General features: G+C 43.1%; 51 protein-coding genes and 2 pseudogenes (1 of these 53 only partly in view). 11 read left to right on the top strand and 42 right to left on the bottom strand.

The genetic code is table 11. The annotated features are described in order from the left end of the window. Nucleotides 1–107: 107 nt before the first annotated feature. From L3V32_RS19385 to L3V32_RS19305, 17 genes and pseudogenes are all read right to left on the bottom strand, one after another. Nucleotides 108–641: a hypothetical protein gene (locus tag L3V32_RS19385; protein ID WP_237284950.1), complete on the bottom strand. Its 534-nt coding sequence runs from the start codon at nucleotides 639–641 to the stop codon at nucleotides 108–110. A gap of 100 nt (nucleotides 642–741) precedes the next feature. Continuing rightward, nucleotides 742–1,170: pseudogene (locus L3V32_RS19380) on the bottom strand (DUF4150 domain-containing protein); the annotation flags it as partial. 57 nt (nucleotides 1,171–1,227) lie between these two features. Then, entirely contained in the window at nucleotides 1,228–1,719 is a 492-nt protein-coding gene (locus L3V32_RS19375) for a hypothetical protein (protein WP_237284949.1), read from the bottom strand. Between the two features lie 2 nt (nucleotides 1,720–1,721). Continuing rightward, nucleotides 1,722–2,327 carry an imm11 family protein gene (locus L3V32_RS19370; protein WP_029826410.1) on the bottom strand — a complete coding sequence of 202 codons (606 nt, stop codon included), beginning with the start codon at nucleotides 2,325–2,327 and terminating at the stop codon, nucleotides 1,722–1,724. A gap of 950 nt (nucleotides 2,328–3,277) precedes the next feature. After that, nucleotides 3,278–4,681 (bottom strand): annotated as a pseudogene (locus L3V32_RS19365) (PAAR-like domain-containing protein); the annotation flags it as partial. A 50-nt stretch (nucleotides 4,682–4,731) separates the two neighbouring features. Beyond that, complete coding sequence (locus L3V32_RS19360; RefSeq protein ID WP_237284948.1) at nucleotides 4,732–5,223, bottom strand: hypothetical protein; 492 nt, start codon at nucleotides 5,221–5,223, stop codon at nucleotides 4,732–4,734. An 8-nt stretch (nucleotides 5,224–5,231) separates the two neighbouring features. After that, on the bottom strand, nucleotides 5,232–5,804 hold the full coding sequence (locus L3V32_RS19355; protein WP_237284947.1) for an imm11 family protein: 573 nt from the start codon (nucleotides 5,802–5,804) through the stop codon (nucleotides 5,232–5,234). A gap of 104 nt (nucleotides 5,805–5,908) precedes the next feature. After that, nucleotides 5,909–6,475, bottom strand: coding sequence for a hypothetical protein (locus tag L3V32_RS19350; RefSeq protein ID WP_085343939.1), 567 nt, complete (start codon nucleotides 6,473–6,475; stop codon nucleotides 5,909–5,911). 116 nt (nucleotides 6,476–6,591) lie between these two features. After that, entirely contained in the window at nucleotides 6,592–7,008 is a 417-nt protein-coding gene (locus L3V32_RS19345; RefSeq protein ID WP_085343940.1) for a hypothetical protein, read from the bottom strand. Nucleotides 7,009–7,059: 51 nt separating this feature from the next. After that, a complete protein-coding gene (locus tag L3V32_RS19340) occupies nucleotides 7,060–7,629 on the bottom strand; it encodes a hypothetical protein (RefSeq protein WP_085343941.1) in 570 nt (189 codons plus the stop codon). After that, a complete protein-coding gene (locus L3V32_RS19335; RefSeq protein WP_085343942.1) occupies nucleotides 7,626–8,432 on the bottom strand; it encodes an AHH domain-containing protein in 807 nt (268 codons plus the stop codon). The genes L3V32_RS19340 and L3V32_RS19335 overlap by 4 nt, the downstream gene beginning before the upstream one ends. A 14-nt stretch (nucleotides 8,433–8,446) precedes the next feature. Next, nucleotides 8,447–9,934, bottom strand: a complete 1,488-nt coding sequence (locus L3V32_RS19330) for a PAAR-like domain-containing protein (protein WP_237284946.1) — start codon at nucleotides 9,932–9,934, stop codon at nucleotides 8,447–8,449. A gap of 148 nt (nucleotides 9,935–10,082) precedes the next feature. Beyond that, nucleotides 10,083–10,874, bottom strand: a complete 792-nt coding sequence (gene icmH, locus L3V32_RS19325) for a type IVB secretion system protein IcmH/DotU (RefSeq protein WP_006741083.1) — start codon at nucleotides 10,872–10,874, stop codon at nucleotides 10,083–10,085. Beyond that, on the bottom strand, nucleotides 10,871–12,196 hold the full coding sequence (gene tssK, locus L3V32_RS19320; RefSeq protein ID WP_006741084.1) for a type VI secretion system baseplate subunit TssK: 1,326 nt from the start codon (nucleotides 12,194–12,196) through the stop codon (nucleotides 10,871–10,873). The genes icmH and tssK overlap by 4 nt, the downstream gene beginning before the upstream one ends. Before the next feature lie 11 nt (nucleotides 12,197–12,207). Next, on the bottom strand, nucleotides 12,208–12,708 hold the full coding sequence (gene tssJ / locus L3V32_RS19315) for a type VI secretion system lipoprotein TssJ (RefSeq protein WP_237284945.1): 501 nt from the start codon (nucleotides 12,706–12,708) through the stop codon (nucleotides 12,208–12,210). Next, entirely contained in the window at nucleotides 12,701–14,194 is a 1,494-nt protein-coding gene (locus tag L3V32_RS19310) for a type VI secretion system-associated FHA domain protein (RefSeq protein ID WP_237284944.1), read from the bottom strand. Before L3V32_RS19310 ends, tssJ begins: the two co-directional genes overlap by 8 nt. Before the next feature lie 9 nt (nucleotides 14,195–14,203). Next, nucleotides 14,204–14,803 carry a hypothetical protein gene (locus L3V32_RS19305; protein ID WP_005392629.1) on the bottom strand — a complete coding sequence of 200 codons (600 nt, stop codon included), beginning with the start codon at nucleotides 14,801–14,803 and terminating at the stop codon, nucleotides 14,204–14,206. A 538-nt stretch (nucleotides 14,804–15,341) separates the two neighbouring features. Here L3V32_RS19305 and L3V32_RS19300 point away from each other — a divergent pair. The 3 genes from L3V32_RS19300 to L3V32_RS19290 are packed head-to-tail and all read left to right on the top strand — an operon-like array spanning nucleotide 15,342 to nucleotide 20,556. Then, a complete protein-coding gene (locus L3V32_RS19300; protein ID WP_085343945.1) occupies nucleotides 15,342–16,655 on the top strand; it encodes a type VI secretion system ImpA family N-terminal domain-containing protein in 1,314 nt (437 codons plus the stop codon). A 27-nt stretch (nucleotides 16,656–16,682) separates the two neighbouring features. After that, nucleotides 16,683–20,075 (top strand): type VI secretion system membrane subunit TssM, encoded by a 3,393-nt coding sequence (gene tssM / locus L3V32_RS19295; protein ID WP_237284943.1) that lies wholly within the window; start codon nucleotides 16,683–16,685, stop codon nucleotides 20,073–20,075. 28 nt (nucleotides 20,076–20,103) lie between these two features. Continuing rightward, a complete protein-coding gene (locus L3V32_RS19290; RefSeq protein ID WP_005373369.1) occupies nucleotides 20,104–20,556 on the top strand; it encodes an Lrp/AsnC family transcriptional regulator in 453 nt (150 codons plus the stop codon). A gap of 54 nt (nucleotides 20,557–20,610) precedes the next feature. Here the strand turns inward: L3V32_RS19290 and tssG are convergent, their stop codons facing one another. The 13 genes from tssG to L3V32_RS19225 form a co-directional block, all read right to left on the bottom strand. Then, on the bottom strand, nucleotides 20,611–21,609 hold the full coding sequence (tssG, locus tag L3V32_RS19285) for a type VI secretion system baseplate subunit TssG (protein WP_006741089.1): 999 nt from the start codon (nucleotides 21,607–21,609) through the stop codon (nucleotides 20,611–20,613). After that, on the bottom strand, nucleotides 21,606–23,354 hold the full coding sequence (gene tssF, locus L3V32_RS19280; RefSeq protein WP_237284942.1) for a type VI secretion system baseplate subunit TssF: 1,749 nt from the start codon (nucleotides 23,352–23,354) through the stop codon (nucleotides 21,606–21,608). The genes tssG and tssF overlap by 4 nt, the downstream gene beginning before the upstream one ends. Before the next feature lie 10 nt (nucleotides 23,355–23,364). Further along, complete coding sequence (tssE, locus tag L3V32_RS19275; protein ID WP_005392634.1) at nucleotides 23,365–23,775, bottom strand: type VI secretion system baseplate subunit TssE; 411 nt, start codon at nucleotides 23,773–23,775, stop codon at nucleotides 23,365–23,367. A gap of 61 nt (nucleotides 23,776–23,836) precedes the next feature. After that, nucleotides 23,837–25,312, bottom strand: a complete 1,476-nt coding sequence (gene tssC / locus L3V32_RS19270; RefSeq protein WP_005392635.1) for a type VI secretion system contractile sheath large subunit — start codon at nucleotides 25,310–25,312, stop codon at nucleotides 23,837–23,839. Between the two features lie 8 nt (nucleotides 25,313–25,320). Beyond that, nucleotides 25,321–25,827 (bottom strand): type VI secretion system contractile sheath small subunit, encoded by a 507-nt coding sequence (gene tssB / locus L3V32_RS19265; protein ID WP_005392637.1) that lies wholly within the window; start codon nucleotides 25,825–25,827, stop codon nucleotides 25,321–25,323. A 26-nt stretch (nucleotides 25,828–25,853) separates the two neighbouring features. Continuing rightward, nucleotides 25,854–27,416: a type VI secretion system protein TssA gene (tssA, locus tag L3V32_RS19260; protein WP_237284941.1), complete on the bottom strand. Its 1,563-nt coding sequence runs from the start codon at nucleotides 27,414–27,416 to the stop codon at nucleotides 25,854–25,856. Continuing rightward, nucleotides 27,403–29,403 (bottom strand): protein kinase, encoded by a 2,001-nt coding sequence (locus L3V32_RS19255; RefSeq protein WP_237284940.1) that lies wholly within the window; start codon nucleotides 29,401–29,403, stop codon nucleotides 27,403–27,405. The genes tssA and L3V32_RS19255 overlap by 14 nt, the downstream gene beginning before the upstream one ends. Nucleotides 29,404–29,640: 237 nt before the next feature. Next, nucleotides 29,641–30,585 (bottom strand): hypothetical protein, encoded by a 945-nt coding sequence (locus L3V32_RS19250; protein WP_104973540.1) that lies wholly within the window; start codon nucleotides 30,583–30,585, stop codon nucleotides 29,641–29,643. Beyond that, nucleotides 30,578–31,570, bottom strand: coding sequence for a DUF2169 domain-containing protein (locus L3V32_RS19245; protein WP_237284939.1), 993 nt, complete (start codon nucleotides 31,568–31,570; stop codon nucleotides 30,578–30,580). Before L3V32_RS19245 ends, L3V32_RS19250 begins: the two co-directional genes overlap by 8 nt. Then, a complete protein-coding gene (locus L3V32_RS19240; protein ID WP_237284938.1) occupies nucleotides 31,551–32,870 on the bottom strand; it encodes a hypothetical protein in 1,320 nt (439 codons plus the stop codon). The genes L3V32_RS19245 and L3V32_RS19240 overlap by 20 nt, the downstream gene beginning before the upstream one ends. Before the next feature lie 111 nt (nucleotides 32,871–32,981). After that, the gene (locus L3V32_RS19235; RefSeq protein WP_005392644.1) at nucleotides 32,982–33,464 is read right to left on the bottom strand and encodes a hypothetical protein; all 483 of its coding nucleotides are present in this window, start codon (nucleotides 33,462–33,464) and stop codon (nucleotides 32,982–32,984) included. Between the two features lie 2 nt (nucleotides 33,465–33,466). Next, complete coding sequence (gene tssI / locus L3V32_RS19230) at nucleotides 33,467–35,545, bottom strand: type VI secretion system tip protein VgrG (RefSeq protein ID WP_225460982.1); 2,079 nt, start codon at nucleotides 35,543–35,545, stop codon at nucleotides 33,467–33,469. A 72-nt stretch (nucleotides 35,546–35,617) separates the two neighbouring features. Beyond that, the gene (locus tag L3V32_RS19225; RefSeq protein WP_005373415.1) at nucleotides 35,618–36,136 is read right to left on the bottom strand and encodes an Hcp family type VI secretion system effector; all 519 of its coding nucleotides are present in this window, start codon (nucleotides 36,134–36,136) and stop codon (nucleotides 35,618–35,620) included. Between the two features lie 456 nt (nucleotides 36,137–36,592). On the opposite strand from L3V32_RS19225, the gene tssH reads away from it, so the two are divergent. Together tssH and L3V32_RS19215 are read left to right on the top strand one after the other, a co-directional pair. Further along, nucleotides 36,593–39,271 carry a type VI secretion system ATPase TssH gene (gene tssH / locus L3V32_RS19220; protein WP_237284960.1) on the top strand — a complete coding sequence of 893 codons (2,679 nt, stop codon included), beginning with the start codon at nucleotides 36,593–36,595 and terminating at the stop codon, nucleotides 39,269–39,271. Beyond that, complete coding sequence (locus L3V32_RS19215; RefSeq protein ID WP_237284937.1) at nucleotides 39,258–40,889, top strand: sigma-54-dependent Fis family transcriptional regulator; 1,632 nt, start codon at nucleotides 39,258–39,260, stop codon at nucleotides 40,887–40,889. Before tssH ends, L3V32_RS19215 begins: the two co-directional genes overlap by 14 nt. Before the next feature lie 72 nt (nucleotides 40,890–40,961). Here the strand turns inward: L3V32_RS19215 and L3V32_RS19210 are convergent, their stop codons facing one another. From L3V32_RS19210 to L3V32_RS19195, 4 genes are all read right to left on the bottom strand, one after another. Continuing rightward, entirely contained in the window at nucleotides 40,962–45,653 is a 4,692-nt protein-coding gene (locus L3V32_RS19210; protein ID WP_237284936.1) for an OmpA family protein, read from the bottom strand. After that, a complete protein-coding gene (locus L3V32_RS19205; RefSeq protein ID WP_102387268.1) occupies nucleotides 45,646–46,881 on the bottom strand; it encodes a hypothetical protein in 1,236 nt (411 codons plus the stop codon). Before L3V32_RS19205 ends, L3V32_RS19210 begins: the two co-directional genes overlap by 8 nt. A gap of 1 nt (nucleotide 46,882) precedes the next feature. Beyond that, on the bottom strand, nucleotides 46,883–48,601 hold the full coding sequence (locus L3V32_RS19200) for a hypothetical protein (RefSeq protein ID WP_237284935.1): 1,719 nt from the start codon (nucleotides 48,599–48,601) through the stop codon (nucleotides 46,883–46,885). Nucleotides 48,602–49,368: 767 nt separating this feature from the next. Next, the gene (locus tag L3V32_RS19195) at nucleotides 49,369–59,202 is read right to left on the bottom strand and encodes a tandem large repeat (RefSeq protein ID WP_237284934.1); all 9,834 of its coding nucleotides are present in this window, start codon (nucleotides 59,200–59,202) and stop codon (nucleotides 49,369–49,371) included. A gap of 381 nt (nucleotides 59,203–59,583) precedes the next feature. Here L3V32_RS19195 and L3V32_RS19190 point away from each other — a divergent pair, with 381 nt between their 5' ends. Next, complete coding sequence (locus L3V32_RS19190; protein ID WP_006741106.1) at nucleotides 59,584–60,561, top strand: peptidoglycan DD-metalloendopeptidase family protein; 978 nt, start codon at nucleotides 59,584–59,586, stop codon at nucleotides 60,559–60,561. Between the two features lie 248 nt (nucleotides 60,562–60,809). Here the strand turns inward: L3V32_RS19190 and L3V32_RS19185 are convergent, their stop codons facing one another. Then, a complete protein-coding gene (locus L3V32_RS19185; protein ID WP_006741107.1) occupies nucleotides 60,810–61,739 on the bottom strand; it encodes a LysR family transcriptional regulator in 930 nt (309 codons plus the stop codon). 266 nt (nucleotides 61,740–62,005) lie between these two features. Here L3V32_RS19185 and L3V32_RS19180 point away from each other — a divergent pair, with 266 nt between their 5' ends. Next, the gene (locus L3V32_RS19180; RefSeq protein WP_237284933.1) at nucleotides 62,006–63,847 is read left to right on the top strand and encodes a 2-oxoacid:acceptor oxidoreductase subunit alpha; all 1,842 of its coding nucleotides are present in this window, start codon (nucleotides 62,006–62,008) and stop codon (nucleotides 63,845–63,847) included. Next, nucleotides 63,837–64,835, top strand: coding sequence for a 2-oxoacid:ferredoxin oxidoreductase subunit beta (locus L3V32_RS19175; protein WP_237284932.1), 999 nt, complete (start codon nucleotides 63,837–63,839; stop codon nucleotides 64,833–64,835). The genes L3V32_RS19180 and L3V32_RS19175 overlap by 11 nt, the downstream gene beginning before the upstream one ends. A 183-nt stretch (nucleotides 64,836–65,018) precedes the next feature. Here L3V32_RS19175 and L3V32_RS19170 read toward each other — a convergent pair whose 3' ends face one another. Both L3V32_RS19170 and ampC read right to left on the bottom strand, forming a co-directional pair. Further along, on the bottom strand, nucleotides 65,019–65,663 hold the full coding sequence (locus tag L3V32_RS19170) for a CatB-related O-acetyltransferase (protein ID WP_150916899.1): 645 nt from the start codon (nucleotides 65,661–65,663) through the stop codon (nucleotides 65,019–65,021). A gap of 94 nt (nucleotides 65,664–65,757) precedes the next feature. Continuing rightward, a complete protein-coding gene (gene ampC, locus L3V32_RS19165) occupies nucleotides 65,758–66,909 on the bottom strand; it encodes a class C beta-lactamase (RefSeq protein WP_237284931.1) in 1,152 nt (383 codons plus the stop codon). A 359-nt stretch (nucleotides 66,910–67,268) separates the two neighbouring features. On the opposite strand from ampC, the gene L3V32_RS19160 reads away from it, so the two are divergent. Continuing rightward, on the top strand, nucleotides 67,269–68,672 hold the full coding sequence (locus tag L3V32_RS19160; RefSeq protein ID WP_237284930.1) for a PLP-dependent aminotransferase family protein: 1,404 nt from the start codon (nucleotides 67,269–67,271) through the stop codon (nucleotides 68,670–68,672). Between the two features lie 580 nt (nucleotides 68,673–69,252). Here the strand turns inward: L3V32_RS19160 and L3V32_RS19155 are convergent. From L3V32_RS19155 to L3V32_RS19140, 4 genes are all read right to left on the bottom strand, one after another. Continuing rightward, on the bottom strand, nucleotides 69,253–77,967 hold the full coding sequence (locus tag L3V32_RS19155; protein WP_237284929.1) for an Ig-like domain-containing protein: 8,715 nt from the start codon (nucleotides 77,965–77,967) through the stop codon (nucleotides 69,253–69,255). A gap of 120 nt (nucleotides 77,968–78,087) precedes the next feature. Continuing rightward, nucleotides 78,088–78,702: a phage tail protein gene (locus L3V32_RS19150; protein WP_237284928.1), complete on the bottom strand. Its 615-nt coding sequence runs from the start codon at nucleotides 78,700–78,702 to the stop codon at nucleotides 78,088–78,090. Between the two features lie 56 nt (nucleotides 78,703–78,758). After that, nucleotides 78,759–79,706 carry a formyltransferase family protein gene (locus tag L3V32_RS19145; protein ID WP_237284927.1) on the bottom strand — a complete coding sequence of 316 codons (948 nt, stop codon included), beginning with the start codon at nucleotides 79,704–79,706 and terminating at the stop codon, nucleotides 78,759–78,761. Nucleotides 79,707–79,713: 7 nt separating this feature from the next. Then, entirely contained in the window at nucleotides 79,714–81,012 is a 1,299-nt protein-coding gene (locus L3V32_RS19140; protein ID WP_237284926.1) for a hypothetical protein, read from the bottom strand. An 869-nt stretch (nucleotides 81,013–81,881) separates the two neighbouring features. Here L3V32_RS19140 and L3V32_RS19135 point away from each other — a divergent pair. Further along, nucleotides 81,882–85,055 carry an AAA family ATPase gene (locus tag L3V32_RS19135; RefSeq protein ID WP_237284925.1) on the top strand — a complete coding sequence of 1,058 codons (3,174 nt, stop codon included), beginning with the start codon at nucleotides 81,882–81,884 and terminating at the stop codon, nucleotides 85,053–85,055. 134 nt (nucleotides 85,056–85,189) lie between these two features. Here the strand turns inward: L3V32_RS19135 and L3V32_RS19130 are convergent, their stop codons facing one another. Then, complete coding sequence (locus L3V32_RS19130) at nucleotides 85,190–85,663, bottom strand: DUF1842 domain-containing protein (protein WP_104972385.1); 474 nt, start codon at nucleotides 85,661–85,663, stop codon at nucleotides 85,190–85,192. 283 nt (nucleotides 85,664–85,946) lie between these two features. Here L3V32_RS19130 and L3V32_RS19125 point away from each other — a divergent pair, with 283 nt between their 5' ends. After that, on the top strand, nucleotides 85,947–86,323 hold the beginning of the coding sequence (locus L3V32_RS19125; protein ID WP_237284924.1) for an FAD-binding oxidoreductase. The gene runs 1,315 nt beyond the window's last position; only the first 377 of its 1,692 coding nucleotides appear in the window; it begins with the start codon at nucleotides 85,947–85,949; its stop codon lies beyond the right edge, outside the window.

Raw genomic sequence — 86,323 nt, 5'->3', positions numbered from 1 at the left:
AAAATTATTTGTACTATATAGAAACTCTCGGTCATCCACACTTTGGAATGCCGATGAACTTCTCATAAAGTCCTCAGAGATTACCGAAAACTCCATCTTATACCTCTTTATTGTTTGGTAATTATCTGGCTTTGCTCTCTTACACTCATCAGGCGGTATTTTCCAGGTATATAGCTAAATGCATCTACCGTTTCTTGTTCAGGAACTCGCTTTTTGAGCTTAAAGAGTGATCTAAAGCGCTTTGTGTAATGTGTATGCCGGACACCTTTTTTAATACAACGCACGCATCCTTTATCACCCTCTTCCATTAGTTTCCCTTTGCTTATTAACAAAAGGTCAAAACTTGCTATATCACCGAGGATTTCAATAGAAACATCATCTATTGTATCAATATAGCTTTTAGGTAACGTGTCACAATTGATTGATTTGAGCCTTAAAGCCAATTTTTTAGCAACAACTTTATGGTATCCGAATGCACCATTAAGTGATTGACCATCTTCTTTAACGGGCTCTTCAGTAACTGGATTTGTTGCTAAGCTTGCCAAATCGGCCTCAACTTCATCGCCAGTTCTATCCTCATAGAGTGCAATTAAGTCACTGTCAGTATGCCCAGATTTGTGTAGCGGTACACTATATGACAAGATATTTCATCTACAGTTGGTAAAATTACCAAGTTTTACTGATGATTCACATCATACCCTTTCCTCACTATTTGTTGCTGTCTAGCTTTGGATAGCCGATTGCGCCTTGAACGGGTTCACCGTCTGAGTAAGAGAGGTACAAATCAACCGTATACGTCCCTTCCTGGTCTTCCGTAACAGAAACCGATGGGTTTTGTGCGCCGCCAAGACACATGCTATTGGCTTTGTTCATTGTCATTTGATCGGACAGGCGACATACGCCCTTGCCTTCAAACTTGACTGTTGGTGAGGCTGAAATGAATTTCGCTCCGGCTTCTATGGTGCCGGATGCAACGCCTTTTTTATCGCCACCCGCATCACCAGTACTTTTTGAGAACGTACTGCCTTAAATTGCGACACTGTTGCCACCATCCATAGAGATAGTCGTAGTGTCACCAGCAAGATCCGCCGATTTAGCATTGTTGCCATAAGGGATAGGAACGATCGGCTTGCCTACCTTCGTTAAACAAACATCTGGGAGCGTTGCATTTACTGGATCTACAGATTAAATCTTGCACTGAATGAAAAAAGCGCGTTTCGGCGCTTTCTAAACATCCCTTACCCAAACGTCTTTGACGTCTTTCTTAAGAAGGTCTATCACACTCTGGTGAATGAAAACTAAGCCAAAGTCTTCTTCTAGCTTAAATATTAATCGCTCCTCTAAAGGAATATTTTCTATTTTAGAGAAATCAAACTCCGTTGACTCGATGTCTAACCAGTTCAACTTGCCGTATTGTTTTTCTTTATCCGTCAATTTATAAGTTTGATGGATGTAAGGCATACGATAATCTTCGTAAACTTTAATTTCATCATCAGATGGCTGGCTTGGAGAACAATCCACTCGAGCGTCTAACCACTCTACTCCGTGTACGACCAGTTTCTCTACTTCTGATGCAATATCACTGATGATAAATAGCTTTGGAGAAAAGGTCATTTCCAAAAGTAAATCGGGCTCTACTGGCACTATTGGTTTAGGGCTTTGCTGGAATGGAAAGTTAACTAGGTCTTGTTTAGTTAGTAAATGATATTGTTCTTTCATAATTAAAATACAGGTGCCTCTTCATCAAAATCAAATGGCTCTTGCACGAGACCTACTGCGCCATTTTTCTCTGCGATTTCCCAAACATTATCAACCAATTCAGTAGAAAAGAAAATCGTGTCATCTGAGCCTTGCACTCTAAATATATGCTTCTTATGTGATTCAATAGCATTGTACTTCGACTCAGATATATATAGCTCAGAGACTACTACTTTAGGAGGTAGTCCTATGTGGGATTTATCTTCCATAAACACAAAACTGTCTTCCTCGTTAATAACATCGATAGTATTATTAACCGACATGATAAAAAAGTCCGTTAGTTGCCTACAAGTGGAATGCAGTTCGGCAGGTAGGAATATCACACCATAAGGATCCCACGCCATAATAGCTTCCATTACCAGTCTAGAAACTAATCGATCACCTTTATCGATTATATCAGGGACATCTTCAAGATCATGGTCACCAGCAGTCCAGATTATTGCGTCTAAAGCTGAAACTGGTAAATATTTGTCAATGGAATATAAAAATTCTCTTCCATCAATTGGTTTTGCAAAAATATCATTACCTAATAAGTTTTCACTAAACGTAGCTAGTTTTTCACCACCCATATACTTACAATTCCTTAACGTTCTTTAACCTATTCCGACTTCTATCAAAGATCATATTTTTTACTACTTCTTTTGGTTCAACTTGTTTATAAAAATTTTCATACACCATATTGTGTTTGACTGAAGTACTGTACTCTTTATTATTTTTTTGATACGTGATGTTGGACTTAACCAAGCCTTCGCTTTCTCTTGTATGCGAATCCTTTTCTGCTATGTCCCGCCGTTTATTGAAAAACTTGAAGCCTCCGGGCGTAAAGTGAGCGTCTCTACTACTACATACACCACATCCTATGTTTCCTTTCTTAAACCTAACTCCATCACCTTTTAGCAGCAGTTTAAAGTTCGAAATATAACCAAGTATTTTTTTTCGATACGTCATCAATCTCATCGACATAGATTAAGTAATCAGTGTCGCAATTCAATTTGTTCAATGTCAATGCTAACTTTATCGCAACTACTTTATGGTAACCAATTGTAGAATCGATAGACTTTTCAAGCCCTTTGTCTTTTATCTTTGATGACTCTTTAAGCATCTTCGCTTTAGTGCCATAAAAAGAGTTCGAAATGCTTGAATCAGTATGGCCAGAAGAATGTTGAGGAGTCTCGTAATAACAACAAATTTCTTCATCTGATGATAGTAAAACTAGATTGGTTCCATGATTCATCGACCAACCTTTTCGTTGCATTTGTAATGTTCTAAAGGTTGCTAGATTATTAACAACCATATCACTGATTATATGGTGTGCATCGAGAGTGCCTGACTTAAGGTTCAGAGGGTGGGACATTCTAATATCGGCACTGGCTAACTTATAAGAGTCAGTTTGGCGAAATACATCACCTTCAAACTCTTTCACCGTATTGCTAGGGTTCGCTTCTTGTATTTTCACTATTTGTTCTTCCCTTTTGTTCTTAGAGCATCGGCGCACTCTCCCTCTTTTTTGCCAGCAACTCTTTTTACAAATCTTACACCTAACAGGCTTTTTATCTTTTTCTTCATTTGCCTTTGCAGAGTTCTTTCCTGACTGAGCAGACTCACCGGTATTATGTTTTACTCTTGCTGGGTAAGTTTTCTCGCCCTTACCTAAGATACGAGCAAAAAGATCATCAAACTCGCCCATCGCTTCTTTAAGCTTGTCCGGAACCATCTTATCGATGATTTTTACCTCATCCGCTAACTTCAAGAAATACGTACCGAGCTCATCTGCACCCATTCTGTTTGCGTATGAAGCCAGCTCAGTTGCCACTTCAATACAAGGTTTTAGAACATCGCTAACAATCTGGCTGGTTTGTTTCGCATAATCCATCCAATCTAACGTACGCAAGAACTTCTCTGGATCGCCTTTACCCATGCCTCTTAAAACAGCCAGTAAAGTATCTTTTGATGTTCCTTTTCCGCCTTTAAGGGCTACTTTACACGTACCTTTGACTGCACTACCAAATGTCGGGACACAACCGATAAGCGTTAATGAAAGAGCCAGCCAGTTTTCCGACTTTTCACGTTCTTCCTCATTCAACAACGTCATAATGTTCGCTGATAAATCGCGGACATCTGCTGCTTGATCGACAACAGGGATCATGGTCAGGGCCGTATTGGCAATGATCTGTTCTACGGAGGCATCATCGTTAAAGTCACCAAGAATGACGCCCCAAACCCAGCTTGCAGCACCAGACATTCGCGTCCAAGCATTTTCCCAGAAGCCAACCTCGCCTTTCTTTGTTTCTTCAATGATCAGTTGAGCGTTCGCACTTGGATTAAAGTTTGGATTAGTCTTAGTTGGGACATTCGGCATAAAGTCGCGGCTGTCCTCGCCGTACTCTATAGCAAACTCCCCCGGAGCAACGCCACCAACCGATGCTTTACCGTTGTTGTCTAGTGTTCCTTCAAACACCGCGCCAGATTGATCTGTGAGAGTGTATGTTGCGCCTTGAACGGGTTCACCGTCTGAGTAAGAAAGGTACAAGTCAACCGTATACGTCCCTTCCTGCTCTTCTGTAACAGAAACCGATGGGTTTTGTGCCCCACCCAAACACATGGTGTTGGCTTTGTTCATGGTCATTTGATCGGACAGGCGACATACGCCCTTACCTTCAAACTTAACCGTTGGTGAAGCTGAAATGAATTTTGCTTCGGCTTCTATCGTGCCTGAGGCAACGCCTTTTCTGTCACCGCCCGCATCGCCAGTACTTTTTGAGAACGTACTGCCCTTGATAGCGACACTGTTACCGCCATCCATAGAGACCGTCGTAGTCCCACCTGCAAGGTCTGCTGATTTAGCATTGTTGCCATAAGGGATAGGAACGATCGGCTTGCCTACCTTAGTTAAACAAACATCTGGGAGCGTTGCATTTACTTGATCTACAGATTAAATCTTGTGTTGAATGAAAAAGCGCCTTTCGGCGCTTTCTATACATCTCTTACCCAAACGTCTTTGACGTCTTTTTTAAGAAGGTCAATCACACTCTGGTGAATAAACACTAAGCCAAAATCTTCTTCTAGTTTAAATATTAATCGTTCTTCTAAGGGGATATTTTCTAATTTAGAGAAATCAAACTCTGTTGATTCGATGTCTAACCAGTTCAACTTGCCGTATTGTTTTTCTTTGTCCGTCAATTTATAAGTTTGATGGATATAAGGCATTCGATAATCTTCATAAACTTTAATTTGATCATCTGTTGGTTGGCTTGGAGAACAATCGACACGAGCGTCTAACCACTCTACTCCATGTACGACCAGTTTCTCTACTTTTGACGCAATATCACTGATGATAAATAGCTTCGGAGAAAAAGTCATTTCAAGCAGTAAATCAGGCTCAACTGGCACTATTGGCTTAGCGCTTTGTTGGAATGGGAAGTTACCTAGGTCTTGTTTAGTTAATAAATGATATTGTTCTTTCATTTTAAGCCTCAGTACTTTGGTACTTCCTTATCACAATCCAATTTAAAAGCTCTTAAATCACTAAATGATTCAGTGCAACTAACAAGATCAAAAATTTCCTCACAGAAAATTGTTGCGGTCTCTGCCCCTTTAACGCGGAACAAAACTCTATTTTGAAGAGGGATTTTTTTTAATTTCTCCTCAGATAAATAAAGTTCCATAACTAACATCTTATTTCTCTTGGGTGACTTTCTCATTCTAGATTTAGATTCATCAATAACATCTAAAACATTATTTAGTGCCAACAAATAACGATTTGATAACGAGCCATCTGGTAATCTAAGTTCTGCGGGGTAACATTCGATCCCATAAGGGTCAAAACTCATCACCAGTTCAGCGAACTCCTTACTAACACAGAGATCACCATTATCCGCAATATTACCTACACCTTTAATAAAACCATCCGTAGATTCCCAAACAATAGGCTCTAAAGAGCTTGTAGGCTCAAATTTCGCTTTACTATACAAGGGCTCTCTACTGTCAACACATGTATAAATCATTTGCGAAATTTGGTAATTTTCACTAATAATCGAGAATTTCATATTTTACGTCACTTACTTTCCAATACCATATGAATATAGATATCAGGATTGAAAAATCATTTCCTTTTCCTAAAAAACCTTAACCACCTCTTTTAATATTAAATTTATACAAACTCCGAATAATCATCAACAGAGAAAAATTCTATCCCCTGTACTTTCTGCTCAAGAAACTTTTTCACAATGGAGTTATGGTAAAATACTTTATCCTTCCAACCAGAATCCCAAAATATAAGTCTTTTTTCAACTTCTATGTTATCGATCAAATCATCATTTACAACCAACTTATTCATTCCAGAGATAAACTCTTCACCTTCAAATTCATCGTAAAAATCGAACTCACTTTTATCTCTGTCAATTACATTTATTTCATTGCAAAGCTGTAACATTTTATAAGCATAATTTCCATTATCGACAAGAGTTATGTCAACCCAGTTCACTCCAAATAAGTGATTGAAAGAAATACCCTCAAAAACGTCACTCCTTATTACTAGTGAAGGAATTAAAAACACATCGGTAATCTTATAATCTTCTTTAAGAGCAAACCTTTTTACAAGCGGAATTGGCTTATTAGGATATGTAAATACGCTAGATGGAACCGAATCAGAGAATTCATCCGGAAAATCATAAAGTGGTGTTTCAACAACTTCTCTAGCAAAGTAATAATCGCTCATTTACAATCTCTGACGTTCTTATTTTACTCCTGTTCTTTAATTCAACAGGCAACAACGGTGCTTCAATAATAATATTAAAGAAAAAGCGCCATGAGGCGCTTTTCAATGCTGGCAGTCTAATAACGGCCATATGGAGCTGTGGTATCATACCATACATCGACACATCCAGCTGACTTCAAGTCTTTAACGAAGTTCTCACTAATATATAATTCATTATTCTCGTTAAAAACAAAAGCATATTTTTCTTCTACTTCTAAATCTGTCAGGGTTGGAAATTGTAAAAGTTCAATTGTTTTATAATCATCAAACTGTCTATCATAATCGTCAGGATGACTACCAAAATCAAAATTACTATCCCAAGTATCTTTTCCTTCTAACCAAAATTTATTTAACTTTTCTAAAATTTCTTCCCAAATTACGAATCGGATATTATTGTCAAAAATAATAAACAAGTCAGGGTTAGAAAAAACCATACCTGGTCTTTTTTCTGGTAGAATATTGCTTAAATTTTCTTTAATAAACTTAATATACATATTACTTCAAGAATAGTAATTTACATAAAAATCATTCAAATTTAATTTCATCTATCTAAAGTCTGAATAGCCGTCTGCCGGTATAAATTCCACACCGACTAGCTTAGAATTTTTTATTTTTTCAACTAAACTTTTATGGAAAAAAACACACTTCAACCAACCAGGATCTATAACTACCTGCCTTCTATCTACTGGTATAGTCTGAATTAGTTTTTCATCTAATATAAGATTAAGAATACCACTAATCATCTCATCACCATTAGAATCCTTTCGGTACCTCTTGATCTTACTTTTAGATCTATCAATTAGCTTGATCTCATTGACAACTTGTAGCATAAGAAAATCATGTTCGCCTTTATCATGAAGTTTAATATCGATCCAATTAATCCCAAAAATGTTATTAAAATTTAATTTCGAAAATTCATTTTTCTTAATAGAGAAATTTGGCATCTCAAGTATATCTGGGATTTCATAATCATCTTGTGGAAAAAATTCGACTATCAAGGGAACAGGTGCTTTAGGGTAAGTAAAACTCGTTAAGGGTACTGAATCGATGTATTCATCTGGAAAACAGTAAATTGGGGAATTGACACACTCTCTTGCAAAAAAATATTCACTCATTTTCCAACCTCAAGTTTTCTAGGTTTCATAATCTTACCTTTTACATTCTTTATATTGTGTTTTTCTTCCGGTAGCTTGGAAGATCTACTTGGGCATGCGCTTCTTGATTTACTCTTGCTTTCTATATTATTCTCGCCTGCACAACCTATATCACTTGCCGGAGAGTAATCATGACCAAAAGTCGAAATTGTATATAAAAAGCTATCTAAACACACTAAAATGTCTTCAGAGACGTCGTCTAAATCAGACTGAAAGTGCCTTTTATTCCCTGATTTGCAATAATAGCCTCTTTTTGCACTTTCTTTTACACCTTTAATATCCCGATTAACCGACTTTATATACTTTATATCATCCAGCCGCAACTTAGACACTACAGGGTCAGGAACCTTTGTTACCGGAATTGATGTAAGTTCACCACTTTCAAGATCTGAACTTGTTTCCCAAAACTGTTCTTGCTCGGTCTTGAAGTCCAAACCTCCACCATGGCCAGACTTATGGACGTGTGTATTGACTTGACAAGCGATATCCGTTTTGGAAGGGAACATTACCCCATTTTTCCAGGTGTTTATATCATACTCATATGCTTCTCTGTATTTTTTCCACTCTGGAGTATCTAAGTTTTTAGTTGTTATGATGTGGTGAGCCTGAAGTCCGAACTGTCCGTCATCCCCCTTCAAACGTCCATCCGCCCATAAATGTTCATTGAAGCCCGACTTATAGTGCTTAGATTTAATTGCTTTTGCTAAAGCAGGCCCTGAACCTTTTATAAGACAATGTGTTTTTGCAGTTGAGTTTTTAGCCATGATGGTATTGACCTCTAATAAGCATCACATTTTTCTGGTTTCTTCTTACAAACGGGACAGACAAAATCTTTTTTATCTTTGTCCTCATTCGCCTTTGCGGAGTTCTTTCCTGACTGAGCAGACTCACCGGTATTATGTTTTACTCTTGCTGGGTAAGTTTTCTCGCCCTTACCTAAGATACGAGCAAAAAGATCATCAAACTCGCCCATCGCTTCTTTAAGCTTGTCCGGTACCATCTTATCGATGATTTTTACCTCATCCGCTAACTTCAAGAAATACGCACCAAGCTCATCTGCACCCATTCTGTTTGCGTATGAAGCCAACTCCGTTGCCACTTCAATACAAGGTTTTAAAACATCACTAACAATCTGGCTGGTTTGTTTCGCATAATCCATCCAATCTAACGTGCGCAAGAATTTTTCTGGATCACCCTTACCCATGCCTCTTAAAACAGCTAGCAAAGTATCCTTTGAAGTTCCTTTCCCGCCTTTAAGGGCTACTCTACACGTACCTTTGACTGCACTACCAAATGTCGGGACACAACCGATAAGCGTTAATGAAAGAGCCAGCCAGTTTTCCGACTTTTCACGTTCTTCCTCATTCAACAACGTCATAATGTTCGCTGATAAATCGCGGACATCTGCTGCTTGATCGACAACAGGAATCATCGTCAGCGCCGTATTGGCGATGATCTGCTCTACAGAAGCGTCATCGTTGAAATCACCAAGAATAACGCCCCAAACCCAGCTTGCAGCACCAGACATTCTCTTCCACGCATTCTCCCAGAAACCGACTTCTCCACGCTTAGCTTCTTCAATAATTAGCTGCGCGTTTGCACTTGGATCAAAGTTCGGGTTGGTCTTGGTTGGGACATTTGGCATAAAATCGCGGCTGTCCTCGCCGTACTCTATAGCAAACTCCCCCGGAGCAACGCCACCAACCGATGCTTTACCGTTGTTGTCTAGTGTTCCTTCAAACACCGCGCCAGATTGATCTGTGAGAGTGTAAGTCGCACCTTGAACGGGTTCACCGTCTGAGTATGAGAGGTATAAGTCAACCGTATACGTCCCTTCCTGATCTTCCGTAACAGAAACCGATGGGTTTTGTGCCCCACCCAAACACATGGTATTGGCTTTGTTCATGGTCATTTGATCGGACAGGCGACATACGCCCTTGCCCTCAAATTTAACCGTTGGTGAAGCTGAAATGAATTTTGCTTCGGCTTCTATCGTGCCTGAGGCAACGCCTTTTCTGTCACCGCCCGCATCGCCGGTACTTTTTGAGAACGTACTGCCCTTGATAGCGACACTGTTACCGCCATCCATAGAGACCGTCGTAGTCCCACCAGCAAGGTCTGCTGATTTAGCATTGTTGCCATAAGGGATAGGAACGACTGGCTTGCCGACCTTAGTTAAACAAACATCTGGGAGCGTTGCATTCGCTTCACCACCTGAGCCTTTATGAACTATCGAAAGTCCATTCGCACCAACTGTTACGCCCATAACCAATCCATTTGAATTTTATTGATTGAATGATAAAAGAGATCGCACATTGCAATCTCTCTAAATGACTAGTGAATTTCACTAAAAGACCAGTGATATTCACAGCAAACCTTAAAACTGGCAGAAGATCTCATTTTTAGATTTCTGGTTATCTATACACTTCAAGCAGTTGCTGGAATTTTAAGTCTATGACGATGTAGGTTGCCGCATACATAAGCGCAAACGTAATCGCACTAAGACTCAAGATCAGCTTGGGTGAAATTACCCTTTTTAACGGCTTCTTTAGGTATTTAGCTTTAAGGTTGATTAAAGAAACTTTTTCTTGTTCTGCTAGGCGGTCATCTCGCACTAATCGATAAATGGTGCTGCCAATTTCCGCTAACTTTTCGTTACCACGCTCTTCACGGCCGTACTTGCCTTGGAAACCAAGTTGAAGCAATAAATAGAGAAACTCTATAACGTGACGGTATTTGCGAGGGTCGGCTTTTAAGCGGTCGAGAATAACGAAAAACTTGTCACCACCAGATGTTTCGTTATGGAATTCAGACAGTAAGCTGTTCTGGCTCCAGTGACTATTTGCCCCCCATTCTTGCCGACAAACAGATTCATCAATCGCCGCACACAAGCAGTAACGAATAACAAGAACCGAAGCACGATCGAGCTCCATTTCATTAAGTTTTCGTTCACCTTTTCGAATCTCACGTGCCACTTGTTCACGAAATGGCATCGGGTCATCAAGCCAAGGGATCGAAGACATACAAGACAGACTGGCGATCAACCATGAGAACTGGTCCACCAGCGGGTTAATACCCATGTTGTCGATAGATAGATCTTGTACTGCGATGTTTCTCGATAAGTCAGGCGCTGGCATTACCTCCATTGGTTTGCCAGGCTCTGGTTGGAATAAGACTACGGTGACGTCTGTTTCTGCGTAACTCATAGACGAACGGCCCAAAGTTGCAATGATAAGTTAGCGAAATCGCCCGCAACGTGAATCGCAATCGCAGCAGTGTTCTTCAATGCCATCCACTCTTCGCCCGTTTTATCGAGCTCGAAATAGGTATAGCCAGCGTGATACGGCAGCGCGCGTGGCACAACTGGCATTGGTTTAATCTCAATCCCAGGAAGTTGAAGGTTAATCAAATCGCGAATGTTATCGATTGAGCCGATCTTCGTTTGGCTGACAAACTGGGTATGCAGGACATCCAAGGTTACGTCGGCTTTCACTGCGAGGATAAAGGTCGTCGTATCAATGATCTTATTGTCAGGGATCGCTGCCGTTCTGATGCCATAGTTCTGATCTTTTAAGGTCAGTGGAATTGCTCTTTGTTCAGACATCACGCTCAATGTCATTTTCGCACTGTCTAGAACGCGAGAAAGACAGCTAGTAAGATCACCATGATTGTATTTAGTAAACTCAATAGGTCGGCGTGTCGTCGAGCACAGCGTCGAAAGCTCGCCCTCTGCCTGAAGAAGAATTCGATACAAAGACTCAGGGTGTACAGCTTCTGTGTTTGCAAAATGCCAAAACAAGGGTTCGTATCTATTGAGCGCTTGCAAAAGCATAAAGTCAGAAACTGATGATACGCCTTGTTGATCCACTACCCCTAATCGCTGAACTATGGATTCTGCGCGGTGCTTGAGCATAGAAGCAAACTCCGTCGCGAACTTATTAAGTACCGTAGATGCGTGAATATCAATACAGGTAGGAATGAAACTATCATCTAAGATCACGCTGCCATCTGGCTTCACTTCCGAGATCTTGAGGATCGGAATAGACGTGTAAGCACTTTTATCTTCATGGTCGTACATTAAGCAAAAGTTAAGCTTACCGACAACGATATTTGCCATGTCTTCCGAATCATAACAAGCATCAACCGCTTCTTGAGATTCCATCGTATAACGTGCACCGTCTTTTTTAGTGCCAAATAACTCAGAACGTTCCGATGGTAACGGACAGCACAAATAAACCACTTTATCGGCAATCGAAGGATCCACATCTTTCACTTCTGGTAGTTCAGCGAGCAGTGGAAGCTCAAATGGCGTGCGGTCCTGTAGGATGCCTTCTGCACGCGTAATACCAATTTTACCGAGGGCTAGCAGTTGTGAATTTATTTCCAAACGCTTAATCCCCCAATGTAAAGGAGATGCGTTGTTGCTCAACATGCTCGACAGTTTACTTTGCGAACGATCGAGTTGTTGAAAATGCTGCGGCTTCATGAACATTCCATCTTGCCAAACAACTGGATTGTATAAAGACATGTTTCTATCCCTTAAAAGTAAACCTGTTCAATGCCGCGAGTATTATCAGTAATTAACTCACTGCCTTCTAACTTGAGCTTGATGTAGTACTCGCTCTTCTCTTCAATGACTTCAACTTTACGCCATGACGAACCATCAATATCACGAAAGGCCACAGAAAAACCGACGGCACGAGTGTCAGGGTCTAGCGTTAGCATTTCATGAACTTTTCCACCTGGCTGTATTTGATATTCATAACGTTTGATGTACTCATCACCCAACGACGCTTTATCGTTTTCAAACAGCGCAAAAAAATCTAAGCTTCGGAATAAAACTGGCGAATTTAATTCGTGAAGACGGAGAATGACCGGAGATGACTGCCCCCCATCTCTCACATTGAGTACAGGTGACGCCTCAATAACCAATTCAATGGACGAAGTTTCTGGTGTGATACCCGTGGACTCTTTAAATTGATCCCACATGGAACAACCGGACAACATGGCAAATCCGAGTAATACGGCGATACTACGCATGGTTTCCCTTAATCACTTTGTTATAGTTTTTCTTAATCAGCCCTTTTAAGGATGTTTCGTTGAGCAGGCGACGATTGTTAGAGTAGAAATCTAAATATTCGCCCCACAGTTTTGACTTCGTTGAGAACAAAGATTGACTCGCCACTTTGTTAGCAAATGCAACGGGATCGTTCGTCTCTGATTGTTCTAAAATGAGCTCATTAAGCGCTTTATTAAACGTGACTTGGTGGTCATTCAACTCATCAAGCATTTGTTCTACCAGTTCATTTGGAGCCAGTAGATGTTGGCTATTGAGAGTCAGCATCAGCTCCGCAATGTTAGATTTAGACTCACTCGTACTCTGCTCTTCTTTCAAGGACTCTACTTCGTGTAATTCTTTCTGCAGGTTATCGATACATAAGCGCAAACAAGTGCCCATTTGTTTGAACAACTGAGCTTCATTCGTCATTAGCTCAGGATTTCTTATACCCAAACCATCAAAAAACGCTTGTGCTATATCTTGAGAACAGGCGGTTGCTTCGATTCCCGCTTGCTCTTTAGTCGTACTGTTTATCGTAGGTTCTGCAGCAGGCATTTGCAGTTGCTGATTAGCTTGAGAAGAGGGAGTAAATGACTGTGTCATCTCTTCCCATTTTGAGCCTTTAGCGGTATGTTCGACGATCGTCTCGGTGGAGTTAGGTGCACGATGTTGTCTTTGAACTGCCCTATCTAGAATCGTCGTTTGGGGTTGAACCGTCTCTTCTGAGACAATATCTTCTCTATATGGCGTACCGTTTTCTACCCCTAACGAACCCTTTATTGATGCGTTACTCTTGGTCTCCGTAGCCATCCAATCTTCAGGGATGAGGCTTGGCTGATCGAACTCGGAGTATATGCTGAAACTGTCATCGACCACCTGACGTGTGCTTTCCACCGTTTTAGGCTGTTCAGGTTCTGGATGCTCATCGTCACGAATTAAATAATCATCATCTCGCTGCATTGAAAAGTTAAGGTGCGCAACAGGATCATGACAATCAATGTCATCCTGTTTAGTCTCCATAAACAAATCTTCTAAAGCGCCTACTTTTTCTTCTTCTTCGACAACTGCGTCTCCGAGGCTAACCAAAGGATCATTGGATACTCGCTCAGGGGCTATATCAGCGGCAATGTCTTGTGTCGAGGTAACATGCTCCAGAGAAACGCCAATTTCATATTGTCCTAAAGAAATAATATCGCCATCGACTATCGCAACAGGTTGATTTTTTAGTATTTTGTTTCCGTTAACCAAAGTGCCATTAGTGGATACGTCACTAATATAGTAGGTATCTCCATACACACTGATCAGGCAATGAGTGCCTGATATAAAACGGTTGTGATCGGTTAAAGACACACTACAACTTGGTGAACGCCCCATTGAACCACCACTCTCGGGCATTTCAATGTGCTTAGCACCCGTGTATTCCTCTGGGCATTTAGAAATAAATAGAACTAGCTGATTTGAGTGCATCTATATACCTCAAAATAGCATAGAAACAGACAGTTCAAGCCCACCTATCCCATCATTGATAACTGGGAGAATATAAGAGGCTTGAGGAATGATTTGTATATGAGCATCTGGGTTACTACCTAGCTTAATGACCGTACCAACGGCGATAACTGCACCCAGCTCGAACTGATCGATGTCCTCGACACTCTTATAGCGGTAACCTTCTGGGTCAACTTGCCAACGGTTTGAATATTGTGAGTAACCTGCAGATAAACCAGCACCTACGTACGGTGTGAAAACGCTCCAAGAAGCCAGCGCATATTGCGGTACAACACGAAGTTCATAGTTAGTTACTTCTTGATATAGACCGCTAGCTGGCGCTTCGATATCTTCTGCTAGGTAGTTAAGCCCTAACCACCAGCGCCAACGGTTATTATTTTCATCAATAGGGCGAGAATGAACCAAGCCAAACCTCAGAGTGTCTTGTTCACCACTGTTACCTTCTTCGTAATTAATGCTATCGATAGTCAACATACTGGCAGAGAGTCCATAACGCTCTCCCTTTGCGACTGCAAAAGAAGAAAATAGACACATGGCTGAAATCAGCCCGATTTGACTTGGTTTTAGCATTTCGTCCCTCTAGGAAAACCGATATTCTACTTAGAGGCGAAAGATATCAATTATATTCTCTTTTTCAATAAGCCTAAAAAAACACCTATAACTTAATACATTTCAACTACAGGGTTGGTTATTTTACCTACAAACAAAAACTAATGGACCGAACTGAGTTAAAGCAATGAGCCTGTAAACCTATTTAATTAAATAAAAATTAAGAAGGCTCTATCACCAATTTAAGAGGGCTATTTTAAAGAACACAGACGAACAAAAAACAGACAAAATTAACAATTTAATCACATTTATTAACTCAAAAGATCGACTTCGTCATATATAAGGCTCTCCTTAAAAACAAATCGAACTATTGACATTAATATTATGAACAAAGATCACACTAAGGATAATTTAATTTATTTTTTAAGTGTTTTTATTATCTAAACAACTTCTTTTATCTATAGAATCACTTCGGTAATGCACTGCTTACAATTTAATATAACAGCAGTGGAGTCCTATATACCTTAATACTTCTATATGATCAGTTGGAATTTGCCTTATGTTTTTTAGCGACTTCGCTCGAAGACCAATCGATGAAAATAACCCAAGCGGCTCTAACCCTAATGGCTCTGAAGACTTTGACGAAATAAAACGTCAAATAAATAATCTTAATAAAGTCACCGGAAGAGTCTCTTGGAAAACGGTTCAAACACTCTCAAAAAAAATCTTGAGCACTCACGCTAAAGACTTACGTTGTTGCTGCTACTTCACGGTCGCATCAACATATAACGATGGTCTAAGAGGCCTTGTTGAAGGGTTAAATTCATTGCTTGATGTGTGTGTGGTCTATTGGAACACCGCATACCCTGAACATTCAAAGTCAAAAGCACGAATGAGCGCAATTGAATGGATGGTGGAGCATACTGAAAAACGTATTAATAAGCACCGTGCGTTGCCGGAAGAACTTCCACTGATTGAAGCTGCGCACCAGTTGTGTTTAAGAATAGAGGAAGAGCTTCGCCTTCATTACGGTATTCAAGCGCCTTCATTTGGTCGCATTCGTCGTATCTTAAATCAATGGGCTGAACAGATAAAAGAACAACAACATGCCATAGAGTTACGTGAGAAAAAACAAGCAAATACTAACGCTTCAGCTTCCGCACAGGCAACACCTGAAATTAAAGTGAATGTATCTCCCTCTCCTGCCCCGGACTCGCCATCCCCCCTCAATAACAGTGAAAAAACGAACCCAACAAAGTCCGGCCGATTTATGATCTACTTCATCATTGGCTTGATTGTTACGGCGATATGTTCACATTTTGTGTACGAACAACAACGCTATCGAACGCTGGAGCAAAAAATTAGTCAAGCTTCACTTAATGAACTTGTAAAGTTGGTCGCCTCGTTAGATTACGAAAATAAAAAATATGCCCAGTCACTGAAAACACCAACTATTAATCGCGTAGATATTATGATGAATAACTGGTTTTTAGACTCGGCCAAAGTAAGTAACGTCAGCGAGCTCGATAGCTTGACCAATGAATTAATCGCAATCTATCCAGATTCATCTTCTGCCCAGCAGTTACGTCAAAACTTTTTGACACAGAGCGCCCATTTAGAAGACCAGTTTATGGATGTGTATAAGCGATTCTCAGACGCAAGAACGGTGTTTGCCAACGTAGCTAGACAGAATGTAGATAAGAACTCTAAAACGGCGTACGAATATAGTAACTCACTATTCCCGCTTCTAGGTCGTATTGAATACGCTGAAAAGTATTCACAGCAAAAGGAAATTGACCGCGCAACCCTTTTACTGAACATCTACCTATATAAATTGAGTCAGCTACAAGCTGAAAAAACTGACAATAAATAACAATACAATTAAAGAAGTTTTAGGCTTATGTTCAAACAAAAACTGTTTAGAAATCCAGTTGTGATTTCGACTATATTAACGCTTTTAGTGGCGATAACCATTACCGCTATTTATCTTCTTTTTCTAAAAGATGCAGATAAACTGTATCTTTGGCTGAGCCTTGGTGTTATCGCCATTTTCTACGTCACTTTTCAATTCACACTATGGTTGAAAAAAAAGAACAGCGCTAAAGCTCAAAATTTGGAAACTGAGGAAGAAGCTCTTTCTATGGTTATCCAACCTCTTCTTGCTAACTCAGGGAAGAAACCAATTTATCTGATGCTTGGTAATAAAGGGTCAGGGCGACGTCAATTTTTATTTAATTCTAGTGCAATTAAACCAATGGATCGCACGAGAACCGCTAAGAATGATTTTTTTGAATGGTACGAATCTGACAGCGCTGTATACATCAAACCTGACCAACGCTTAGTGTTTCAAGAAATATCAAGCAGTGATGCTTCTTTATGGAATACATTCATCGAAGAAGTGATTCGCCACCGACCTAGAAAACCATTTTCTGGCTGTTTATTCTTCATCGACTTCGAGTTCATGATAGTCTCTGAGCCAGAACAAAAAGAGTACACTATTTCGTCGTTATTGGAGCGCTTGAGCACTATCAACTCTAAAACGTCGTCAGCATTACCCATTTATCTAATTATGTCGAAGCTAGACAAGTTAGATGGATTTAAAGAATACATGCACTTTAGCTCTCTTAAGACACGTGTAGAGTTCCTTTCTATCCCGCTGAAAGAGGCCAAAGGTGTTTTTTCAGAATACTATCGTGATAGCTACCGAAATCTAGTTAAAGTGCTTGAAAGTAACGCGCTAGATGCATCAGCTAACTCAACAGATATCGACGAGAAACAGGCAATTCTCGCTTTCCCTAAGCAGTTTGAGCTATGTCAGTCTGAAGTCAGCTATGTTCTAGAGCGTCTGTGTGATGTTAACAACGGTGTTTATTCGCTAGATATCCGTGAAATTTTCTTTAGCTCAAGTTTACAAGGCGGTCGTAAATACAATTTACTAGCAAAAAGTTGTAGTAATTACTTCAACTTACCAATTATCGCCTCAGAGCATACCCAGTTGACGGAAACACCGTATTTTTCTCGCTTTCTGATTGATTCGCAAATATTGCCTGAAAGCGATTTTGCGGGAGAAAACAAGACGTATCTTCGTCTAATTCAGAGACAAAGCCGTTTAGCCATACTCGGCTCCATTATTCTGCTTGCTGGCGGTAGTTACTTTTTTGCAACTACGTTAGACAGTAACTTACATGTGATGAATCAACTATTAAGTATTGATGACAAATCACAAGCAGAGCACGATGCAAGATTTAGTGAGCTTTTAGAAAATGCAACCAAAGCGATAGAACCGTCTTATGGGGCATGGCTTAAAGGTTCTAAGGCTTTAGATGAGGAAATATTACCACTCAATATTAGCCGTTTGGATCAAAGCACACGCATTGCCTACGAAGCGTTACTTAAGGAAGTCGCTCAGCAGCTAATACCTCTGATTGAGAAAGGTTACCGCCTACAATTGGCACAAAATCAAAACGCTTTCACGCGCGCTTTACCTCTATTGAAGGGGTATTTAATGCTTAACGATCCATCTAAGCGTGATATCCGTTTTTTACGTCATCAAACACTCCAAATGATGAGTGATTTGAGTAACCGAAGTGACGTCGTTGATCAGGCCATGCGCTACTTAGACGCCTACTTTCGCACACAATTTGCTCCAATCGATATCAACATGGATCTTGTTCGTGCAACACGTCGCTCATTACTTGCAAATTCGAATGTCGACCTCGTGTATGCAGGCATTTTAAACGAAGCAAGCTCTATTGATTTAGGAACATTAGATCTGCAACGAGCCGTCGGTTTTGAGTTTAGCAATGTATTTAACACGCCAATCGATAGCGAACGCTTAATCGTCGATAAGATCTATACCTCCACAGGTTTTAGCACCTTTTATCGACCACGCGTGGACTTAATGTCACAACGAGTAATCAGCGACAACTGGGTTCTAGGTCTATCGCAACATGTCATCCCTACCAACGAAGAGCAAGAAGCCTTTAAAGAAGAAGTGCGAAAAAAATATACTGATGACTACATCAATAACTGGCGTAATGCGCTGAGTGAGCTCAAAGTCCAAAACTATGACAACGTTGGTGACCTGACCAACGCGATAGACTTAATCTCTGGCCCTTCTTCACCAATGACAACGGTATTGAAGCAGGTCTATGCCAACACGCAATTTTCACCCGTTGGCGAAAAAAGCGCTCTAATTTCAAAACTTGACCCGAAACTCGCGGCAGCAGCAGATTCTGCATCAGATGCCGTAGAAGAAGTGGTAAAGCCTGATTACTTGCTAATGCAACGTGTTGAGCAAGCCTTTCACTTATTAAACCAGCTTCAAGTGAGTGAGACACCAAACTCCCCTACTCCTTGGGATGAGACCGTTGCAGCGTTGAGCCGTGTTCGCACCTACATGAAGGACATCGCCGACGCGCCAGATCCACAAATGGCGGCGCTAGCAGCAGCACAGCATCGAATGAACAGTACTGAGGCGGACCCATTAATCAAGCTTAAACAGATTGCACAAAAATCACCAGAACCCGTTCGCAGCTGGTTACTAGATGTGGTTCAGCAAAGCTGGTCAGTAATGATTACAGAGTCCGCAAAAGGCATCCAAACTCAGTGGTACAGTGAAATTTATACCAAGTTTAAAGAGATTGGATTAGGGAAATATCCATTTGACCTAACAGCGACCGAGGAAATCTCAATTGAAGATTTCGAATTGCTATTTGCTTCAGGTGGCTTGTTAGACACATTTATTCAGAAAAACTTTGCACCGTTCTACGATACGAACTTGTGGACGCCAAAGCAGGTAGATGGTGAGACGATGCCAATCTCTCCAGCTCTGCTAGTGCAACTACGCAACTATAATGTCATTCGAGATACATTAATTAATAAAAGCACCAACCGAGTTCATATTCCGTTTAGTGCAAGAGTACTCGACCTTGACTCTAGTGCAATTAGAGCCAGTTTAAAAATTGCAGATACCAATATGAGTTACTACCACGGTCCAAGCCGAATTCGTGAAATGGCCTGGCCACCGCAAAATGGTGACTTCAATATTAGTATCACGCTCCAGGATGTAACAGACGAAGGTAGACAGCACGTTTTAAATAAGAGTGGTCAATGGGCGATATACAGATTGCTAGGTGACTCGACCTTGACAAACACTCATAACGGCAGCTTTGTCAGTGACATAAAAGTGTCAGGGAGGGACTTAAGCTTACGCATCACTCCATTGACGCAGAAAAACCCATTCACTCTTGCTGAGCTATATAACTTTACGCTCCCAGAGTCGATTAAATAACAATATAAAAACAAAATAGGCAGAACACATGATTTCAAACATGACTTTACAAGGTTTAGATAAATTAGATCGAAAAATACTTTCAAGTCTATTGTCAAACGGGCGTGAGTCTATTGCGAATCTATCTCGAAACATTGGTTTGTCTCGTACAGCAGTAGCAGAAAGGATTAATCGTTTAGAAAAGACCGGTATTATCAAAGGCTATACCGCACAAATTCGTGTAGAAAACGAAGGGCGCAAAGCCGCAAGCTATCTATTGATATCTTGTGAAAAGGGTAAGAAAAATGATGTAACAAATGCGCTTAAAGAAATCCCTGAGGTTCGCTTAACAAGCGTTGTTGGTGGCAACTTTGATATTATTGCCCTAATTGAAGCGCCCGATCTGCAGTCTATTCATCATCTTTGTAACGAAATTGAGTCATTTAACGGGATTCAAAGGCTTGATACTACCGTCGTACTTCACCAGCCGATCAGCCGTTAAGCTTTTCTGACCTTTTTGATGACAACATAAAAAGCCGCTCGTAGAGCGGCTTTCTTATATGCTTCCGATAACTCGGATTTTGGCATCTTTATCACTTGGGTTACCTAACCAGAATGTTTGTCCTAAGTGGTTCCCTTCCCCATTACCTAGCTTATTCTCTGGAATACTATCTAAGTTAACTGTCAGCTTTAAGTCCCACGACATCGGGTCACGCAAAATGAAACGCATCAGGCCAACCAGTGTTTTGTGTAACTCACCATCGTAGGAAAACTGCTTAAATGTTTCAAAATCGATGCTGTCGATGCAGAGATTAAATTTGCCGTTTAAGTCCGCAATGCTTTGTCCTAAGTGCAAATTTTGCCCTAATATGCAATTAGCACGGTTGAGTTTATTCCGTTGGCTTTCTGCGATTTCTACGCGGCGATATACCCACTCTTCAATGCGCACACTAGGCAACGAGAAGTAATGCGAAACAATACCGGAAATCAGCTTCGGCGAACGCGTACGCGTAGAAAGTTGGTTTACATAAGACAGTATTTTCGCTCGATCTAACTCTGCGACCTTACTATCTTGCATTACGCTAGATAGGCCCGCCAAGTGCAGAATACGTCCAGAGAAGGCATCACTTGCCCCGCTTTGGTACTGCACGTGATATCGGTATTTCTTCCAAACCCGGTACAACAAACTGGTGTACCTATTATGGAAAAAATCAAAGAAATCTTTTACCGGATTGTCTTCAGGATCTCGCCCTGCCAGTTTCTCAGTATAAGAAGCAGGAAGTGGTGAGCTTGAACCATGCAAGCCAAGAAAGTTAGTTTCGACTCTAGAATACTGCTGGCCATTTCTCTCCATATGAGCAATAAAGTCCATATCGCTCTTTGGAAAAGATAAGTTTGGCGAAACGCTGAACTCAATACGTTCTTGGTGGAAGTACTTGTTCTCACCGACGGCGACAAAGTTAGAGTTCGGCTCTAGTTGATAATGCTTCTCTAGCAGCAAGACTGCTTGATAGAAACTAAACTCATTCGACTTATCAGAAAGTGTATTAATCATAGTATCGTCTGCTGTCCGATAAGACTTGCCCAGTTATAAACCTCGCCTGTCGCTTCATCAAACACTTCCAGTTCGGTAAAGGAGTTCACACTCGAGTACAAACGGATGAATTCGTTAAGCACCGTCGCCATCAAGAACATGTCGCCTTCATTGACAAAAAATTTGGAATTGGTGACCAACTTAAACTGATTGCCGCGTACCGAAACGCCACGAAACACACGGTCTATTGGTTTCATTTCCGAAGAGATAACCCCATCAAGTCGATGAATGGATGCGCGGTGCGCTTGTCTGTCAACACGAGAGTGGAAATCATAGGTAGAGAGAAGCACTTTAAGTACATCAATATTTGCCAGCGATAAGTAGTTGAGTGACATATTCGCAATTAACTGCCACTGAAGCTCACCATTCACTTGCGGACTGACCGATTGAGTGGGCTTGGTAATATTCCTAAACGTCGCATAGGTCGGTGATTTATGAGTCGCGTAAGTGATGTCCCCCACTGACAAACGTTCCGCCAAATCTGCGTTACTACATTGCAGTTTCATGAGTACCGTTTCTGTTCCCAGTTCCGCAATGTCCCCATTATGAGTATGAAATGATATGTAGCGTTCAAGGCCTCTACCGCTTACACGCTCAGCGACTTTAGATTTGTAAAACTCGCGCTTATCTCGTTGGTTAATTTGATGCTCAAATGATTCAAATTCAATCAGAGACTTTCGACGACGCTCGTCTTTACTCCAGCTTTCCACTTGCTCAATGGAATAGACTTCGTAATGCTCCTGAGTGCTGCTTTGCGGACGTACCTTGTACTCGTTACGTCGGTGCTCTAAACGAATTGGATCGCCATCTTTTTCAAATAAATTAACGGCAGGCGTACAGTGCAATTTCAAGTGCTTATCTTTAAGCACCACTTCTGACGGTAATGCACGCTTAAAGTGGAATTTGATTTTGACCGTGCTACGTTGTGGAATGCCTTTTAGCCACTCTAAGCCTTTAATGTCGAAGAACATGAACTTATCTGGCAAAGAGAAGAATTCTTGCAGCAAACGGTAGCCTGCAAATGAATTTTTGCTGTAAGGCAGGAGCGCTTCGTTCTCTTCATGCCCAACTGGCTTAACGTATTCTGGCCCTAAGCGATGTTTGTAACCACCACCAACATCTAATTCGACATAATCTAGGTAACGGAACAGCCATAAGAAGACAGTTCGAGTAATATGAATCTCGCCATGCAGGTGTAATCGCAGCGTGTCTAAACCGATCCGAGACAGTTCAAGACCATGCTCCGTCGATAAAGTCACATCAATCATCGAACTGGTGCGGCTGTTGGTCTGTTCGATGTTAGTGATCGTAATTGGGTATAGATTGACGTCGTAACAAGTACGGAACAAACATTGCGTGCCCTCTACCTGTTCACTCGCCATTTCTGCGCCACGTTTCACCACGGTTTTCTCAGTAACACTTCCGGTATGCGGTTTTAGTTCGCTAATGCACAAAGACGGAATCGAACGCATGTAATGTGGCCACAGCAAAGTCATCAGAGATTGCGTCAGCTCAGGCAGTTCATCATCAATCTTCTCGCGGATTCGACCTGTCAGAAAGGCAAAACCTTCGAGCAGTCGTTCGACATCTGGGTCAAAGGTTCCCTCAGAGAGAAAGTGAGTTAACTTTGGATGATATTTGGCAAACTCACTACCCGACTCACGCAAATACGTGAGTTCATCTTGAAAGTATTTACTGTTACTCAAATGGCACCTACTAAACGTTAAATTGGCCGTCGGTTCCCATGTAGACGTCTATCGACATTGGGACTTTACCGCCGTTATGGGAAACTTCGCCGCGAATACCAAAGCCGAGTTGTAGCGGGTTATGGTGATCTTCACGGTAATTAACCTCGACATTCAACAGTCGCGGTTCAAAGCGCTCTATGGTTGACGTGATGTTTTTTTGAATGTGGCGAACTAGGTTCGTATTGTTAGAAAGTACGTCATTAAAATCGGGTAAACCATACTCATTGTCGATCATTGCATTCCCAGAATGGGTATTCAGCAAGTCTGCGAGATGAGAATGAATAGATTCAATCAAATGCTTGTGAGAAACGACTTTCTCGTAACAGTTTTTGGGTTCACCAAGCTCAATCCGCTCTAAAAGGCGATAACCTTTTTCCATCTTCACTCCTACGAAAAAAGCAGCCAGTCTGTACTGGCTGCTTTATGGTTTCAGCAATGGGTTATTGGTCTAACTTACCAACTAGAGACAAGTCGAAGCTTGCACCCATGTACTTGAAGTGAGGACGTACAGACATTGATACTTTGTACCAACCTGGGTCGCCTTCTACGTCTGATACTTCAACCTTAGCAGCACGAAGCGGACGGCGACCACGAACTTCCGCTGGCGGGTTTTCCTGGTCAGAAACGTATTGACGAATCCACTTGTTCAGTTCGATTTCTAGGTCTGAACGCTCTTTCCACGAACCAATTTGCTCACGCTGTAGCACTTTGATGTAGTGTGCTAGACGGTTGATGATGAACATGTAAGGAAGCTGAGTACCTAGCTTGTAGTTCATCTCTGCTTGTTTGCCTTCTGGCGTGTTCGCAAACACTTTCGGTTTTTGAACTGAGTTTGCAGAGAAGAACGCCGCATTGTCAGAACCTTTACGCATAGTTAGCGCAATGAAGCCTTCTTCTGCTAGCTCGTACTCACGACGGTCAGAAACAAGAATCTCAGTTGGGATCTTAGTTTCGATTTGACCCATGGCTTCAAAGTTGTAAACCGGTAAGTCATGCACAGTACCACCGCTTTGAGGACCAATGATGTTTGGACACCAACGGTACTTAGCGAAAGATTCACTAATTTTTGATGCCATCGCGTACGCAGAGTTACCCCATAGGTAGTTGTCATGGCTGTCTGTTACTTGCTCATCGTAGTCAAACGCCTTAATTGGGTTATCTTCTACAGAGTAAGGTGTACGTAGCATAAAGCGAGACGTACATAGACCTAGGTAACGTGCATCTTCGTGTTCACGTAGACTACGCCATTTAGTGTATTGTGGGCCTTCAAATACTGACTTAAGATCTTTTAGATTCGGTAGCTCTTCATAGCTATCTAGACCAAAGAACTTCGCAGACGCCGATGTAATAAATGGTGCATGAGACATTGCACCCACGTTTGCCATGTACTCCATCAGTTTGATGTCTGGAGACGAAGCCGACATATCGTAGTCACAAATGACTGCGCCAACAGGTTTACCACCAAATTGGCCATATTCACGCGTATAGATTTGTTTGTACAAACCAGACTTCACCACTTCTGGTGCGTCTTCGAAGTCATCAAGAACTTCATCTTTCTTTGCAGAGATCAATTCAATTTGAATGTTCTCACGGAAGTCAGTGTGGTCAACCAGGTACTTAAGGCCACGCCACGTTGATTCAATCGCTTGAACTTCTTCGTTGTGAAGAATTGCATCAACTTGCTTAGACAGTTTTTGGTCAATTTCTGAGATCATCAGATCAACTAAAGACTGATCCACTTTCTCTGTGTTCGAGCTGCTTAGTAGCTCACTGATGAATGCTTCTACGCCGCGTTTTGCAACATCAAAACCTTCATCACTTGGCTTTAAACGAGTTTCGTTAAGAATGCTATCCAGAAGTGAGCCTGATTCAACTAAGGCTGCTTCTTGTTCTGGCGCTTGTGCTTCTGCAGACATGATATCCCTTACTCTTCTTTCGCGTCTTGGTCGTTACCAATGCTTAGTTCATCCAACAGTTTCTTTCTCGCGTCTTCATCTTGAAGTACTGATGCGATCTTCTTGCGGAACGCAGGAACATTACCTAGAGGGCCTTTCAGCGCCACCAAGGCTTCGCGAAGTTCAAGCAGGCTGTTTAGTTCAGGCACGCTTTTCGCGATCGCTTCTGGAGAGAAGTCCTTCATGTTTTGGAACGTTAGATCAACACCGATTTGGCCGCCTTCTTCATCAGAAAGACGGTTTTCAACGTTCACTTTAACGTTTGGAGACATGCCTTCTAGCACTTCGTTAAAGTTGTCTTTATCGATATTGATTGGAGTGCGTTCTTCAATTGGCGTCTCATCTGCACGTGCAGTAAAGTCGCCAACCACCATCATGCTTAGCGGCAGTTCTACGTCTTCTTGCGTATCGCCAGTTGCTGGAACATAACGGATATTAATTCGCTCTTTAGGAGCCACCGAGCCGTCACGTGACATAATTCGTTCCTTATCTAACTCTTTAATTAGTCATAAATTGCTTTCCACTCTTCATACTTCTCAGGTAAAAGATCCTTACTTCTGAATAACTGATGGAGTGTTTTTCGAATCAGGTCTTCTAACTGCGACGATAAGTGGGGTTCCCAGCTCGCGAGATTAAACGCATTTTGTACTTCCCACCCCTTCTCAAGATACGGCAAACACAACGGGTATAATCCAACAGACTGGTAAGCTGCTATCAATTGTAAATACAGCATGAACTGTCCACGCCCTGAGCCATCCAGCTCAAGTTTGCGGGCGAGTTCTGCGGCATATTCCCCTAGATTTTCTAGAGTGATATCCTCCACCAGCAATGAATCTTCTTCAGCGATCACAACCGTCTGTACGACAGTTTGTGCTGCCGATGAAGTAGCATCTTGAGTAGACAACCAACTCAATGTTGCTTCATCTGCAAATGGTATAGAATTCTTAAAAGAGAGGCGTTCGATGCCCTCCAGTGACTCAACAAACCGCTTTACTTCTTGTTTCACGGCAAGTGCTGCGTCATCAAAACCTAAGTTAGTAAGCATCAAATACACGAAATGGTGGCCTGTGAGCCAAAATGGCGCGTCAGTTAGCGTGCGCTCCAAACGTTTAATCGTGTCGATGTCACTTTCCTGATTGGCTTTGTCGCGGTATTCCGCTTGTTGATCGGACGATACCGCCAAGCTCAATGGCGTTTGATCGTTTTGGTGGTCAGGTAGACCATCAATGTCATCCCAAGTCAGATGACGATAAATTCGGTAAGCCAGCGGATCACTTGGATTCGCATGAAGCATGACTTCCGCGACTTTTTTTAACGTGCGTTTTGAAGCCGTAGGCGATGAGAAATCTGTATCGACATCGACTTCTTTCGCTACGGCTTTCTTAACTGGCGCAGGTTTAAGGGCCAGCGGAACCGTCTTCGCTGGAACGGTTTGAACATCGTTCTGTGCTGGCGTTTCTACCGCAGCTGGTGCAGGTGCCGCTTGTTCGATGTTAGCGACTGAGTCATCGCTCTGGTCATCGGCAGCTGCTTGTTGAGATAACACATTAAGCTGCGTACGAATCTCAAAGAAGTCCGCTTCGGAATCTTGGTAAACATCGTCGTACTGACGCTGCACTTCTTCAATCGCCGAAATACAGCCTGAAACTAATTCCCAAGCTTGCGCACTGTCCGCAAGCTTAGTGCTCATCAATTTAAATTGATGGTTCAACCACTCCACCGCACCGTCTCTACCGCGTTTCCGTGACGGGTAAAGATCACTACCGAAGCAAGCTAACGCCTCATTAAGCAGTTTCAGACCTTGATCAAAACCTTTGAGCCCAGATTCCTCGGCAAGCGCTCGTACTAAATAGCAAAGTGCTTTTAAATCTTTACTATGATGCTCGAGCACTTCCATTGCATTGGTTTTTACTACATTCCAGTCGACCGTTTCGCCAAATAGAGAGCCGAACTTTTTTACCTCGGCTTCCATCATTTCATAGCAAAACTCGTAACGAGCATCGTTACCCGCAGGAGATTCATCAGAAATCGGTTTAAGAAGGTGATCAGTATCAATGTTGGACAAAATTCGCATCTCCTTCAGTCAAGTAGTCTCTCAATGCACGAGCTACGGCGATGGCACCATTTGCAGGCTTAGAAAACTGATGACTCTGATTAATCGCATCCGACGCCATGCTATCTAGAATTTTTGTGATCTCTGTAAATTTTCTTGGCGCATTTCGTTCTAAATCAGCAAGGGACTCATGCAATTTTTGTTTGTCGAAAATGGATTGCTCCATCACCGTACTAAACAAAATAAATTCGCTTCTTGCGATGATTAAGTCTGTTATTTTTTTTTCTAGTTCTGGCGTATTACCAAAGTAGTCTTTGGCTAATTCAGCTTCTTCAATCGCTTTGGTATAAAAGTGAGCTTCTGCATGTCTATCAATGGAGTCATTAATATTTTCCATCACTCTCTTTGGTAAGATTTGGCTATAGAAATATGCCTGTGACTGGTTTAATAACCATGCTTCTTTCATTTCATCTTCTGCGAGCTTAGCTTCACCATCTAAAATTAAGTGAGCAATCTGCTTATCACGACTGCCAGCAATGGCAGATACTTTCATGGAATCAACAGAGGCGACATTCAAACCCGACATCACTTTAGTCAGTGTTTCGTCCGCATAGGGAAACAATGCACCATCACGAACGAGTTCCTCTCGTAACGTGACAAGCTCCTTGCGTAAATCCACTAATGTCTGTGGTAGTCCATCAGCTAAAGCTTGATAAGACTTCAACTGAGTCTGTTTTTCATTATATAAACCCGAAAGGCTTAATTGCTGAACTCTATACGCTTCTCGGTAGGCTTCAGTCGTATCAACGCTCTGCTCAGTTTTTGCTAATACTTCTTTGATTTTCCATGGCGGCTCAGCCAAAAAAGAAGCAGTATCTGTGGGCGTGATTGTGTGACTTAAAGGTGTCGTTTCTTTGGCAAAAATAGCATCCAATGCATCCGAATTTTGCTGATACAAATAACTTCCTGTCATTGCCACCACACTCAACACTAAACTCGCCTCCAATAGTTTGAAGCGTCCGTACGCTGTTTTATCATTCGACTTACAGTGTGTAAGCAGAAGATCCGCATTACGCAAGCTACTGAAAATTGGTGCGTTAGAATTTGAGTTAATCGATTGAGTATCGATTCGTGCTAACTGCTGGGCGAAAGAAATAGCGGTATAGCCATGCCCTCTTGGTTTATTGATGACTTGTTTCAACAACTTCCAAATATGAGCCGGGATCAATGCAGGACGCTTTCGGTCTTTTAATTGTTTATTCCAAGTATCACCAAATATTGAACCCAAAAATAAATGTCCGGCGAGCAAAGCAAGGGAGTAAACATCATCTTGCGGTTCCGCGATGCCAGTTTCGATATAAAGAGGTGAAGCGTAGTTCAAGCTTGCTTCTGCGTAAGGTTCCGTTTCTCCAATATAACGAGCAGCACCGAAATCGATGAGTTTAACGTAATCGCCTTCACTCACTAGCACGTTGGATGGCTTAATATCAAGATGGCAGATGCCTCTTGTGTGCATAAACTCTAAGGCACCAGCGAGTTGATATACCAACCAAGCGATATGGTCGTGGCGGAAACCTTTAGAAGAGTGACGCTCCATCTTTTCTGCCAGTGATTCACCTTGGATCCACTCGTACATCAAATATGGGCGTTCGAATTCGTTGCCGATTTTTATGAAGTTAGCCACGCTAGGATGTTGGGAAAGCTCTAATCGACTCGCTTCGTTAACCAACATTTTACTCGCAAATTCTGGCGAGTCATCATTGATAACTTTGCAACAGATCTGCTTTTCTGGCTGCCCTTTTTTTGCGAGATGATAAACGGTTGTTTTACCATTTTTAGAGGGAAGCTTGTCTAATACATCAAATTGTGAAAAAAGCACGTACTCAAGCTTTGGCTTATTTTTTTCTGCTAGCCTTTGCTCATTCAGTTTCTTTTTCTCAATAGCTTTCACAACCAACTGATCGATATATCCTTTGGCTGTACTCTGATTATTAGACACTTAGTACTCTTTCATAGAATAAATATTATTAGAGTTGAATAATATTTTCTTGAACATACTTGTATCAAGGCTAGTATTTAAAACAAACAGTAAGCCTATTATTTTAGTTATTATTACTAACTTATTAGAGTTTTTTACTTACGCTTTCACTGCATCAGTTATACGCTTTTTCATGATACAAACGTAAACCTAATAATATGAATGTATTTTCATTGCCATTTGATCGATGAGTGCCTACTAACATTGCAGCAACTGGAGAATCCCCTTGTCACCATGAAAGTCAAACATTAACAACGTGGTTGGTTGCCTAAAATGGTGATCTCTGACCGCAAAGGCGATTAAGGCTAGAGAAGAGCAACTGCCCATCGTGCCCCACAACTCATTGATAAGCTGCGGTTGTTCTGGGTTCGTGAATCGTTCTGCTTTAGCCCCCAGAGCAAAGCCGTAATCTTCCGAGTGCATGCGAAGGTTCGTCATATCGGAATAAACTTCACCAAATGAATCGAGCTTTTTACTCGCACGTTGAACAAGTCGAAACATGCCTCTTCGGTCTGAAGTGTTTAATTCCGTATCAATGTAGCCAAGCTGCGCTTGAGGCTTAAGTTTCAATGTCTCTATGGTATTTCTGCGACAAAGAATTAAACCTGCCCCACCCTCGCTCGGAATAACGCCCCATGGATTATTCGTACTCATTACCATCGCATCGTCGATGAGTGTTTGCATCGAATTCACCAAGGAATCGACACTGATACACATCATGGCATCATATTTATCCAATGATTTCATGGCCTGGAGAACGAAACTAGGCCCACTGGCATGAACTGCATTCACCACAGAGAGAAAGTCAGCGTAGTGACTTTCACCAAGCCATTCTTGCACCTTTACTAGTGAAACAGACGCAGGCACCGCTATAAGCAAAGGTATTGGTCTCAATGAACGTGGTAACTGTGCTAACAATGAATCAAGCAAGTGGGTGATTAACTCACACGTTTTCTCAAACTGCTCACTTTCTTTGGTGTATTCGATTTTGGCGTACGTAAAACGCTCGATACCATCATCCCCTACACATTGGTCGAATCTTCCTAAGTCAGCATACGAAACTGCACTAGCAATATCTAAATTCATACCGGTTGGCGTCATCACTTCCATCCCTAGCACGTAACGGCCTGTTGAATTATGCATGCTCGCTTACCTCTTCCAACTTAGTTATCGATGTCGACACCAACAAATGCTCCTTGCCCTGACAAGGAAACGCAGCGGTGTAACTGATTGATATGGTATTCTTTTCCGCATCAACGAATAAGGTGTACATCGCCATATCAGCTTGATAACTTTGATCTTTGAACGTCGCGATCGCACGGTATTTTTCTTTAGGAATTCGAAATGAAAGCGTGTCATCATGACAAAAACCACTCATCATCAAACGCTCCCCCCCACGAAGGAAGCCTTTACACTGTTGATCAATAGGCGCGCTTTGGAAGAACCGCTTATCAAAATCGAGTGGCAACATTGGCTTGCGGTTCTCAATCCAGTCGTCATCGAACGTGCCAGCCAGCTTCTGGCGCGACTCAAAGAACGGAGGCACTGGCCCGAACCCCGCAACGCGTAGTTTTTTCACGTCGGAACTCCAATCCTCACGAGGATAAAAAACCGAAGGTGCTTTCTGTTCAAGCAATTCTTTGTTGGAATCGGCAACACCACCGCCTATTCGGTTACGTAAATCACCGCCTACCGCGCAAGTGTAATCAATGTCTTTTTCAATAAATGGGACTGGATTGCTCAGCGTGATACTGCCAGCATGCTCAACCCATACGCGTTCCCCGTGAATAGCGAGAGTCTTATCGATATGACCATCAATCAGCACACGACACTCTTGGTATGTCACTGGCTTTTTCGCGTAGCTGCGCGCTTTGCCGTAAACAAGTACATCTGTGTTGTCTTTGGTATACGCGAACTCGTGGTCAACTTTCATCGCAGAGAAGCCTTCTTCGCCCAAATATTGGGGAGCATCGAAGATTTCACTTTCACCTAATTCGTGCCAAACCACACCATCGAATTGCCATGTGCGTTTGGCGACCACAACCCACACTTCATCGCCGTTTTCGTCACGTTGAAAACGACCTTTAAGTGATAGCTCAGGGTGCGCCTCAATATCCCATAACTGCATTGCTATTCCTTAAGTTGAATCGTTCGCTCGCAGAAGGTGCGGCCTTTAAATTGTTAAAGTTCCAGTCTTGTTGATGAATCGGCATTGCCATATCCCAAGGCACGTAGGCTCTGGATTGAATGCAGATTTGGCGCCATAGCCAGTCGCGGAACAGCACATCAACGTTAGAATCTTGCATCGCAGCTAACGTAGACTCGAAGCTCAATGCGTAACCCAAGCGGCTTGGTAGATTTTGGATATATTTTTCATCTTCCACCCACTCATTGAGCAGATCGACGATCTCTTCCCATTCATATTCGACACCAACATCTTGCGGAATCAGAGGAAGAAGCTTTCCGTAGACGACATACAAGGCTTGAAGCCAAACTTCACCTTCAGCTTCCTCCAGACTTTCCAAGTGCTCGATGATTGGGGGCACCAGTTTCCAATCGCCACTCAGCGCAAAATCAACAGGTGCTAATGAAGAAGAGATATCAAACGCCTCAAACTCTTTTAACTCAAGTAACTTGGCATAAGTGAGCACTTGCGCTGATGGTAATCCATTTGGTTCGATGCCAAAGCACTGACGGAACCAAGTGCCTCTGTCACGTTTGGTAATCAAACGTTCAAATAGATATTGTTCGCTGCCTGCATTGTCATTGAGCCAATCAATCCCCTCTTTCACGTCTTGTAAAGCGAGCAGTGGCAAAGCAACATGAGAGCTAATGATGCTGGCTTTGTGCCAGCGCTTGATGAGAGAGACGCTTAGTGTTTGACGTACACGTAAGCATTCAAAGTAAAACGCACTGGATGTCGCATTACCCTCAATAAGCTCCGAAAGCGTGCTATCCATAGATTCAACCGGAGATTGTACGGCAATGACCATTGCGGTTTTAGCGTCAATATCTTCGAGTAAACTCAATCCGCACAAAAGGTTATCCAACTCTGAGCCCAACTCGCCCTGTAGCATCAGCCAGCTGTAGATTTCTGGCTCTTGGCCTCTTAATTGATGAATCAAGCCCGGTGCTAATCGATAAAACGACAAGTAGACCTGCTTGAGCTCTTCAATTTGACGTTCAATCAGTTTGAGATACTCCAACTCACGACTTGGATAACCCCTTTTGTGAATTTGAACTCGCTGCCTGATTAAAAACCCGATACTTTCAGAAGCAATGGACAGCTTTTCATTACAGAAATCCAGCCATGTTACTGGCAATTGGGAAAGGTCGTTAACAGCGCGCTCAGCTTTTGCTAACGCGCCTTCGACTTCTTGATTGGTTATGGGTGCCTTTAGGTGCTCGACACCGATTCTTTGTCGCATCTAGTTATCCGTTATTAGCGTGCCATAACGCGATTGCAATTAGTTAACTCGAAGTAATTAGCTCACTCGGCGTGACTTGTTAACACAAAACCATTAGCTAACGCGAGGTAATTAGTTAATTGCGATCGTTCCGCCTTGAATTTTTTGTGCTTTTTCTGCTTGAGAAGTGACGTACTTCGCTTTAGTGGTAATTCGTCCATCGCGCCCGCTATAGCGAGTTTCTGTCTCACCACTTTTGACTACCAACTCTTGTTCTGTCTCGATAACCATCTTCTTCGCTCGCAATACAAACTCGTCAGAGTCATCCAGAATGGAGAAGAAAATGTCCGTGACAAGAGGCAAGCTTAAGTCGTCGTTCAAAAACTCAATTCGACAACTTAATCGATTATCGATAGCCATTTGCAGTTCAGAACGACGAAAGCCACGCCCTAGTCTCGCAGTGAGTGGCTGCTTAAATGGATTACCATCAAAATCAACTCGTACACTGCCCGTAGACTCATTGATAGCCACTATTATTCCAAAACGCGAAAAGCAAGCCGTTGATTCGGCTTGCTGCTCTGATATTACTTCTGTTGTAAGAGGTTGTTTTTCCATTGTTAGTTAACCACTACGTTGCCACCTTTCACGACGACTTTATCACTGCCTTCGATCGTAATAGCCGAGCCTGATAACTTTATTGAACCATCACTGTTCATCACTAAAGAGGAGCCACCCGTTTTCAATACAATCTTGTCGCCACTGATAATTTGCGTTGCACCATCAGCTTTATAAGCGGTGTTCCCTTTCACTGATACCGTTAAGTTGCCACCAACCGTCTGGTTATCATCCGCACCAATATCTGAACTCTTAGACGCACCGATAGTAAGGTTACTGTTTTCGCCAATATCTAAGTCATCATTTTTACCGATCTTAGTCGTACGGTTATCACCAATTTCTAAGTCAGAATTGTTTTTCACATACTGGGCTTCGTTCGCGTTGTATGTAACGGTAACGTCTTGCTCGACTGTCTCGGTAAACGTACTGTTTACCTGTGTCGTTTTATGCCCATGAATGGTTTCTTTATGGTCACCATGAACTTCATTCGTTTGGTGACGTGCAACCTTCAAGAATTCATCTTGACCGATATCACGGTAACGGTTGTTGAGCACCTTGGTCGACATGTCTTTTTGAGCGTGAATATAGACTTCTTCTTGGTTCGCTTCGTCTTCAAAACTCAACTCGTTGTAACCTGTTCCTTTGTGCGTTTGCGTGCGGAACGTGGTACGAGTTTTGTTTTCTGGCAAAGAGTAAGGTGGGAAATGCAAACCGTTGTAAACTGCGCCCGTAACTAACGGACGATCTGGATCCCCCTCAAGGAAAGTTACTACGACTTCGTGGCCAATACGCGGCAAATAAACTGCGCCCCATGTTGGCGCCGCCATGGATTGGCTTACACGAATCCAACAGCTTGAATGTTCGTTGTTATCACCGTAGCGATCCCAATGGAACTGTACTTTCACTCGACCAAGCTTGTCGGTGTAAATCTCTTCACCTTCTGGTCCTACAACGACCGCCGTTTGAGGGCCATCCACTACTGGTGCCGCTAGTTTAGGCGCTTTAAACACCACATCACGTGGAATACACGAGAACTGGTTGTAGTAAGTGGTTGGCATACCACTCGCTTCATCTTCATGCACTTGCGGATCTTGACCTGTATGCATTACAGACAACATGAGGTAATCGCGGTTAATCTCAGAGCGCGGATGGTCACTGACGTTAAAGCTGTAACCAGATGCTAAGCGCATTACGTCACTCGATGCTTCCACTTGTTGATTATCGACAATGTGCTCAGACATCCATTCCGTGGTTCTCACCTGACCCATCAGCGGGTCAACGTATCGTCCAGGATAATCAAACTGCTTGAGATCTTGGTCGAGCTCGCCAGCCTGTGTCATCTCTTGTGGAATTTTAGGGTGTTCGTAGTTGTAATCTGTGTACGTAACCTGTCCCGTTCTAACGCGGTTAACTAACTCGAGATCAGAGATATGTTCGCGATCGGCAACACCGCCACCATCGGCATGATAAACAATCGGCCCAATGTATGAAGCATTTAGTGGTGAGCTTATCAAAGGTGCAATCGCGTCATTACTGTCGACAATGACCATCGTATGATTTGAATCGCTATGGTCAAAGTAATACCACATACCGTGTTCAGCCATCATGCGCTGCACGAAGTGCAAGTCAGACTCACGATATTGCAGAACGTATTCTTTTGGAGGATAAGTACCCGACACTTCAAATCGGTAATCGGTGACTGCCCCATCATCGAGTACTTCTGTGATGATGTCTTGCGCTGACTTTTGCTGGAAAATACGACAATCTTGGCGCTGAGATAAGAACCAAGCTTGAGGAACTAAAACTAATTGATAACGAGAAAAACGACGTCCCGTACCCAGATAACGTACTTCGTTTACAACGCCGTTAAATACTCGCGCTGCCCCTACACCTTGTCCATAAAGTGTTAGTGTTCCTGCTTTACGTATTAACTCATCGAACGAGATATCTGGATCAAGTGAAAGTAATGAGAGATTGATGTGGAAAGGCTTAGATAACTCTTCATGAACATGAAAGCTCTCAACCCGAAATTCATGCCCACACCCAGGCACTTCAAATTTAAATTCTACGTCATTCACCATATCTTTTACCTGATACAAATAATCGAATTAGGGCCAACAATCGTTGGCCCTGAATCTTTACGCGACGAGCAATTAAGCTTCGCGTGGAGCACGCCAGTCGTCGTTACCTGCAGTACCACAGTTTTCGTGAGTTACTTCGATAGCACGGTAAGTGAACTTAAGCACTTCTTCTGTCACGCGGTCAGCTGTTGCTGCGTCTTGACAGTGGTTCATACGAGTTTGGATATCGACAAGTAGCGCATCAATCAATTTGATTGAGTAGTAGTGCTCTTGTTTACCTTGAACTGAAGTACGGTAGAAGCGGATCACACACTCAGGAAGTTTTTCGCCAGATACTAGTGCGTTAAATAGTAGTGGAGATGAGCGATCTTGAACTTTAGTTACAACAAGTGGACGGTGTACACGTTGACCAGTTGGCTGACCACTTTGTGGATCACGTGGAACTGTTAGCACGTGATCAAGTTCTTGTACTAGGAACTCATCAACGTGAGCTTCTTGCCATGTGTTACCTACTGAATCTGCAGAGTAAGTATCTTTAGTAATATGGCCTTGAGTCTCACCTTGGATAGACATATATGCTGGAGTTGGCATCGCTATTTCCTTTTCTAAAATCTGTTTTGTTTAAATCACCAAATCGCTTATCACCGCGACTACTTGGTATAATCAAAGTCCGTGCCAACTTTGAAAGCACAATAAAAACAATGACTTAAATAAATCAAGGCATTATTCACTAATATCTTGAGTACAATTTATTGGATAAAAAACCAAAAAGTTGGATTAAGATAATAATAAATTGTTCTAACTTTAAAAAGTGAAAATAACCATATAAAACTGTGTAAATAAAGTCATTAAAACTAATAAATCCGACACTTTTACTATCAATTAATTTAGAATAACAACGCCATTAAAATAACCACAAACATTAATGTCACAATAATCATTAAAAATAACCAACAAACGATAGTCAAAATATCTTGATAAAAAAAGAACGCAATCACTTTTAGTATAATAGCCGCTACCTCTTTTCCTCTAAAGAATAAAATGGCTATGATAAATATAAACCTTTCTTCATTAATTCAGCGTCTACACCCGATTGCAAAAGTAGCATTAGAAGACGCCGCTGCACTTGCAGTCTCTGAAAAAGCAAACGAAGTTCAAATTGAGCATTATTTACTGAGTCTATTAGAAAGGCCAAATAGTGATTTTGACGTCTTATTAAGTCATTTTGATTGTTCTGAGAACTTATTAAGACAATCGGTTCGATCCACACTCGACACCAACGCCAAAGGAAATGGCAGCAAACCTGTTTTTTCTGCTTTATTAATCGAATGGTTACAAGAAAGCTGGCTGGTTTCTTCTTTAGATCTATCCGAAACACAAATCCGCTCTGGCGCCCTACTCCTTACTCTTGTTAGCAACCCTCTGCGTTATGGCCAACATGGTTACGCGTCTATCCTTGAAGCGGTAAACCCTGACAGCCTTAAACGTAACTTTGCAGAACTAACAAGCCACTCTATTGAGGCGCAAGTTGCTAATTCAGAGAAAACACAAGCTCGTGAAGATGGTTCAGCACTGAGCAAATTCACCACAGACTTCACTGGTAAAGCACGCAAAGGCGAAATCGATCCTGTTTTCTGCCGCGACCAAGAAATCCGCCAAATCGTAGACATTCTTGCTCGTCGCCGTAAAAACAACCCTATTGCTGTTGGTGAGCCGGGCGTTGGTAAAACCGCAGTAGTAGAAGGCTTAGCACTTAAGATTGTACAAGGTGACGTACCAGACAACCTCAAAGGTGTTGAGCTTTACGGCCTAGACATGGGTCTTCTACAAGCTGGCGCAAGCGTAAAAGGTGAATTCGAAAAGCGCCTAAACGCGGTATTAGATGAAGTGAAAAACTCGCCAACTCCTATCATTCTTTTCATCGATGAAGCACACACCCTTGTTGGTGGTGGTAACCAAGCGGGCGGCAGCGACGCTGCAAACTTGTTAAAACCTGCCCTAGCACGTGGTGAAGTGAAAACCATTGCTGCGACAACATGGTCGGAATACAAGAAGTACTTCGAGAAAGATCCTGCCCTTGCGCGTCGTTTCCAATTGGTAAAACTCGACGAGCCGTCTCCAGAGCAAGCGGCATTGATCATTCGTGGTCTGCGCCCAGCTTACGAGAAGTCACATAATGTATACGTACGTGACGACGCGATCACCGCAGCAGCAGCGCTTTCTGCGCGTTACATCTCTGGCCGTCAACTGCCGGACAAAGCAATCGATGTGCTAGATACGGCATGTGCGCGAGTGAACATCAGCCTTAATGCTATCCCAGCTTCTGTAGAAACACTTCAGCAAGAACTTGCTGCTCAACAACGCGAGCTTGAAGCACTTGAGCGTGATGCCCTGCAGCAAACTGGTGACAAGCACAGCCTTGCTAACATTCCAGACCTAAAACTGGCAATGGAAACAACAAAAGAAGAGCTAGCAGAACAAGAAGCGCAATGGCACAAAGAAAAAGAGCAGATCCAAGAGATGATTGCGCTACGCTCTCGCTTGCATGAACTGGTCTTTGGTGAAGCAAATGAAGAAGAACTTGCTGCAGACGAAGATTCAGAACAAGAGCAAGACGTTTCTCCATATGCAGAAATGGATGAAGAAGCCGTTCGCATTGCAATTTCGGCCTGCCAAGAACAGCTAGATGTAATCCGCAATTGCAACCCACTGGTTCACTTTGAAGTGGGCCCAGATGAAGTCAGCCACGTCATCTCGGATTGGACTGGTATTCCAATGGGTAAGATGCTTCAAGACGAAGCAGAAACCACGCTAAAACTGAAAGGAAGCCTAACACAAAGCATCAAAGGCCAAGAATACGCTATCGATGCACTGTCTGAAGGCATTCAAACCGCGAAAGCTGGCTTAGGTAATCCAGACGCACCGACAGGCGTATTCCTTCTGGTTGGCCCAAGTGGTGTGGGTAAAACCGAGACAGCTCGTGCGATTGCTGATCAAATGTTTGGCGGTGAGCGCTTTATGACGACCATTAACATGTCTGAGTTCCAAGAGAAGCACACGGTATCTCGCCTAATCGGTTCACCTCCGGGTTACGTAGGTTACGGTGAAGGCGGTATGCTGACAGAAGCGGTTCGTCAACGTCCATATTCTGTTGTACTGCTTGATGAAGTGGAAAAAGCCGACCCTGAAGTGTTGAACCTGTTCTACCAAGTGTTCGACAAAGGCACGCTGAACGACGGCGAAGGTCGCACCATCGACTTCAAGAACACGCTGATCATCATGACCAGTAACCTTGCAACGCATGAGATCGAATCTTTGGTTCATCAATCAAAAGACATCGATGCGAACATCATCGCAGAAGCTATTCGCCCTACTTTGAACCAACACTTCAAGCCGGCGCTGTTGGCGCGTATGTCTGTGCTTCCGTTTGTTCCGCTGTCTGATGAAGCAATGACAGAAATTATTCACCACAAGCTGAACAAAGTTTCTCAGCGTCTACAGAGCCATCACAAGTTGTCCCTGAGCTACGAAGAAAGCTTGGTTGAGTTCGTACTAGGTAACTGTCGCCTTGCTGAAACAGGCGCGCGTAATATCGACGCGGTCATCAACCGTCAGTTGCTGCCGCAACTATCGACTCAGCTATTAGTGCATGACAAGGATGATTCACATACGCAAATCGAAGTGTCTGTCGATGAGCAAGGAACACTAACCTATGCGTTCAGCTAACCATAGCGAACTTAGTAACGCCCTACTTGCGATCAGTCAGTCTTTGGCTGATCGCAGCCAGCTTACCCAAACGTTGGATGCTGTGTTGACCGCTGCGAGACAAATGACCCTCGCAAAGCACGGCATCATTTATGTTTTGGACCAGACTGGCCAGGCGTTGATTCCAAGTACCGCTCACCATAACGATAAAACAATCGTTTCCCACCCTTGGGAAGCGTTGCAGTTAGACTCAGCCAGTGAAAACGACCCATTTAACTTTGCCATTCGTAATGGTGAAGTGGTGTTGATTAACGAGTTGTATAAGTACAACGGCTATGACTGCGAAAGCATCTATCAAACTGAGCAGACACTGGGATTAAAAAGCGAGAACTTACTGGCTTGGCCTTTGATTGATAGCGAAAGCAAAACCATTGGGCTGTTAGTCTTACTCGATTTGAACGTCATCGACAACGAGGCAGCCTTGACGGAGTTTTGTCGAATGGCCGCGAGTAATATTCGCCAAGCTGTGTGGTTAGAGCAATACGGGCAAGTAATAAAAAATCTCAATGCCGACAATCAAGCCCTAGTACGTGAGAACACTCAGCTCAAAAAACGTACCCAGAAAGCCTATCAAGGTCCTATTGCAGAGAGCGAAGAAATGCTCAATGTCTTGAATCGTCTTGATAAGGTGCTATCTCTTCCTGTCGATGTGCTGTTGCGTGGTGAAACGGGCGCAGGTAAAGAAGTGATCGCGAAATACATTCACGAAAACTCTAACCGTTCAGAACAGCCTTTGATAGTACAGAACTGTGCCGCTATCCCAGAGCAGTTATTAGAGTCGGAACTCTTTGGCCATAAGAAAGGCTCATTCACTGGCGCGGACAAAGACAAAGTCGGTTTGTTTGAAGCAGCCAACGGCGGTACGCTTTTCTTGGATGAGATTGGCGATATGCCAATGCTACTACAAGCAAAGTTACTGCGTGTACTGCAAGAGCGTAAAGTTCGCCCAATCGGCACCAGCAAAGAGATTGAAGTGGACGTTCGCGTTATCGCCGCAACCCACTGTAATCTTATGCAGCAAATCAAAGATGGCGGATTCCGTGCCGATTTGTTCTATCGTTTGAATGTGTTCCCTATTACATTACCACCACTGAGAGCACGCAAGTCGGACATTATTCCCCTTGCTGAGCATTTCGTGCAACACACGACTAACACGCTAGGTTTGCCGCAAGCGCCAGGGTTAAGTGCCAATGTACGTAAACAGCTCCTTGCCTATCTATACCCAGGTAACGTGCGTGAGCTTAAGAACATCATTGAGCGCTCGGTGCTACTGTCCGATTTTGAAACCATTACTCACATTGAGTTTGGCGAACAAATCCCAGAAGATGTGCCAAATATCGACATGAAAGCAGCCTCACCTACCCCAGACCAACCTGCTTACGAGCGTCAGGTACAAGCGGATTTAGAAGACGCTTCAAAGAGTCTTAAGGACGTTGTCAGCCAATACGAGCGTACAGTGATCATCGATTGCTTAAATGCGTGTAATTGGCACACCAAGAAGGCCGCTGAACAATTGGCACTTCCAATGAGCACTCTCAACCATAAGATGAAGAAATACGACATTTCTGCAGCTGGTTGATGGGGCTTAAAAAGAAAATTCTAAATTCAGTATGAAGTCATAAGAAAAGAAAAACCGCCCGAAGGCGGTTTTTTATTTGTTGAGAATCGACGCTTCAATGATGGTTGCCAAGTATGGGTCTCTAATCCAAGTTACCAAACGTTCTGTACGCTCTGCTGGTTTAAGTTTTGCCCAGTTGATGTACATATCTTTATCAACTTTATAGCTTGGGTCTTCACAATCAGAAAAATAAGGTAATTCATCTACATTTTTGTACTGCCTTCCCAACGACATCTCAAAGCTTCCAAGTTTGAACGGCGTTTTTTCCGCTGTATTGCGTTGTGCTAGAGAAGACACCTTTAGAACTGCTTCTTGGAATCGACCAGATGTCGAAACAACGGGTCCAAATGGTCGAAGCCCCTTGATTTCTTGCCCGTTCAGCGCTTTAAATGCGAACTCGAAACGAGACGCGTAGACCACCTTACCATCGAAATCTTCATCCATGTCTATGTTGGATAGAGCCTCAGAGACAAAATCCGCATCTATATTTTTGTTAACCACATCACTGTCATCTAGCGTCCATTTAGAACCGTCCTTCTTTAGTATCCCAATATAAGTAAGGTTACTTAGATACTCAGGACCAGCGGTAGTTTCAGCTCCGAATACGGCTTCATTATCAAAAGTGGTAGATAGCTTTAGTGAAACTGGAACACTCTGCCATTCGAGGTTTTGTCCCTCATACGACTCTTTTCTGTGCTTGCCACCAATAAGCATAACTTCCATAGCGAATGACTTATTCGAAGTCCAATCAAAGCCTTTGAGCTCATCTGCAGTAGTGAACATACTGTCCTCGTTCATAAACTGTCGTTTATTCCCATAGTTGACCGCAATCGCACTGTGCTTAATGTCATCGATAACAGGCTTTGTCGGGCCTTTATGAACTTTACTATGTAAGACAAAATCTAACGTTAACAAATCTTTCTCTGACACACTATTTCCGTTCGCTATAAAGCCCGATTTAGCAGAGAGTGTATAGTTATGGTTTGTATCGACCCCTACAGGAATCTGTCTAGGTGACGTAATAAATCGTCCGACTGTCTTGTCCACTCGTACTGGTAGCTTATAGTTGCTTCCAGATAGAGTGAACTCATAGGTCATATTTTTGAAGCCACCGCTGTTTACATATTCTTTGAGTACATCTTGTTGGGAGTTAATTTTTATCACCTGCCCAAAAATCGGACCGAGAGCAACTTTAGATAAGTAGCCGCTATAATCGACTAGATCATGCTTGGCGATCAAAGGCTTCACTCCAGAGAAGACATCATCACCAAAGTAAAAATACGGCTCAAACTCACAACCAATAAGGACTTTGCTGTCTACTTTTTCCGCCTCAAAAAATTCGGCCAACTCACCTTTGGGGTCTACACTAAATTCCTCGTGTTTCATCGGTTTGAACATCAAATTAAACTTAGGTCCACTGGTATTAAGTAAACCGTCAGTGCGCTGATAAGACATCTCACACTGAAACACATTTGACGTCATCTGTTTTAGACTTTGTTTGCCTAACACCATTTGCCACTTCAAACGGTGGAAAGGCGATAATCGCACCTTTTTATTTGCTTTTAATCGTGCCTTCTCCCACTCATCAAAGGTGACCCATTTAGAATTGTCATGAGGCTCAGAGACTAATAATCGAACGAACCCTAGGTCCTCTTCTGATAATTTTTTAGACTCAACATTAAACTGTGTCGCAAACTCCACTAAGCCTCGTTGTTGATCGCGATTATAGAGCTTGTCTTGCACTGGAAACGCGACATTAAACGCCCCAGAAACATCTTTCCTTTTTGGAGCAATATAGTTGGCTTTGTTACGAGTAATGATTTGTTCCGCTATTTCTTCACCGTAACTTTCAACTAATTGCTTGTGTCCCTCACGACGCATGAGTTCTTGGATCCACAAGTTACACAAGTTTTCTTTTAACTCTGTGTTTAATATCCAGCCATCGGTTTCAATATATCGCTGAATGTATTCATCGATGGCTAATACTCGCCACTGTTCCGTGAACTCTTGTTCGCCCTCAGCACAAGCTCTTTGAATCAAAAGCACCAAACCATTAATAGCAAGTGCACGGCGTTGATAGCGCTTAATCAGCTCCTTTGCACCCGTAGCTTTTCCTAAGTGCTCAACTAACGCATCTGATGACGTAAAATACATCTCGGTCAATTGAGTATTAATTTCAGCCAAGGAATCAATAATCTCTGTGGTTTCATGGCTAAGTTGTTCAATTGCAGATATGCTTTTTCTAACTTCGTTGTAGGAAGACAAGTAATAATCGAAAAGCGCAGAGTCTAACAACTGGGCGCCACTCATCAGCATTTTCCCGCCTTCTTTGACAACGAAAAAGCCTCTTGCTGCCTGTCCTATTATCGGAACATAGCAAGCCATACCAACGATCATCTCGAAGATAGCTAGCTTGAGCTCTTTTGCAATTGCTTCTTCTCCCAAGTTAGCATTTAACTGAGCTAAACGCGCTTGCTCCATAGCCTTAAAGCCGAGTCGACTCGGTGGAATTCTCGCCGCAAACTCTTGTAGGTAGATTCGAACTTCAACGCGTCGGTTTATATTAAGTTGCGCGTTTTCGCGTTTGATTTCGTTGTTTGGCACCTCGACTATTGGTCGACGTTCGCCAAAAAATCGAATATCACTGACTGAAGAAAAGAACTCAGCAACATGCTGCGCTCGCTGTTGTGAAAGGTTTTGGTTATATTCTGAATCACCGTTTTGACAGGCATGCCCTTCGATTTCAACAACGGCATTGGGAATCTTCGATAGCTCTTTATCAACAGCAGCCAAATATGACAAGTGAGGAGCTTGAACCTGATTGTTATCAAAAGGAAAAACCAAGCGTAAACCGGCACCTTTATGGTCTTTAACAAACATTGCACTGTCTTCAGCAACGTCATTCGGAATGCTGCCAGTAAACGTTACATTGTCGCCTAACTTATCTATGATTTGCTTAAGTAGTAATTCCCCGCTCTTCAGACTTTCTTTCCAGACTGGTACCCAGTTCAGATAATCGCGTGATACCTGCTCAAAATAACTTTTCCTGAGTTTTGCTTTCTCTTCTGCTAAGCGTAATTGCTCGCTTTTGTCAGTGATCTCTTTTATCTCATAGAAGGTGTTAATTGCATTGAGCCCGGCACCAGCAAAGGGCGACAAAAAGCTTTTGACACTGCCGTTACCTGTCAACCACGTTCTAGCAGCACTCCCCGCCACAACGTGGGCATTACCATTTCTCGCAGGTTCAATAACCTTGATAAAGAACTTACTTTTATCAAACCCTTTCTCTTTGAGAAGCGCTTTTAAGCCCACTTGTGCTGCACGCTCGGATTCCGATGCCGCTTGGCGTAAATCTTGAAGAGTTTGGTAAGCTGCTGCGGTAGCCGATACCCCAAATGAAAACTCCAATGCCGAAATCATGGCTGGAGGTAATGCGCCCTTGTCTACTTGCCCCCAAAACGTGTTTGCTAAACTCCCAATCACATCATGTTTACTTGATGGGTTTTGATGAATATTAATGCCAGCATTAACCAAACTTGGTGTAACTTTTGTGCCAATCTCCCACAGTGCAGCACTCATACTGGCAGTCGTTCCGCTATTCTCTAGGTTTTCAAGCTCCCCCATTCGGAAGGCTTGTAGAGCTTTAAACTGCGTAGGAAATTGGTATATCAAAGACTCTTCAAGTGAGATCATGTCGCCCGCAACAACCGCGATCTTACCAAACGGTGTCGTTTGGCTAAGCGTGATGTATTCGCGTAGCTCGTAGCTGACTCTAGTAGCATCACCAAATTCATCATACTCTTTGGTTACATTAGTGGCATTCTGTGCAAACTCAGGGATCTCATCAATAAGTTCAGTGTCAAAAGCCACTTCAATGGTGTACATGCCATCAGTAAACACGTCCGAAGCTAACGGAAACAACGCTATTGGACGATGCGAATCACTGTTTCGGTCAAGTTGTGCTTGCGTTATGATTTCTTCGTCTTGCAGGTTGAGGTGCTGTCCGCTCTCCTCATCAAAACGAGTAACTTTAACAATTGCATCAGCATACTCTTGTGTTGAAAATGCTACTGCGAGAAATGAGAACGTGGGTACAATAAAGCCACGAATGGGCTTATCTTCAGGAACAGAGTCATACCACTTGTTATACGCAACTTGCTCATCAGTTAGTGCTTGAGTGCCCGCTTCATATTTAGGCGCAAGTTGTGAGCGCTTTACTTCTGTGACAGCGTATTCCACTTTTTTTTCTAGCGAGTTCAGTGTTTTCTTGCTCCCATTTCCCTTTAGATTTCTTAAGATAGAGGCAAGATCTGAGCACGCCTTTTTGATTGGGCGAGCATTACTCTGCGCACCAATCGCCAACTCTGTGAGCATTGACCATTCAGGAAAAGACAGCTTGTACGTCTTCTGTGCTAACTCATGTACTGGCGAACGCAGTACCAAAACCTGATTGATATTGGTTTTTTGGTTTTTCTGAGTAGAATCACCCAGTACATGTAAACGACCTAAATCGTCTGTCGCCCAAAGGGCTGCGCTTTCCTCACCTAAATTTATTGCAATGGGAAGCCGTGACATAGGGCGGATATTTTTCAACTCTTCTAACGAGGTCAGGTCTTTTTCGATATTGAGTGCTTTATATCGAGGGTTCTGTGCATCCCCAACATTAGGAAAATCGACACCAAACAAATAGACATCTGTTGGTAAATACTTAAGGTCATTACTCATCGTTTTCTACCTCCAGAAAACGCCCGCCGTCAGCATCGGCATTATAAAGCACTGGGGTTTTAGCAACTCTGCCAGAATGAATCACCTTCCATGACTGAGCGCCATTTCCATTCATTTCATAACGGTAATCTGCCCCATAACGTCTTATGGTTATTTTTGCTGCTCCTCTCTGTGTTTCATTACCGTTGTTACTGATATTTACAACTTTCGCATAAACGTTCTTTTCATCGCCTTCCTTAGAAAACGCAAGCCAAGTTTGATCCTCAACATTGATCAGCACCTTACGATACGAGTTTATGCCCCATACATATTTACCATTGGGGCTGATAGCAATTTGGCGGTAGATGCGCTTCTCAATATCGATGGAGTCTTCAAACTCTTTTTCAGGTAAAATCGTGTATAAGCGTTTGAGTGTCTTGGCGTCATAAACCCCAACCCCCAAGCCCGCAGCATTGATTAACTTGCCATCTACAATGACCGTATCTTCAGACAACGGTACATCTACCTCTTCTTTGGTTCCCGTCGCGAGTGTGTATTTAAAGCGCTTAAAACCGTCTGAGAAATAGATGTAGCTAGAATCGTCCGCCCAGACCAAATATGGCTTAGTACTCGCGCTACCCAGCTGAATGGTCTGTTGCGTTTCTAAGTCAAAGATTGCCTTTATCAAAGGCCCACCAAAGCTATAGGCATAAGCCACATAACGATTATTGGGTGAACGACTCGTCACATAGTTCTGTGGTGAAGCTGTACTTGGTATATCATCTGTGACTAAGCGTAAATCTGTCCCATCAATTTTCACGCTCCAAATTTTGTAGCCGTTTTCGTAATCATTTACGAGTGGGTCGTTAAACTTAACATTATTCCACCAAAACTGAATTCGAGGTTTGTCATAGGAGCTTGCGTCAGATAAGTCTTCACGAGGCCACTCTTTTGCTCGGCGTACGGCATAACCTGGTTTGACAGGAAGCGTACCTGGGTATTCAGGCTTAGACAGATCTTCAGAGTAAACAATAAAGTTATGCTCACTTTGCCATTGGCAGCGTGGTCCTGTCACATCTTTGCGTTCGAATGACGTTGTTTCACCAACGTTGTAACAAGCCTTTTGAGCGGGTTCTTTTTCTACGGATTGTGTTGTTGCAGTATTCGAAGTTTGATTACTTTCTTCACCACAGCCTGTTAATAACATAACTGTCGAAAGAAGCGTGATACTTAACGTTGTTCGTTTCATTTTATAATAGTTCCGTGAGTTCAATGTCTTGATAAATTACTGACATTAAGACCGTTTTATCTGAGTTATGAGATCGGCAATGACGGGTTAGATTGACCCTTTTAACTTCTGGTAACCAACCACTAAACACGACTTCTTTGCAATACTGATCCACAAACTCAGCCTCGCGCAAAAAAATCTTTTGGCTCCATGTTTCATCAACACACGTCAGTTGGAAATAATCATCTGGTTGATCGCACTGAGGGTTACTTTTATACGTGATTACAATGCCTTCACTTGGGGAGTTAACAACAACGGCAGCAACACCCTGTTCTTTTTGACTGACAATATTGTAATCTGATTTGCTTGGCGCTTGAGTATCTAGATTCGGCAGCGAAATCACAGGTTCGGATCTCGCATCAAAGTTGTGAGCAGAAGAATAATCACAGAGGTCTACTTCAACCGCTTTTTCATTATTCCCGCTCTTTAATTCATTGAGTTGCTGAGTATTGAGTTGAGTCCGAGAATAATAGAGAGCAACATCACTTTGTACGCTACCGTTTATTTTGTATGGAAGCCAAATATGAGGCAAAGGAACACCAAGTGGCTCTCTCTTTGTTTTACTTCCAGCCTTAAATGGACTCAATTCGGTTTGAAGTAATTCTGTGTATGTTTCGCCTTCGTTAGGCCAACCAGCGACAACTACCTCGACTTCTTCTGCAGTAAGACCAAAAACACGGGCGCAAGCGTATTCGTCCAACACACCCTCATAGACTTTTTTACCGTCTTGGTACAACTGAAACGCTTCCCCTGACAGAAATGCTTCGGAGTCTTCATCATATAAGCTAATATCGACCGATCTTTGAGGCGAGGACTTAGTGCTTTGGTAGAGTGATAGATCGACATCCGAAAAGCGTCCGTCGTTTTGAACTTGGATTTCTCGCCAAACTTCTGATTGCCAAACGACATAAATATAACCGCGATCGATAGATACATACCCTGAATCACTCTTATGAACTGGAACCACAGGCACTAACACGTTATCCCACTCATCCATTTGAGTTTCTTTATCAACGGGTTGCAGGTCTTCGGCGAGTTTAAGCAAAATTGGCTGAGGCTGGTCAGTGCAAGGGATTTTGATGTAAAGCGTTTTGCCCTCAGCTTCGAGATCTTTAAATGTCGCGAGGCTGCGGTGTTTGTTTTCTGTATCAGCCTTGCCTACTGTGACTTTTTCTTTTTGAGCTTCGGTTTTTCCCAACATCAAACATGCCGCGTTGCTAGACCACTGCCCTGCAAACTCGACAACGATTTTTTGATCTGGACTTGGCTCAGAGGGGACATGCATGTAACTACGAACTAAAGCAACATCTTCGGTAACCTGCTTGTATCCTGCTTTAAAAGCTTTGCTTTCATTCGAAGCAGATACAGAGTCAACGAGTGTTTTAAGTCTAGGGAAGCTTTGCAGCTGAGAGTCCGTCAATGGCGACCGACGAGCAACGGTAGATAATGACACCCAATTGCCTTTTCCCAATTCGATTCTTATAGCAGCTAGCAATGCGCTGGTCGTTTTTTTGGCAGAGATGGAAATCTTTTGTGCCAATTCTTTAGGGAGGTTTCTAAGGATGTCATCTGAATTTCGCAAACGCGAAAGCTGTCCTATACACTCGTCCGGTGTAAGAACATAAGATAGCTCGTTGGAGGATAGCTTCGAGCTAGGTATAAATTTGCAAACTAAATGCATTTGAATTCTCCACAACCAACATCGTAAATATGGCTGCGGTGACAATTAAGCTGATAAGGCTTACAAGTACGATTTGGTCTGCGTATCCTACTTACTTAGCCATTTATTTTCAACGAGATAGAAAAATCGCCCGAAATCAAAAACACCAAAAAAATGGTAATTTTTACTATCAAAACATGCGATTTAACCACAATAAAAGCCAGTAACATCACCCACTCTGTCAAAATGGTAAAATCTTACTATCTAAAAAAATTTAATTTATGGACTGAAGTTAACAAAAATCGTAGTAACGTGCGCTTCAGGTAAGCACGAGGAAATTCAGAAGTTTATGAGGTGCCCTCCTCAGCAACAAACAACAAATTGACTGTTACTGAGGAAGTTTAAATAAAAAGGTGAGCGCATTACGCACTCACAAAAGTAACTGCTCTGAAGCTTGCTAGGATTAAATTTGCTTCATCGCGAGTTAAAGAGGCGAGGTATTACCCATCGACCTCATGCAGAACACTATACTCAGAGTATAGAAACGAGCGTAAATATATAATATTTAAAAAGATTTTCAACGCGACACATTCACCACAGCACCTACCGAGCGCCCATCACAATCACGTCATACACACCTAAAAGCAACATTGGCCTAGTTATTATAGTTATTCAGCCTTGTATTAAGACGATTCATTAATTCGAGTAACTTATCAATAAAGGCAATTATTTTGATAAATATCACAAAAAGTCCCAAATAAATAAAGCGAGCTAAACGCTCGCTTTATTTATGCCGCATTTTTTAAAGTTTTGTTCTCACTAAAATATCGGTTGTAGACAGCACCTAAGGAGGCTGTACTTGCGAAACGATCATAGTTCAATGTTGCTTGGACCTCTTCGGCAGAGGCAGACAGCTTGTTGGTACCATTCACATAAATCGTTACGGCTCCGTCCTTCAGTCCTGAAAGATCTAAATCAGTTGTCCATGAGTCTGAAAACACGGTAGCCATGCCTGTGGCTTCTGTACCATCAGCGTCGACTGCTTTGATATCTATATACTCACCATCTTCAAACCGTTCACTGCTACCACTTACTGTCACGCTTTCCACTCCAGCAACATCGTTGATAGCATCTAGATGTATTGTTGGTGTAATTGGCATGGAGTAAGCCGTGTTCTGGCTACCTGTATTCCCTGACAAGTCTTGGAAGTCACGAACAAGCAACGCCACATTGAGCTCTGACGTGCTTGGTACCACCACATCACCAGTCCAAACGCTTGGGTCCGCGGTTGCCACTAATGAGGTGATCGTCGTACCGCCTAACTCCGCCGCTGCGGATTGCAGATCTTTATCGAATTCCAGCGTTACCGTCACGCTTTGGCCGATGGCTTGGTGCTCAGGAGTAAACGTCACGTTAGTCAGTGTTGGCAAGGATTGCGCGAGAGTAAAGCTCTGGCTTTCACTCACTTCAATACCCACTGAGTTCGTCCCCGTCACAATCACGGTATAAGTGCCATTGGTTTGGTGACTCATATCCATTGCGTCACTGGTCCAAGTGCCACCGGCTTGTACCGTCGCACTGCTGCTTTTCAATACTGTCGCGCTGCCTTGGGCTTTTACTTCAAGACGCAGGGACTGACCGTCAAAACGTGTCGACGTGCCTTCGAATTGTAGCGTGGCGGCTTGCGTTTCATCTACACTGCCAACTGGAGTGATGGCTAAGGTCGGCGTGATCGGCATGGAGTAAGCCGTGTTCTGGCTACCTGTATTCCCTGACAAGTCTTGGTAGTCACGAACCAGTAACGCCACATTGAGTTCTGACGAGCCTGGTACTACCACATCACCGGTCCAAACGCTCGGATCCGATGTTGCCACTAATGAGGTGATCGTCGTACCGCCTAACTCCGCCGCTGCGGATTGCAGATCTTTATCGAATTCCAGCGTTACCGTCACGCTTTGGCCGATGGCTTGATGCTCAGGCGTAAACGTCACGTTAGTCAGTGTTGGCAAGGATTGCGCGAGAGTAAAGCTCTGGCTTTCACTCACTTCAATACCCGCAGAGTTCGTCCCCGTCACAATCACGGTATAAGTGCCATTGGTTTGGTGACTCATATCAATTACGTCACTGGTCCAAGTGCCACCGGCTTGTACCGTCGCACTGCTGCTTTTCAATACCGTCGCGCTGCCTTGGGCTTTCACTTCAAGATGCAGGGACTGTCCATCAAAACGTGTCGACGTGCCTTCAAATTGTAGCGTGGCGGCATGCGTTTCATCCACATTGCCGACTGGCGTAATAGCTAAGGTCGGTGTGATCGGCATGGAGTAAGCCGTATTCTGGCTACCTGTATTCCCTGATAAGTCTTGGTAGTCACGAACCAGCAACGCCACATTGAGCTCTGACGTGCTTGGTACCACCACATCACCAGTCCAAACGCTTGGGTCAGCGGTTGCCACTAATGAAGTGATCGTTGTACCACCTAACTCCGCAGTGGCTGCTTGCAATGCTTTATCAAATTCCAGCGTCACCGTCACGCTTTGGCCGATGGCTTGATGCTCAGGAGTAAACATCACGTTAGTCAGCGTTGGCAGAGATTGCGCGAGTGTAAAGCTCTGGCTTTCACTCACTTCAATACCCGCTGAGTTCGTCCCTGTCACAATCACGGTATAAGTGCCATTGGTTTGATGACTCATATCCATTGCGTCACTGGTCCAAGTGCCACCAGCTTGTACCGTTGCACTGCTGCTTTTCAATACGGCAGCGCTGCCTTGGGCTTTCACTTCAAGACGCAGGGACTGTCCGTCAAAACGTGTTGACGTGCCATCGAATTGTAACGTGGCGGCTTGCATTTCATTCACACTGCCCACTGGAGTGATGGCTAAGGTCGGCGTGATAGGTAATTCGTGAGCGGTGTTATCCTCCCCTATGTTACCAGTCAAATCTTTAAACTGACTAACAACCAAGTCGACACTTAACAGCGCGGTGCTCGGAACTTGTACATCACCAACCCAGACCTTTTTATCTGCCGTTGCGGACAGAGAACTGATGCGATTGCCGCCAAGCTTGGCGGTCGCCTCTTGGAGCTCTTTATCAAACTCAAGCGAGACACTCACGCTTTGCCCCACACTCTGATGCTTGGGGTTAAATGTCACATTAGTCAGTTTTGGTAAAGTTCCTTCAACCGCGATACTTAAACTGCTTCCCTTTCCTGGAATGGTGTTGGTACTTTGGTAGCTATCATCCTCTACCTGTATTGTTATGTCTTTATCTTGCTTTTCTGGACTGATGTAATTAACCGTCCACGTAACATTGTCTGAAGTCGACCAAGTATCTTGTTTTAACGTTCCTGTTGCACCGCTATCACTAGCGACGAGATGGACATCTGAGATATCAAAGTTCGTAACTTCTTCTGTAAAGTTAAACGCGAGCGTAATCTCTTCGCCTCCAAAAAGAGGGGCGCTTGAGGCGGTAGAGATACTTAGCCCGGGAACGGTTGCCGCTTCCACATGCGCGTCAATAGAACTTTCACTCTTGTTATCCACCTTGTCTGTTGCTGCCACCGTGATCGTATGATCGCCTTTAGGTAACAAATAGCTTATGACATAAGGCCCCGCTTCGGTTGTCGGCTCAGTAATCGCTTGAGGAGCCACAGTGCTGCCACCACTCACCGCTTTTGACGTGACGAGATTTAAATTTTTATCTGTAATGTATGCACTAATTTCTAGCTGATACTTATCGTTTGTCGGTATCTTAGAGATTTGATTAGCACTTAAGCCAGAAATACTTGGAACGTCATAATCAACAATAGACTCGATAACTTGTCCATCATAACTTTTGCCTAGTAATTCAAAGCTTGTATTCTCTCTTCCAACTGAGTCCGTCACCGTCACCTTAAGGGTATATACCCCTTGGTTATCGACGGCAAAGTTCATCATTCCATTACCACTAGATGAGATAACATCACCTGAGTAACGCAAGGAATCACCGAGGCTTGGAATAAGCTCCATAGAATATTGTGAAGCTTTCACTCTTTCTCCTTCCACCGTAGATACCGTAAACGGCTGGCTCGCCTTGGTTAAAAACAGTTTCCCACCCTGCAAACTCGTAATTCCATCGAAATCAACTGTGACTTTAGGAACACTAATATCAATGACTTTTCTGATATCAGAATACAGTCCGACGCTATCTGTCGCTTTGATGTCTACTGTGATTGAACCACGCCCCTCTAACTGAGATTTCGGTAGTTCAAAGTACGTAGATGAACCATTCCCATCCTCTACTCTTTCTTCTTGATAACTCGGGTTTAAAACCGAGTAGTTTACTTTTGCGAGGCTGCTACCAGTGTCCGTTATATCAAAACGAAAACGAACATTATCAGGATTTGTTGGCGATTCGGTTACGATAATCTCATCGCCAACACTTGGAGGTGTGTTGTCAACTTTAATATCAACGGTCGCTTCACCGACTCTCGACCACACATCCGTTGCGGTAATAATTGTCCTGATCGTTTTTCCATCAGCATCGCTAGGAAGTTCACTCGTAAATGTTGAACACTTGTAGGTTGGGTCATCTGCACACACTTCCAATTGCGCAAACTTCTCCGGATTATCTTTATAGTTGTAGGATTCCGTTCCAAATCTGGCCATCACATTGTCTAGCCTAGAGTTTTCATACAACTTAATTCTGAATTTAGCGACAAGCTGCTGACCATTAATGGTTGTGTTTCCAACCGGATCAGTAATTTCAACGACTACCGAACCTTTAGGTAATTCAAGCAGCAGATCATGCTCTGGCGTCAAGTTTCCTGCTAAATCAGATACGTTCTTGATTTTGTATTCTTGAGTTGTACTCAGGCCATCAATAATATCGGCGTAGGATTCAGAATACGTACACTTGATATTTCCAACACCTTTGGCACAGGTCGTTGGTGTATAAGCTTTGTTGCCAAGATTACGAACCAACTTTGGATATTTATCTGAACTTTCAGTATTCACGCCTGACAAAGCATCATTAAAAGAGAGCTCGAATGTGAGCATCTTCTTATTCAAAGCTTCATCAAACCAAACATCACTTCCTTTAAAACTGTATGAGTTACCATCTACGACTGTCGGTGCATCAATATCCACCATCGAAAAATTGAACTTGTTGATCGTTTCACGCCCATTTGTACCCAAGGTTTTAGTGATCAAAGTAACAGGTGCTTTGGTCATGTTTTGCCCAACATTGACACTACAACTGTAAGGTTCTTGCGATACGTTGATAACACCAGAGGTTGGTTGCTCATTAGTTGGTGGCGCATCTAGAGAGCTGTATTCTTCACGAACCCAACACTCTAACGTTTTGGCTTTGACCGCACTCAATGTAGTAAAGGTGACATCAAGAACACCATCAGATAAGTAATTTTGGAAGTCCAGCGGGCTTTCAACTGTTAGAACCACGCCTTCACGCTGTACGCTAAAGGTTTGGTTTACTTTTCCAACCTTTCGGTCTTTTTCATCAAGGTAACGAACTTTGTTGTAAACCTTTATATCAAGTTCATAGTTACCATCTTTGGCAATTTGTGTAGAAAGCAGCGTTGCCGTCCAAGTGCCATCTGCGGTTTCTGAGAACGTAAAGTTAGTCCCGTTTTGCTCTCCAGAGAATCTATACGTTGAGTCAATTCGATCAACGCCACTATCATCAACAATATCAAGCGTAAGTACGATATTCCCATCTTGATAGATGGTGTTGTTTGTAATTGGCGTTCCATCCGTGTAACTCATCGCCAGCGTCACCTGCGGGATTGAGTTGTACACTTTGACGGTAAAATCTTGCTCATCACTGGTTAAGGTTGTGTTGCCACGAACATCAGACCCTTTTAAACGAACCTTGTGTGTACCCGTACCTAAATCACCAAGGCTCACTTTGAGATCCTCATTGATTTTTGTACCGGGAGAGCCAGGTAATGGCTCCAGATCGCTAAACGTCCAATACTCTAGGCTTTCTCGATTGACACCATTAATTGAAACATCACCGTTTGCATTTAGGTCTAGAGCCGTTAGGTCAAAGACATAGTTACCTAAGTAGTAGTCATTCGCATTGAAACCACTTAATCCTAATGTTGGTCCATCACGATCAAGAATAACCTTGTGCGTGTTAGAACTAGACTCAAAACCATAAATATCGGTTGCTTTTACATACAATGACGTTGTTTTTTCATCTTCAGAAATGTCTATTTTATCTGTGTCACTCTTGATAAGAGACATGACAAACTCTTTAGATGAATCCGTTGGCACAATTGTCTTAATTGGCGAATCTTTACCACTTTGATACAGCGAGACTTGCTCAAGGTCTGAATCGTCTATTACGGATTTAAATCGCACATTGAACTCACGCCCTATGACATAGTTCTCTTTAGACAATGTGTCTTCAACCCAAGGCGTATTTAGGATGATTTCGGGGCCTTTGTTATCGACTTGGAAAGTGAATTTCCCTGTTGTACTGACATTGGCAGGGTAAGCGTTGTCCGTCGCAGTGACGTAAAATTCATTCCATTCATCGTAATCAAATGCTTTTGAAACCAGTTGGACTTTGACGTCAGGCTGTTCACCAACTAGGTATGGTACGTCACACGCCTCTGTTAGAGGGTCACAGCTTTCTAATGTCAGAGCCTGACCAGATCCGCGGCGCAGATCTATTTTTACGTTATTGCCAGAGCTTAACGTCCCCCAATCAATGACAGGTGTCCATTGGTTATTACCACCTAAACGGCTTTGAACCTGCTCGCTTTTTACAATAGGAGCTTCAGAGTCGATACGAATATTGAATCTCGGAGCGGTGCTAGTTAACTCTGAAACGGAGTTACCTAAGTTGTCCTCTGCTGCGGCAACAACTAACCAATCACCATCACCCGGGTAAATCGTCGCGCCTTGATTTGAACAAAGCTCCCCCGTACATAATTTGACTTTAAAGGCGTCTTTCGAGTTATTCGAAAAGTCCTCTGGTGTGTATGTGACTTTTTCACCCGTTTGCTGGTAGAAAACAAGACCTCTTGAAGAAAGCTTGTCACCCACAACGTCTTCAACCTTGAAGGTCAATTCATGGGTATTTTTGGCATTTAAATAAATACCGTCTTCTACAGGTTTACCATCGACGTCATTAGGTGGGAGGTAACTCGTTTTAGGGAAATCATTATCAATAAATACCGTTTCTATAAACGGAGCTTTGCCATCGTAACCATACGCATTGCCATGTGGGTCCATGGCACTGGTTTCCACAGCAAACTCTACAATATCTTTTAGTTCACTAGACTGAGAGTTAAGGGTAAAGAGGTACTCTTTTCGATAAGCATTGCTGTTGCCAGGGTTCTCTACAATGTTGATGTCCAGCGGTATTTCAATGTTTGGCTCACTGGCTTGATACCACATCGTGCTAAACTTCGGACCATAAGCGTCGGTTTCTACAATACCAGAAGGATCGTCTAGGACAATTTTAGAAACAACTTCACCAGCAATATAAAGCTTATTGCCAACCATCGTCTCTCGACCGCTTTCAATCGTTAATTTTGGCTGTGGAGGCAAGATATCGATACTGCTACCCTCTGTATCAAAAATGTTCTTACCATTTAAGTTAGGATTAGCCATCGAAATATCATCAGCATAGAGCTGCGCGATATTGGTCTCAATACCGTATTTGCTCGCCATGATTTCGTAATACGATTGCGCTAAATCCTTTCGATAAGTATCGGAACCGAATTGATAAGAATCGAGCATAACCTGACGTCCACCAACACCAATACCATTCGCTTTTCCATCAAAGCTCAAATCATCGTAAATAGCGGAGGCAAAATCTAATGAGTTATTTCTCGGCATTCCTTGAGCAATACTATCGATGGCTTCGACAAGAAATCGGTGTAGATAATCGTTTGATGGCTTTTCTGGAATCGCTTTAGTAGCAAGCATTTCGTTCGTTGCATAAGGCACAACCGTTGGATCAAACCCAAAGAACGAATTGTTGTTCGTACCTGATAACGCGTAGCGCACCTCATCAAGAATTTGAATCGCACGCTCAGAAGTTTTCTCTCCGGCAGTGACTTGATCCCACTGGAAATCAAACAAGCTAGTCTGATATGTCGATAGTTCAGTAATATAGTAAGTTTGAGAGCCATTGAGCTTAAAGTACACGCCAATATTGGCCTTGTTTAAATCAACCGTTACTTTTTTGGTTCCTGGATCTCTTTTCCATTGATAGTAGTATGGCTCGCTGCCTTCGATACCAATTAAACGAACACGCATGAAGTCATAATTCACAACATCAGTTGTGGTTTCACAACTCGCGACGTCAAGAGCCATTGATTGGTCACTTTCCAATTGTTGGATAGTGGTACAACTCGCAAGTGAAGTGAATTCACCATTTGGACTCAACCCTTCAAGTTGAGCTCGCGCACCAATAAATGGTGTCACCACTTTTATAGTTGGCAGATCAAAGCTACTTCTAAAATATACTTCTCTTGGAGTGCTTTCGTTATCAGACTCATCGACGGTTTGAATGACTAACTTTTGACTACTGTTTTCTGATACCGATTTAAAGCTGTCACCCAAAATATCTCTTACAAATGGAATGTAATAGATGACATCTTCTACACGCCCATTGCTGTCTAACAGCGTTTCGTGCGGAATTTTTGCGATGTAATCGTCATCTGATGCGGTTGTATCAATAACTTGCTGAAGTGAGTAGTTGTTATCGTTATTTTGGCTGACATAATACTTGACGACGAGCTTAAGTTTATTGGCGTTGGAGCCTAAAACCGTATCGGTATTTACGTCCGATACTTTCACACGAACATAAGGGATTTTATTCTCTTTCAACAAGTTAGCGTTGAAGTTACTAAAATCCACCCCTTTTAATGAATTCTGAATCCCTATACTTGCGTACGCATAGTCAATCTTCAAGAAATCGCGGCTCGCTTGAACATTGTCTGGGGTATACGTATCTTGAGAATAGATACCATCGTAAGTGGTTCGTTCACCATCTAAACCGACATTTACGTACGTCATTGACGCACCTTCAGGATAAGTAATCGTTTGTGCTGGCGCTTGATCGTCACGACTTACTGCATGCTGACTGGTGCCCGTGTTACCTTTGCTATCCTTCGCTCGAACCTCAAAGACCGTCGTAGATAGGAATTCATCAGTTGGGTAAGCCTTACTAAACTCACAAGCATTTCCAGACTCTACAGTGACAGGAGAACATGTGACGTCCTCATGTAAGCCATCTTTAAATGAAATACTGACCGAACTGATCTCTTGCGAGCTTTCTTTTACAACCCCTTTCAGAACATACTCTTTAAGTTGGTTATTAATTGCACTCGCCGATGTAATATCGATAACAGGCGCATCGTTATCCCACTCAAAATCGATATGAAGACCCGAATGGCTGCCTGGAATTAACTCATTACCCAGTACATCCGCTGTATATAAGACTAATCGTGCTGCTGTTACGTTTGAGAGCCCTGTGGCAGGGTTCATATCCACACTATCGATCTCTTTGGTATTAATGTTAACTTTAACGTTGGTTTCTCGAAGGCCAACTTCAAAATCATCAAATTCAACCGAACAGAATGTGCTTCCAAAATCTTGTATGTCGTTACATTGAAATTCACCAGACCAAGAGCCATTAATCTGATACTGAATAAAGGCGGATACGTCTTCTACACCGATAGCATCAACAATCTTTAGATCAACTTTGTCAGTGCCAGCGAGCACATCACTGTCCGTACGAGTAACTATTGGCGCATCTGTATCAATATCCGTACCATCTCGCGGCGGAATGACGCCATCAGTACTGCCATATGTACCTAAGTCATTAAGCTTCTTACTAAAGTCGACATAGTCTGCGGCATCAGTACCAGAGATATTGACACTTGGATCGTTTACCACGATCAGAACATGCTGAGATAAATCACGTGTATAAATGTCGCTATTTATCTTTTTCTGTCCAAAGCTGAGGGGAGTCACTGCTCCTGAAGTCTGGCTCACTTCAAGACCATCAAGAACACCATCTGCAATAACATCCCGATATTGGATGTCAGCGAAATGCATTGAAGTGTAGACGTTATCGCTGTTGCCGTATTTTTTTATAAGATCGTAAGAGTAAGACGAGTATGCAGTTAATAAAGCGCCGTATTGATGCCCAGCACTAGCAAAACTGCTTTGCCCACCTTTGGTTATATCAATAGGTTTGGTCTCATTTACGTCAAACCCATACATGCTATTGATACTATCCAAAGCGGTTGAAAAGGCACTCTCATCTGTGGATCCTTGAGAAATTTTGTACTTTGCCAAGCCTGCTGCCAAGTTCGACAGCGGAGTAAGCATTAACTTTTGCTCACTCCCCTCTTTAAAGTTCACAACACCTTCAAATTTAAGTGTCTTCGCATTGCTCACTGATACCGTTTCATTTGTAAACGGGTCGGTATAACTCCCCTCTTTTGCAACAACAAAAAGAGGCATTGAAGACGATTCAAACTCTAGCAGATAGTTTCCGAACGCATCAGACGTCGTGTTAGCCAACTTCCGGCCTAAGTTTCCATTTTTGAACTCGAAAACCTCAATCTTTGCGCCATTTACAGGGGCGTCAAAAACCATACCGGAAATGCTTCCTTTGCTTCTAGCTGGAGGTGTGTTGTCTCCTCCATCACCACCACCACATGCACTCAATAAAAGAGATGTAAGCGTAAGACCTAATGTTAATTTCAGCGTATTTTTAGCGAACATAGTAATTTGGCAAAATATATTTTGCCGAGATTATATTATTGTAAAATATTTTCTCAACGTGACAATAACACCATTTAAAAAGCCAAAAACACCAGGCCAACCGTCACTTTTACTAAATTATTAAATTAAAATCATCACCTATAATTATTCACTTAGTTAAAACGGAGGAATTAGCCAGACTTTAATGCTAGGTTTTGTTTAAAATATTATACTCTACGCACAACTGTCAGCCTTGATAAAGCACCAAAACTAATGACCATTTTAATAATAAAAAGGAGTGTGCGAACTCCTACCGCAACCCTTCTCACCATTGCCTTACTCATTTTTATTAGCGTGTCGCTTTCTCACCACATCCTCACTCCCATGGATAGACTGCCTACCGTTAAGCCTTTGGAGTTCAAGAATGAGGGAGTTCAAGCACCTTTTGAGGGGGGGACTCTTAGACAAAAAATCACCATAGGTGTGGTTGAGTACTCGTTTGTCGCTTCATTGTTAAAATCAGGGATAAGTCAAAAAGAGATTAATTTGCTATTGGCCCTTATTAAAAGTAACTTTAATATTATTGATTCAGTTAAGAGAGATGACCATTTTATCTTAAGAACTAAGTTAAATAGTAGAAATGAAACCTATATTAGTTCTTTTTACTATTTAGGTAGTAAAACCGATTTATTTATTATCAATGATGGGCAAGGCAACATATTTGATGAGCATGGCGTGTCAATAAAAAATAAACTCCGATTTTCAGATCCCTTTGATAAAAGCTACAGAGTAAGCTCTGGCTATGACTTAAAACGAACACACCCAGTAACCAATATAACGACTCCACACTTAGGCACTGACTATGCAACACCAGTAGGCACAACGATTCGTAGTATTGCTGATGGCATCGTTTTAAAGTCTCGTTACAACCGTTTTGCGGGCAACTACATTAATATCCGCCACACAAATGGCTCTGTATCACGCTACCTACACTTATCTCAACGCCACGTCCACGTTGGCGAGAAGATCAGCCGAGGACAAGTGATAGGAAAAACGGGTAACACAGGAAGAACAACAGGGCCGCATTTACACCTTGAACTGCACATTAATGGTATTCCGGTTGATTACGAGCGATACATTCAAAAGCACCCAAACACTGACGTTAATATAGAAATGCTGATTGCAGCGAGAAAAGAAAAAGCAGAATTAACAGCGGAATGGCAACGGTATAGGCAGTCAAATCGGCAATAAAATACTTCGGTTCGATCTTTCTTCATTTATCTGAAGCGAGTCCTCGTAACCCTCTGAGCGCTTCAAGTCCTGTCGCCACTTTCCAAGTTCAGGACAAAAAAGAGCCGCTATATGCGGCTCTTAATGATGCAAATCTTTGTTTGCAGCCCATGAGTTAATATTTTTGTGGGCACAACTGAATGCAGCAAACTTGCTGGCACGTAACACGCTTAGACTTCAGAAAAAGCTATCGTCCTCCAGCAAGAGCTTTAATGGTTCAGCATCCAACTGCTGTTGATCGCCTCTCCCTGCTCATCAAGTTTATGAATAATATAGTCGATAAACACTTTTACTTTCGCGGGCACAAACTTACGACTTGGATAGTATATATAGACACCTTGACCATCGGTTCTTTGAGGTTCAGAAACCAACATCAGTTTACCTTGCTGTACTAAGTCTCGAGCAAGATATTGGGGCATCAGTGCAATCCCTGCTCCTAAACTCGCTAAAGAGGCCATCGCATAACCATTGTCTACTGTCACTTGATGTGTAGGACTAAATTCTACTAATTGCCCATCTAAAGGCATCGTCAAGGTAAGTAAGCGCCCCGATTGTTTATAGCGGTACATTATCCATTTGTGCTGGTTAAGCGCTTCAACACTCTGAGGCCGACCAAACTTCTTTATGTACTCCGGACTGGCAAACATACCCATATCAATAGGACATAATCGCCTCGCAATCAGGTTGCTGTCATTTAGTCTCCCGCTTCGAATAGCAACGTCCATCCCACTCTCCAATATACTGGTGTATTCATCAGAAAAGCTAAGATCCAACTTCACTTCAGGGTAACGTTCGCAAAACTCTGGAATCAGCGGAGTTATATAGTTTTGCCCGAACGATAAAGGAAGGCTGACACGAAGTGTACCAAACGGAGATGCAATACTTTGATGAAGCTGCTCTTCACTACTTTTGAGCAAGTTGATCACTTCTCTTGCCGTCTCAAGGTAGTTAAACCCCGCTTCAGTGAGCTGGAGTTGACGTGTTGTACGGTGAACTAAACGAACACCCAAATCCTGTTCTAGGCGAGCAATCGCTTTACTAACAGTAGAAGGCGACTGCCCTAATTGATTCGCGACTGCTGTAAAGTTCCCTAAGTCCACAACAGATACAAACAACTTTATTAATGACAGCTTATCCATAACGCTCACAATTAATGAAAAATAATCACATCTAATATGACAGAAAAAGTATTTTTGTGTCATGCAAACTTTTCTAGTATTTCGGAAAAGCATACCTAGCTATGGATATTTCTACTGACCTCAGAGACGACAAATAAAGCCAACACCATTAACTCTACACTAAGAATGCTCGGGCTTACGGCATTTTCTCCAACCTTTAATTCCATTGCATCTCATTAAATGCAATGAAACATACTGAACCTGCTCTAACACGGTAAGAGGTTTTAATGACAAGAATTCAACTTAAACGCGAAGTGATCTGTTTTGCTGGCGATTCTGGAGATGGTATCCAATTACTTGGAGAACGCTTTTCAGACAACTCGTCGAAACAAGGAAACGATGTCATGACGTTACCTGATTATCCAGCTGAGATACGGGCTCCGGCAGGAACCACATCTGGAGTATCGGCTTTTCAGATGCAATTTGCCTCAACAGAGATTTATACTCCTGGCGACGATTTTTCAGTCTTAATCGCTCTGAATGCCGCTGCATTAAAAACCAAAATCTCACAACTCGTTGAAGGCGGTTTGGTGCTTATTGATCTCGATGGTTTTAATAAAAAAAACCTAGAGCTTGCTGGCTATGAATCTAACCCATTGAGCGATGGTAGCCTCGCAGATTATCGAGTGATTAGTGACAGTTTTACGCGTTTAACCGTTCAATCTCTTTCTGAGTTAAACATTGCGCCTAAAGTAGTGAAGCGAAGCAAAAACTTTTTTATGCTTGGTATTGTTTTATGGATTTACAGCCGTCCGCTAGAACCGACCATTGAATGGCTAAATAATAAATTCGCTGACAATCCGCAAGCGAGAGAGGCAAATACTTTAGCCATAAAGTCGGGATTCAATTATGCTGAAACAACCGAAATATTCAGCGACTGTTTTCAGGTTGCTCCCGTAGCAGATAAAGCTGGCTTGTATCGTACTGTTTCAGGGAACGAAGCATTATCGCTTGGGTTAATATGCGCAGCAGAAAAACTCCAACGCCAGCTATTTTTGGGCTCTTACCCCATAACACCCGCCTCAGATATTCTACACACACTATCAACCTATCAACACTTTGGGGTCACGACATTCCAAGCAGAAGATGAGATTGCAGCTGCTTGTTCAGCTTTAGGTGCATCTTATGCTGGCGATTTAGGAGTCACATCAACGTCTGGCCCTGGATTATGTTTGAAAGCAGAGACCATTAACCTTGCCGTGATGGCGGAGTTGCCAATGGTTGTTATCAACGTACAACGTGGAGGCCCCTCAACTGGCCTACCGACTAAAACAGAGCAATCAGACTTGCTTTTGTCTTTGTATGGTAGAAATGGGGATTCACCACTCCCAGTGTTGGCTCCTGCCTCTCCTGCAGACTGCTTTGATATGGCAATCGAGGCCTGTCGAATTGCCACTACATTTATGACGCCAGTGATCTTATTGAGTGACGGCTACTTAGCAAACGGCTCCGAATCTTGGCTCGTGCCCAACCCTGATGAGATTAAGCTCACTGCCGAGGCAACAAAAGCAAAAATAAGCCCGTTTTATCCCTATGCCCGTGATGACGTGTATTACAGCAGAGAGTGGGTCACGCCTGGTACAAAAGAGAAAATGCACCGCATTGGAGGATTGGAAAAGCAAGCGATTACTGGCAACCCTTCTCATGATCCTGAAAACCACCAGTGCATGACTGATGAAAGAGCAAAAAAAGTAAATAACATCTGCCATTTCATCCCTAAACAAACGCTAACAGGCAGTACTCAAGACTCACTGCTAGTACTAAGTTGGGGAGGCACGCAAGGTTCTGTGTCGACCGCAATTGAGCATCTGAGAAAGCAAGGCGCATCGGTTGCCCACGCCCATATTAAGTATCTAAACCCGTTTCCAATCAATTTGGAAGAGATCATTAGCCAATTCAAACATGTGCTTGTTTTTGAGTTGAATAACCAGCAACTCGTTAAAGTGATTCGCTCACAATATGCCATTTCTGCCCGCTCCGTAACCCAAGTTAAGGGGTTACCATTCAAAGTTCACGAGGTCATTGAGTCTATTAACCACCACCTGAAGGATATTAAAAATGACGACTAAGGTACTCAACCGCAAAGATTTCGCATCTGATGTTGAAGTCAAATGGTGTCGAGGCTGTGGTGATTTTAACGTATTAAAAACGATGCAATCCGTTCTAGCACGATTAGTTCGAACTAAAGAGAACACCGTATTCATCTCAGGGATCGGCTGCTCATCTCGTTTTCCTTATTATCTCGATACTTATGGATTTCATACGATTCACGGCCGTGCCCCTGCCATCGCTACTGGTGTAAAAGCTAGCAATCCAGAGTTAGATGTTTGGGTTGTAACTGGCGATGGTGACGCACTGAGTATTGGCGGTAATCACTTTATTCACGCGATTCGACGCAACCAAGACATTAAAATTTTGCTTTTTAATAATGCTGTCTATGGACTGACCAAAGGCCAATTTTCCCCGACAAGCGAACAGGGCTTCATTTCTAAGTCGAGTCCTGAAGGTTCTCCCGATCAAGCGCTTAAACCTCTGGCATTAGCAGCCTCCGCAGGTGCTACGTTCATAGCACGAACATCAGACAATGATCCTACACACATGACGATGGTGTTAGAGGCTGCTGCCGCGCATTCGGGCACTGCAGTGGTTGAAATCCTACAAAACTGCGTCATTTTTAACGATAAAGTGCACGAACCTTACAACGGCCCAGCTAATAGAAGCGAACATCTACTTTATCTCTCAGATAATGAACCGTTATTGTTTGGTAAAACACACTCAAAAGCGTTGTTCAATAAAGGGTTTGGCTTCCAGATTGTCGAATCAGAGACCCCGAACCTTTTGCTCCACTCCAGTCAATGCGAGGAGTCATACTATGCTTATGCGCTTGCTAACTTGAGCTATCCAGACTTTCCCGTACCCGTGGGCGTTTTTCGTTCAGTGACTCGACCTACTTTTGATCAGGTCATTCGACATCAAAAACACCAAGCAACTCTAAAATATGGTCAAGGCGACTTAACCGAATTACTCAAACAAAACAGTTATGAGCGTCTCTGCTAACAATTGAAAGAGCCAACTATTGAGGTAACCTTTCCTGCAAAGATGAAACTAAAAAGTTTCCGATTCTAGTTGGCGACTTGCTGAATGATGAGTTGATAAGGAAGTGTGATGGTTGCAGATATCCATCACACTAAAAAGAGGCTCTATAATGAGCCTCTTCTGTTTTTTAAAATAGTGACATCGTCACTCTACTGAATGGTTTCTATCGTATTCAGCGCTTGCCTTTTTCAGCCCTTCTAAATCGTCTGAACATAACAGCCTCTTCAGGCTGTCGATTTTCTTATCAGGCCAATCATATATCCTAAGGGCGAGCAGTTCGTCTATCGTCTCTAGAGAAAAGCGATATTTGACATGCTTAGCTGGTGAGCCTGCAACCATGCTGTAAGGCTCAACATCTTTCGTCACCACGCTGTTTGCCGCAATGATTGCTCCTTCTCCGATAGTCACACCCGGCATTATCATGGATCGCATACCGAGCCAGGCGCCATCGCCAATGTGAGTATCTCCTTTCCCGACGTACGCTTCTTCAATAAAGTCCATAAATGGGTACAAGGAGAACCAATCAGCTCTATGTGTACTATTTCCCCCCATAACAATCACAACTTCCGCTGCAATACAGACAAAGTCACCTATATGTAACTTATCAATCTTCCATTTTGGTTCCCAATCTCGGCTGAACTCATCGCCTTGTAGATATCTTACAACGGACTCCTCAAAACCGGCGTCCCAACAATCACTGTAATAACTATGTTTACCTTTAATCGTTATATTGGGATTCGTAACAACTTCATGTAGCAAAGTCACCTTAGACCAATGCTTAGTTTTCATGAATACTCCTATAAATACTATCGAATAAAACAATGCAGATAGTATGTATCTAAATAAGCTCTAATAATTACGTAGTTCCTATTACCAATAAAATTTACTTCACCACCGAGCTAATAATATTGTAAGCAGCCTCTACTCTTTCTGCATTGGGGTAGTTTTTATTCGCTAGAATCACTATGCCTATTTTTTCAGAGGGTACATATGCGATATATGCCCCAAAGCCACCTGTTGAGCCCGTTTTGTTATACCAAACGTCACGACCGAGAGTACTGGATTCACTTGCTTGAACCGGTTTAGCGTTGAGAATTACATCGCTGGAGTTACCCTTCAATAATTGCGAAAGTGAAACGGGGTAATCATAACCTTCCCATCCTACGGCTTGTGTAAACGTGTCGGTATCAAAATACTTAGTATGAGTTCGCTCTAGCGCATTTTCTATATCAGAATTAAGTTGCGCTTGACCCATATTTGCTTCGATATATTGAAGCATATCTAAGCTTGTTGATTTAATACCATAGGCTTGTGCATCAAGAATACCTGGATTAACTCTAACGGGTTTTCCCTCAGAACTATAACCAAAAGCATAGTTGTTAAGCTGATCCTTTGGTACATCGACAAACGTATTGGTCATACCGAGCTCAGGTAGGATGACGGTTTCCATCATTTCCGTATAGTCTGACTTCATACTCAAAGCACCGATGTAGCCAAATAGACCAATACTAGGGTTTGAGTACTTCCTCTTAGTACCGGCTTCGTACTCCGGCTTCCACGTTTTGTAGTACTGCATCATTTCAGCGTCGTTCGTTACTTCGCTAGGGAATTGTAATGGTAGACCACCTGCAGTGTAGGTTGCGACATGAACTAGCTTGGTATTACCCAGAACACTATTTTCTAATTCTGGAATATAATCTTTGACCTTGTCATCCATATTCAACTTACCTTTTTCTTGGGCGTACCCAGTCAAAGTAGCGGCAAAAGTTTTACTGATAGAGCCGAGTTCAAAAATAGTGTCGTTAGTGACTAAACTCCCCTTACTTTCGTCAGCGAAACCGTAATTGTAAAAATAACGCATACCATCAATCGTTACTGCAACAGCCAACCCCGGAATGTCGTATTCGTTCATTAATCCTTTAGCACATTCATCAACTACGCTCTTTAATTGACTGCTAACCGTTGACTCCGTTTTCGCAAACGTGACGAAAGAAGTGAGCGATAAAATAGCCACCAAAGCATTGTTTAATTTCATTGAACCCTCAATTTTTAATTTTCACTTATAATTAATTTCTAGTTTATTCCAAGGCTTTTAGCTTTTTATATAAAAGTAATCCTGACTTGAAGAACTCCAATCGTTAACCCCCGATGAATAACACTGTGTCTTCAAATTTTTAGTGCGATATAAACAGGTTTAAACCTTATCACCGTTGATAGGTAGGCCGATTAGATACGAATGTAAGTAACATCCGTTTGCAAAATGTGGAAATAATGTACTCAATTACGCTTTCTCCATATCACGATAACGGTATACTAGGTAGATATACCTAATGTATACAGATCCACATCCTCACAACGCTTTAGAACCACTTTTCAACGTCTACAGAGAAAACGATGCCATTTTCACTACACTTCGAAACTGGAAAAGTCACCAGCCAACAGCTTTATTCCGAGATATACCAAGGGATATTAGAAGGCAGATTACGATCAAATGAGAGATTACCGTCGACTCGCATGTTGTCAAAAAAGTTAGGCATAGCAAGAAACACTGTCATTTCGGTGTATGAGCGACTTCAGTTCGAGGGGTGGATAGTAAAAAAGGCAGGGTCTGGCACGTACGTAAGTAATGCTCTAGAACAAACGGTGAATCAAGATAAGAGACCAATAAAACACTACCAACTAGGGGTGTTTGGCACTAACGCAGCGAAAAAGCCTGAGATCATCACACCAAAGAATCTAGACTATGACTTCACTTTAGGCGTTCCTGATCATCAGAGAATAGCAAAGCATATTTGGCGACACTCAAGACTGAGTAGGCTCAATGCATTAACTCCAGAGTTTGCACATGGTGGTGATTTGCAAGGACTAGCTTGTTTACGAGAGTCTATCTGCGAGTATGTAAGACATTCGAGAGGCGTAATCTGTGATCCTGAAGACATCATCATTACGCAAGGGTGCCAGCAGGCAATAATGACGGCTCTCCTTACATTACTCTCTCCGGGGGATCTCGTGTCGACGGAAGATCCAGGATATCCTGTTTTTCGAAATCAAGCTCGATTGCTTGGCGCGCAAATAGGCACCGTGCCGATGGACGACCAAGGCGTTGTCGTTGAATCAATCCCTTCTAATACCAAAATTATTTATACAACGCCTAGTCATCAGTTCCCTTTAGGCTTTAGCTACTCCGTCGAAAGAAAGTTAGAACTGTTGAGGTGGGCAGAAGTTAATAACGCAATCATTATCGAAGATGATTATGATGCGGAATATCACTATCTCAATACCAGTAAGCAAGCTCTCAAGTCACAAGACAAAGATGACTGCGTCATAATGATAGGCAGTTTCTCTAAAATACTATTTCCCGGCATACGCATTGGATATATGATTCCACCAAAGTCTGTAATAGAGCCAATTTCAAATATGTTATGGCACTTGGGAAGAAGTACATCTGTAGTGTCTCAAATCCTACTTGACGAATTCATGCGTGACGGTCATTTCTCTCACCATTTACTCAATATGAATAAAATCTATAGCGAAAGGTACCATAAACTCACTCAATTAATTGACAACGTAGATTGCTTACAACGTATTCCAAGCCAAGGTGGGTTACATATAGCAGCTGAAGTATCGGGGTGCGCGACAAAAATGGCGAATAAGTTTGCTTCATCCAATGTAGCGGTTTATCCATCATCGCATTTTTCTATCAACAATCATTCTAATGCCCTCTTATTTGGGTTTGGCATTATCCCTACCCCAAAAATAGAAGAAGCATTTGATATTATTCAATCAGTATTGGATTAAAGCAGATATAAAATTACCCGTTCAAAAATGTCATAAACTTAAAAAAACCATAGACTTATGAAGAGGCAATATCAAATTATCGTTTTGATAGGTATCAATTTATCGTCGTGTTATCACCAGCAGAGTCAGGGGCAACTGCGAGCTTGGAACGCTTTTCAACTCAATAAGGGTTCACTACGAATTGTGTCGCTCTAACCCGCTTGGTTTGCTTCAGCCCCAAAACTATATTTCTTCGACTGTAAACGTACTAGGTTCAAAGTAAAGCGACGTATCACGCTGACATTTTCAGCGCCACCTGCAACCCTATTACGCAAATCATCTTCTTTTAAGTTCACATCTAGTATTCAATGAACCTTATTTTTCTAATATCGAACGGATAGTAAGTTCTGCTTAACACTCTATCAATCACTATCTTTCCCTAGATGTTAAAGAAGAAAAGACTTCAAGATAATTAAGGATTTTTCATGGACTATTGATCTACATAATAAAGAGCACAATCACGACATTAATCTCCAGTGATTTACCATACCGCTTCATGATCACTTGGGATACAAATTATCGAAAAATACCAAACCATAAATTAATACACTGATAACGGCTCAAAAAAATAACGAAGTTGTAGCGCAATTATATCAACATCATTTTCATGTAAAAAATAACGAGCGCCTTGGACACCGATCTCCCAATTATCTGAGAGGTTGTAGCCAACTTCTGCACCAATATATCCATCAAAACCATCCACTTCCGTCGTTATCTTGCTGCCTTGATACGTACTTTCAATATCGGTATCCCAGAACAAGCCCCCTAAACTCAGTTTTGCGGACCATGAATTGTATTGCCAGAACTTATAACCGATGTCGAAGCCTATGCCCTTAACAAGGAGTGGTGCTATAGATGCGACACTGGTGTGATAGTCTTCTGGTGAAGTAGTCGCACTACGCAATGTTGCACTACCTTCACCCATATCTATATAACGAATAGTTCCTGACCATTGCTCAGAAAAAGTATATCCAAACCCGATAGAACGGTAGAGCCCGGTGTTGTCAGTAGAAATTACGTTATCACCTTTAACAGCATCACGCTCATCTGCATGGCTTGACCCCATTTGAACATCAACATACCAACCCGCTTGACTACTAAAACTAAACACAGCAATTAGTGCTAGAGCGCTGTTTCTTCCATAACGTTTCATGGCTCCTAACAAAATCAAAAGCATCAACACTATGCTACCCAATGATCCTGCTGAAGTATTTTCAACCTTTACATCTCTTACCAACTTAACTGTCACTATAACTTTCCCTGTGTCTTGCAGGCCTTGGCTATCTTGAATGATATATGTCAACACATCATTGCCTTCAAACCCTGAGGTAGGGGTATAGGTCACGCTCTGATCTGCATTCATGACCACCTGCCCATACTGCGCTTGGACTGAAACCAACTTCAATGTGTCGTTATCCGGATCGGTATCGTTAGCAAGGACATAAACCGTGACAGGGGTACGATCATCGGTGGTAATATTATAGTCCACCGCATTCGGATTCTGACTGTTTACCACATTCACCGTCACCTTCGCCGATCCCGTTCCACCATTACCATCCGTTACGCTATAAGTGATCAAAGCCTCCCCGTAGTACTGTGGTTGAGTGACATAACTTAGTTTATTATCAACCACACTAACACTACCAATATCTACAGAAGCGCGACTTACCTTCAGCCCATCACCATCAGCATCGGTATCATTGCTCAATACATCGAGCGTCACCGTACCATTGAGACTAACAAACGCATTGTCGTCAATCGCTTGAGGGAGTGCATTATTGTTTACACGAGCGGCAACGACGCCAGGGTCAACGACACTGCCATTAGCCAATCCGTCATCATCGTTCGGACCACCGTCTTCAATGGTAAGTTGTACACACCAGTCACCTTCAGTCAGACCCTGTGACCATGAACTGTGCCCTGGTGGCGGACAATAACCAGCCTCGCCAGCACTAGAAGAAACTGTGTTTTGAGCATCCTCAATAAAGTCTATCCACCCCTGTTCAGCGTTATACTTTCGGTACACTGCATTTGCTGGAACAGGTAAACGCTGAGGCAAAACTAATTGATAGCTTTGGCCGGGCAGCGGCAAATTAGTTACTACAAAATCAAAGATTCCCCCGATGCTCTTCATGTTGATATCTTTAGGAAGCTCCTCATCTAGCAATAAAGCTCCTCCTGTTGTGTTAGTCAGAATGGTTATTCCTTTGCGTAAACAGACACCTGGCTGCCCCTCAATGAGGAAGCGATCTTTTTCTGACACAACCTGTTGAATTACGTTACAGTCAGAAATTGCGTCAAGATAGTCAGGAATGCCATCACCATCACTATCATTATGACCTTCTTGATCATCCGGGATTAAGTCGCCATCACTATCTTCACTTCCGAGCTCCGCCAATGTTTGTACCACTTCTAAATAGACATTCCGTGTCACTGATAATGGTGGAGTGCCATTGTCAGTAACTGTCAATTGCAAATTGTAAATCGCTGAACTCAGTAATTGCGGAGAGAAAGTCAATGTTTCGCTGTACATCTGCCCCGCAATCGCTTGGTTAAGTACATCGCTATCACTACTCCATCTGAAACTGTGTATATCTGACATATTTGCATCATTAACACTGCTTGTGATTGTGACCGGTTCAACACCATTTTCAATTTGGCTCCGCTGCTCCCCCGCCTGAGATACACTTACCGAGACCTTCGGAGCCACATTCTCTTCAAAGATTGTCAAGGTGTAACGACGCTTACTACCTAGATTAAGGGTGCTGTCCAAATCAATCACTAAGGTTTCAACGCCTTCACTTTGTCCATCATTAAGTAGTTCGAACGAAAGTTTGCCTTCGGTACCACTAGTTATCACCACTTCGCCAGAGGTGAGTGTGTGGTCATCACTGTCTGTGCTTCCTGAAACCGTGTAAGGTACGACTACTGGGTAACTCGGCGAAGGGCCGTTAAGGTGTATCGTTACGCTATGGTTGGTGCCTTCCGTGGTTTGCGCATCTTTGGAGATACTTATCAGTGGATACACTGTTACCGTTTGACTAGCCTCAGCGACGTTTCCATCAGAGTCTTGAGTACGCCAATAGACCGTATTAGTTCCAGGTCGGAAGAAGGTCGTGCTGTCGACCAATGAAACAGGTAATAGCTTGCCTGTACTATCTCGGGCCACGGCAGAGCCTAATGCAACTTTAGTAAAGAGCGAACTTGCGTTCACTTCGATATCTGAAGGTGCGGTTATTGTTGGTGCGTCCAATTTCGCACTTTTAATTGTCACGATTGCTTTCGCGGTGGCCTTTCCTCCATTACCATCTTTCACACTGTATTGCACTGTCACTGTACCAATTGAGGTCGTTGCCAATTGGATTTGACTGCCCACAATCGTTGCCGTTCCAGATGTAGGTTTAACCCATTCCAGTTGTAATGTGTCTAGATCAATATCGCTGTCGTTGCTGAGTACATCCAATAAGTAGCTACCATCGTTACTCTCGGTAAAGACATAGGTATCATTAACTGCCATTGGTTCATCATTGACGTTGATTACCGTGATGCTAAACGCTGCTAGAGAAGCGCTTAACTCACCGTCAGAGACACTAATAACAATATTATTGGTGCTGCCAACATGCTCATTTTCCGGCGTACCACTTAGCAACCCAGTAGCTCTATCAAAGGTTGCCCATGATGGTTTATTGCGGATTGAAAAGCTCAAGCTACTACTATCAACATCCGATGCCTGCAGCGCAAAGCGATACGTACTGCCTTCGTTGACAGTAAGAGCAGGAGTGCCACTGATCACTGGCGCGTCATTGACATTGTTAACAACAATACTGAATCTATTGAGCATTGTGGTCGTGAGACCATCAGAAACCGAGATAACAATGCCCTGATATTTGCCAACATCACCATTATCTGGTGTACCACTGAGCGTGCCTGTTGATGCATCAAAGCTAGCCCAAGATGGCTTGTTCACGATACTGAAGGTGAAGGCTTGGCTGTCAACATCTGACACTTGTGGCGTGAACAGATAGGTGCTGTCTTCATTCACTTGTGTTGCTGGTGAGCCAGATATAACGGGTGCATCGTTAACGTTATTCACAGTAATCGAAAACGCTGACAATGAGGAAGAAATTGTGCCATCGGATACGCTAATCACGATATCTGGATAAGTCCCCACATCACTGTTACTTGGCGTGCCAGAAAGTGCTCCTGTTGTCTTGTCAAATGTAGCCCAAGGTGGCTTGTTAGCTATCAAGTAGGTCAGAGTATCCGCTGGGTCATCGTCCAATGCCGCGGGCACAAACTGATACACACTATCTTCATCAACTTGCGCCGATGGGGTACCCGTAATCACTGGCGAGTCATTAACGTTATTCACCGTGATGGTCACTAACGCCACTCCAGAGGTAAGTTCTCCGTCACTTACGCTGTAAGTGAAACTGTCCTGACCAAAGAAGTTACTGTTACCCGTATAAACCGCGTGATTGCCTGTGACGGTAACATTACCGTTGACTGGCGATGTTACAATTTGATAGCTCAAAGATGAGCCTTCTGCATCGTTACCATTTAAAGTAATGGTCAGCGGTATCTCTTCCTCTCCCGTAGCACTGATATCGGTCGCGGTTGGTGTATCGTTGACTGGATTAACCGTCAAATCGACACGAACCTCTGTCGAGTCTAGATCACCGTCGTTGACCTTGAACAAGAAGAAGTCGGAGCCATTGAAGTTCGCTTCTGGTGTATAGCGCCAACCATTATTGGTCAACTGCTCTAGCACGCCATGACTGACTTGCTCAGTGATAAGATACTGCAGAGTGTCATCATCGTTATCAATATCTGAACCAACCAGCGTGATCACCAAACTATTGTCTTCATCAAGCGTTTGTGACTGTGCTTGCGCCATTGGTGCGTCGTTGACTGGTGTTACCGTCATGGTCACTGTTGCGACGTTAGATACAGCACCTGCTAAGTCTGCCACCGTATAGGTGAAGCTGTCTTCACCGAAGTAGTTCTCATTGGGGTTGTAAACAATCGCTCCTGACGCCGTCACGTTCACACTGCCATATGCTGGCGTATCGACGACTGTGACACTAGTGAGTTCAAAACTGTCTCCAGCATCGGCATCACTATCATTGCCTAATACGTTGACTTCAAAGGAGCCTCCCTCCAGTAGTTGTGCACTGTTATCAACAGCAACGGGGGCATCATTCACTGGCGTAATATTGAGCGTGACGGTTGCTGGCACGGAGACTGCTTGACCACTATCGGTTAACGTGTAGGTAAAGCTATGTTGACCATTAACGTTCGCTGTTGGCACAATCTTTAAGGTCCCATCGGCATTGACACTGACCGTGGCAAAACTGTATCCCCCCTCTCCTTGACCAAGATCTTGTAGGGTAATACTACTCGCGGTGAATGACCCATCTTCAATATCACTGTCGTTACTTAAAACATCGAGTGTCGATGTGACATCTTCATCCAAGGTAAAACTGTCTGCCTCCGCCACTGGTGAGTCATTGACGGAACCGATATTGACGCTGACCGTGGCCGCAAGAGAAACGCCGCCTTCACTGTCTGTGATCGTGTAAGTAAAACTGTCGCTACCATTTTCATTCGCATTCGGCGTATATACAAAAGTGCCTACAGCTTGATCAATGGCGACTTGTCCTTTTTGAGGCAAACTAACTAACGCTAAATCACCCGTTGGGATGCCATCTTCAACATCCTTCGCTTGACTGCGCGCGGTGACTGCTGCGCTTGCGGTATCTTCGTCAGTGTTAATGGTCAGCGCTTTCGCGACTGGCGCATCATTTATAGCTTTGATAGTGACGGTTACTGTCGCGTCTTGTGACTCCTGTAACAAGGCATCTTTCACGGTATAGGTAAAGCTATCCGTGCCTGTCTCATTACTATTTGGCGTATAGGTAACAACGCCGTTGCTGATCGACACCTGACCTTTAATTGGTTGCGTTTTAACCGTTGCAGAAGAAGCGACCATGTCATCATTTATATCGGAATCGTTGGCTAACAGATCAAACTGTTTCGCCGTATCTTCCTCAGTCGAGAAGCTATCATCAACTGCCGTTGGCGCGACATCGTAGCGTTTAGTCACCGTATCCGTCACTGCATCAGATGCGTTGCCTGCGGCATCGGTTACCACCACGCTTACTGTCAACGTCCCCTCTTGCAAACCAGTGACGTCAATGCCCGTTACTTGCATGGTCTCCGAGGAGATTGTTTGACTAGCGCCGTCAATGGTCGTGGTACCGTCGGTCACGCGATAAGTGAACATCGCGTTCACTTCAGCTGCTGCGAAGGTAAAGCTCATCGCCTGTTCGTTGGTTTTGTTAATGCTCTCCTGATCAATGCTGATGCTATGTCCAGTCGGGATCCCCGTATCCACTGAGATCAACAACTGAGTCGCTGCGGTATTGAGGTTACCTGCAGCGTCGCTAAATTGCTCTGCTGCAACATTAATAGTTGCATCCTCAGTGCTTTCTTCTGCAGGTGTAAAGGTAGCCGTGTAACTGGTGCCACTGCCCGCAAAGTTAGAAAGAGTTCCGCCAGCAACGGTCACATCGGCTTCGGCAAAATCAGTGGCGGCTTCACTCAAGGTAAACGTGAGTGTTGCCGTTTCACCCGCTTTCAGCGCAGAACTGGAGCTAGTGATACTGACGGTTGGAAGCACAGTATCGACGCTGATGGAAAGTGGTGTTGCTGCGCTATTGCTGTTACCAGAGGCATCGGTAAATGTGCCTGTGGCAACATCAATGGTGCCGCTCGCCACACTCTCTTCCGTTGGTGTAAAGGTCGCCGTGTAGCTGCTACCACTGCCCGCAAAGTTGGACAAACTGCCGCCAGTGACGGTGACATCTGACTCAGCAAAGTCACTTGATGACTCACTTAAGGTGAACGTGACACTCGCCATTTCGCCAGAGATCAAATCGAGGTCTGAGCTGCTCAAAGAAACAGTTGGCTGCACGTTATCTAACGTAAATGTTTTGCTAGCTGCACTGGAGGTGTTGCCCGCAGCATCGCTCTGGCTAGCCGCGACCGTCAGGGTGCCGTTGTTAAACGCACTTACATCAAGCTCACTGCCGCTCAACGTCCAGTTGCCTGAGTTGTCGGCCGTCACCGTACGACTGGCATAATTGCTGTAGTCCGTGATGGTCACGGTCACGCTATTGCCTGCTTCCGCGCCGGAGCCAACAATCAGCACGTCGTTGTCTTCTGCCGCATTGACGATGCCATCAGTTTCAATCGGCGTAGTGATGGTCACAGCTGATGGTGCGGCGTTATCCAGGGTAATGCTCTGCGTGGCTGCGGTGGAAGTATTACCTGCGGTATCCGCTTGGGTTACAGACACCGTCAGGGTGCCGTTGTTAAACGCACTTACATCAAGCTCGCTGCCGCTCAACGTCCAGTTGCCTGAGTTGTCGGCCGTCACCGTACGACTGACAGAGCTGTTATTGTCCGTGATAGTCACGGTCACGCTGTTGCCTGCTTCCGTGCCGGAACCGGCAATCAGCACATCATTATCTTCCGCTGCATTGACAATACCATCGGTTTCAATCGGCGTGGTGATGGTCACTGCTGATGGGGCTGCATTGTCCAGGGTAATGCTCTGTGTGGCTGCGGTGGAGATATTACCTGCTATATCAGCTTGGGTTGCAGACACAGTCAGGGTACCATTGTTCAGGCCACTGATATCCAGCTCGCTGCCGCTCAACGTCCAGTTGCCTGAGTTGTCGGCCGTCACCGTACGACTGACAGAGCTGTTATTGTCTGTGATAGTCACGGTCACACTGTTACCTGCTTCCGCGCCGGAGCCAGCGATCAGCACATCGTTGTCTTCTGCAGCGTTGACGATACTGTCAGTCTCAATCGGCGTGGTAATGCTCACTGCGGATGGTGCTATTGTATCAATGGTGACACTTAACGCGTTGGATGCCGAGCTAACATTATCATCGCTATCTGACGCTTTAGCACTTATTGCATGTGTAATACCAGACGCCAACTCATTGGTTGTTATCTGCCAGTTTCCTCCAGTAGCAGTGCCTGTGCCAATAACCGTTACACCTCCACCGACTTGATCACTGTATAAAGTAACGATCGATCCACTCTCAGAAATCCCACTAAACGTTGGAGTAGCGTCACTGGTAATATTATCAGTATTTAATGATCCGGTATCCGAACTAGCATCTAAATCGGGTGTAGATGGCGCATTTGGCGTGGTATCGACCGTAGTAAAGTTAAATGTTGCATCATCGCTGATCCCAGAAAAGCTATTATTTGCGGTGTCAGCCACGGCACTAGATTCAATATGAATGGCGTAAGTCCGGTTTCCTATCAGATCACTGGTTGGGTTTAAGTAAACTTTATCGTTGGTAACACTGATGCGGCCAGCGCCTGGTGAAGTTGTTGTGCCATCGCTTTCGGTGGCAACATTAAATACTTCAAAATCGCGACTGTCTGTAACATTACGAATGGTAATATTGCCGCTCTTCAGCTCAATATTCTCATCAAAGGCAATCTCGATGTTGTTGCTAACAGAAACATTGGTTGCATCATCAGTGGGGGTTGAGCTCGCACTGACAAAAGTAGGCGCGATCGAGTCTGAAACCGCAGCGTCATCAATCTTGATACTTTTGATAAGATAACGAGAGTCAGCACCCGGACTTCGGGTAAACGCCATAGTCACTGTATCAACGTCCTGCCATGCAGAATCAGTAAAGTCTGTACCACGGGTCAGGGTAAACAAATCCTGTAACCCTGAGTTTGCTTCACCACCTTTTGGCAAGGTGACAGTTTCGGTCACTGTTTGAGTATTATTAGAGAAGCCAGTTAACACAAGTTGATACGTTTTATCTGAGTCTCGGGCCGACCCCTGCATAAAGGTAATTTCGTCGAAACTGAAGTTAGTACTTGATCTCTCAAAAAAGCGGAAGCCACGATTGTTGAACTCATTAATCATGGTATTTGAGAAAAAAACACCAGCTACAAACCCGAGGTCATTTAGGCCAGTAAACGGAGTGCTATCAGTGCTATTGCCGGCATCTAATACCATAGACACAGCACCTGCATTGGTAAGAGTGACCGAGGGCATACCCCCAGTGACGCCTGTCTCCACCTCACTAAAATTGGAACCTGAACCATTAGAGTAGTTAATCGTTTGCTGTGCGGCCCAGGCTTCACCGGAAAAAAACGCTGAGGACACCCATGCTGTTGTAATTGCGATCGCTACCTGACGACGTAATCTCATTTTCCTCTCCTGAAGATGACGGCCTTATCAACATAGCCGGGTTATCATAATCAACTTAAATATTTAATTTTTTTATAAGAAAGGATTAGCGAAAGTTTCAGCCAATTCTTTCTTGGTTGATTAGCTGCGCGGTGGGTATACTCCCGCAGTGGCAATTAACCAATTAATCGGCAATACCGGGCTCAAAATATTAAGTGGCTCTGAACCGCCAGTTTCAGTCACAGTTACAGTACCTCCTTCCGAGCCACCACCAGACACACTTAAGCCTTCGATCTCAGTCAAATCTGGTTGCTGAAACGTCGGTTTATAGAACCCAGGGGTAGAATTTTGCGCTATATACGAATTACTTTCGGGTACCTGCGTATTTGCAGCATTGGTAGCAACCTGCATCCTGCCTGTTACAGGTGCAGAAGTGCCAAGAGGGGTAAAAATTGCCGTATGTAAGTGTGCTGGCATTTGGGTTATATCAATAGTTACCAGTTCAGTACCCAATCTTTCTCCCTGATGATAATCCATCCCCCCAGGTCGTGTGCCTACACCAACTGGACTGCGGCCACGCAAATCAGGTAAACCAAAGGTAGTTCGGGCGTCACCTCCGTATAGAGTGCTAACTAGAGAGAAGAGTGCTGGATTATCTTCAATTGCCTGTATTTGCCCCGAGCACATTGCCCAATTTCTAATTGCAAAATTGCCGCCAAATGCGGTTAGTGTCCCAAGATACGGTTCTGTAGCCATACTGTTCTTCCTTTTAACGTATACACTTAAGTTAAAACCAACCCATAACGTAATCTTTACTCGCAGGCTGAAGCGTGCTGAAGCAATGACATCCCAGCGTCCAGCCCAGCCATTTGCGCGTAGCGATAACCCGAAAACACGCCTTGCTGTGTAGCAATAACATCTATTGATATGGCGCTATCTAACGTTTTCACTTGTAACCCATGCTGTGGGCTGATCTCGAGAATGCTCCCCGCCTCAACACCGACTAAAGAAGTCTCCATTGCGCTTGCTTGCAAAACATTGGCGACACCATTTGGCAAGCTCAACATCGCACCACCGAAGTTATGATTGCCTGCTCGCACTAAATTGACGATTTCGCGACTCGTTTGCACGTTCCAACGAATGTGCAGATCATGTTGGTTTACTGCTCGTGCCACTTCGTTGAGGTTTGATACTTGCTCACGCCAAACCAGCCCTTTCTTTTGTTGCGCGATGAGGAAGTCATACATCAGCTTAGCCGTCATTTGTGACGCTTTTTGCTGAGCACTGGTTAAGGTCTCAAACGGGTGAAATGGTACCTCTAACTCCATTCCTATAGCGCCAGAATCAGCCGATGCCTCAAGACGATGCAGGGTGAGGCTAAAGGTGTCTAAACCGTCTCTTAATTGCCAATAGAGAGGCATCGGGCCTCGATACTCGGGCAGCTTTCCCGGATGAATGTTGTACAAGTTTCCGTTGAAAAACTGACACAGCGAGGAATGAACTATGTGCCTGAACAAATAGATGACGCCATCCGTGACTCGCCAAGCATCGAGTTGCGCTATCAAAGCACTGCTGTCATTGGCGGTATACTGAGCAATATGAATCGATTGAGCGCTCAGATAGCTCTGTAGCTGCTGTAAGTCAGGATTTAGTTCTCCTTCCGGTACTACCACGCCCGCCAATTTATGCTGTTGTGCCAACAACTGAATGATGGGCAAGGCGTAACAACTTCCTGTAAAAACGACGTATTTTTGCTGCATATCGAAATCATCCATGGGTGGCGACAAAACCTGGCAATCCGGTTAACTGATAATAGAAACTGACCTTACCCCCTCCCTTCGCTTCAAAGTAATGGTGTTCAACAGCTTTGGGCTTGGCATCCACATAAAAAGTCATGTCGGGTTTAGGATGGGTAATACCAGAGTCGTATTGTCCGACCATCGCATCTCCGTAAGTATCGATATGGCTGTAAATGGCCAGGATACGTTTTGCCATATCTGGCACATCTTTCGGCAGCTCAATGGTGTTGCCTTGCAGCATTTTTATTCCACCATCTAGCTCAAAAATCTCGCTTCTGAGCAACATGGCTTTATTGACGTTAAGAATTTCTCCCAGATCAATTCGATCATCTATAGCTTCCGGCTGGCAATGGTTGGAATGTGCATACTCTGCTTTTTCCCATTGTTGATTAAATTCCGTCTCCCCGATGACCATCATGGCGCGCACAGATACCTGATTGGGGATCATTTCGCCTTGAATATGTAAATATTGAACCAAATGTTTCGCGATGCTGAGGAACCCTTCCCGACTAAAGCCATGCTGCATCGCTTCAAGTATCAGGAGATCAAACGTTTGAGTTGGCGAAAATTGGGTAGCATCTTCTTCCACTAAGGCTTCAATGTAGTCTGCGATATCGAGATCCGCGATCAATTGATTGAGTGCTTTAATCGCTCCGGGGTGAATATCTACTAGTGTCACCTGAAGCTGCTCTGCGCTAATCCGATCACTTTGTTTGTAGTGAGTAAGTAAAGGCAGCAGCAACGGTGCAAAGGGGCCGCAAGCTGGATAAAGCACTTTAACCTGTGGCTTGTTGGCAAGCATTTGTTGGATAGCTTTGTTTGTACCACACGCAAAGCCTTTAATTCGGTACACATCTTTGATGGTGTGTTTACAGTTAAGTGGAGACATCACCAGCCCAGATGTGGAAATGTACTGTCGGGTCAGTTCCTCTTGAGTGAGTTTAGCCAGAGAAAGAGATTGGCAAGCGTTGCCATACATGCTCTGAAAGGCTTGCACCAGTGTTCGGTGCTCAACTTTCGTCTCCTTCAATACGAGCTCAACAGCCGCAGCGAAACTCTCTTTCAGTTGCCGTTGGCGTTCAGCCGTGCTGAGTTGGTTTTGGAGCATAGCCTCAAGTTGAGTCCGTAATGAGTACTTAAGCAGCTCATCCATTTCGGGTTCAGCAAAACCAAACTGTTGAGTTTGTTGCTGCACTTCTTCAATACCGACCGTCTCACGAGATTGAGGACGTTGCTGGTAGAATTCTATAGGTGAGCCCTTTTGCATAATTTATGAACCTCAATTGCCGCTGTAGCAGTTGTTAATGATGTAAACAAGCCTGTACTTGAGAAAAACATACGCCATAAGCTCGGCGTTATAATATCTGAGCTCACGGATCTAATTTCATAAACCGTACTGACAAAATTGGGCAGAAAAATTGAGATAAAAACAGTTCCAATTCTGGAAATTCAGAGAGTAGTAAATAGTTAGGGTAATAGGCCTTTCGATAGGATTCTTCTAAAGCAAGCGCTTGCCAATCCCCTCGATAACAAGATCGTTTGACATGTGGCAGCCACGCAGTCTCCTTGATAGAGGTAAGCGCGGCATTCAAGTGTGGTGTAATATGAAATCCTTTTAACAGGCAGAAAAAGCCAATATCCATTGTATAAAGCCAACTATTTATAATATTGAAATTAAAATTATTTTTATCGGCAGTTATTTAGAAAGCGCCGATGTTTAATTTATAGACTAGAAAAACTTAACTCGCCAGAATAGAAATTAAAAAAACACTAAAAATAAAATTGTCAATTTATATCTTTAAAATTAAAGAATTTAATTGTTAAAGTTTAATATAAACCAATATAAGTTAAAGGTGTGCAATCTTTTAAAAGATATACATTTAAAGATATTTCAAAAAACTTATTAAGAAAAACATGAATTCACAACAATAATTATCAAAATTATTAATAACAAAAACACCACTAATACAACAATGAATTGAGGTAGTTTGAAGATTAAAATGCCCATTTCATTTTCGTATATAACATTTTAACTACTAGTATTATATGTAGTGAAATAAGATAAATTTATTCACTCAACATATCCAATCGATTCAGGTTTACTGGGAAAAGCTATACGTTACAACGGAGTGAAATATGGCAAATAGGGATGGAAGAATTCCACTCAACGTATTACGACTCAAAGAACTGAGAAAGAAATTAGGACTGAGCCAAGAAAGACTGGCGGAAGAATGCTTTCAACAGGGTTTTGTCGTATCTATTGCTTCCATAAAGCGAGCAGAGTCTGGGGCGAATGTGCTGTATCGTACCGCATCCAATCTCGCGGAATACTTTTCTGTCCCCGTAGAGGACCTCTTAATAGATCGCGCCTCAGAACCATTACTTACAAATGTGTCTTCATCACCACCATATTTTTTTATTTTTGCAATCGAAGCAAAGTGTGATTTGACCGTAAAGACTCTGCAAACATTACTTTTCAGCCAAAACACTACACCCATAATACAAAACCGGACGTTTGTTCTTACTTGGTCTATACAGGAATCGGACGAATATGTTTTTGAACGAATTCGACAACTAGCCCTTCAATTACAGGTTGCTCTTTCGGCTTCGATTCGGTCTTTTATCAATGTGAAATACAAGCATCGAGTCACTGAGCTATCGGAACATCCGAATGCGATAACCCCAATCAATGAAATCCTAGTTAAAATCCCTTGGGGAGAAATAGCTGCTTGTCCTTGCTTTATCTCGTCCAATTGTGCCAGACCAATAAAACCGTTTCTAACAGGAGAGCCAGACTTCAACAACTGGCATCTTGTATCCTTACACCAAAGCTATACTGACTGTTTTGTAGGGCGTAAACTTGAACTAGAAACATTAAATAGCGGAATCAAGCGATGGCAAAAACAAGAAGCAGGCCAAACGTATTGTATTACTGGTACCGCAGGGATAGGAAAGACCAGCCTACTCAACCAGGTCATTGCGTCTTTGAATCGATCCTCGTGTTTAACCACAGAGATTCAAATCCTGAATCATGGTAGTGCTGATCTCTTGTCCCCTCAAAATATATTCACTCGGGCAATTTGTTCATTTACTCGTGAAGATACCGATGATTCTATTCGTCAGCAAACTGTCGAGTCATCAATTCCCTCTTCTTTCCACCTCTGCCTTTATTGGTTAATGGGGGTAACACTCAACGAATCAGAAAAGCAGTTGCTGAACTTAATGGAGTTCCAAACGCTGAAACAAACGATAGAGCAATCTATCCCTTTCTTAATTCAACAACGGCAGACCAGCAAACCGCATTTGGTTATTGTTGAAGATGTCCATTGGGCCGACGAAGTAATGTTGGCATTTCTTGAGACACTGCTACCTCATATCACAAAAACCAATATTTTACTCTTTCTGACGTTTAGGCAGCAAAAACGACTTAGTTCCAAACAATCTTGGTTTGCCAACGTGAATCTAATCGAACTTAGGGAGTTATCATCTGAAGAGTCTTACGAGTTAGCTTGCTCAATAACATGCCAACAGAATAAACATATCAATAACTGTATAAAGCTTGCGAAAGGCCATCCTCTATACTTGCGCCAAACACTGCTTTGCTCTCAGTTTGATAAAGACGTTCCGGAGTCATTGGAACATTTAGTTTCGATACAATTAGCTCAACTTCCAGCCCAAGATCGCCAAGCACTCTGTACTGCCTCTGTGTTGGGGCAGTGCTTTCAACTGGAGCAACTGCGTGAAATCACTCGAATTCCCGGCTACGTACCAGATAAGTTAGTCGACGCTGGCTTAGTAAAACTCAATGGCGATCAATACCTTTTCCATCATGATTTGATTTGCAATGCTGTTTTCCGTCAAATAGACAAGTCACAGTGTTCCAAAATACACATGGCCTGCGCAAAATGGTATGAGAACCGAGATCGATTCTTATATGCCGTCCATATTAATCATGCCAAGGTCGAAGGTGTATTTACTGTTCTTGAACAGACCGCCAAACATTACCTGAGTAATTATCAGTTTGAAAAAGCACTGACTCTTATTGAGTACGCTATTAAAGAGTCACCTAAAGAACAGATGGCGTATGCACTAAATATGAAAGGAAACTGCCTGTATTCGATGGGACGCATCAAAGAGAGTATTGAGGTTCTTGAGCAAGCGGTTCATCACACAGAAAATGATCCTGAACGTGTTCAATACTATTTAGACCTCATTAACCCCTACCGCTTAACCGACAACTTTGTACAAGCGATGTCGATTTTAGACCAAGCCCAAGCCCTGTGCGAAAAGCTGACGTTAAATAAATCTTTGTGTGAAATCCACTCGATGAGAGGTAATATGCTGTTCCCTACTGGGCAGCTAGACGAATGTGAGAAAGAACATTTACTTGCATTAGATTACAGTCAGCGAGCAAACTGTTTTCGCGCGAAAGCAAAATCGCTTGGCGGCCTCGGTGATTGTGCCTACGCACAAGGAAAAATGGCTCGCTCATACGAGCACTTAACCGAGTGTTTGCAACTGTGTGAAGAGCATCAGTTGCTTTCGATTGAAACTGCCAATCGCTACATGCTGGCAACAGTGATGATCTATCAACTGCAATCTGACGAAGCACTAAAACAGGCTCAGCATGCCTCGAATCTTGCCTACCTCACTGCAAACCGCCGAGCAGAAATTGTTTCCAGGCTTACGGCAGCATGGATCTTTCTCGACCGTAATGTATTGGTGCAAGCTGAAAACGAAATCTCGACCGCTCTGCAACTTTCAAAACAGCTTAATGCTCATCGATTTGTCGCTTTTCTTTTGGAGTCCAGTGCAAGATTGCACTGGTACCAGGGAAAAGAGGAGAAAGCCCTTTCGGACATCGACACGGCTCTAGAGCTTGTTCATATCAATAAGCTACACAATTTTATTGGTCCTTGGCTCGTATCTACCAAGGCACTTATTTGTGGCGATGAATCAACGGCCCTCTCCGCTTTGCGCACTGGTGAGGCTTGGCTAGAATCTACCTGTGTTGGTCATAACTATTTACGCTTTTACCAACAAGGAATCCAAGTAGCGTGGCAGTATAAGCAGCCTACGCTACTTCGAAAATATCGCGATAAGCTTGCTAACTTCACCCGAGAAGATCCGCATCCATGGGGTGATTTTTATATTGAACAAGCGAATCTGATGCTTGCCTTACTCGACCAGTCCAGCTCCGTCTCTGAGTTGTTAAACTTCAATCAGGCCGCGCGTAAGCATCAACTGAACCAGGCTCAAATAAGTGTTGATGAGCTCGACCATTGGCTCTTCACATCTACTCAACCATGAAATATTCAATAAACGAAGAAAGTCGACTAATTGCACCGTCAAATCATCTTGTTTGCTCGATTTACCTCGTCAAACACAGATATTCGAAACCATCGAATATCTGTGTTTTGGCACAGTGTCATCGCTGATTAGATTTATGCTGGTGCATGATCACTTTGCTCCACCTTAAAGTTTTCGATGCTAGGAACATGCTCAGGTAAAAGTAGAGTAACGCGTTGATTTGCTACTTCAACCCATTTACCTGAACTATTTTTATATCGATAGAATGCCACGCCTGACTTCCAATCATCATTAAGTAGGATGTTGAGCGTTACGTTGTGAAGATCTGCTCCTAGAGGAGCAATGCCTAGGTAAGGCTGGTAGCCCTGCAACGTCACCATGATATGACAATCACGCATCGTGCATTGATAGTTGAAACTGCCATTGAGATCAGACACCACATTTAACGGTGGGTTAATGGCCTGGAAGATATGTCCTTTACCCACTATTGATTTGTCTTCGCTGGCCACGAGTAGATTAACATCGAAGTTCACTCCTCCAGGTAAGCCGTTACCAATTTGATAATGAGCAGTAAAAATTGCTTGTGATTCTTTTGATTCCATTTTCATTGTGTTCTCCAACTGAATTTATTGTCGTTAGTGACCCATTCAATGTAGATAGCACGTCATTCAAGTTCAGTATCACTTTAGGCTCAGATCTACTTGACTACATAAATTATCTACGGTCACGCAGATGCCGCTCGTTCTTTTCATCAACCAGATATTATTGCTCTCTCGCTGATGCTTTTGGCGATTTGTACAGAACAACTGATACCAAACTGATATGGCGAACATATGCATGCTAGTTAATATTTAAACAACTATTCAATACATAAGCCAAATGGAAAAAATAATGGAACAAGAATGGATGCAGGGAACTAAAGAAAACCAAGTGGTAGAACAGCACCCTAACCCTCAAATACAACGCCTCGCTGTACTTAACGCGTACTCAATCTCAATCAATAATGCCAAACTGTTTATTCAGAAAATGGATAAATGCGGTTTTCCTAAAGAGCGACTACTGACACCTCTTGAAAACACGGTTTCACCGGTTCCTGGTTTGAACCAATATCAAGTCGAGTCACTCATCTTCAATACTCGCTATCAACACCAACCCTTTGTCATTGTCATGTGCGAAAGTACGCAAGAAGTTCAGCAAGCCTATCTAACAGCAACTCGATTCAGTCTCCCGATTCGTGTTCGCTCAGGAGGGCATGATCACGCAGGTGA

The sequence above is a fragment of the Vibrio sp. J2-4 genome (assembly GCF_021728155.1).
Taxonomy (GTDB): domain Bacteria; phylum Pseudomonadota; class Gammaproteobacteria; order Enterobacterales; family Vibrionaceae; genus Vibrio; species Vibrio diabolicus.
The sequence above is the reverse complement of the archived record's forward strand: the minus strand, read 5'-3'. Positions and strand labels throughout refer to the sequence as shown.

Coding starts and splice junctions, on each gene's coding strand:
- L3V32_RS19160 (WP_237284930.1), top strand. CDS start 67,269: ATGCCATTTTCACTACACTTCGAAACTGGAAAAGTCACCAGCCAACAG.
- L3V32_RS19215 (WP_237284937.1), top strand. CDS start 39,258: ATGCGTTCAGCTAACCATAGCGAACTTAGTAACGCCCTACTTGCGATC.
- L3V32_RS19340 (WP_085343941.1), bottom strand. CDS start 7,629: ATGAGTGAATATTTTTTTGCAAGAGAGTGTGTCAATTCCCCAATTTAC.
- L3V32_RS19185 (WP_006741107.1), bottom strand. CDS start 61,739: ATGGATAAGCTGTCATTAATAAAGTTGTTTGTATCTGTTGTGGACTTA.
- L3V32_RS19145 (WP_237284927.1), bottom strand. CDS start 79,706: ATGCAGCAAAAATACGTCGTTTTTACAGGAAGTTGTTACGCCTTGCCC.
- L3V32_RS19370 (WP_029826410.1), bottom strand. CDS start 2,327: ATGGGTGGTGAAAAACTAGCTACGTTTAGTGAAAACTTATTAGGTAAT.
- L3V32_RS19305 (WP_005392629.1), bottom strand. CDS start 14,803: ATGCTAAAACCAAGTCAAATCGGGCTGATTTCAGCCATGTGTCTATTT.
- ampC (WP_237284931.1), bottom strand. CDS start 66,909: ATGAAATTAAACAATGCTTTGGTGGCTATTTTATCGCTCACTTCTTTC.
- L3V32_RS19330 (WP_237284946.1), bottom strand. CDS start 9,934: ATGGGCGTAACAGTTGGTGCGAATGGACTTTCGATAGTTCATAAAGGC.
- L3V32_RS19150 (WP_237284928.1), bottom strand. CDS start 78,702: ATGGCTACAGAACCGTATCTTGGGACACTAACCGCATTTGGCGGCAAT.
- L3V32_RS19155 (WP_237284929.1), bottom strand. CDS start 77,967: ATGAGATTACGTCGTCAGGTAGCGATCGCAATTACAACAGCATGGGTG.
- L3V32_RS19300 (WP_085343945.1), top strand. CDS start 15,342: ATGTTTTTTAGCGACTTCGCTCGAAGACCAATCGATGAAAATAACCCA.
- L3V32_RS19190 (WP_006741106.1), top strand. CDS start 59,584: ATGACCATTTTAATAATAAAAAGGAGTGTGCGAACTCCTACCGCAACC.
- L3V32_RS19350 (WP_085343939.1), bottom strand. CDS start 6,475: ATGAGCGATTATTACTTTGCTAGAGAAGTTGTTGAAACACCACTTTAT.
- L3V32_RS19355 (WP_237284947.1), bottom strand. CDS start 5,804: ATGAAATTCTCGATTATTAGTGAAAATTACCAAATTTCGCAAATGATT.
- L3V32_RS19375 (WP_237284949.1), bottom strand. CDS start 1,719: ATGAAAGAACAATATCATTTACTAACTAAACAAGACCTAGTTAACTTT.
- L3V32_RS19245 (WP_237284939.1), bottom strand. CDS start 31,570: ATGCAGTTATGGGATATTGAGGCGCACCCTGAGCTATCACTTAAAGGT.
- tssE (WP_005392634.1), bottom strand. CDS start 23,775: ATGGAAAAAGGTTATCGCCTTTTAGAGCGGATTGAGCTTGGTGAACCC.
- L3V32_RS19205 (WP_102387268.1), bottom strand. CDS start 46,881: ATGAAACGAACAACGTTAAGTATCACGCTTCTTTCGACAGTTATGTTA.
- L3V32_RS19200 (WP_237284935.1), bottom strand. CDS start 48,601: ATGCATTTAGTTTGCAAATTTATACCTAGCTCGAAGCTATCCTCCAAC.
- icmH (WP_006741083.1), bottom strand. CDS start 10,874: ATGAGTTACGCAGAAACAGACGTCACCGTAGTCTTATTCCAACCAGAG.
- L3V32_RS19140 (WP_237284926.1), bottom strand. CDS start 81,012: ATGCAAAAGGGCTCACCTATAGAATTCTACCAGCAACGTCCTCAATCT.
- L3V32_RS19180 (WP_237284933.1), top strand. CDS start 62,006: ATGACAAGAATTCAACTTAAACGCGAAGTGATCTGTTTTGCTGGCGAT.
- L3V32_RS19170 (WP_150916899.1), bottom strand. CDS start 65,663: ATGAAAACTAAGCATTGGTCTAAGGTGACTTTGCTACATGAAGTTGTT.
- L3V32_RS19135 (WP_237284925.1), top strand. CDS start 81,882: ATGGCAAATAGGGATGGAAGAATTCCACTCAACGTATTACGACTCAAA.
- L3V32_RS19225 (WP_005373415.1), bottom strand. CDS start 36,136: ATGCCAACTCCAGCATATATGTCTATCCAAGGTGAGACTCAAGGCCAT.
- L3V32_RS19240 (WP_237284938.1), bottom strand. CDS start 32,870: ATGCGACAAAGAATCGGTGTCGAGCACCTAAAGGCACCCATAACCAAT.
- L3V32_RS19360 (WP_237284948.1), bottom strand. CDS start 5,223: ATGAAAGAACAATATCATTTATTAACTAAACAAGACCTAGGTAACTTC.
- tssH (WP_237284960.1), top strand. CDS start 36,593: ATGATAAATATAAACCTTTCTTCATTAATTCAGCGTCTACACCCGATT.
- tssB (WP_005392637.1), bottom strand. CDS start 25,827: ATGTCACGTGACGGCTCGGTGGCTCCTAAAGAGCGAATTAATATCCGT.
- tssC (WP_005392635.1), bottom strand. CDS start 25,312: ATGTCTGCAGAAGCACAAGCGCCAGAACAAGAAGCAGCCTTAGTTGAA.
- tssG (WP_006741089.1), bottom strand. CDS start 21,609: ATGATTAATACACTTTCTGATAAGTCGAATGAGTTTAGTTTCTATCAA.
- L3V32_RS19130 (WP_104972385.1), bottom strand. CDS start 85,663: ATGAAAATGGAATCAAAAGAATCACAAGCAATTTTTACTGCTCATTAT.
- L3V32_RS19235 (WP_005392644.1), bottom strand. CDS start 33,464: ATGGAAAAACAACCTCTTACAACAGAAGTAATATCAGAGCAGCAAGCC.
- L3V32_RS19290 (WP_005373369.1), top strand. CDS start 20,104: ATGATTTCAAACATGACTTTACAAGGTTTAGATAAATTAGATCGAAAA.
- L3V32_RS19175 (WP_237284932.1), top strand. CDS start 63,837: ATGACGACTAAGGTACTCAACCGCAAAGATTTCGCATCTGATGTTGAA.
- tssK (WP_006741084.1), bottom strand. CDS start 12,196: ATGTCTTTATACAATCCAGTTGTTTGGCAAGATGGAATGTTCATGAAG.
- L3V32_RS19310 (WP_237284944.1), bottom strand. CDS start 14,194: ATGCACTCAAATCAGCTAGTTCTATTTATTTCTAAATGCCCAGAGGAA.
- L3V32_RS19195 (WP_237284934.1), bottom strand. CDS start 59,202: ATGGTTTTTGACGCCCCTGTAAATGGCGCAAAGATTGAGGTTTTCGAG.
- L3V32_RS19335 (WP_085343942.1), bottom strand. CDS start 8,432: ATGGCTAAAAACTCAACTGCAAAAACACATTGTCTTATAAAAGGTTCA.
- tssJ (WP_237284945.1), bottom strand. CDS start 12,708: ATGCGTAGTATCGCCGTATTACTCGGATTTGCCATGTTGTCCGGTTGT.
- L3V32_RS19250 (WP_104973540.1), bottom strand. CDS start 30,585: ATGCATAATTCAACAGGCCGTTACGTGCTAGGGATGGAAGTGATGACG.
- L3V32_RS19210 (WP_237284936.1), bottom strand. CDS start 45,653: ATGAGTAATGACCTTAAGTATTTACCAACAGATGTCTATTTGTTTGGT.
- tssI (WP_225460982.1), bottom strand. CDS start 35,545: ATGGTGAATGACGTAGAATTTAAATTTGAAGTGCCTGGGTGTGGGCAT.
- L3V32_RS19345 (WP_085343940.1), bottom strand. CDS start 7,008: ATGTATATTAAGTTTATTAAAGAAAATTTAAGCAATATTCTACCAGAA.
- tssM (WP_237284943.1), top strand. CDS start 16,683: ATGTTCAAACAAAAACTGTTTAGAAATCCAGTTGTGATTTCGACTATA.